The sequence below is a fragment of the Pseudonocardia aurantiaca genome (assembly GCF_039526725.1).
In the GTDB taxonomy this organism is placed as follows: Bacteria; Actinomycetota; Actinomycetes; order Mycobacteriales; family Pseudonocardiaceae; genus Pseudonocardia; species Pseudonocardia aurantiaca.
Window position 1 is genome coordinate 341,947 of sequence record NZ_BAAAJG010000027.1, and the last position, 114,851, is coordinate 456,797.

The window sequence follows — 114,851 nt, forward strand, 5'->3', positions numbered from 1 at the left end:
AGCTGGAGGAGGCTGCCACGATCGACGGCGCCGGCAAGCTCCGGATCCTCCTGCAGGTCATCGTGCCGATCGCGAAACCCGCCATCGCCGTGCTCGCGGCGTTCACGTTCATCAACTACTGGAACAGCTTCCTGTGGCCGCTCATCGTGGTGAACAGCCGCGAGATGTCGACGGTGCCACTGGGGCTGAACCTGTTCCTCAGCCAGAACGGCAACCAGTGGCACCTGCTGATGGCCGCATCGGCCATCTCGATGCTGCCGACCGTCCTCATGGTCGTGCTGCTGCAGCGCCACCTCGTCCGAGGCATCGCTATGTCCGGCCTCGGCGGCCGGTGACCGACACCCCAGTCCGTTAAGGAGTCCCATGGCAACGCCCGTAGACACCGCGAGCCCGGTCCAGGCCGTCGACTGGAGCTCGCTCGCACGCCCGCTGCCCGGCTGGTTCGCCGACGCCAAGCTCGGCATCTTCATCCACTGGGGCGCGTACGCCGTGCCCGCATGGGCCGAACCCACCGGTGAGCTCGGCGCCGTGGACGAGGCCACCTGGTTCAAGCACAACGCCTACGCGGAGTGGTACTGGAACACGATCCGGTTCTCCGACAGCCCGGCCCGCGAGCACCATCGCAAGACCTACGGCGACGCCCCCTACGACGACTTCCTCGACGCCTGGCACGCGGAGGAGTTCGACCCGCAGGACTGGTGCGCACTCTTCGCACGCGCCGGCGCCCGGTACGTGGTGCCGACCACCAAGCACCACGACGGCATCGCCCTGTGGGACGCACCCGGCACCGGCGCCCGCAACACCGTCCACCGGGGCCCGCGCCGCGACCTGGTCAGCGACCTGGAGCAGGCGGTGCGGGGCGCCGGCATGCGGTTCGGTGTGTACTACTCCGGCGGGCTCGACTGGAGCACCAGCCCCTTCCCGGTGATCGACAGCTACGCGAACGTGCGCGGGTTGCGGCCCAACGACGCGGCCTACTCCGCCTACGCCCACCTGCACGTGCGCGACCTGATCGACCGCTACCGGCCCGACGTGCTCTGGAACGACATCGAGTGGCCCGACTTCGCCAAGCACGCCGGTCCGCTGGGCCTCTACGAGCTGTTCCAGCACTACTACGCGAGCGTCCCCGACGGCGTCGTCAACGACCGGTGGGGCGACACGCACCGCGACTACCGCACGAGCGAGTACCAGCACCACCTCGACGCGGAGGGCGCGCCGGCCTGGGAGAACTGCCGCGGGATCGGGCTGTCGTTCGGTTACAACCAGGTGGAGGACGACCGGCACCTGATGAGCGGCCCGCAGTTGGTGCGCCACCTCGTGGACGTCGTCTCCCGGGGCGGCAACCTCCTGCTGAATGTCGGCCCGACCGCCAGCGGGCTGATCCCCGACGGCCAGCGCCGGACTCTGGAGGCGCTCGCCGACTGGATGGCCGTGAACTCGCACGCGGTGCACGGCTCGCGCCCGCTCGACCCCGCCGTGGCCGACTCCTCCGACACGCCATGGGTGCGCTGGACGCGGACGGACGGCCGGTCCTGGGCCTTCGTCGACGCGCCCGCAGGCGGCGCCGTCGTCCTGCCCGCCCGCGCCGACCGCCTGGATCTCGCCTCGGCAGCGCTCGCCGACGGCACGCCGGTGCCGGCCAGGGCGGACGGGGGCGGGGTCACAGTGGAGCTGCCCGCCCGGGCGGCCGAGGCGCCCGTGGTGGTCGGCTTCGCCGGTTCCTGACGGCCGTCCCGTGGCGCTCACCGACGAGGCGATCCTGAAGATCAAGTCGATGATCCGGTCCGGGGAGCTTCGGCCGGGGGACCGGCTGCCGCCGGAGAAGGAGCTGAGCGAAGCGCTGGGGCTCTCCCGCAGCTCCCTGCGGGAGGCGGTGAAGGCGCTCGAGGTGATCCGGGTGCTGGACGTGCGCAGGGGCGATGGCACCTACGTCACGAGCCTGACGCCGGACCTGCTGCTGGACGCGATGTCGTTCGTGGTGGACATCCACCAGGACGCCTCGGTGCTGGAGCTGTTCGAGGTGCGACGGCTCCTGGAGCCCGCGGCGGCCGGCCTGGCCGCGCCCCGCGCAGCCGCGTGCGACGTCGAGCACCTGCACGGGTTGCTCGCGCAGGTGCACGCCACCACATCGGTGGAAGACCTGGTCGCCCACGACCAGGTCTTCCACCGCTACATCGCCGAGCTGTCGGGCAACGCCTACCTCACGAGCCTGCTGGAGACCCTGTCCAGCAGCACACTGCGCGCGCGGGTGTGGCGCGGGCTCAGCGAGGAGGGCGCGGTGGAGCGCACCCTCACCGAGCACCGCGCCATCGTGAACGCCCTGGCGAGCGGCGACGCGGCCCTGGCCGCGGCGCACGCCACCGTGCACATCGATGGCGTGGCCGGGTGGCTGCGGCGAGCGATGGGCTGAGCGCGGGTCAGGTGGTCGAGGTCAGGTGATGGGTGGGACCAGCTCGGCCAGCAGTGCGCGGACCCGGGCGTCGATGTCGTCGCGGATTGGACGGACGTCCTCGACGCCCCGGCCCGCCGGGTCGGTCAACTCCCAGTCCAGGTAGCGCTTGCCCGGGAAGACCGGGCAGGCGTCGCCACAGCCCATGGTGATGACGACGTCGGAGGCCTCGACGGCGTCGGTCGTGAGCCGCTTGGGCTTCTCGGCCGAGAGATCGATGCCGATCTCGGACATCACCTCCCGCACGGCCGGGTTCACTGCGGCGGCCGGCTCCGAGCCCGCGGAGCGCACCTCGACGGCGCCTGCTGCGTGGTGGGCGAGCAGGGCCGCGGCCATCTGGGAGCGGCCTGCGTTGTGAACGCAGACGAACAAGACGGTGGGACGCTGGGCCATCAGGACTCCTGAGGTAGCGGGGCCGTGGTGCTCGTGCGGGTCCAACCGCGGCGGGCGGCGAGGGAGACGTAGACCAGTGCGACGAGCACCGGGACCTCGATGAGCGGGCCGACCACCCCGGCCAGCGCCTGACCGGACGTGACGCCGAAGGTGGCGATGGCGACGGCGATCGCGAGCTCGAAGTTGTTGCCGGCCGCGGTGAAGGCCAGCGTGGTGGTGCGCTCGTAGTTCAGCCCGATGGCCCTTCCGAGGGCGTAGGAGCCGGCCCACATGATCGCGAAGTAGGCCAGCAGGGGGAGCGCGATGCGGGCGACGTCGAGCGGCCGCGAGGTGATCGCGTCGCCTTGCAGGGCGAAGAGGATGACGATGGTGAACAGCAGCCCGTACAGGGCGAGGGGGCCGACGCGGGGCAGGAACCGGGCCTCGTACCAGTCGCGCCCCAACGTGTGCTCGCCGACGCGGCGCGACAGGTAGCCGGCGACCAGCGGGATCCCCAGGAAGACGAGCACCGAGACGGCGATCTCCCAAGGGGAGACGTCGAGCGCGGTCTGGGGGAGACCGAGCCATCCGGGGAGCACGTCGAGGTAGAACCAGCCGAGCGCGGCGAAGGTGACCACCTGGAACACCGAGTTGAGCGCGACGAGCACGGCGGCGGCCTCGCGGTCGCCGCAGGCGAGGTCGTTCCAGATGATCACCATGGCGATGCAGCGGGCGAGCCCGACGATGATCAGCCCAGTGCGGTACTCGGGCAGGTCCGGGAGCAGCAGCCACGCCAGGGCGAACATCAGCGCAGGTCCGAGCACCCAGTTGAGCACCAGCGAGGCCACCAGCAGGCGCCGGTCCCCGGTGACGGTGTCGAGCCGGTCGTAGCGGACCTTCGCCAGCACCGGGTACATCATGATCAGCAGGCCGAGCGCGATAGGCAGTGAGATGCCCTGAATCGCCACGGCGTCGAGCGCGGGGCCGAGGCCGGGGACCAGGCGGCCCGCGCCGAGCCCGACGGCCATTGCGGCGATGATCCAGACCGGGAGGAAGCGGTCCAGGGTCGAAAGCCGCGCGGCGACAGGTGGTTCCAGGTCGGGAGCGGTGCTCATACGGGCCTTTCGAGTTCGTGAATGGCGGGGAGCGGGAGGTGGTGGGCGTGACTCCTCCGAGGTCGGCGTTCAGCCGGTGGGCCGGATCGCAGGGGCGAGCCGGGAGACGCGGTCGGCGAGGTCGTCGACCGCCCGGTCGAAGGCGGCGTCCTCCCCGCTGCGGGCCGGGTCGCGGACCGACCAGTGCAGCCGGCCCGGGCCCGCGCCCAGTTCCTCGTGCGCCGAGTCGCACACGGTGATCACGACGTCCTCGGGGTGCAGCACGTCATCGACGTGCCGGGGTGTCGCGGGGGTCAGGGGAAGCCGGTGGCGGCGGGCGGCTGCCACGGCTCCCGGGTGCACCGCCGCAGCCGGGTGGGTGCCGGCGGAGGTCGAGGGGACGGGGCTCTCGCCTGCCCACAACGCCGCGGCCAGCTGGGATCGGGCCGAGTTCTCGGTGCACACGAACACCACCCGCACCGCCTCACGCACGGCCGTCGGCCGCAACGCATTCAGTGCTCCCGGAGCCAGGGCAAGGTAGGTGCGGCGACGGTCGCCCTCGGAGCGGTGCCGGGAGATCACTCCTGCCTCCTCGAGGACACGCACGTGGTGGGCCATCAGGTTGGAGGGCATGTCGAGCAGGTGCTGCAGCTCCGACGGGGACGCCTCACCCAGCACCAGCGCGTCCACGATCGCGAGCCGCGACGGGTCGCCCAGCGCGGCGTGGACCGCCGCCCGCGCGGCGAGACCTTTCGGCTCAACGGTCATTGAGTCAATGTTGACTGAGTGGCTTCGAGGTTGTCAAACCGCGGGACGCTCCCGGCCGCGAGAGCGGCGGAGAGCGCGGCCAGCCCGGCCAGCGCACCGAACACGGCCGGATATCCGCCGAGCACCTCGGACAGGGCGGCGCCTGCCCAGGGCGCGAGTGCCGTGGCCACCATGGCAGGGGCGGAGAGGATTCCGTTGAGGCGTCCGTAGTGGGCGGTGCCCCAGCGGTCGCTGATCGCGGTGGCCTGCAACAGCGTGAAGACTCCCCGGGCCGCCCCGGCGAGCATGGCCGCGGCGACGAGCAGCAGCCCCGGCCCGGGCAGCACGGCGAGCAGGGCGGTGCCGGCCGCGGAGGCGGCGAGGATGAGCACGCTGCGGGCGCGGACGCTGGTACGGGCGGTCATGGCGCGGTAGCCGAGGCGGCCCAGTACCTGTCCGAGCCCGCCGAGTCCGAGTGCCCACGCTGCGGCGGTTACCGACAGGCCGCGGTCGATGAGCAGGGGGACCTGGTTGACCACAACGGCGAAGGCGGAGAACGTGCCGAGCGCGACCGCGGCGACCAGCAGGACGAAGGCCCGGCTCCGCTGGATCGTCCCGGGGTCGTGGTGTGCGTGCTCGGGGTGCTCGGCCGGGTCCGGCGGTGGCCACGGCCCGCGCAGCCCTAGCAGATGCGCGGGGATGGTGACGACGGCCAGCACGGTCGCGAGCACGAGGTAGGCCTGGCGCCAGCTCAGCTGCTCGGCCAGGGCTGCCGTCAGCGGCGCGAAGATCGTGCTGGCCAGCCCGGCCAGCAGGGTCACGGCGGTCAGCGCGGCGACCCGCCGGGGTCCCCACCAGCGGGTCAGGGCGGCGAATGCCGGCTGGTAGAGCACCCCGGCCATGGCCACCCCGGCCAGGACCCACGAGGCGAAGAACCACGGCAACGTGCCGGCGGTGGCGATCCCGAGCACGGCCGGCACTGCCAGGACCGAGCCGGTCGTCATGACCAGCCGTGGCCCGAAGTGGTCGAGGCACGCCCGGCCGGGATACCGACCAGGGCGGCGACGACCAAGCCGAGGGAGAAGGCGGCGGTGAGCGTGCCGATCGACCAGCCCGTGTCCGCCGCCATCGCGGGGGCGAGCACCGGGAAGGCGTAGTACAGCACTCCCCAGCTGGTGATCTCGGTGACGCACAGGACGGCGAGCACGCGGCGGAGCCCGGCGCGGGACAGCGCGCCGGGCTCCGTCCTCATTGGAGGATGCACCGGGGTTCAGCGGCCGGCGCCCGCGGGGGCGGCGAGGCCCACCACCACCGGTGCCGCCGGGACACAACACCCACCTTCCGGTGCCGCGTCCCCTGGCTGCTCGATGAGGCCCCCGCCGGAGCACACGCCGGTCTCGGGCAGGACGAGCTCGACGCGTTCGGCCGCCTCGCGGTCGCCGGCGATCGCCGCGACGACCGAGCGGACCTGCTCGTAGCCGGTGAGCGACAGGTACGTGGGCGCGCGCCCGTAACTCTTCATGCCCACGAGGTAGAGGTCGGGCTCGGGGTGGGCCAGCTCGGCCGCTCCGTGCGGGTACACGGTCCCGCAGGAATGCACATTGGGGTCGATCAGCGGAGCCAGCGCCCGCGGGGCCTGCAGCACCGGGTCCAGGTCCAGTCGGACCTCGGAAAGGAAGCTCAGATCCGGCCGGAAGCCGGTCAGCGCGACGACCTCGGCGACCGGGCCGACCCGGACCCCGTCGAACGACTCCAGCACCAGGCCGTCCCCATCGCGGTGCACAGCCGCGGTGCGGAACCCGGGCACGGTGGTGATGTGCCCGGCCGCCACGGCCCGGGCGGCGCGCTGCCCGAGGGCGCCTCGGGCCGGCAACTGGTCGGCGTCGCCGCCGCCGAAGGCGTTGCCGACCTTGCCGCGCCGCAGCAGCCACTCCACCCGCGTTCCGGGTTCGGTGGCGGCGAGCTCGGCGAACGCCACCAGCGCGGTCAGCGCGGAGTGCCCGCTCCCGGCGAGGGCGATGTGCTTGCCGGCGTACCGGGCGCGTTCGGTCGGGTCGGTCAGGTCGGGCACCCGGTACCGGATCCGCTCGGTCGCGGCCGGCTCGCCGAGCGCCGGCAGCCCGTCCGCTCCCAGCGGGTTGGGCAGCCCCCACGTGCCGGAGGCGTCGATCACGGCTCGTGCTGTGATCCGCTCCTCGCCGCGCGCGGACTGCATCCGCACCGTCAGCGGCTCGTTGCCGCGGGCGGCGTCGACGACCCGGTCCCAGCCGCGCCGGGAGACTCCGGTGACCCGGGTGTCGTAGCGGACCCGTTCGCCGAGTACGTCGGCCAGCGGCTGCAGGTACTTCTGCGCCCACTCCCAGCCCGTGGGGTAGGAGTCCGGGTCCGGAGCCCGCCATCCGGTCGGCGCGAGCAGCTTCTCGGCCGCCGCGTCCACCAGCTCGCCCCACCGGGAGAAGACCCGCACGTGGTGCCACTCCCGTACCGCCGCCCCGGCTACCGCCCCGGCCTCCAGCACCAGTGGGCTCAGACCCCGCCCGAGCAGGTGCGCCGCGGCCGTCAACCCGGCAGGCCCCGCGCCCACCACCACAACCGGCAGGTCGTCATCGCTCGGCCCCTCACCGCTCAGCACAGTCTCGTCCACAGTCTCGTCCACAGCGCCTCTTTCATCGATGGCGGTCGATACGTCGGGCCGGGACTGTATCGACCGGCATCGATTGACGCAACCATCGATGTACGTCGATACTGTGCGGTATGAGCGCGCCCTTGCCTCCGACGGTGCCGGTGTACGCACAGCTGGCACCGCACGACGCGGCGACCTACGCGGAGTGGTTCGCGTGCCTGGCCGAGCCGATGCGGGTGCGGCTGCTCCACGCCGTCGCGGTCGCCGGCGTGGAGGTCACGGTGGGGCAGCTGACCGAGCAGATGGGGATCAGTCAATCCACCTGCTCCCACCACCTGCGCAAGCTCGCCGAGGTGGGGTTCGTCCGGATGCGCAAGGAGCGCACGAACACCCTGGTGTCTGTGAACCCGGCGTGCTGCACCGGGCTCCCGCACGCCGCCGACGTGGTGATGGGTGTGCTCGGCCCGCGCCCCTGCTGCCCGGAGGACCTGCCCACCGACGTCAGGGTCCGCGCGCTTGAGGCAGGGGACTGGACGGACGTGCGGCGCATCTACGGCGAGGGCATCGCGACGGGGCACGCCACGTTCGAGACGGAGGTCCCCGACCGCCGGTCGCTGGACCACGCCTGGCTGCCCGATCATCGGTGGGTGGCCGAGGTCGACGGCCGGGTCGTGGGCTGGGCCGCCGCCAGGGGAGTGTCGAACCGGCCGGTCTACGCCGGGGTCGCCGAGACGTCGATCTACGTCGGTCACGGCGACCGCGGACGCGGCGTCGGGAAGGCGCTGATCCACCGCCAGGTCACCGCTGCCGACGAGGCGGGCCTCTGGACGCTGCAGACGTCGATCTTCCCGGAGAACCGGGCCAGCATCGCCCTGCACCGGTCCGCCGGGTACCGCACGCTCGGTTTGCGCGAACGAATCGGGCGCCACAACGGCGTCTGGCGCGACACCGTCTTCCTGGAGCGCCGGCGCAGCGAGGACGGCTGAGTCCGGGCGCTCTGCCCGCACCCCGCGTCTGACCCAGATATTCATCGACTGTTGAGTTTTTTGCCACCTGGCGTTACCGTCAGGCATGGCCGCCCCAGCGTTCACCGTCGAGCTGCACCGGCTCGGCGCCGAAGACCTGCCCCGAGTGGGTGGCAAGGCCGCCAACCTCGGCGAGCTGATCAGGGTCGCGTTCCCGGTGCCGCCCGGGTTCGCGGTCACCACGGCCGCGTACGAGCAGGTGGCCACGGACGCCGGCCTGGACCGCGTGCTCGGCACCGAGCCCGCGCGGCTCGGCGAGCAGGCCCGCGCCGCCCTCCTCGCCACCCCGGTGCCCGCCGCGGTGGCCGACGCCGTGCGCACCGCCTACCTCGGGCTCGCTCAAACGAGTGCCGGCGACGACGTGGCGGTGGCGGTGCGCTCGTCGGCCACAGCGGAGGACCTGCCGTGGGCGAGCTTCGCCGGGCAGCAGGACACCTACCTCAACGTCGTCGGCGCCGACGCGGTGCTCGACGCCGTGCGCCGCTGCTGGGCGTCGCTGTGGACGGACCGGGCGGTGAGCTACCGGGCCACGAACGGGATCGACCACGCTGCCGTCCAGCTCGCCATCGTCGTGCAACGGATGGTCGACGCGCAGGTCGCCGGGGTGCTCTTCACCGCCGACCCCGTGACGGGCAAGCGGACGCGCACCGTGATCGACGCGAGCCCGGGGCTGGGCGAGGCGGTTGTGTCCGGGGCGGTGAACCCCGACCACGTGGTCGTCGAGGACTCGGGTGGCCTCGGGATCACGATCGTCGAGCACCGCCTGGGCGACAAGGCCGTCGAGGTCCGGCCGCTGCCCGGCGGCGGCACGAAGCAGGTGACCAGGATCGGCGGTGAGTCCCAGGCGAGCCTGACGGAAGCGCAGATTGCCGCGCTGGTCTCGCTGGGCCGCCGTGTCGAGGCGCACTACGGGTCGCCGCAGGACATCGAGTGGGCGATCGACGCGGCCGGCACGGTGTGGCTCACCCAGGCTCGGCCGATCACCACCCTGCACCCGCTGCCGAGCCCCGGCGGCGACGGGCTGCGCGTCTACCTGTGCGCGAGCCTCGCCCAGGGGCTCACTCGGCCGCTGACGCCGATGGGGCTCTCGGCGTTCCGGGTGGTCACCGCCTCCGCGGCGCGCATCGGGTTCGGCTTGGCGCTTGCGGACGCGCTGGCCGGGCCGCCCGCGTTCCGGGTGGCAGGCGGGCGGGCGTTCGCCGACGTCACGCCCGTCCTGCGCAGCAGCATCGGGCGCGCGCTGGTCCCGCGCCTGCTGGACATCATGGAGTCGCGGTCCGCGGTGGTGCTGCGCTCGCTCTTCGACGACCCGCGCCTCGCCGTGCGGCCGTCGTCGCGGTGGCGCTTCGCGCGCCGGGTCCTGGCGGTGGCGGTCCGGTTCCGCGTCCCGGTGACGGTGGTGCTGTCGCTGCTCCGGCCCGCTGCCGCGCGCCGCCGCGTGAACCGGGTCGGTGACCGGCTGCGCGCCCTGACGACCGTGAAGCCCGCCGTCACGCCTGCGCAGCGGCTCGACCAGGCCGTACGTGTGCTGGGCGAGGTCTTCCAGATCCTGCCCTCGGTCTTCCCGGTGGCGGCCACGGGGCTGGGAGTGTTGGCGGTGACGCAGAAGGTCGCGGCCGGTGCGCTCGACGACGCCACGTCGCACGAGGTGCTGCGGTCGCTGCCGTACAACACGACGACCGAGATGGACCTCGAACTGTGGGCCCTCGGCACCCGGCTGCGGTCCGACCCCGCAGCGGCGGCGGCCCTTCGCGGGACGCCGGCTGCCGACCTCGCGGCCCGCTACCGGGAGGGCGCGCTCCCGGCCGAGCTGCAGCGCGGGCTGGCGGCGTTCCTGGGCAGGCACGGGCACCGCGCTGTTGCGGAGATCGACGTCGGCGTGCCGCGCTGGGCGGAGGACCCGTCCTACGTGCTCGGCGTGCTCGCCAACTACCTGCGCCTCGACGACCCCGCATCCGCCCCGGACGTCGTGTTCGCGCGCGGTGCGCAGGCCGCCGAGACCGCCGTCGTCGCCGTCGTCGCGCGGGTCCGGCGCCGGTCCCGGCTGCGGGCCGTGCTGGTCCGCGCGGGGCTGCGGCGGGTGCGCCAGCTCGTCGGCATGCGCGAGACGCACAAGGACTACCTCATCCGGTTGCTCGCCCACGTGCGGGAGCAGATCGGCGCCGTCGGCACCGATCTCGCCGCCCGCGGGCTGCTCCACGACCCCGCGGACGTGTTCTTCCTGGAGCTCGCCGAGGTCAGGTCCGCACTCGGCGGCGCCGACCACCGCGAGCTCGTCACCGACCGCCGCGCGGAGTTCGACAGGGAGCTGCGCAGGCGCCGCGTGCCGCGGGTTCTGCTCTCCGACGGCACCGAACCCGAAGCCCTCGCCGTCCCGGCGAGCGCGGACGTCACCGGTGTGCTCGTCGGCACGCCCGCATCCGCCGGCACGGTCACCGCGCCCGCCCGGGTGGTGCTCGACCCCGTCGGGGCGTACCTGGAACCAGGCGAGATCCTCGTCGTCCCGTCGACCGATCCGGGCTGGACACCGCTCTTCCTCACCGCGGGCGGGCTGGTCATGGAGATGGGCGGGCCCAACTCCCACGGGGCGGTGGTCGCCCGCGAGTACGGCATCCCGGCCGTCGTCGGGGTGCCGGACGCGACCGTGCGGATCAGCACCGGGCAGGAGGTCACGGTCGACGGCGCCGCCGGCCTGGTGCGCCCGGCCCCCGAGTAGACGGCTGATCTGGTCCGCGGCCCCGTGACGTGACCCGACGAGGCGTCGATCGGCCTCCGATCGGCCCAGAAGGCGCACTGCGGCACCCGAGGTTGCCCTCGCAGGCCGACGCACGCGGTGTGCTCGTGGTCGCACCATCCCTATGGGTGCCGAGTGGTCGTCCGTGTTCCCGGGCCGGCCCCAGGAGGTGTGTCATGGATGCGAAGCGTTCTGCTCCGCCGCTCCTCGACGACGACGTCGCGTCCGACCCACTCGTGGTCGGTGTCCGCGCGGCACGCACGGTCCTCGTGGTCCGCGCCGTGCTGGCGGTGGCGTTCGGCCTCGTCGCGCTGCTGTGGCCCGGCCTGACGCTCCTGGCCCTCGCGATCGCGTTCGGTGCGTATGCAATCCTCGCGGGCGTCGCGAGTGTGATCGAGGCCGTCCGCAGCAGGGGCCGACACCGCTGGTGGCTGGGTCTCCTCAGCGGGCTCGTCAGCATCGCCGCTGGTGTGCTGGCACTGATCTGGCCGGGCCTCACGGCGCTCGCCCTCGCCATCGTCGTGGGCATCTGGGCCGTGGTGACCGGGATCGCGGAGATCGTCAGGGCCGTGCGGCTGCGGAGGGCCGGTGGCCGGATCTGGCTGCTCGCGCTGGCCGGTGTCCTGTCGGTGATCGCGGGGGTCGTGATCCTGCTATGGCCGGCGGCGGGGGCCATCGGGCTCGCCATGGTGCTCGGCATCTTCGCGCTGATCTACGGCGCGGTGCTCGCGGCGCTCGCCGTGTCGCTCCGCTCGCCGGTGCCGTGACGGATCCCGACGCGCCGGTCTCGGTATTCCGGCTGGATCCCGAGCTGGCCGACGCCGTCGTCAGCGGCGGCGCCGACCGGCAGGCCGAGGCGGAGCTGGCCGACCAGGTGGCGACCGTGCTCCCGTGGCACGCCGCGGTTCCGCCGGAGGTGGCGGGGCACCTGACCAGGCTCGTCCGGCACCTCGGCGGTGACGACGCCCTGCTCCGCTGGCTCGACGAGCACCCCGGTCGCCCGCGGGTGGCAGCCCGGTTGTACTGGCTCGTGGGTCTGCTCGACCAGGTCAGCGGGCAGAAGGCGGTGGTCACGGCGTTGCGGGAGGTGCGCGAGCGGACGCGGTACCCGCCGGGGCTCGAGCGTTACCTCCCACCGGACACCGACTCGTCGACGCTCGCCTCGGTCGGCGAGCAGATCGAGGAGATCCTCGGTGACGACCGCCCCGACGACGCCGTGGCGGTCGCCCTCGCGACGACGGACCTGCTGCGGGAGGTGCTGCCGCGCGCCGTCGAGCTCGACCCGCAGCTGCGGGGGGTTGCCGACGGGCTGGAACAGGTGCAGCGCGGAATCGAGACCGCCCGGGAGGCCGGAGCGCCATCGTGACGGTGAAGTTGAACCAGCGGGCCTACGACTACGCACGGGACCTGATCGCGGAGGGCCGGTACGTGATCGACGACCGCGATGCGTGGAGCGAGCACCGGCCCTCCGCGCGGCAGGAGAACGAGTTCATCGAACGCCACGGGATCGGCGAGTACGCGCGCTGGCACCTCGGGATCGACGACCAGGAGCCCGAGGACCGGAAGGGCCGCTACAAGTTCCCGTACGGCGATTTCGAGAAGGTGCACCGCTGTGGGCTGCTGGCCGCGGAGTCCCGTGCCGGGCAACGCAAGTACCAGGACATCGAGCTGGCGGTGGCGCACCTGCACGGGATGCTGGAAGCGCTCGGGAGGACCGGCCCCGGGAAGCGCACGGAGGCGCCGGGGCGCGGCCGATGATCGACGAGGTCGCGATCGAACGGGTCCGGCTCAGCTGCCCCGAGGGGCATTGGGAGCAGGAGGTCGACTACGACGTGGTGCGCTACGGCGACCCGGACGGCGGCTGGGTCGATTTCTACTCGGTGAACGGCGTCCCCACCATGTCGCCCTACACCCCGGACGGGACGCCGTTGTGCCCCGAGTGCGGGCGGAGCACGGTCGCCCGACTCGTGGCCCGGCGGGTCATCGCCTTGCCTGCCCAGGAGCGTGCCGGCGCGCCCGCCCGGGCAGGACGGGAGGACGTCCCGCTGCTCGACGCCAGGTCCGAGCCGAGGACGGGTCGCCCCGACCGGGCCTGACCGCCGGCGGGAAGGCCCCTGAGTAGCAGGCGAGTAGGGGTGGGATGCCGGACGAGCAGGTGGTGCGGACCCTCGGTGAGATCGCGGCGTGGACCGCCGGGGCGCTCGTCGTCGGATGGCTGACCGGCGTCGTGGTCCGCTGGGCCGCGCGGCGGAGCAGCAACCCGCTGCTCGTCATGCTGCACCGGCGCTGCCACCACCCGTTGATGCTCCTGCTGGTGACGTGGGCCCTCTACATCTCGGTGCCCAGCAACGGCGACGCGACCGGGACCATCCACCAGGTGCTGCTGCTCACGCTGATCGGCACGGCGGCCTGGCTCGTGGTGCGGCTCCTCTACGTCGTCGAGGACGTCGCGTTCCAGTGGCTCCGGGTGGACGTCGCCGACAACCGGCGGGTCCGCCGGGCCCGAACGCAGATCGTCATGCTCCGGCGCCTGACGTCGGCGCTGGTGACGGTGATGGCGCTGGGCGCGATGCTGTTGACGTTCGAGCCGCTCCGCGCGCTCGGCACCTCGTTGCTCGCGTCCGCGGGTATCGCCGGTGCCATCACGGGCCTCGCCGCGCAGACCACCCTGCGCAACGTGATGGCCGGGATCGAGATCGCGATGACGAACCAGCTCCGGCTCGACGACGTCGTGGTCGTCGAGCAGGAGTGGGGCCGGGTCGAAGAGATGACGCTGACGCACGTGGTCGTGCGGCTGTGGGACGAGCGCCGGCTGATGCTGCCCACGACCTACTTCATCACGACGCCGTTCCAGAACTGGACGCGCAACGAGTCCCGCGTCCTCGGGTCGGTGGTGCTGCACCTGCGCTACACGGCCCCGGTGCGGGAGCTGCGGACCGAGGTCCGGCGGATCGTGGAGGCGTCCCCGCTGTGGGACCGGCGGGACTGGGTGCTGCAGGTCGTCGACTCCACGCCGTGGTCGATGGTGGTGCGGGTGCTCGCCTCAGCCGCGGACGCACCCAGCTCGTGGGACCTGCGCTGCGAGATCCGCGAGCAGCTCATCGCCTTCCTCGCGAACGACCACCCGGACGCCCTGCTGACCTCGACGGCGGCGCCTGCGGTCCAGTCGCTCCGGCTGGCCGAGCACCCCGGCGTGACGCTCGTTCCCCCCGACCCGTCGTCCGACCGGGTCCTGCCGGGCCCCCGTGGTCCCACGCAGGAACGGTGACCCCAGAGCCAGGGCGGTTGGCCCGTCCGACCGGGGGAACAACAGTGCTTGTGGACGCAGACATCACCCTCCTCGTCGACGGGACGCCACGCCCGCTCACCGTCGACACGCGGACGACGCTTCTCGACGCGCTGCGGCAGCGGCTGGGCGTGACGAGCCCGAAGAAGGGGTGCGACCACGGGCAGTGCGGAGCCTGCACCGTCCTCCTGGACGGGCGGCGCGTGCTCAGCTGCCTGACCCTCGCCGTCGCGCACGGCGGCGGCACTGTCGTCACCGCCGACGGGCTCGGCCGCGACGGGCGGCCGCACCCGGTGCAGCGGGCGTTCCTCGACCGCGACGCGTTCCAGTGCGGCTACTGCACGCCGGGGCAGGTCTGCTCCGCCGTAGGCGTGCTCGACGAGATCGCGGCGGGCCGGCCGAGCGCCGTCACCGCGGACGTGGCCGGGGAGCCCGAACTGGACCACGACGAGGTGGCGGAGCGGATGAGCGGCAACCTGTGCCGCTGCGCGGCGTACGCGAACATCGTCCCCGCGGTCCTCGACGCGGGAAGGGAACTTGCGAGGGAGGAGGCGTGGTGAGGCCTTTCACGTACGAGCGGCCCGGCGACGCGCGGGCCGCCGTCGATCTGGTCACCGCCGATCCCGAGGCCACGTTCCTGGCCGGCGGCACCAACCTCGTCGACCACCTGAGGCTCGGGGTCGCCACCCCGCACATGCTGGTCGACGTCACCTCGCTCACCTCGGACGTGATCGAGGACCGTGGGGGCGGGCTGTGGATCGGGGCGGCGGCCCGCAACAGCGACGTGGCCGCGCACCCCGACGTCCGCGAGCGCTACCCGCTGCTCGCGCAGGCGCTGCTCGCCGGGGCGTCCGGACAGCTGCGCAACATGGCGACCACCGGCGGCAACCTGATGCAGCGCACCCGCTGCGTCTACTTCCAGGACGTCACGACGCCTTGCAACAAGCGCGCGCCAGGCACCGGCTGCTCGGCCATCGGCGGCTACACCCGCCACCACTCGATCCTCGGCGCGTCGGAGCACTGCGTCGCCACCCACCCGTCCGACATGGCGGTGGCGATGGCCGCCCTCGACGCGCAGGTGCGTGTGCTCGGGCGCGACGGCGAGCGGCTCGTCCCCGTCACGGAGCTCTACCGCCTGCCCGGTGACGACCCGTCCCGCGACACGACACTCACACACGGCGAGCTGATCCTCGGCGTCGAGCTGCCGGACGTGCCGGCAGTCCGGCGCTCGCGCTACCGCAAGGTGCGCGACCGGGCGTCCTACGCGTTCGCGCTGGTGTCGGTGGCGGCCGCCCTCGACCTGGCGGACGGGGTGGTCCGGGACGCGCGGATCGCGTTCGGCGGCGTCGCGCACGCGCCGTGGCGCGCGTGGGCCGCCGAGGACGTGCTCCGCGACGGACCTTCCTCCCTGATGGCGTTCGCCGCCGCCGCTGACGCCTCGATCGTGGCCGCGGAGGGTGTACCGGGGCTCGACGGGGGCAACGCGTTCAAGATCCCGCTGCTGCACCGGACGCTCGTGGCCGTGCTGCGCGACCTCGCCGCCGAGGAGGCATGACATGGCCCAGGTGCTGGAACCCCGGGCGATGGGCCGCGACCTCGTCCGCCGGGACGGCCCGGACAAGATACGCGGCACGGCCGGCTATGCCGACGAGACGCCCGTCGTGGCGCCGCTGTACGCCTTCCTCGTGCAGGCCACCATCGCGCGCGGCCGCGTGCTGGACATGGATCTCACCGACGCCGAGCTGGGCGAGGGCGTGCTGCGGGTGATCACGGCCGCGACGGCGGAGCGGCTGGCCTCCACCGAGGACGCCGAGCTGGCCGCGCTGCAGAGCGCCGAGATCGCGTTCCGCGGGCAGGTGATCGGGCTGGTGCTCGCCGAGACGTCCGAGGCGGCCCGGCGCGCTGGAGAACTGGTGCGGGTCGACTACGAGCAGGATCCGCACGACGTCACGCTGGCCGCGGATCGCGACGACCTGTACGCGCCCGACACGGTGAACCCCGCCTACGCAACCGACACCTACGACGGCGACGTCGACGCCGCGCTGGCCGGGGCGGACGTGGTGGTCGACCAGACCTACTCGACCGCGATGTACCACAACAACCCCCTCGAACCGCACGCGACCACCGCGCTCTGGGACCCGGCCGGCCCCGGCTTCCTGACGCTCTGGGACTCGACGCAGGGTGTGCACCCCACACGGTCCGCCGTGCAGAAGGTCCTCGGTCTCGACGAGCAGCAGGTGCGGGTGGTCTGCCCGTACGTCGGGGGCGGGTTCGGGGCCAAGGGTCGCCCGCACGTCCACGTGGTGCTGGCGGCGATGGCCGCCCGCGCCGTGCCCGGCAGGCCGGTCAAGCTGGCGCTCACCCGGCAGCAGATGTTCTCCCTCGCCGGGTACCGCACGCCGACGATCCAGCGGATGCGTCTCGGCGCGGACCGGGACGGCCACCTGCAGGCGATCGCCATCGACGTCGTCGAGCAGACGTCGCGGATCAAGGAGTTCGCGGAGCAGACGGGCCTGCCCACGCGCATGATGTACGCCGCCCCGAACCGGCGGACGACACACCGGCTCGCCGCGCTCGACGTCCCCGTGCCGTCGTGGATGCGCGCCCCGGGGGAGTGCCCTGGCATGTTCGGGCCCGAGGTCGCGATGGACGAATTGGCGGAGGCGCTGGACATCGACCCGGTGCAGCTGCGGATCCGCAACGAGCCCGACATCGACCCGGAGACCGGAAAGCCGTTCTCCAGCAGGAACCTCGTGGCGTGCCTGCGCGAGGGGGCCGAGCGCTTCGGCTGGGCCGGGCGTGACCCGCGGCCGGCCGAGCGCCTCGAGGGAGGCTGGCTCGTCGGCACCGGTGTGGCGTCGTCGATCTACCCGACCTACCGGCGGGCGGAGTCGACGGCGATCATCCGCTACGACATGGGCCGCTACACCGCCGCGATCGGGGCGGCCGACCTCGGTACCGGCGCCTGGACGGTGCTGCCCCAGATCGCGGCGGACGCCCTGAGTGTGCCGGTCGAGGACGTCGACGTCCTCATCGGCGACACCGCCCACCCCTACGCCACGGTCGCGGGGGGCTCGTCGGGCACGGCGACCTGGGGGTCGGCGCTCGTGGAGGCCGCTCGGGCGTTCCGCGACAAGTTCGGCACCGACCCGGACGACGGCGACGCGATCGCGGGCTCCGCCGGGCCGAGCGACGCGGCGCAGCGCTACACGATGGCGGCGTTCGGCGCGCAGTTCGCCGAGGCGCGGGTGAACGCCGACACGGGTGAGCTGCGGGTGCCGCGGCTGCTGGGCGTCTTCGCCGCGGGCCGGATCATCAACCCGCGCACCGCCCGTTCCCAGCTGATCGGCGGGATGACCATGGGGCTGTCCATGGCGCTGCACGAGCAGAGCGTGCTCGACCCGCGGTTCGGCCATGTCGTCAACCACGACCTCGCCGAATACCACATCACGGCGTGCGCCGACGTCGGTGACGTGCAGGCGCACTGGATCGACGAGGAAGACCCGCACGTCAACGCGATGGGGTCGAAGGGCATCGGCGAGATCGGGATCGTCGGCACCGCCGCGGCCGTCTCCAACGCGGTGTACAACGCCACCGGCGTGCGCGTGCGCGACCTGCCCATCACGCTGGACAAGCTGCTCTCCGCGCTGCCCGACTGAGCGGCACTGTTCGGCCGCTATGCCTCCGGGTAGAGCGCGGTGAGCTGCGCGTCCAGCTCCATGAGGTCGGGGTGGGCGAAGAACAGGACACTCGCCGGGTCCAGTGGGCAGTTGGGCTGGTGGGTGACGAGGCCCTGCTGCCGCACCCCGCGGCAGTGGTTGCAGGGCACGGGGACCAGGGGGTAGTGGGTCAACGAAGGCTCCTCGGAACATGCGCGCGAGCCGTTCCCGCAGTCGATCGGGGAGCGCGGGAACGCCCGCCGCTGGTCCACCGAAGATTACGGAGCGCGACCAAAACTGCGCCACTGCGTGTGCTACGCGTCATGAGCGGCTGACCTCGCGCCGGTGCGCTGGGTACCGTCGTGACGTGGACGGCTCCCCTATGTATCCCCACGAGACCAGGACGTGCCCCTGGTGCGCCAGCGCTCGCGTCATCGCCTTCAGCGAGGAGGGCCTGGTCAGGGCCCTAGCCCGGCACCTGGAGACGTGCCCGGGGGAGGACTCCGGCCACGACGCCTAGCGGCGGTCCACCGAGGCTCTCGCGTTCTCCGCGGGAGCAGTCGTCCCGCGGGGGCGATGTTGCGCGTCCCGGTTGGTTGGTGCAGGTCGGTGTCCGGGCGGTGTCCCTGCCGCGATGGTGGGCTGACTCACCCGAGGAGGACACGTGCAGTACGACGAGTTCATCGCCTCCGTCGCCGAGAAGGCCGGCCTGCCCCGCGACGAGGCCGAGGCGCTGACGCACGCCACGCTGCGGGTGCTTTCCGAACGGATCAGCGGCGGCGAGGCGGAGGATCTGCGCGAGCAGTTGCCCAAGCCGCTGCGGGCGGACCTGATCCCGCCCCAGGAGGAGGCGCGGGGGTTCGGCGCGGAGGAGTTCGCCCGCCGCGTCGCCCAACGCACGGGCATCGACGAGGCGGACGCGGGCGCGGCGGTGATGGCCGTCCTCGCCACGCTCCGCAACGCGGTCAGCCCCGGTGAGTTCCAGGACGTGCTGAGCCAGCTGGGGCGGGAGTTCGCCGAGCTCCTGGAATCGACGAGCTGAGCCGGTGGCCTCGGGCACCGGCGAGGCGGGCCTCGGTCGGCCGATCGCCTACCTCGCGCTCACTGAGGGCGTGCCGGTGTTGGACGCGCACGGGCGGCGGATCGGCGTCGTGGACGAGGTGGTCGCCGACGAGCGCGCGGACGTCTTCCACGGCATCGTGGTGCACACGCACCCGCTGCCCGGTAGGCACCTGTATGCCGACGCCGACCAGATCGCGGGGCTCTACGAGCGCGGGGTCCAGCTCGCCGTCGACGCCGACGCGCTCTCCCCGCCGCCGGGGCCGCCCCGGCCGGCGTACCAACCTGAAAAGAGCCTGCTCACCAGCCCCGTGGAGAACCCGCTGGAGGCCGGGTTGCGCCGGGCCTGGGACTGGATCACCCGCCGCTGACGGGAGGCGCCGGGTGGACACCGAACGGTTCCTGACGCTCGTCGCCGAGTTCGCGAACACCGACCGCGAGGGCGTGTGCGCGCCACCGCGGCCGTGCTGACGACCCTGGCCGAGCACCTCTCCCGCGCGGGGCGCGGCAGCCCGACCCGCGGATGCGGGCGGCGCGCTTCGCGGAGCGGGTGGCGGAGCGCACCGGGCTTGACATCGTGCAGGCGGCGCACCTGATCCCCGCGGTGTTCGCCGTGCTGCGCGCCGACGTCGGCGACGAGTTCCTGGACGTCCAGGTGCAGCTCCCCGAGGATTACCGGCCGCTGCTCGGCGCCGCCCGCACCGGCTGCGGCTCGGGGCCTGTACTACGGGAGTGTCGGGCCGATGTCCTTGCTCCACTCGGACAGGCGGGACGCGTGTGCAGACGGCGGCGGGGCGCCCGCAGCGACTCTGTGAGATGGGGGTCCTCGTCCAGCAGCGGGACGGAGGCCAGAACCTCCATGAAGTTGCGGTACTCGACCGGCGGGATGCTGCGCAGCGCCCCGCTCGTCTGCTCGTCGGCACCGTTGCGCTCCGCGGTCGCGAGCAGGTCGTCCTTGGTGGCGGGATAGTCCGCGTCGACGAGCGCCGCGGCCAGGGCCTCCCGGGTGGTTCGGGCGTGCATTGCTCCTCCTCAGGTCGGCCATCACGGGCTACCCGACCGTGCGTGCAGTAGTCCACACCATCGCGATGGTGCTGAGGGCAATCAGGAGTAATCCGCGGACCAATGCGGGTCCGCCGCGCCGGGTAGCCAACTGTCGAGCGCCGGCGCCGCCCACGCCCACCCGGTGCCGCTCACCGTGCCTCGCCCCCGCAGCAAGGGCCGGTGCAGCCGGTCGAGCACCCGCACGTGTCACCGCTGCTGTGGCCGGTCCCGCCGTCGTGTCCCGGGTCATCGCTGTCGAGGTGCAGGGGTGTGCAGCACGTCTCGCCGCGCAGCGCCTCCCGACCTTCCCTGACCGCGACGACGGCGATGCCGAGGGCGACGATCGGGTCGGCCCACGACCAGCCGAGCGCGGAGTTGAGTACGAGCCCGAGCAGCACGGCGGCGGACAGGTAGGTGCAGAGCAGGGTCTGTTTGGAGTCCGCGACTGCGCTCGCAGATCCCAGCTCGCGGCCGGCGCGGCGTTGCGCCCAGGACAGGAACGGCATGATCACGACGCTGATCGCGACAAGCACGATTCCCACAGTGGAGTGCTCGGCCTGGTCCCCGCCGATCAGGGTGCGCAGCGCCTCGAAGGTGACGTAGGCGGCGAGTGCGAAGAACGAGCCTGCGATGACCCGCAGCGCAACCTTCTCCCGGCGCTCGGGGTCCGGGCCGGCGAACTGCCAGGCCACCGCGGCGGCGGAGCTGACCTCGATCACCGAGTCGAGTCCGAACCCGATCAGCGCCACGGACGAGGCGATCGTTCCGGCCGTGATCGCGACGACGGCCTCGATGAGGTTGTATGTGATCGTCGCCGCGACCAGCAGGCGGATCCGGCGCCGCAGCACGGCCCGGCGATCGGCGGCAAGCGCGAGGCTGCTCACACCGTCACGCCCGCGTCATCCGCAGTACTTGTGGCACCAGTACTTGTGGCATCGCTTGCCGGCTCGGACGCCGGTTCGCCGTAAACCGGGCACAGGGCCACCGCGTCCCCGGTCTCGGCCAGCAGCAGCTCTGCGCTGCGCAGCAGGTCGATCAGCTCGGGCCGGGTCAGCGAGTAGAACGACTGCCGACCTTTGGTTCGGTAGTCGATCAACCGGCAGTCCCGGAGACACGCCAGATGCTTCGACACGGTCGACTGCGCCAGCCCGAGCGAGCGGGTCAGGTCGACCACACGGGCTTCCCCATGGGCAAGTTGCTGCACGATCGCCAACCGCGCCGGGTCGGCCAGAGACCGGAACAGTGCGACCGCCGGGGTCAGGTCGTGCCCGCAACCATCCATCGTCATACAGCGATGTTATCCCGAAGCCGGGATTTTCCGGAAGGGGCGGGCGGGCGCAGGTGGCCGAGCAACTCCTTGACGGGCGGTCATCCATCCGTCATGGCACCAGCCCCGTCCAGTAGGTCCAGAATCGGATCGTGATCAGCAGGACGATCACCAGGAGCCAGGACGTCACGAGCAGACCGTGGTAGGTCGCCAGGCGAGAGACCGCTCGCTGCCAGCGGGCGGGGACGGGCAACCTGCCGGCGGTGAGGTTGTGCAGGGTGGTGTAGCAGAACACGCTGATCACGACGACCCAGACGATCATGCAGTACGGGCACAGGGTGCCGATCACGTACAGGCTCTGGGCGATCAGCCAGTGCACGAAGACAAGCCCGCCGAGCGTGCCTGCCTGTAGCCCGAGCCACACCCATCGGGCAATCGTGCCGCCGGCGAGCGTGACGACGCCCAAGGTGGCCACGACCGGGAACGCGACGAGGCCGATCAACGGGTTGGGAAAGCCGAACACCTGAGCTTGCGGAGAAATCATCACCGAGCCGCATGAGAGCAGCGGGCTGATGTTGCAGCTCGGGACGAACGTCGGGTCTTCCAGCAGGGCGATGCGGTCGAGGATGAGCGCGAGCGCCGCAGCGGTCCCGACGACCCCGCCGATCGACATCACCCAGGCAGCGGCGCGGGCGAGGAAGGTGGTCTGGCTGTCGAGCGGGACGGGCGTGGCCGGTACCTGCTCGGCCGAACCAGGTCGACTGCCGCGGCTGGTGCGGGCGAGTTCGCGGGTGCGGATCCGTGTGCGTGTGCGTGTTCGGGACAACGCGGTTCCCTCTCCGGTTCCGGCTCGGTCTCTACCGGGCGAGCGCGCTGTCCAGCGCGGCGCGCAGATCGTCGAGCGACCGTGGCTCGATCAGCTCGCCGTTGAGGAAGAAGGTGGGGGTGCCCTGCACTCCGGCCGCTTGGCCGTCGCGCTGGTCGGCGCGCACCCGCTCGAGCGTGGCAGGGTCGGCGATGGTGCGGTCGTACGCCGCCATGTCGAGTCCGAGTTCGGCAGCGAACTGGCGGAACAGTGGGGCCTGGGAGACCTGCCGTTCGCCCCATGTGCTCTGCGTTTCGAACATGCGCTGGTACATGGGTTCGAAGCGATCCTGCTGGGCGGCGGCTTCGACCGCGACGGCGGCGTTCTCTGCGTTGAAGTGGCTGGAGATGGGGAAGTAGCGCGCAACGAACGTGACGCGTCCGGCGTACTCGGTGCGCAGCTGCTCGATGGCCGGGTATGCGGCTCGGCAGGCCGCGCACTCGAAATCGAGGAACTCGACGAACGTGGCCCGGCCGTCTGGAGCGGTGGACAGGCGGTGGCTGTTCTCTCGCACCAGGAGCTCGGCGGGAACCAGTCGCCCGGTGGCGGACTCCTGCGCGGCGGGTTCCGGCGTGCTCGGGCGGTTCAGGACCAGCAATAGGGCGAGGACGCCGACAGCGACGACGACGACAGTCAGCGTGGCCTTGAGATTCTTTGTCATGGTGCCTCTTCGGGGGCTCGCTGGGAGATGACGGCGCGGCTCAAGGAGCGCGCGGACGACGCTGGGCCCGGGCACGTGGCCGGGCTGCCGAAGCGGATGTCAGACGCGGGTTATGCCGATGGCGACGAGCTGGTGCCTGCCCGCCACCAGTCGTTGCGGGGCCCACGGAGGCGGCCCGGCCAGGCTACGGAAGCGGGCGCTCATCCGGCCACCGGCGCCGAACACGCCGCCGAGGCCGCTGGCGACCGCGAACGCGATGAGCACGCCGAGTGCATCGGGGGCAACGTCAGCTCGTCCGCCGCGGGCACCCGGGGTGCCGACGACAGCGGCTCCATACCCGCACAGGGTGTGGTGCCGAGGTGTTTCGTCGCAAGAGGACGCGACGACCGCATCGGGGCCGGCGGATGCGGGCGACGGCGAGAACGCGGCCTGGCACACGCTGCCCAGCGCCACTACCAGCAGAGCAAGCACAACCCACAGACCCCACCGATTCGCCCGGCGACGGGCGAAGTGGGCCGACTGTGGACGCCTCACGCTGCGGGACGATACAGCGCGCTTTACGCGCATGGCACCGCTCGACCCTATCGGGTGAGCACTTCTCCGCTGTGGATCACTACGCCGTCGGGTGATGGATCCGTAAAGGACACGCGGGCAGGCCGTGCGCGCCTGGCCGTCAGCGCCGCATCAAGATCGGCTGATGGTCGCGTAAATACAACATCATCCCGCGCCGCTCCCGGACCGGCGTCGAGGAAACTCGCGCGGCCTGTGTCCGCCGCGTCGGCGGGCCGTGTTCCGTAAAGGGGTTTCGATGGCCGATCTGGCCTTCGTGATGCTGGTGATTGCTGGTTTCGCGACACTGGCTCTGATCTTGCGGGGGTTGTCGGCGCCATTCTGCTGGTCCTCGCATTGGTGTGGAAGCCGTTGGGCGACTACATGGCGCGGGTGTTCACGAGTGAGAAGCACTGGCGCATCGAGGCCGTCTTCTATCGAATGTTCCGCGTCGACGCGACCAGCGAGCAGCGCTGGACCACCTATGCGGCCGGCGTGCTGGGCTTCTCCTTCGTCGGGATCGTCCTGCTGTACCTCCTGCAGCGGCTCCAGCCGCTGCTGCCACTGGGCTTCGACCGTGGGGTCGATGGCAACACCGCCCCACCCGCGATGGCGTTCAACACTGCAGTGTCGTTCGTGACCAACACGAACTGGCAGTCCTACGTGCCGGAGACGGTGCTGGGCCACACAGTGCAGATGGCCGGTCTGACCGTGCAGAGTCGACATCACCGGAGTCGACGGAGCACAGCACACCCTCCCGCTCGCCCATCGGTCAGCGGGAGATCCTGCGTGCCGTCTGGGGCCCTGAGCACGTCACGCACACGAACTACATGGCGCAACTGCGCCGCAAGCTGGAACCTCACCCCGCCCGTCCCCGCTATCTGATCACCGAGGCCGGAATGGGCTACCGCTTCGACGCCTGACCCGTGGGCCGTCCCGGCTGGGCCCTCCGGCGACTCCGGCCGGGCAGACGCGCTCGAGTCGGAAGTTCACGCGTTCGCAGTCATCGGTGTACTCCTTCCGGGGAGGCAACGGCCGTAGCGGAACCTACCGACCGAGTTGGCCTCCTCCGCAATGGTCTTCCCGCCGCGGGATATATCACTCGTTCGGACGCGAGACTCGTCGCAGGGTGTCGCGGATCTCCGTGCCACGTCTCGTAACGTGGAGGTTGATCGACGAACGCCGGAGAGCGGCAACCTCCTGGCGGTGTGACTCCGGACGCGGCGCGAGCGAGGATGCGGTGGTCGTGCTGTGCGCCGTCATGCATCCGAGAGCCGGTCCGCGACACCGGGGCGGAAGCGTTGGTGGCGACTGGCACGATGTGCCGTGAGACAAGTCGAGAGGAGGGATGTCCGAGGCACGCCAGCACTCCTCGCACACCTGTCTCGAGCGGCTGTCCACGCGCAGAGCGTGCGCCGTCCGGCCCGTGTGGTTCGCTCCCCGTCCGGCTCAGCCATCGAGGGAATCCATCCCATGCGCAACGCCCCCGAGTCCGCCATCGCCCCAATGCTGCGCGCCGCGCTGATGTCGGCGGGCTCCGCTCCGCAACGCCACCGGACTCTCACCGGTGGCTCGCCACATACCCCGTCCGGGGCAGCCGAGCCGTTCGCGCCGATCCTGGTGGTCGCCGTCGAGCTGGCAAAGGCGCTACCCGTTCTTCGGCGTGTTCCGTCCCGGTGCGCAGCGCCGTATTGCGGGGTTCGGGTGCTCGTGCTGCTCCATGACATTCCGATGGGAGTGGTGTGGCTCGATTTCGAATCGGACGAACTGGCGCCGAGCGCTCTCGCCGGCGTGATCCGCGACGAGCTCGGTGACCGCATCCGGGCGCACCTCCTCCGTGACGGCGCCGAGGCCGCCGCGGAGGACTCGATCCCGGTCGATTCGCTGGCGCAGGGTCTGGGCGGCGGCTGCACCGACGTCCCCTCCGTGCCGAGGGGGTCCAAAGCGAGCGTCGTGCTCGCGACGAGAGGCAGACCGGTCAGCCTTCCGCTCGCCATCGACGCCCTTCTGCAGTCCGACCACCCCGATTTCGAGATCGTGGTCGTGGACAACTTGCCCGCGGACGTCCGGACGGCGTCGCTCATCTCCGAGCGCTACTCGGCCGACCCGAGGGTCCGGCTCGTCGCCGAGCCGAACCCGGGCCTCTCGTACGCTCGGAACTGCGGGCTGCGCGCCGCCAGGGGTGACATCGTCGCCTTCACGGACGACGACGTCGTCGTCCACCCCTCATGGCTGAGCCGCATCGCCGCCGAGTTCGCCGACACCGCCGTCACCTGCGTCACCGGCTTGGTCGAGCCGGCGGAACTGGAGACGATGTGGCAATGGTGGTTCGAGACCGCCGCCGGGTTCGGGCGGGGCATCGAGCGTCGGGTCTACAACCTCGCCACCGCACCGGACTCGTCCCCCTTGTTCCCCTTCGAGTTGGGTAGCTACGGCACCGGCGCGAGCATGGCGTTGCGAAAGACGGCTCTCCCGACGGGATGGGCGTTCGACGAGGCACTCGGCGCGGGTAGCCCGGCTGCCGGCGGCGAGGACCTGGATTTCTTCCTGGACGTGCTCGCCCTGCGGGGCACCCTCGTGTACCAGCCGGCAGCAGTCTGCTTCCACCGGCATCGAAAGGACGAGGCGGGGCTGCACGCGCAGATGCGCGGCTACGGCCGCGGGCTGACCGCGTTGCTCGCCAAGCGACTGCTCATGCGTCCGCATGAGCGCGCACTTCTGCTCCGGAAGGCGGCCGCTGGGTTTGCGCACCTGGTGGGCCCGGAGTTCCGGTCAGCAACGAAGGACACGGTGCCAGCGGCACCGTATCCGCTTGCGCTGCGGCTCCAGGAAGCGCTCGGGATGATCGAGGGTCCGGCAACGTACCTGCTCGGCCGGCGGAGGGCGCGGCGACGGCAGGGCGCCTGGCGGCCCGCCAGTCAGTACCACTCCTCCCAGCGGTCGTAGCAGCCGGCCAGAGCCGCCCGGAACAGTCGGGGTGTGTCGATCCGGGTGATGAACGTCCGCGGGACGGTGCCGGCCGGTCGGGTCTCGACGGACTGCGCGTACACGGTCGTGTAGCCCGCCTCGGCAGCGGCCGTCCTCGCGGCGTCCGACCAGTTCCGGGACTGGCCGAAGGGGATTGCGAACTCCTTGACGGTCAGACCGAGCATCTGTTCCATCCGGTGCAGCGAGACCTCCAGTTCCTCGCGCGCGTCCGCCGCTCGGATCCGGCCGAAGTCGGGGTGTGTGGTGGAGTGGCTCCCGAGGCTGATCCCGTACTCCTGGAGCCGGGCCACGCCCTTCCAGTCCAACACGTGCCGGTGCTTCTCCGGGTGCCCCCCGTCAGCCCACCCGGTGACCACGAACATCGTGGCCGGGATTCCGTGGTGACGCAGCACGGGAGCGGCGTTCTCGAGGACGCTGGTGACGCCGTCGTCGAAAGTCAGTGCCAGCAGCGGCTTCTCGGGTTCGGCCATGACCTCGGCCGGCGTGGCGAAAGTCCAACCGTCGTCCACCGCCACCTGGAGGTGCCGCTCGAAGTCGCGCGGTCGCACGTCGTTCACGCCCCAACGGGGCGTGCCGATCGAGTGGTAGGCGAGGATCCGGGCGCGCCAGTTCGCCCGTGATCCGTGCGGCTCGCGCCAGCCGAGGGCCAAGCGCTCGGCCGTGAGCCGCGTGGTCACCGCACAGCCGTACGCGGCCTGCGCCGCACGGGAGCGGGCCAATGTCCTGCGGATCGACGCGCCGCTGATCGGTCCCCCGCTGGCCGAGGCCCCGCTGGCCGGTTCCGCGCGCATGTGGCAGTTCCCTTCCTCGTCCATGTCGTCGCCCGGAAGGCACTCGGGCGACCGGTCGGCGCTCCCGGGGTCGGCACCGGTGTCGCGGGGCGCAGCGTATGCCCGGACGGGCGTACGGCGAGACGGGGTCGCAGCGCACCTGGGCCGCTCCGGTCGGCCGAGCAGGGCCGCGCAGGGAGTCGGCTTACTTTGCGTCCTCTCAGCCATCGAAGGGCAGTCTTCGATCATGCCGACCACCCGCCTCCCACTGACCTCCGACCGCGCCCGGCGTCACCCGCCAGCGCGGACTCCGGTCGGGCGGGTGACCCTGGTCGTGGTCGCTGTGGCCTCCGTGCTGTCGGTCGTGCGCGCCTTCGGCCCGATGACCTACCCCGGCGACATCTGGCGCCAGTCCGACACCGCGACGATCGCGCGCAACTTCGCCACCGGTGGGATGAACCTGTTCTACCCGCAGATCAACTGGGGCGGAGCCGGACCGGGATACGTCGAGACCGAGTTCCCGCTCATGCCGTGGCTGTCCGCGGCGCTCTACCAGGCCTTCGGTGAGCACGTGTGGCTCGGCAGGCTGGTCTCGCTCGCGTTCATGCTGGTGGCCACGGCGGCCTTCTGGGGCCTCGCGCGGCGGCTGCTGCCACCGGCCGCGGCGCGCTGCGCACTGATCGCATTCGCGGTCTCGCCCGCGGTCATGCGCTACGGCACCGCCTTCATGCCGGAGGCGACGGTCCTGGCGTTCTACCTCCTGGCCCTGCTCGCGTTCTGTCGCTGGATGCAGGAGGACCGAAGGATCTGGCTCGCCGGGGCCGCTGCGGCCACATCGGCGGCGGCCCTGGTCAAGCCGACGTCCCTGCACATCGGCCTGGTCATGGGGATCTGGCTGCTGCTCGCCGCCCCGTCGCGCCTGCGGCGCCCGTCGGTGTACCTGGCCGGCATCGCGGCCCTGGTGGCTCCAGCGCTGTGGATGTGGCACGCCTCGCAGCTGCACGCGGAGTACGGCAACACCTTCGGCGTGATCTCCGGCGGCGACAGTAAGTGGGGCAGTCTCGCGCTGTGGACGTCACCGGCGTTCTACCTCGGGAACCTCCGGACCGAGATCATCTTCATCTACGGCGTGGTCGGCGTCCCACTGGCCGTGATCGGTGCGGTCCGGCTGTGGCGGGCACGGCCTGCGGCGTTCCCGCTCGTGGTCGCGGGCTCCGTCGCGCTCGTCCTCTACTACTTCGCGGTCGGCCGCTACAGCAGCTCCGACCAAGGCATCCAGTACCACATCTACTCACTGCCCTACGCCGCGACCTGTGTCGGCATCGGCCTCGCGGCGATGTCCGGATGGCTGCGTCCGAGACTGGCGCCTGCGGTGTTCCCGGCGGTCGCGGCGCTCGCCGTCGTGGCCTTGTCCGCAGAGTCGGTCAACGTCCTCGCCGGTTCGATGACGGACCAGTCGGGCGCCTTCGGACGGTGCGCCGACGCGCTCACCGAGGTCTCCCGGCCGGGCGATCTCGTCGTCGTCGGCACGACGAGCACCGCGGTGGTGGACGGCGTGACCAACAACTACCAGGAGCCGGTGATCTTCTACCTGGCGGACCGGAAGGGCTGGAGCCTCGCGGCGGACCAGCAGGATCCGGCGCTCCTGGCCGCCCACGTGCGAGACGGCGCCGAGTTCCTCGTGGAACCCGATCCCGCACTCGTGCCTCCCGGCAGTGCGCTGTCCGACTGGCTGGCCGCGAACGCCACCCAGGTCCGGTCCTTCGCGGCGGACGGGTGTGACGTGTGGGCGCTGCAGCCCGGCGCCGCGTCCTGATCGCCTCCGGCGGGTGGCTCGTACCACTCGATCGAGGGTTTGTACGATCACGCGGTGCGGGTCGGCGGCAATGAGTCTGTCGATACCAGAGCACCACTCCAGGTCGGGCCGCTCCGGCCCGAATCTCGGCCGGGCCCGTGCATGCAGCACGCCCTGGGCCCCGAGGGATCCGGAACAGGCTCGACTCGATGCGGGGGACTCCGGTCGGAATGACGCAGGGCGACGGCGACCGTTCCGGCGGTTTCGACGAGGAGACGACCCGGATCGTCGCAGTCTCCCGACCCGCCGCGTCCGGGTCCGGTGGCCCGCGCCGCCCGGGGGCGCGCAGGTTGTTCGGCGCCGGCCTCGAGCTGAACGCGATCGCGCTGATGATCACCTCGGGGATGACCGCGCTGTTCGGCCTGGTCTTCTGGGGTGTCGCCGCGCGTTACCCGGCCGAGGAGGTTGGCCGGTCCTCGGCCCTGATCTCGACCGCCATGATGTTGAGCGTCGTGGCCGGCCTCGGCGTCGGCCTCGTCTTCACCCGGTTCCTGGGATCGGCGGGCCCGCGGTCGCGAGCGATGGTCCTGACCGGGTACGGCGGGACGGCTGTCGTCGCAGCCGTCCTCGGCGCCGGTTTCGTGCTCTTCTTCGCCGACGACACCCTGTTCGGATCCGTGACCGAGCGCGCGGTGTTCCCGCTGGTCGTCGTCGTCCTCGCCTTGTTCGCGTTGCAGGACTGGGTGCTGATCGGCCTGCAGGCCGCGCGCTGGGTCCCGATCGAGCAGCTGCTGTTCTCGGGCGCGAAGCTGGCGCTCGTCGCACTGTTCGCCATCACGGCGATGCACAACGGGATCGTGCTCGCGTGGGCCGCGCCCGCGGCCCTGGCCGTGCTCGTGATCAGTCCGGTCCTGTTGCTGCGGGTGCTGCCCCGGCGCGTCTCCAAGGACGGTGCCGTCGCCCTGCCGACCAGGCGTGCGCTCAGCGGGCTGGTCCTCGGCGAGTACGCGACGGGCGCCACGTCGGTCATCGTGCCGCTGTTCATGCCGCTGATCGTGGTGGCGATGCTCGGTACCGAGGCCAACGCCTACTACGCCATCCCGTGGCTGGTCTGCGAGGCGATCACGGTCCTGTTGTGGAACGTCTCCTCGTCCTTCATCACCGAGGCGTCCAACGACGTCCGGCAACAGCACGCGCTGATACGTCGCGCGTGGCGGTTGTCGTGGCTCATCGGCGCCGCCGGTACGCCCTTCCTGATCTTCGGGGCACCGTTGCTGCTGTCCCTGCTGGGCGGCGGCTATGCGCAGGAGGGGACCACCCTGCTCCGGCTGATGGGCGCGGCTCTGCCCTTCACCGTCGTGCACAGCACCTACGTCGCGATCGCCAGGGTGAGGCAGCAGATGGGCCGGGTGGTGGCCCTGCAGACGCTGAGCGCTGCGATCGTGGTCGGCCTCGCGCTCGCCCTCGTCAGGCCGTTGGGCATCGACGGAGTGGGTGTCGCATACCTCACTGCAGAGGTCATCCTGTGCGCCATCACCGCCGTCCCCCTGGCCCGCATCTTCCGTGCGGCCCGGGATCGTGCAGAGCCACCCGGCCCGCAGCCCCAGCCCGACCCTGCGACCGAGCCGCTGCGCGCGGTCCGTGTGGAAGGAAGAACGTGAAACCGACCACGCCGGAAGGCGACAGCCAGGCAAGCCGTCGCCGGCGCATCCTCGTCGCCGTCCACCAGCTCGACCTCGGCGGCAGCCAGATGAACGCCGTCGATCTCGCGTGCGAAGCTGCTGACCGCGGCCACGACGTCATGGTGGCCGGTCCGGACGGCCCGCTGGTCGACGTCCTGCGCGAGCGCGGCGTGCGACACATGCACATCCAGCTCGACAACATGGACCGGGCTGCGCCCTCCTACCGCCGGCTTGCGGAGCTCACCCGTATGTTCCGGCCGGACATCGTCCACGCCTACGAGCTCACCCCGGCGTTGCTCGCGTTCTTCGGTCCGCACCGCAGCGACCGCGTACCGATGACGATGACGATCAACAGCATGTCGGTGCCGGACTTCATGCCCGGGTCGGTGCCGCTGCAGGTCTGCAACCCCGTGATCGCCGCGAGCGTCCGGCCGCGCAGCGGGCCCGTCGGCGTGCTGGAGATCCCCACGGACTGCGTCGGGCAGTACCCGGACTTCCCCAGCGATGGGTTCCGCGCAGAGATCGGAGCGGCCGACAACGAGCTGCTCGTCGTGGTCGTGAGCCGCTTCGCCCGGGTGCTCAAGCAGCAGGGGCTCGAGACGGCGATCCGGGCCGCCGGGCGGGTCGCGGCGCGCCACCCGGTGCGCCTGGTCCTCGTGGGGGACGGCCCGGCAATGCCCGACCTGCGCGCGCTCGCCGACGAGACCAATGCACGGGTCGGACGCGAGGTCGTCGTGCTGACCGGAATGCGCCCGGACCCGCGTTCGGCCTACGCCGCCGCCGACGTGGTGCTGGGCATGGGCGGGTCGCTCCTGCGCGCGATGGCCTTCGGCAAGCCGTGCGTGGTGCAGGGCGAGCACGGGTTCTTCCGCATCCTCGACGCCGGTTCGGCCCGTGAGTTCCGGTGGCGCGGCTTCTACGGCATCGGTGGCGGTGGCACTGGCGAGGACACGCTCGTCCAGCTACTCGACCGGCTGCTCGGCGACGAGTCGCTCCGCAAGGAGAACGCCGACTTCGCGCTGGCCCTCGTGCGGCAGTTCTACAGCCTGGAGCACGCGATCGAGCTGCAGCTCGACTGGTACGAGCGGGTCCTCGCCGAGTTCCGGCCGTCGCCGCCCCTCGAGTTCGCGCGCACCGCCACTGCCGTGAGTGCCTGGATCGCCGACCGTGCCGTGAAACGGCGCCGCGGCATCGCGCAGGAGGACTACTTCAACAGCGCGGAGCGGATCCAGTCCGGTTTCGTGTCGGGCATCCCCGACTGGTTCGACCCCGAGCCGGTCCGCTAGCCGGCGGCACGCAGCCCTGAGCCCGCGCGCTCATGGGCCGTGCCGCAGGAGGGACAGGTGAGGTCGTCCCCCAGGCGCTCGCCGCAGGCACAGACCCAGCCCTTGATGCGGGCCGGGTTGCCCGCGACGAACGCGTGCGCGGGAACGTCCCGCGTGACGACGGCTCCCGCGGCGGCGAACGCGTTCTCCCCGATCTCCACCCCGCAGACGACCACGGTGCCTGCGCCGAGGGTGGCGCCGCGGCGGACGGTGGTGGGCAAGAGCTCGTCGGCGCCGCGCTTGATCGCCGCGCGCGGTCGCAGGTCATTGGTGAACAGCACGTTCGGCCCGAGGAACACCTCGTCCTCGCAGGTCACCCCGGAGAAGACGAGCGTGCCGTTCTTGACCGTGACCCGGTCGCCGAGGACCGCGCCGTCCTCGACGAACGCCCCGTCGCAGATGTTGCAGTCGCGGCCGACGCGGGCGCCGGCAAGCACATGGGCAAAGGCCCACACGCGCGTGCCCGCTCCGACGTCGGTGCTCTCGCAGAGCCCGTGCGGGTGGACCTTCACCCCCGAGTCGGCGAGGGTCATGAGCGGACCGCCTCGGCCAGGACGGACACCACGCGCTCCTGCTGCTCCGGCGTGATCTCGGGGAACATCGGCAGGGAGATGATCTCGTCGGCGAGCTCCTCCGCGACGGGGAACGCCCCGGGACCGTAGCCGAGATGGGCGAAGGCGTCGGTGCGGTGTATCGCAACCGGGTAGTGGATGCCGGCGCCGATACCGGCCGCGTGCAGTTCCTTCAGCACCCGCCCGCGGTCGGCGACGCGCACGACGTAGAGGTGCCAGACCGGCTCGTTGCCCTCGGCCACCACGGGGGCGATCACGCCGTCGACGTCGGCCAGCAGCTCGCCGTAGCGGGCCGCCGCGCGCCGGCGCGCGGCGTTCCAGCCGTCGAGCCGGCGCAGCTTCGCGGACAGGACGACGGCCTGGAGGGAGTCGAGCCTGCTGTTGAACCCGAGCACGGTGTGCTCGTACTTGCGCGGTGAGCCGTGCTCACGCAGCATCCGGACGGCCTCGGCGAGGTCGTCCCGATCGGTGAGCACAGCGCCCGCGTCACCGTAGGCACCGAGGTTCTTGCCGGGGTAGAAGCTGGTGGCGGCGATGTCGCCGAGCTTGCCGGCGGGCACCCCGTGCCGGCGCGCTCCCTGGGACTGCGCGGCGTCCTCCACGATCGCGACGCCCTCGGGGAGCACCGCCCGGAGCTGCTCGATCGGCGCCGTCTGGCCGTAGAGGTGCACGGGCAGAACGGCACGGGTGCGGTCGGTGACGGCGGCGGCCACGGCGTCGACATCGATGAGTGCCGTGTCGGCGTGGCAGTCGACGAGCACCGGGGTGGCGCCCGCTCGCGCGACGGCCTCGGCCGTCGCGATGAAGGTGTTGGCCGGCAGGATGCACTCGTCACCTGCTCCGACGCCGAGGGCGCGCAGGGCGAGCTCGAGTGCGTCGGTGCCATTGCCGACGCCGATGCAGTGCCGGATCCCGGACCACTCGGCGTAGTCCTTCTCGAACGTCGCCACGTGCGGACCGCCGACGAACGCGGTGCGCGCCAGGACGTCGGCCCATCCCGCAGCGATCTCGGCGGCCACCTCGGCGTGGGCGGAGGCCAGGTCCAGCAGGGGCACAGGTTCGGCGGCGGGGAGCGTGCTCACGAACCCTCCTCGGTGTTGGTGGGGCGGATCAGCGGTAGGACGGGGACGGGGACGGGGCCGTCAGGCCGACAGCGGCAGCCAGGGCCGCCACGACGGTGCCCTGCTCGTCGTCGGTCAGGTCGTGGTGCAGCGGAAGGATCAGCGACCGCGTCGTGAGGTGCTCGGTGACGGGCAGGGGTCCGTGCGGGTGCCCCGCGTACGCCGGCTCCCGATGGGCGGCCATGATCCCGCGGCGGGCCGACACACCCGCCTCGGCCAGGGCGGTGAGCACGTCGGCGACCGGCGGCGCCGAGTCGGGGAGCACCACCCAGAAGGACTGGAAGTTGGACGTCCCGCCCTCGGGATCGCGCACCGTGGGGAGGCCGAGGGGAGCCAGCAGAGCCGTGTAGCGGGCTGCGAGCTCCCGGCGGCGGGCCACGATGCCGGGTAGACGGCGCAGCTGGACCAGGCCCATCGCCGCCTGGATGTCCGTGAGGCGGTAGTTGAACGCCGTCTCCGCGTACTCCTCCACGGAGTTGCGTCCGGCCGCATGCCGGTCGGCGGCGGAGACGGTCATCCCGTGCTCGCGAAGGCGTCGCAGCCGTGCGGCGAGCTCCGCGTCGTCGGTGGTGATCATTCCGCCTTCGCCGGTGGTGAGCAGCTTGCGGGGGTGGAACGACCAGGCCGACATCAGCGCGCCGGTGCCCACCGGCCGTCCGCCCCATGTGGACCCCATCGCGCAGGCCGCGTCCTCCACCACGGGGATGTCGCTGCAGGCCGCGCGAATTGCCGCCACGTCGGCCGGGACACCGGCCTGGTGCACCACCAGCACAGCGCGCGTCCGCGGCGTGCGGACCGCGGTCACCGTCTCGGCGGTCAGGTTGCCGGTCATCGGGTCCACGTCGGCGAACACCGGCACGGCGCCGCAGTACCGCACCGCGTTGGCCGTGGCGATGAACGACAGCGAAGGCACGACGACCTCGTCGCCCGGTCCGATGCCGAGCGCGTGCAGAGCCAGATGCAGCGCGGTCGTGCAGGACGACGTCGCGACGCCGTGGGCGGCGCCGACGGACGCCGCGATCGCCCGCTCGAACTCGGCCACGCGCGGCCCCTGGGCGACCCAGCCGGATCGTACGACGTCGGCGACGGCCTGGGCCTCCTCCTCGCCGAGCAACGGGCGCATCACCGGGATCATGGTCACCTCTCAGATGGCGTTCGACGGAAGACCGGTCAGCCGGCGGCCGGCGCGGCTGCTGTAGGGCTCCACCAGGCGACCAGGTCGGTCAGACCCTCCGCGAGGTCGATCCGCGGAGCCCACCCCAGGTCTCTCGCGGCAGCGGAGATGTCGGCAAGCCGCCGGGTCACCCCGTTGACCGCCCGTTCGGGCCCGTGCTCGGGGCGCAGGTCGGAGCCCATGGCCGCGAGCAGCGCGGCGGCGAGCTCGGCGAGGCTGGTCTCGGTGGCGGTGGCGATGTTGTAGACGGTGTCGGTGACGTCGGCGCGCGCGGCGAGCAGGTTCGCCCGGGCGATGTCGTGGACGTGCACGAAGTCCATCGTCTGGAGGCCGTCACCGAAGATCAGCGGCGGCTCACCGCGCGAGATCCGCTCCATCCACCGGATGAGGACCTCGGTGTAGACACCGTGGGTGTCCATGCGCGGGCCGTAGACATTGAAGTAACGCAGCGCGACGTAGTCCAGCCCGTTCATGGCGTGGAAGCTTCGCAGCATGCCCTCGTTGAAGGCCTTCGCGGCGCCGTAGAACGTGTCGTTGTTGTAGGGGTGGTGGCGCTCGGTGGTCGGGAAGGTCTCGGCCAGCCCGTACACCGACGCCGACGAGGACGCCACGACCTTCTTGACCCCGGCGGCCACCGCGGCCTCGATCACGTTGAAGGTGCCGTCGACCAGGGACTCGAGTGCGAGGCGGGGCTGCTCGGCGCACTGGGTGATGCGCAGCGCCGCGAGGTGGAACACCACGTCGATGCCAGCGGTGAGGTCCCGCACGAGTGCCGGGTCGCTGATGTCGCCGGTGACGACGGTGAGGCGCTCGCCGCCGGTGGACTGGGCCTCGGCGAGGTTGTCCATCCGCCCGCGCGCGAAGTTGTCGAGGACGACGACCTCGGCAGCCTCGGCCTCGAGGAGCTGGTCGACCACGTGGGATCCGATCGTGCCCGCACCCCCGGTGACGAGGATGCGCTGTCCGGCGAGCGGCTGGCCGGTGGTGGTCACAGGGAGATCTCCTCGGGGGAACGCGCGAGGTCGGTCAGTACGGGCATGGAAACGCCGCCCTGCTGCATGCTGGCCGTGGCGGCCTCGAGCAGGGCGAGGACCTTCAGTCCGGAGCGGCCGTCGGTGAGCGGCGCCCGTCGGTGCGTGATCGACTCGGCGAACTCCTCCATCACCGAGCGCAGCGCCTCCTTGTCAGTCAGCGCGGGCGCGACCATGTCTCCTGTGCGGTAGGAGACGATCGTGGCCGCACGGGCGTCGCGACCCAGCTCGGCGGGATCGGCGCGGTCGACGCCCCGGTCGTACACCGACAGCCGCTGGAGCGGGTTGAGGTCGTCCCACACCACGGTTCGTGCCGAGCCGCCGACCACGATGGTGCGGATCTTGGTCGGGGAGAGCCAGTTGACGTGGATGTGCGCCATGGCGCCTGTGTTCATCTGGATGTTGAGGTGGCCCACGCAGGCGCGGCCGGCGCCGACGGGGTCCGAGCCCTGCGCCGAGACGGAGACCGGCGATACGCCCTCGGGGAGAATCGACAGGAAGATCGACAGATCGTGTGGCGCGAGGTCCCAGAGCACATCGACGTCGCGCTGGACGAGGCCGAGGTTGATCCGTACGGAGTCGAGATACTGCAGGTCGCCCAGCCCACCGGTGCGGATCAGGTCCCGCAGGTACTGGGCCGAAGGCGTGTAGCAATAGGTGTGGTCGAGCATCAGGACGAGGCCGCGCTCTTCGGCCGCCTCGACGAGCTCGCGGCCCTCGACGAAGCTCGCCGCGAGCGGCTTCTCGACCAGGACGTGCTTGTCCGCCTCGATCGCGGCCATCACGACGGCGTAGTGGGTCGCGGCAGGGGTTGCGACGACAACCGCGTCCACGGCCGGGTCGGCCAGGACTTCGTCGAGTGATGCAGAGGCGCGGACGGTCGAGTACTGCCCGAGCACGCGGCGGGCGCGCTCGATGTCGATGTCACAGAGGTACTCCAGGCGGAACGCCGGGGTTGCTTGGGCGTTGCGCACCAGGTTGGGACCCCAATAGCCGGCCCCGACGACCGCGAGGCCGATGGGACGCTGTGCGGTCTTCACACGTTCCTCCTCCGGCGCTGTCAGCGGGCGCCGATCGCTCTCTCCTTGGCCACGACGTTCGCGCGTCGCGCACGACCGAACTCCGCGACGCGCAGACGCGCGCTCAGCAACCGGGAGACGCAGATGTGTTCGGACACCGGCGCGCTGGGGAGCTTCCCGGTTTTCCGCGGCGGGCCACCCGCCGCTGCTCGATCGCGCCTTCCCCGCGCTGATCGCTTCGGCCCGACGTTACAACGTCAGCTCAGGCACCCGCTGCCCGGCTCCTCTCGCCAGGCATCACGCCGGGCGCCCGCGGCTCGAGGACCGTCAGGAGGCGCAACAAGTCAGGGCGAGGGAGCGCAACGGCTGTTGCGTGCATGATGGCCTATCGGCGAGATCGGGACCGCGTTACCGCGGACAAGCCTGAGGTCTGCCGACAGATCGGGCTTCGCCCGACCTTGGACTCTGGCCCAGCGGATCGGTGCCGGACGCCTGTATCGGACGCGGGTGGCGAGGCCGTCCGAGATCGCGCCGAGGCGCGAGCGTCCTGCTGGGGGAGCGAAGCGCGGCATGCACGCGCCACCTACTTGCTCATTTCAGGAAGGAGGAGTTCTCCGCTCACCCGTGTTCGAGCGCCGCGATGCCCTGCAGGTCGACGCACCGGATCCCGCGGATCTCGACGATCACCGCCATCAGGGCCTCGCAGCTGCTGCACCGGGCGACCACGCCGGGCGCCTGCAGGTAGACCGCGAGCTCACCGAGGGGACGCATCGACCCGCAGCTCGCGCAGGTCCCCATCGCCGTCGTCATCTCCTGCCCGAACACGTCGAAGAGCTCGCCCGCGATGGCGTTGCCGTCCAGCCGCGTCGTCATGCCGAACCTCCTGTCCCGCCGAAGCGTTCGAGCCGGATCCGACCGGGCTCGTGCCCGAGTGCGACCAGGGCACTCGCGGCCGTCTCCACGAAGTCCGTCGGACCGCAGGCGTACACGAGGGGGCGTTCAGCCGGTGGCCAGGCGACCTCGGCGAGGAGCTCCTGGTCGATCCGGCGCCGGTAGCCGCGCCACCCCTCCGGTTGTTCGCGCGTGAGCGTGAAGCGGACGTCGATCTCGCCGTCCCGGGCGAACCGCGTCAGCTCCTCGCGGTAGACGACGTCGGGAAGCGTGCGGGCCGAGTACAGCAGCCGCACCGGTACTGTGCTGCCGTCCGTGCGGTGGTGGCGCAGCATCGAGCGGAACGGCACCACTCCGGAGCCGCCGGCGATGAGGAGCAGCGGGCCGCCGAGCGCCGCCTCCCAGACGAAGTAGCCGCCGACGGGACCGCGCAGCTCCAGCTCGTCCCCGATACGGAGCTCGTCGACGAGGTAGGGCGAGACCTCGCCGTCGTCGAGGCGCTCGACGGTGAGCACGAGCCGGCCGTCCTCGGGCGCCGAAGCGATCGAATAGCTCCGCTGCGCCTGGTAGCCGTCCTCGGCCGTCAGGCGCACGTCGACGTGCTGGCCAGCACGGTGCCCGGACCAGCCCGGCACGTCGAGGGCGATGCTCCGTGTCCGCGGCGTCTCCGCGACGAGCCCCTCGACGGTGCCGACTTGCCAGTTCAGTCGCCGGCGTAGCGCTGTTCTCTCCATGGGTCTCCGTAGTTGTGGTAGCCGTACCGCTCCCAGAAGCCGGGCTCGTCGTCGTCGCGCAGCTCGAGGCCGCGCACCCACTTCGCGCTCTTCCAGAAGTAGAGGTGCGGCACCAGCAGCCGGGCCGGCCCGCCATGTTCCGGCTCGAGCGGCTCGCCGTCGTACTCGTAGGCGACCCACGCCTTGCCGCCCGTGAGGTCCTCCAGCGGGAGGTTGGTCGTGTAGCCGCCGTCACTGAAGGCGAGCACGTAGTCCGCCGCGGTCTCGACGCGATCGAGCAGCGTGTCGAGCGAGATCCCGGTCCAGGACGACCCGAGCTTCGACCACTTGGTGACGCAGTGGATGTCGACCGTGACCGTCACGCTCGGCAGCGCGTGCAGCTCGTCCCACGTCCAGGAGACCGGCTGGTCGAGTGCCCCGCGGATCGCGAAGGTCCAATCCGCGAGCGGCGTATGGGGTGTCGGCCCCGCCGAGAGCACGGGAAAGCCGCTGGTGACGTACTGCCCCGGCGGGACGCGCGCCGAGTCGGCCTCGGCTTCACGCCTGCCGCGGAATCCTCGCGTGAATCGCATCAGCACACCTACTGCTCGGAGGCAGGGCGACGAGCTTGCGCAGCACCGCCCCCAGCTTGCGCGCCTCCGCCGCCTCGTGACAGATACGAGCGTGGGACACCCGGACCACGATCGCACCCGTGTTCACCCGAGTGCGACACGGGACGCTGCCGGGTCAGTGACGGAGCCGGCGCCGCGAGGTGATGCCGAGCTTGGTGAGTGGTGGTCCTGGTCGAGCACGAACTTCCGCGGATCCAGCGTGCCTCGTGCGTGGTAGCTCGCCGGGTGTCGGGGTCGAAGACCCGTCAGCGTGGTGAGGACCGGGCTGTCGTTGGAAGGGCCTCGACGACGTCGGCGAGCTGGTTCAGCGCGGTCAGCGTCAGGACCTGGTGGGAGGCGGTGCCGGTGGGGGCGATCAGCCACAGCCGGTGACCGTCTGCGGCCATCTGCTCGGCCAGTAGGTGCAGCAACTGGACGCCGGCGCTGGCCAAGTGGCTCACGCTGGTGAGATCGACGGTGAGCGGAAGCAGCCCGCCCCGGCTGGTCTCCCGCAGGTGCTGGTTCAGTTCGGCAGCAGTACTGAGATCGATCGGCCCGTGTACCGCCATATGCGGCGGGCTGTAATCGATGATCTCGACGCGGAAACCGGCCTCGCCGGACGCGGCGGTGCCCGGCGGGCTGGGGCGGTCGAGGCCGACGGTGGGCCGGCGGCTCAGCTCGCGGTCCATGAGAACGGTTGTGCCGGTCTCGGTGCTGTCGATCTCCACTATGTCCATGGAGCCGCGGATCAGCGCGAAGCCCCGTCCGCGGTTGCCTGGATGGGGCGATGGGTGTGTCCAGCGACCGGTGTCCGTGATCGTCATGCAGGCCCGTCCGGCTCGGTCGAGCAGCCCCTCCACACGCACCGATCCCGTGTCGTCACGGTATGCGTGTTCAAGGACGTTGCTGACGGCCTCGAGCACGGCGAGCTGGATGGCGAGCGTGTCCTCGTTGCTTCCGCCCAGCGCGTTCAACCAGTCGTCGAGCCGTGGTCGCAATGTGGCCAGTGCGCCGGGGAACGCCGGCAGATCAGCGTGGAACTGCTGGGGCCGGGTGCCGGTCCACCCGACCGCCAGCAGGGTCACGTCATCGGTGTGGCCGTCGCGGGTCATGCGCTCCGCGGTCAGCTCGCAGACGCGGTCAGTGGCGGCAGCGGCAATCGTTGGCTGCGTGTCACAGGTCCGCAGGTCTTCCACGACGACCCGCAGCTGATCCATGCCCTGCTGCAGCGGTCGGTCGGGGCGCTCGACCAGGCCGTCGGTGTAAAGCAGCACCATGTCGCCGGCCTGCAGCCACACCGACTGCACCGGGACCGGGGCGGTGGTAGCGGTGACGCCGAGCGGGCCCCCGCCACCGACGGGCAGGTAGCGGGCCTGCCCGCGGGCGGCCAGGACCAGCGGCGGTGGATGCCCGCAGCTGGCGTAGTCCAGCCGGCCGTCGGCGGGGTCCAGCACGGCCAGACACACGGTGCTGGCCGCCGCTCCCGGCACCCGGGTGACGAAACGGTCCAGCCGGGCCAGCACCTCGGGGAGCTCGGAACCCTGGAGCAGGAGCTCCATCAGCACCGCCCGCAGCTGGCCCATCACCGCCGAGGCCCGCGGGCCGGAGCCGACAACGTCGCCGACGACCAACCCGACCCGCCCGTCGCCGAGCGGCACCGCGTCGAACCAGTCACCGCCGGCGCCCTGTTCACGCTCGGCGACCAGGTAGTAGGCCGCGATCCCCAGCCCGGGCAGCACCGGCAACCGCGCCGGCAGCAGATTGCGTTGCAGAGCCATCACCACATCCAGCGCCGGCTGGTAATGCTGTTCGAATGCGGTGGCCTGAGCCTCAGCCGGCTGTCGGGCGGACGCCACGTCGGTCACCTGCATCGCGTGAACCACGACCCCGCGCGCCGTCCCGTCGTCGGGACGGGTGGGCACCACCGTGATGTCCAGGTAGAACTCCTCGCCCCGACCATCACCATTGTTGTCCGCCAGGACGCGCAACTCGCGCCCGGAGACCGCGTTCCCGCTGGTGTAGACACGCTATTCCCTCCGGTCGGACCCACCTCGAACCTGATCGCAGGTTCGCTCTACGCCCTCCCATACCCGGCGGGCCTGCGGATCCTGAGCGATCCAGATCGCCGCCGCCGCAGCCGCCCCCGTGTCGCCGTGTTCGGCCAGAACCTGCAGTTCCACGAGACGATCGATCCACTGTGGGTGGACCGGCTCGTCGTTCACGAGCTCCGTGGTCGTGCGTGCGGCGAGGTCGTCTCGGTTCATTGGTTCCTCTCGTGTTGGGTTGCCGACATCGTTCGTCCATCGATCGAGGTCGGGTCGGGGCCGGCCGGGCGGGCACGCGCCCGCCCCGCCGGCCCCATCGACGTGGTACCGGAACCGCGTTCAAGGTCTGCAGTTCGAGTGCCACCAGTTACCCGGTCGGCTGCGGTGCCTCGCTCCGTAGTCGGTAGATGAGCGGGCCGGTCTGGTCCGGCCGAGCCGGCACGCGCTGGGGCGCGGGGATGTCGTCGGTCAGTGTTTGCGGCGTGACTACTCGGTCGGCGTCCAGTGGCATCCCGAGCAACACGAAGGCGCCGTAGGTTCGCTGAGTGCGGTCAACGGTGGTCCGCCCCCGTAGCATCGGTCCCCGGTGGACCTGCTGCACTGGCGGTTGCTGTAGGGGCCTACGGTCGTGGCCATACGTCGTGTACTCCGAGGGTCTGTCGGTTGCGCACCGGACATCAGGTACGACCACCCTGGGTTGCTCGGGGTAGACGCATCAAGGACCGCTCGCTACAGCATTGTGTAGCTGAGCTTCACGACGCCACCGCACCACTCGATTGCATCCGCGCTTTCGTTGACGAAGCCCGTGGGCAATGGAAGCCTCACCCGTGATCGCTGGACCGCCACCCGGCGCGGGCGGCGGTGTGCACGGCCAGCTCGGCGAACTCCCAGATCCACACGTTCCGCGCAAAGACCGACCACATCGGTGCCAGCCAGAACGGCGGCAGGCCGGTGAGCGGCACCAGCACTATGTCGGACCGCAGCAAGGCCGCGGGAACCCGCGTGGGGGTGATGTGGGCGATCTTCTCGTGGGCCACAATCGTGAGAGCCTCCTCCAGAAAGCCGTCGGTCATCCGCCGCACCCGGTGGATCGGTCGCCCAGACGGAGTGGCCGGCGGGGTCCAGGCGTCGGCGAACCGCCGGGTCACCGGGGGTGGGTAGAGCAGGTCGTGGTCGGCGAGCTCCTCGATGTCGACCACGTTGTGACCGGCTAGCGCGTGCTCGGTCGCGACCAGCACCGATCGCGGCTCACGCAGGATCACCGGGCCGACCTGCACCCGCGGCAGACCCAAGGCGTCGGGCTGGGCTGGGAACCAGCTGACGAACACATCGTCGCGCGGCTGGTCGCACCATTCGCGGTGATGCAGCGACGGATAGGCGTAGCTCACGAGCGTGACGTGCGTGTGCTTCTCGGCCCAGCCGCGCACCAGGGCCGCGACCACCTCTTCGCGCAAGGAGTTGGCGAAGAGGACCTGCAGACTGCCCTGCGCCTCCCGGCCGGCCGCGCGCTGGGCTCTGCGCACCGCATCTTCCAGCTGTTGGGAGGCCGGGCGCACCTCCTCGAACAGGGTCTGGCCCAGCGCGGTGAGCTGCACTGTGCGACTGGTCCGCTCGAACAGTGGCGCGCCGATGCGGCGCTCGAGGGCGCGAATCGACTGGCTCACCCGCGACGTCGTCAGGTGCAGTCGCGCCGCGGCCCGGCCGAAATGCAGTTCCTCGGCGACCGCGAGGAACACCTCGAGCTCCCGCGTCTTCTCCATCCCCATCACGGCCCTACATCGGAGCACATCGTCCCATGGGGATACCCAACCGTGAAGCTCGGCGACACGAGGCTGTAGCGAGCCGGCCGCGCGCGACCCCAGTTTTCCTCCTCCTGACAAAAAATGGCAGCTTTGCTCGCACAGCATCTGCGCCCGTGCCAGGTTGGGCGTGGCGCTCGTGTGGGCGATGCTCCGCTCGCGAGCACCCGGGAGGAGAGCCATGAAAGGCTCGGTGCGCCTTGGTTTGATCACAATTCTGTTCGCGATCGCCGGATCGCTCCTGGCCGGCTGCGCGGGTGGCGACAAGGGTGCGCAGTCGAACTCCCGCGGCTCGATCAACGTCGCGATCGTCGCCAACCCGCACACAAAGGATCTTGCGCGTCTCACGCCGTCGCTCTTCACGGCGCAGAGCCACATCAACGTGAACTACACGATCCTCGACGAGGGCACCTTGCGTGAGGTCATCACGAGCCGTGGGCCGGCCGGGGGCCCCCGGTTCGACGCCGTGATGATCGGCCCGTACGAGGCCCCGCAGTTCGGCAGAGACGGTCACATCAGGGACCTCACACCCATGGCCTCCTCGGACCCGGCCTACGCCCTGGACGACATCATCCCGTCGGTACGGAACGCCCTGTCGTATCAGGGCAAGCTGTACGCAGCGCCGTTCTACGGGGAGTCGTCGTTTCTGATGTATCGCAAGGATGTCCTCGCGGACACCGGCATCGAGATGCCGGCACATCCCACCTGGACGCAGGTGGCCGACATCGCGCGGAGGATCGACACGCCCGAGAGGGCCGGCATCTGCCTGCGCGGCAAGCCGGGCTGGGGCGAGCTCGGCGCTACGTTCGGCACCGTGCTGAACACGTTCGGTGGAACGTGGTGGTCTGCCAAGCCGGACGGCTCGGTGGACAAGGCGATGGTCGACCAGCCGGAGTTCCGGGAGGCGCTCCAGTTCTACGTCGACCTCGTCAGGGAGGCGGGCGAGCCCCGCGCCGCCACCGCGGCCTACAGCCAGTGCCTCGAGCAGTACCTGAGCGGCAAGGTGGCGATGTGGTACGACGCGACCGTCGCCGCCGGCCTGCTCGAAGCCGACAACAGTGATGTGAAGGGGAAGAACGGCTACGCCGCCGCCCCGGTCGAACGGACGAAGGCGTCGGGATGGCTCTGGTCGTGGGCGCTGGCCATTCCGACATCGTCGATGAACACGGACTTGGCGTGGAGCTACATCGCATGGGCGGCCGGACCACACTACGTCAGAGAGGTGGGGACGCGGATTGCCGGCGGGTGGGCTGCCATCCCTCCGGGCACGCGCCGCTCGACCTACGAGATCCCCGAGTACCAGAAGGCCGCCCGCGCGTTCGCCTCCTCGACGCTGGCCGCGATCGAGTCGGCGCCGGTCGACAACCCGGGCACCACGAAGCGGCCGGGCGTGCCGGCAGTCAGCGGTGTCGGCATCCCCGAGTTTCCGGACGTCGGCAACCAGTGCACCGAGCAGTTCGCGGCCGTGATCGCCGGCAGGTCGTCGGTCGATGCGGCGCTCGCAAACTGCCAGGCGATCGCTTCCCGGGTGGGTCGGTGACCCGTGCGCCCGCGACAGATTGCACTGGTGGCGCTGATTCTGGCGGTGGCGGTTGCGGGCTTCATCGTCGCGCGCATGCTCGCTCCTGACAAAACAATGGCAGCTTTGCTCGCACAGCGTCTGCGCCCGTGCCAGGTTGGGCGTGGCGCTCGTGTGGGCGATGCTCCGCTCGCGAGCACCCGGGAGGAGAGCCATGAAAGGCACGGTGCGCCTTGGTTTGATCACAGTTGTGTTCGCGATCGTCGAATCGCTCCTGGCCGGCTGCGCGGGCGGTGGCGACAAGGGTGCGCAGTCGAACTCCGGCGGCTCGATCAACGTCGCGATAGTCGCCAACCCTCAAGTGCAGGATCTTGCGCGTCTCACGCCGTCGCTCTTCACAGCGCAGAGCCACATCAACGTGAACTACACGATCCTCGACGAGGGCACCTTGCGTGAGGTCATCACGAGCGGCGCGCGGGATGGGGGCCACCAGTACGACGTCGTGATGATCGGCCCGTACGAGGCGCCGCAGTTCGGCAAGGACGGCTACATCACCGACCTCACGCCCATGGCCTCCTCCGACAAGGCCTATTACCTCGACGACGTCATCCCGTCGGTGCGGAAGGCACTGTCGTTCAACGGCAAGCTTTACGCGTCGCCGTTCTACGGGGAGTCGTCGTTCTTGATGTACCGCAGGGACATCTTGGTCGACGCCGGCATCGAGATGCCGGCTCATCCCACGTGGACCCAGGTCGCGCAGATCGCCCGGAGGATCAACACGCCCGCCATGGCCGGTATATGCCTGCGCGGCAAGCCGGGCTGGGGCGAGCTCGGCGCTACGTTCGGCACCGTGCTGAACACGTTCGGTGGCACGTGGTGGTCGGCCACGCCGGACGGCTCGGTGGACAAGGCGATGGTCGACCAGCCTCAGTTCCGGGAAGCGCTCGAGTTCTACGTCGACCTCGTCAGGGAGGCGGGCGAGCCCCGCGCGGCCACCGCGGCCTACAACCAGTGCCTCGCGCAGTACCTGAGCGGCAAGGTCGCCATGTGGTACGACGCGACGGTGGCCGCCGGCCTGCTCGAGGCCGCCGACAGCGACGTGAAGGGCAAGAACGGCTACGCCGCCGCCCCGGTCGAACTGACGAAGGCGTCGGGATGGCTCTGGTCGTGGGCGCTGGCGATTCCGACATCGTCGAGGAACATGGACTTGGCGTGGAGCTACGTCGCGTGGGCGAGCGGACCGCAGTACATCAGCGAGGCGGGGACGCGGGTTCCTGGCGGGTGGGCGGCCATCCCGCCGGGTACGCGCCGGTCCACATACGATATTCCTGACTACCAGAACGCCGCCCGCGCATTCGCCCAGCCGACGCTCGACGCCATCGAAACTGCGCCGGTCGACAACCCCGGGACGACCAAGCGGCCCGGCAACCCCGGCGTCTTCTACGTAGGCATCCCCCAGTTCCAGGACGTCGGCAACCAGTGCACCGAGCAGTTCGCGGCCGTGATCGCCGGCAGGTCGTCGGTCGATGCGGCGCTCGCAAACTGCCAGGCGATCGCTTCCCGGGTGGGTCGGTGACCCGTGCGCCCGCGACAGATTGCACTAGTGGCGCTGATTCTGGCGGTGGCCGTTGCGGGCTTCATCGTCGCGCGCACGCTCGCCGAGCGAGACGTGCAGCGCGACTCCGAGCGCCGCGCCGAGGTCGCCGCGGCACAGATCCATGGCCGGATCGCGCAGGCGGCGTCGCTCACCGAAAGCCTCCGCCGGTTCATGCTGGACGCCAGCGGTGTAGGCGTCACAAGCGACCAGTTCGCGAGGAATGCGTTCAGGTGGCTCAGCCCGGCGGACTTCCCCGCCGCTGCATGGGCCGAGCCGCTTCCCGACTCACAGCGTGCGGCGTACGAGCGGCGAATCGGCCAGCCGATCGTGACACCCGACGACGGACACAGCGTCGTGCCCGGCGGATCGCGCTCCTCCTATCTGGCGGCGACGCTGGTGTCCGGCTTCCCTCCCCTGGCCCTGCCCGGGATCGATCTGGGCGGCGAACCCGGTATGGCCGCGGCACTCGATCGCGCGACCGACCTCGATGGCGTGACCGCGACGCCTGTGGCCGGCCCGGACACCGGGACGAACGGCCTCTTCCTGGTCGCACCGGCGCCGAACCTTGTCGGGGAGTCCCTGCGCCCGGGGTACGTAGTGGTCTTCGTGCCGGACCTGACGCTGAGCGCGGCGGCGGACACGCCGGGGTTGCAGCTGGCGGTCGGTGGCACTGTCACCGGCGGACCTCCCGCCGGTGAGCAGACCGTCCGCACGTCGTTCACCGAGGCAGGACAGCAATTCGACGTCATCCTGCCGAGGGGCCCGGTCCACGGCGCCGCGACGGCCTTGCCGTGGATCATCCTCGCCTGCGGCCTCGTTCTCGCCGGCCTCGCGCCGGTGCTCGGGATCAACGCGGCGCGGCGAGCGAGGGCGCAGAACGAGCTCGACCGCATCTTCAATCTCTCGCCCGACCTGATCACGGTGGCCAACTTCGAGAGGCACTTCACGCGGGTGAACCCGGCCGCGGAGCAGATCCTCGGCTACACGCAGGACGAGTTGCTCGAGCGACCGTTTCTCGACTTCGTGCACCCGGACGACCGCGAGCGGACAGCGGCGGAGTCGGCCGCGATCGGTCAGGGCAAGACGGCGATCTCGTTCGAGAACCGCTACGTCCGCAAGGACGGCTCGTACCGGGTGCTCGAATGGACGACGACGCCGGTCGTCGAAGAGAGCGTCATGTATGGGGTGGCGCGCGACGTGACTGAGCGCCGGCGGGCCGAGATCGAGCTCGAACGCCTGGCTGGCGAGCAGGCAGCGCTGCGGCGCGTGGCCACGCTGGTCGCCGACGGAGCCAGGCCGGAGGAGGTGTTCGCCGCGGTCGCCACGGAGGTCGGCCGGCTGCTGGAGGTCGAGGTCGCGGTCCTGAACCGGTACGACCCGCAGGACATGATCACGGTCGTCGGCATGTGGACCAGCACGGGTGCGACCGGGGCGACCCCGGTTGGCAGCCGGTTGCCGCTTGGCGGGCAGAACGTGACCACGCTGGTGTGCCGGACGGGCCGGTCGGCGCGGATCGACTACGCCGACGTCTCGGGTGCGATCGGTGAGATCGCCATCCGCGACTGGGGACCGTGCTCGTCGGTGGGCGTGCCGGTCAGCGTTGAGGGCCGGCTGTGGGGCGTCATGGACGTGGCGTTGACCCGCGATGAGTTGTTGCCGGCGGGCGCCGAGGCGCGGCTGGCCGGCTTCACCGAACTCATCGCAACTGCGGTAGCCAACGCGCAGGCCCGGGTGGAACTGCGGCGCTTCGCCGACGAGCAGGCGGCGCTACGGCGGGTGGCGACGCTCGTCGCCCGTGGAACGCGACCGGAGGAGGTGTTCGCCGCGGTTACCGCCGAGGCCGGTGGCGTGCTGGACGCCGACTACACGGCGATGGCCCGGTACGACCCGGACGGCGGGGCCACTTCCCTCGCCCAGTGGGTAAGAACCGGGGCCGCCTTGCCCGACCCGGTCGATACCTCACTGGCCCTCGGCGGGCGGAATGTGCACACGCTGGTGTTCCGGACCCGCCGGGCGGCGCGTATCGACGACTACGACGCGGCCTCGGGCGCGGGCGTCGAGGCCGTCCGCAAGCTCGGCCTCCGCTCGGCGCTCGGCGTGCCGATCAGCGTCGCGGGCAGGCTATGGGGCGTCATCAGCGTGGCGTCCTCGCGGGAGGAGCCGCTGCCCGCGGACGCCGAGGCGCGGCTGGCCGGGTTCACGGAGCTGGTCGCGACCGCGATCGCCAACGCCCAGGCCCGGCTCGAGCTGCGCGGGTTCGCCGAGGAGCAGGCGGCGCAGCGCCGGGTGGCGACCCTGGTGGCCCGGGGGGCGCCGCCGGGGGAGGTGTTCGCCACGGTCGTGGAGGCGGTCGGCCGGCTGCTGACGGTCGACCATACGATCTTGAGCCGGTATGACCCAGACGGCCTGGCGACTGTCGTCGGCCACTGGGCCAGCACGGACCCGGGGCGCCCGCTGGCCATCGACCTGCGAGTGAAACTGGAGGGGCAGAACATCCACACGGGGGTGTTCGACACGGGCCGTTCGGCGCGGATCGACGACTACCGCGCCGCCTCGGGCGCATTCGCCGACGTCGCTCGGGACTGGCAGTTCCGGGCGTCGGTGGGCGTGCCGATCTGGGTCGAGGAACGGCTGTGGGGCGTCATCATCGTGGGATCCCGCTCCGGACCGCTGCCGGCCGGCACCGAGTCCAGGTTGACCGGGTTCACCGAGCTGACCGCGACCGCGATCGCCAACGCCGACGCTCAGGCCGCGCTGGCCGCCTCACGGGCCCGGATCGTAGCCGCGGGCGACGCTGCCCGCCGACGGATGGAACGCGATCTGCACGACAGCGCCCAGCAACGGCTGGTGTCCCTCGCCCTGCGCCTGCGCGCGATGCAGGCGACGCCTCTCGAGGCCGGGGAACTCAGCTCGCAGCTGGACGAGGTCGTTGCCGAGCTGACGGGTGCGATCGACGAGCTGCGCGAGATCGCGAGTGGCCTGCACCCCGCCGTGCTCGCCGAGGGCGGGCTGCGCCCGGTGCTGAAGACGCTGGCCCGCCGCTCGGCCGTCCCGGTCGGCCTCGACGTCGGCGTCGATGGTCGGCTGCCCGAGCCGGTCGAGCTGGCTGCGTACTACGTCGTTGCCGAGGCGCTGACCAACACCGCCAAGCACGCCGATGCCTCCGGCGTCGACGTCACCGTGACGGCCGGTGAGGGCGTGCTGCGGGTCGCCGTCCGCGACGACGGCCGCGGCGGCGCGGACCTCACCGCCGGCTCGGGCCTGGTCGGGCTCACCGACCGGGTTGAAGCGCTCGGCGGCCGGCTCTGGATGCACAGCCCGCCCGGCGCCGGCACCACGGTTCAGGTCATTATTCCGCTGACCGCATCCGGCAGCCCGAGGCTGCGGGCAGCAGGCACCAGCCCACCGTCCGGCCCCGGCCCTGCACGTCCGGCCGAACCCAACCGTGCCGACAAGGCATGAGAGTTGACAGCGGCCAGCTCTCCTAGGACGTCGGGGGCGTCTGGACCGGCGGAATGCCGGGGCAGCCCGTCCGGACGCTGTCGACGATGGGCTTGGCCGCTGCCTCGACCTGGGCCACGGACGTGGTGAGGGTGCCGAGCTTGGCCGACAGGTTGTCCTGGTCGCCGATCCCGGCGATCGTGTTCTGCAGCGAGGCGACGGACTGCTTGAGCTCGGCCACCTGGGGCCTGAACTGCGCCTCGGCCGTGGTCACCAGGGCCCGCCCGGCGTCCGCGAGAGTCTGCAGCGCGTCCTTGACGCCCCCGGTGCCGATCTTGGTCGCGTCGAGCTGCGAGACCGCGTTGGCCGCTGTTTGGAACTGCGCCGCAGCGGAACATAGCTCGGGGGAATACGTGCCGGGCGCGGCGACCGCGGGCGCCGCCGCAGGGGGCGGCGGGGTCGAAGGCGGCGTGCTCGGCGCCGAGCACCCCCCGACGACCGCGACGCCGAGCAGGGACGCCCCGGCCGCGCGCACGACGGCCCCGCCGATGGTCCTTCGTCGGGACCCGATCACGATGCGCACCATGGACACCTCCAGGACTTGGTGCGGAAGGGCCGACCTGCAGCCCGGGGCGGATTGTTCGCGGTCCCGAGGGCCGGGACGCCGCCCGCGCGGGGTGAACCCACCCGACCGTCTCCCTCGTCGGTGGACGGCAGACGTGCCGTCTGACCGCGATCCGCAGCAGCACCTTTCAGCGACCCGTCCGCCTCGGCCTGTAATAGGGCCGACACAGAACGCAAGTGGCAGGTCAATGCGCACCCCTCACGTGCGTCATGGAGGCCTGATGAAGGCGATCGTGCAGGAGCGATTCGGCCCGCCGGACGTCCTGGAGCTGGTCGACACCGACCTGCCCGAGGTCGGGCCCGACGAGGTGCTGCTGCAGGTGCGTGCCGCCGCGCTCAACCCGTATGACTGGCACATCCTGCGGGGTGACCCTCGCATCGCGCGGCTCATGGGCGGCGTGGGGTTGACCAGGCCGAAGGCCCGGGTGGCCGGGGTCGACGTGGCGGGCCGGGTGGAGGCGGTCGGCGCGAACGTGGGCGGGCTGCGGCAGAGCGATGAGGTGTTCGGTTTCTGCCGGGGCGCGTTCGCCGAAGGTCGTCGTCACCGTGACGTGAGGCCAGGTGCGTGAGCCGGCGGCGTGGTCCCGGGCCCGAGTCGGCCGCTGACCGAGCCGACGCCAGATGATCGCGGGTGGCGTTGGATGGACTTCGCCGCACCGGCAACGCCCACCTCGACGTGAGCCGCCCGACGCCTGTGGGGCGGTGGCGCCGTTTCCTCTTGTGCTGTCAACACCAAGCCGTGCGGAATTCCGTGTCCGCGGCACGTGGCGGCCCGCCTCGGGCACTCATAGCGTGCCGAACTAGGCCGCGATGAGCGACAGAGCTGAGCGCCGAGCTGAACGCGGCGAGCTGATTACGGTCGACGGCGAGAAGCGCCTGTACCAAGCGGGGACGCTTTGCGTGGGCCAGTATGAGGAAGAGGGCTGATGTTCGACCCGAGTACATACAAGCCGATCTCTGCCGAGGTAACGGCCGAGGAAGTCGGTGAGTGGACGCAGGAGTGCCGCCGGCAGACCGACGGACTGGGTTTGCGGGTGGGCAACAGGGCCGAGTTCACGCTGATCGCGCCCGTCATCCAGCCCGACGGGCCGGCGATCTTCCGCGAGCGCGTGCAGAAGGCGCAAGTCGAAGCCGGCTACTGGGAGGGTCGCCTGGGAACGGTGCACGACCTGCGCATCGGCTTGATCAACGATGACACGCAGCTCTTGTTCGCCGCGACCTACAGTGACGAGTTCAAGCCCTACCTGCTGGACGTGATCCGCTTCGCGACACCATGGATCGACCACATCTTTTCCGGTGTCGCGGCGGGCTTCCCCGGCCTGAAATCGGACGAGGCGGTCCCGTACATCGAGAAGTATCAGGTGGAGGCCGCCTTGTGGTACGGCTCACCGAATCCGGACCTCACGCCTCGTGACATCACCAAGGCCGAGCGCGTGTCGCACGCCTTCGACCAACTGCTCGACGCAGCAGAAGGGTGAGCGCTCACCACGTCCGCACCGTCCCGGAGCTGGACTTCGACGACATCCAGGGGACGCTGCTGCGTTATCGACCCGATGTCTACTACGGCGTCTACATGATGTTCCGGATCGACGACGCGGAAGCGGTCAAACGGTCGCTGCGCACAGTCCTGCCGAAGGTCACCACCGCGGCTGATTGGGAGTCGCCCCGGCCGTTCACCTTGAACATCGCATTCACCTACAGCGGTTTCGAGGCCCTCGGCGTGCCGCCGGACTCGCTGGCCTCCTTCGCCGACGAGTTTCGCGAGGGGATGGCTGCCCGCAACGTCGTGCTCGGCGACGTCGGAACCAGCGATCCGCAACACTGGACCGCACCGCTCGGCAGCCGGGACGTGCACATCGGCGTCATCATCTCTGCGCACTCCGTCGAGGCGCTGGACGAGCCCGTGGGTGTCGCACAGCAGCTCGATGGCGTCACGATGATCTACCAGCTGGACGTCGGGGTCCTGCCGACCGGACGGGAGCACTTCGGATTCCGCGACGGCATCGGCAATCCGCATGTCATCGGCAGCACCAACCAGCCACGTCCCGGCCAGGACGAGGTCATGCCGGGTGAGTTCATCCTCGGCTACGAGGACGAGCTGGGGAAGCTGCCGGCGAGCCTGACCCCCGACGTCCTCGCCCGAAACGGCACCTACCTCGCATTCCGGCAGCTGCATGAGGACGTCGCAGCTCTTCGTCGCTTTCTGCGCGACAATGCCCGCTCACCTCAGGACGAGGAGCTGCTCGCCGCGAAGATGGTCGGCCGGTGGCGAAGCGGGGCACCGCTTGCGCTGTCGCCGGACCACGACGATCCAGAGCTCGGGGCCGACCCACAACGTAACAACGACTTCAGCTACTACGACGATGATCGGGGCGGGCGCCGGACGCCCCGCGGCTGCCACATTCGCCGGGGAAATCCGCGCGACAGCCTCAAGGACTCCATCGTTTCGACCAATCTCCACCGGGTCATGCGCCGCGCCGCGGTGTACGGCCCCATGTTGGCGGATGGGGTTCTGGAGGATGATGGCGCTGATCGCGGCATCGTCTTCATCTTCATGGGAGCCGGCCTCGCGCGGCAGTTCGAGTTCGTGCAGCAGGTCTGGATGAACGACGGTGACTTCGCCGGTCTGGGCAATGAGAAGGACCCGCTGATCGGCGACAACGACGGCAGCGGCACTTTCACGATTCCAGCGAAACCCTTGCGGCGGCGCCTGTCCGCGCTTCCGAGGTTCGTCACCGTCCGTGGCGGCGAGTACTTCTACCTGCCTGGTATCGCAGCGCTCACCTGGCTTACCACGCTGCCGGCAACGGAGCGCCAACCACACGTCCCACGATCGGAAGGCGCCCATCGTGTCTGACCATCTATCCAGCCCGCGTGCCCTGCAGGACCCGGTAATCGACCTTACCGACCTGTACTTCTTTCCTGTGCCCGACTCGCCGGGGCGTTTGGCCGTGGTGGTCAACGTCTTTCCGCTCGCGAGGCCCGGCGCGGCCTTCTCCGACGCGGTCGGCTACCGCGTCCGCCTCGCTCCCGCCGAGACCGGTGCGGATGGGGTCATCCGAGCCAAGCGAGCCGATCAGGTCACCCTGGATGTCACGTTCGGTGACCTCGACCCGGCGACCGGTACCCAGGCCGGTTCGCTCCGGCACGGCGACAAAGTCACCTCCTTCCGCACCGGCGACGGCGGCGCGGTCGAGTCGGACCAGGTCAGCGTGTTCGCCGGGCTTCGGAGAGACCCGTTCTTCATGGACGTGCGGCACGAGGTCGAAACCCGCGCCACCCGGCGCATCGCCTTCACCGATCCGGGTGTCGATGCGGTGGCAGGCCAGAACGTGCTCAGCATCGTGATCGAGTTCGATGCGGGTCACGTACTCGGGACGGACCGTCCAGCCGTGTGGGTCGTCGCGGCCGAGACCGTGAGCCGAGGCGTGCCGAACGCCCGGTTCGAGCGGCTCGGCCGACCAGAGGTCAAGAACGTCCTACTCTCCGTCAACGGAAACGACACGGTCAACAAGACCGTCGACCTCCGCGATCTCTACAACCTCGAAGACGCGTTCGCGGTCAACCCCGCCGCCGCGGCGGCCTACCGGGCGCGCTTGGACGCGAACCTCACCATGTTCGATGAACTTGACGACGCGATTACGTGGCCTTTCGCCCCGGGGCGCCACCACCCGTTGACGGAGATGTTTGTCAACGACCATCTGGTCCTTGACACGACGAAGCCGTTCACTGAGCGCGGCTACCTCGATCTCGAGCGCGCCGCGCTCTCCGGAAAATCCCCCGCCACGTGCGGCGGGCGCTGGCTCAACGAGGATGTCATCGACGTCCTCTACTCCGTCATCATACGGGGCTGGGACGGTGTGCCGATCCGAGACGGCGTCGACCACGCGACCATTCCGGCGTCACCGAAATTTCCGTATCTACCGGCCGGGAATCCGAACCCACCCGTTCCGGATCCCGGGGTGCCGGCGGGCAAGGGCTGATCTGCACATGGAGTTCGCGGTTCCGTTGCCCTTGTGTACGTCGGAGACGATCGCGCTGTCGAACCTCGACATCCAGCTGAGTAATCTGCGGCACTGGTACGCCGAGACCCGCCGGGTCGATGCCGGAACCCAGCTATTGGATGGCATCTTGAGCCGCTACTCGGTAACAGCCCGGGATGCCGACCTCCGATATGCCAAGGCGCTGGCGCAGGCGCTGGTCGAACAGGCCCCCCGGGACCAACGCTCCTGGATGGCTTTCGCCCAGGTCAGCGCCATGCTGCACCGACCGGCTGATGCCGGGGAGGCCCTGGCGAAGGCGACAGCCAACGCCGCCCCGCCGGTTGACGTCGCCGAGGTGCAAGCCGATCTGCTGGAGGCAGTTGGTGACCATCGCGCAGCGCTGGAGATCCGACTCGCGAACAGCCGCGGGCTCCCGTCGGCACCACGGCAGTTGCGCATCGCGTGCTGTCAGCTGGCGCTCGGCGCCACCCGCGAGGCGGTTTCCACGTTCGCCTCCGCAATACGCTGCTACGCCGACGTATCCCCGCTCCCGCTCGGCTCCATGCTGTTCAACTGGGGACATACCTGGGAACACATCGGCGGCCGCGCCCGCGCAGAGCGCGCTTACCACGCCGTCATCAGGTACCTGCCGAGTCACGTGCGCGCCCGTCGCGCCCTTGCTGAGCGCTCGATGAGGTCGAGCGCACGGGGCTAGGCCCACTCTTCGACGGTGACGGCGAACGCGTTGGGCCGCGGCCAGGTCGTGCAACTCCTCCAGGAGCAGGCGCCTGATCTGCTGGATCGGGTGTACGCCCGGATCCGCGTGGACGTGCCGTTCTACGCTGCCGGTGGTGTTGTCGACGCTGCTGAACTGCGCGAGTCACTGCAGGCCAACATCGAGTATGTGCTCGGCGGCCTGCTCGGCCGCGATACCACGGACGTCACGGCGCCAGTGGCCACCGGCCGTGCCCGAGCGGTCCAAGGGGCACCGCTGGTGGAGATGCTCGCTGCCTACCGCGCGGGTTTCGCGGAGATCTGGACGGCACTCGTCGCGGCGGCACGCGGCCTGCCGGAAGTGAGCGATGCCGTGCTGGTCGAGTTGGCTGGTGACATGTTCCGGCTGCACAGCACCTATGCCCAAGCCTCGGTCGGCGGCTACCGGGACGAGTACCGCGAGATCGTGCGTAGTAATCAGCGTGAGCACAGCGCGCTGGTCGAGGCCGTGCTGGCCGACTCGACGGGCGAGGGCTCGTTCTGGGAGGTCGCGGAGGCGCTGCGGCTGCCGCTGGCGGGCCAGTTCCTGGTCGTCGCCGCCGAGGCGGTCGAGCTGGGCCGAGACCCGCTGCCGCGGGTGGAGCCGGCGCTGGCCGCGCTCGATGTCAGCTCGGTGTGGCGCCTGCAGCCCGACCAGTCCGTGGGAGTTGTCACGTTACGCCGGGCTGCCCAGGCCGTGAGCGTGCTGGGAACGTTGTCGCGGCATGCCCTGGCGCGGGTCGGTGTGAGCCCCGTGTTCACGCGCTTGCGTCAGGCGAGATCTGGGCTGCGGCTGGCCAGGCTGGCGCTGGACCGTCAGGGGCCGGGTGCCGGGGTCGAGCAGTTCAGCGACAGCCCGCTGTCGATGCTGGTGGCGTCGGCACCGGACGCGGCGCTCGACGCCGCCCGGTCGATCCTCGGATCGCTGCTCGATCTCCGCGCGGAGGATCGCGATCTGCTGATCAACACGCTGCTCACCTGGCTGGACGTTGACGGCTCGGCCAGCGCCGCCGGGGCGGCACTGTCCGTTCACCCGAACACCGTGCGCTACCGGCTGCGCCGGATCGAAGAGGCCACCGGTAGGTCGCTCAGCGCTCCGGCACAGATGGCCGAGCTCGTCACCGCGGTCCGAGCGTGGTCGGAGCTGCCCTGCCACAGCTGACCACCGTCTGCCCGGCGACCCGATCCACCGTTTCCGACTATCCGAGATGCGGCTGCACGGAGTGGAAGCGCCGGGGATTGCGCACGGATGTACTCACCTCGTTGTCACCGAGGAGCGCCGAGCCGAGTTGGTCGCAGGCGCGGAGCGCGAGTTCGAGGTCGGATCGCCGGTCGGCGATCGGGGTCGGGAGCAGCTCCCCCGCCTTGCGGAGGCGGTACTGCACGGTATTGCGGTGGAGGTTGAGGGCCTCCGCCGCGGCCACGTAGCTGCCGCCGGTCTCCAGAAAGACGCGGAGGGTCTCGCGGAGGAGCCGGTTGTTGTTCTTGTCGGTCGCCAACGAGCCCAGCGCCTTGCGGACCCAGCTTCGGGCGGCGTCCAGATCCCGGCACATCAGCGCGATCGGCCCGACCTGCTCGGCAAGCGTGACGCGGCGCGACGACTGGACGGCCACCGCCATGTTATGCGTGGCGATCGCTTGCTGGTGGCTGGAACGAAACCCTTCGATCCCCTTCTCGGGCTCGCCGACGGCCACCCGGATGGTGGGGTCGGTCGCTCCGACGATCGCCTGCAGCTTTCCCTGGTCGACGTTCGGGCGGGCCCCGAAGGGCAGCCAGATCCACCCAATGGATTCGTCGAAGGGCACAAAGAGCGGACATCCTGCAGATCCCAGGTCAGCCAGCGCACGCGCCAACCGGTCGAGGCGCACGAGCCCTTCGCCGGCCTGGGCCGGCTCGGGCACCCACGCGACAACGGCCACATGGAACTGGCGCAGCCGATACCCGATGGCAGACTCGGCGGTGTCGAGGTCGAACTCCTTGCGGGCCAGTAGGTTCTTGATCCGCAGCGTATTCTGGGTGAGTAGCCACCGGTCACGTTCCAGTTGATAAGCGCTGACCACCTGCTCGGATACTCGGTCGACGTATGCGAAGCTCAACTCCAGAATGCGGTTCGTGATGGCCTGCAGCAACCGCGGGTCCGCTTCCTGCTCGGAAACCTCCCGAAGACACCATTCCAGGAACAGGGCATGACCGATGCGGTAGGCGCGCGCCAATGCGATCACGCTTACACCGCGCTGGGCGAGCCGCCGGGCGTATTCGGTGGCCGCGCTGGGTGCGGCGACGTTCTCCATCGAGATCTGCAGCCCGAGCAGATGCAGCAGTGCGCCGATATTCTCGTCGACGCTGGCATGCAACAATCCCTCGAGAAGTGCGTCCCCGCGCAGATTGGGGATTTCGGAGAGTAACAGCTTGGTGAAGTCCCGACTGATCCGGTCGAACCCGTCGGCGGCGATGGCCGTGATGGCGAAGAGCCTCGCGTCGATGGACTCCTCGTCGGCCCCCTTCAGATCACGGTGTCCGACGTCGGTCACCTGTCCACCCCCGTGGTGGCTAGCGGGTATGTGTCTGCTATCGGCGATGTGGCCGCCGTGTCGCAAGCCCGCGTTCCAGACGCCGGTCCCACCCGAGCTGATCGTCATGCTGTAAGCCTTCCAGCGATCGTCTCGGCGGGACTGGTAGCGCGGGCACCAGCGCCCGATCACGGGCGCAGCCCTCCACCTGTCCGGCCACCCGTCCGGCACGGACAAGTCATTGTGAAGACCTCGCTGACACCAAGAGCTCCATATTCCGCAAAACCCGCATTTTCTCGATCTCTCAACTCGCGATCCGCAACCGGACGCTGGAGCCGCAGCCGTACGAATCACCTAAATTTCCGATCAGGCCCTCACTGATCGACCCGGCCGGAACAAATTTCGCCGGCGCAGTGTTTACTTTCGGCGGTACGCGCCTTGTGTCGGTCTTTGCCGTTGTTCCCGCAGACAACCACGGGGCGCACCGTGCTGTCCGCGGCCACGTACCGCGATCCCGACTCCGCACCGAGGCTGTACTGCTGTGACCACATGTCAGCACCGTCGCTGGCTTGTACGTATGCCTCACGAACGGAGCACAAGTGACCCGCAATTCTGCCATGCTCGGCGCTTTTCTCAGAGCTCGGCGGGGACAGGTAGTTCGTGGCGAACTCGGGCTGCCCCTGATTGGGGGTCGGGCCTCGGGCCTGCGCCGCGAGGAGGTCGCCTACCTGGCGGCTGTCAGCGTCACCTGGTACACGTGGCTGGAGCAGGGCCGCGACGTCGCACCGTCCCGGCAGGTGCTCGACGCGCTGGCGCGGACGCTGCTGCTGTCCACCACCGAACACGCCCACCTGCTGTCGCTGGCCGGTTACTCCGCCCCATCTCCGGTCGCCGATCCGGTCGCCCCGACGGTCCCCGGCCACGTTCGGCAGTTCCTGGACTCGCTGGAGGAGTTTCCGGCGTATGCGATCGCCCCGGACTGGGGGATCTTGGCGTGGAACGCCATGAATACGGCGGTGTACCCGAACGTGCCGACCGTCGCGGGGTCGGATCGCAACATGTTGTGGTTGATGTTCACCGACCCGTACCTGCGCGATCTCCTGCCGGACTGGGAGCGCACCGCCCGGTCGTATGTCGCCGCGTTCCGGGCCGAGGCCGGTCCGCGGCTCACCGATCCGCCGTTCGCACTCCTGGTCAAGCGGCTGCTCGAGGCCAGCGAGTCCTTCCGTGAGATCTGGGAGAGCCATTCGATCGACGTGCTACCCACCCGCGAGCGTTTGGTGCGCCATCCCGTCCTCGGCGACCTGCACCTCCGGCAGCACAACTTCACACCCGCGGATCATCCCGACCTGCATCTGGTGATCTTCATGCCTGTCCTCGGGACGGACACCTCCAACCGACTGCATAGAATGCTCGACAGGGAAGCCGCCACCCCGCTCCGCAGCGATTCGCTCGGCGTCCTCCACTGACGATCCGAGGCGGGCCCTCCGCTCACGTTAATACTGCCGTGATCGGCGAAGACGGTGCTGGTGGCGTCGCTGCTAGTGTCTGGTGGATCTTGAGCGGCTGGGCCACGGAGCCAGATCTTGATCGAGGCGACGTCGATGGTCCCATGGAAGATGTACTCGCGTTTGTCGGTGCGTGTCGCGACCGCGCGGAAGGTCTTGAGCTAGTTGAAGGCGCGTTCGGCGGTGTCGCGCTGCTTGTAGGCCGCGGTGTCGAACTTCGGTGGTCGCCCGCGCGGTCGCGCGCGGCATGTCCTGATTCGTGACTCGTCAGCGTGTTCGGCATGTTTTGCGGTCGGTCGTTCGACTCGACCATTTGCCGGGATCGGGCGGATTCGATGGGCGGCCGCGTAGTCCCGTTGTGCTGTGAACACCGATCGGTTCCGAATCCTGTGCCCGCGGCACGGTGGAGGTCGGGCGCTGGAGCCCGCGCGCATTCGACTCGCGGCACGAGCTCACCGACGTCCAGCTGACCGCATCGCTCGAGGCCGCCCGCTGGGCACCGAGCGCCTCCAACACCCAGCCGTGGCGCTTCGCCGTCGCGCGCCGCGGGAGCACCGCGCACGCAGCCGCCTTCGACGCCCTCGCGCCGGGCAACCAGGCGTGGGCGCACGCCGCGTCCGCGCTGATAGTCGCGGCCGCCGAGACCGCCGGGCCGGACGGCGCTTCGGTTCGTGGTCCCACTCAGCCGCAGTACGCGAAGTTGGGTTGATCCACCGCTGATGCGGCATGCCCGACTACGGGCATGCCGTATCGGGCGAGGAGTACGGGGCGACCGGACACCGAAGATTGGCTCGGGTTCCCGGCTACACAGGACCAGCGTCGATGACAACTGCGAGGCCGTCCGCGTCCGGGGTGAACCACGCCCGGCGAACGTGACGGGGAAGGGACGATCAGATGCACATGCCAACACCGCGAGGCGCCGAGGGCCTGTACTCCTCGTCGAACTGGCCGCCGGGCCAGCAGATGTGCATGCATCAGCGCTCCGTCAGCTCGCGAGGTGCGTCGGGGCCGCTGACAGCGCGTCGGTCAGCAACACGACGAGCGCCTCGTGTTGCACGTCGGCCGAGGATCCGACCTCCTCGAGCCGTCGAGCGCCTGGGCGGCGAGGCCGGCCTTGCTGTCGATGGCGATCCGTGCGTCGATCGTCTGCGCGGCGATGATCTCCACGTGACAGGGAACGAACGGCTGATAATCGGCGGGTGCGCCGGGTGCAGTGCACCCGTACTCGGCGGCGGTAGTCGTCCCGGTTGCGGAACCCGCAGGCGGCGCGTTTCACCTGCTTGGTCGAGATCGGTCGACTCGTGTTCCCCGACCGGGGTGCGCGCTGGCGTCGCCTTGCTGTTTCGAGCAGGTGCGCGAGGCGCCGGCTCCCGCCCCTGATGCGGATGACGTCGGCGTGGCAGGCTCGGGCCCCGTGGCTGCCTCTGACCAGCCGGGTGTCAGCGTGGGGCTGGCGCCCCTGCTCGCGGTCTGCTGCGGCTATTTCATGGTCATCCTGGACGTGACCATCGTCAACGTGGCGGCGCCCGCGATCGGGCGTGACCTGGCCGCGTCCCTGACGGACCTGCAGTGGGTCGTGGACGGCTACACCGTCGCCTTCGCGGGGTTCCTCCTCCTTGGTGGCGCGCTGGGCGACCGTTGGGGGCACCGCCGGGTGTTCTGCCTAGGGGTGGCCTCGTTCACCGTCGCATCCCTCGGCTGCGTCGTCGCGGGGGATGTCATCACGCTCACGGCGTTCCGTCTCGTCGAGGGCGGTGGCGCCGCCCTGCTGGTGCCGGGCTCGCTGGCGTTGCTGCAACAGGTCTACCTCACGCCGACGGCCAGGGCACGGGCCTTCGGACTATGGGGTGCGATCGCGGGCGTAGCGGCCACGGCCGGCCCGCTCGTGGGCGGTGTCCTGACCACCACGGTCGGGTGGCGCTGGGTCTTCGTCATCAACCTGCCCGTCGGACTGCTGTGCCTCGTGCTCACCATGGCGACCGTCGGGCCGTCCCCGCGCGACCGCGGGCGCATCATCGATCCACTCGGGCAGGCCGCCGTCGTCGTCACCGTGGCTGCCCTCATCACCGCTCTCAACGAGGTGGGCCGCCAGGGCATCCGAGGGCCGGCGGTCATCGGCGGCGTCCTCGTCGCGGCCGTGGCCGCAGGCGTCCTGGTCCTGCGCGAGCGGTTCGGCCCCAACCCGCCGCTGCCCAGGACCATGGTGGGATCGCGACCGTTGACAGGCGGAACCGCCATCGGTTTCCTGTTCAACTTCGGCTTCTACGGCATGATCTTCGCCGCCAGCGTCTACTTCCAGCAGCACCTGAACCTCAGCGCCGCACTGGCCGGGCTCGCTCTGCTGCCCGCCATGGCCGTCACGATGGTGGCGTCCGCGCTGTCGGGCCGGCTGTCCGACCGCTTCGAACACCGGCGCCTCATGTTCATCGGGCTGCTGACCGCATGCGTCGGCCTGGCAATCTGGGCGGTAGCCGGCGACGCCCCAAGCTACGCGGTACTCGTGGTCGCCATGCTGGCCTGCGGCTTCGGCACGTCGTTCACCCTCACGGGAGCGACCTCCACGGTCATGGACGCCGCCCCGACCGGGTACGCCGGAACCGCGTCGGCGACGCTCAACACGGCCCGGCAGACGGGATCGGCTGCGGGAGTCGCGATCAGTGGGTCCCTCATCGCGGCGGCCGGGCTGACCACCGGCGTCTCGACGTTCATGGCCGTCGGTGCCGCCGGGTACCTCCTCGGCGCGGTCCTCACTCTGCTCTGCGTTCCCCACACCCGGGGTAACGGCCCAAGCCTCTAGCCTCCGGCTTCCTCGTTGCGCTCTTGGGGGCGCGATGGACCGACCTAACCACTGTCCGCGAGTGCCGCATCTGTCCGGTGGTTCGCGGCGACGATCTTGTTTCTTCTTGGTTCCAGCGAGTGGCGGGGTAGAGCGAGTGCGAGCAGGCTCGATAGAACGAGCAGGACGATCGAGGTGATCACGGCGCTGGTGTAGGAGCCGGTCCTCTCGAACTGCGCCGACGTCAGATACGGGCCCACCGACGCGCCGACGGGGCCGAAGAGCGCGTAGCCCACGGCATACAGCTGACCGTACGAGCGCAGCCCGAAGTATTTCGCGACGAGCATCGCGACCGTGTCTCCTTCCGCGCCGAGCGCGAGCCCGGCGGCGAAAGCACTGATCAGCCACAGCCCCGATGCCGCCGGCACCAGCAGGAGCGAAACCGCGGCCGCGGTCACGAGGAACAGGACGACGGCGATGAGGGTCGGGAAGAACCGGTCCATCAGCGCGCCGACGCCGGCGCGCCCGATGATCACGCCGAGGCCGGCGAGTGACACGGCGGAGGCGGCTTGCAACGGAGACTGGCCATGGCTCTGCAGGATGGGCGAGAGCTGAACGAAGATCGCGGTCGTCCCGATGCAGCTCACCATGAACAACGCGACCATCACCAGATACGTGGGAGAGCGCAGCGCGGGCCAGGCGTCCCAGCCGGCTGTCTCGCGGGCGCTCGACGCGGCCCCCGGCTCGCCCTTGTCATCCTGGCCATGGCCGGGGTCCCCCGCGCGGTCCGAGCGCACGAGCAGAAGCACGAGTGGTAGCGCCAGGAGCGCGAGACCGGCCAAAGTGGCATAGCCCGCCCGGTATCCGCCGGACTGGATGATCAAGGTCAAGGGCGGTGGCAGGACGAGCCCGGCCAACCCGAGGCCGGCCAGGGTGAATCCGAGCGCCTTCCCTCTCGCCAGGACAAAGTGGGCGCTGGCGATGCGGGTGTAGATCGTCGGGCCCGCTCCGACCCCGAGCACCGTCGTCGCCACCAGGATGGCCTGGAAACCCCAGAACGGCCCGCGATACAAGGCGCACGCGGCAATGCAGGCGGCGAACAACGGGATGCCGAAGATCGCGACGCGTTTGGGCCCGACGTGGTCCACCAGACGACCGAACGGGTACGCGCAGGCGAGAGCCAGCGGCACGGCGTAGAGCCCGACGATGGTGATCTCGCTGGTGGGAACGCCGAAGGCCTTGCTGACGGGGCCGAAGAACAGGCCCTGCGTGTAGAACCAGAGCCCGGCCGCGCCCAGTCCGGCTAACACCGTCCTCGCCGCCGGATGCCGGATCTCTCGGGCCCAGAGTGCCCGCCATCCCGGACGACGTCTTCCTCCATCTACCTCTGGGTGAGGCGGATGTCGCCCTCACCGGCCGGGCGCTGCCCTTTTTCCGCGAGCGGCTTCGCCACGGACCGGACGATCCCCATTGGAAGCCCCTGGACTTCTCCGGAGTACTCGAGTCGTCCGGGATCCCCACACTGCTGATCGACGGCTGGTTCGATTACCACCGGACCTATATGTACCAGGACTTCGAGCGGCTCGGCCGCAGCGGAACGCCCCGGCGCTGGGTGGTCGGACCGTGGACGCATTCCACATTGGACTATGCCGTGGTTGCGCGCGAAACGCTCACCTGGTTCGACCGGTGTGTCCGCGGCCATGACAGCGCCGGGCGGGTCGTCGACGGCGCCCAGGCCGAGGCGTTGCTCCTGCTGACGCCCGGTGGGGAACCGTTCGAGCCGAAGACCTGGCCTCCCAGCACGCGAACGCTCACTCTCCGCCCTGCACCCGACCTTTCCCTCTGCATGGACGACGATCGGGAACACAGCCGGCCTGCCGAGACCCACCGTGAGCAGACCCTCGGCTTCAGCTACGACCCGGCTGACCCCACTCCGGCGGTCGGCTTGTCCGCCTTCGGAGACCACGGTGCCGGCGGATGCCGCGACAATTCCGACCTCGAGGCTCGCGACGACGTACTCACGTTCACCACGGACCCTCTCGGCGCCGATCTGGTCTGCGTCGGCCAGGTCGACGCCACCCTGACCGTCACATCGACCATCGCCTGCTGCGATCTGTTCGTACGAATCTGCGAAGTGACTCCGGACGGTGAGTCGCTGAACGTCATCCACGGCCTGGTCCGCCGCGTGAACAGCGCAGGTGCGCGACACGACGTGACCATCGACCTCGGCCCGATCGGACACCGATTCGCCCGCGGACGTCGCATCCGGCTCCAGATCTCCGGCGGAGCACATCCCTTCTACGACCGCAATCTCGGCTCCGGCGAGCCATGGCTCACCGGAGTGACGGCCTTGCCGTCCACCCAGCACCTGCTCCTCGGTCACGACAGCAGCACACGCGTAACCATCCCCGTGGTGACCTCATCGCCGTGAGGATTGCGTGCCAAACGATCGTTATGCCGAGTGCGCGAGGGCGCCGTGATCCGCAGTCCGTCGATCTGTCCGAAGGAGTACGACGTCGATGAGCCGTCTGGTCCGGCGTTTGCAGCGTCTCTCCCCGCCGTCGACCCGGGACGTGGTCGTCGAGCGAACAACTCGTGCGCGACCAAACCGCCGAGAGGCATCTGCTCCGGACTCGTGTGCAGGGACGGCGTGTCCCAGTGGGACTTGAACCCCCACGACGTGACCAGCGCTAATCGCGCCACGGCACGTAGCCCGGCAAGAAAATCGCTGGTCAAAGACTTGATCTGATGTCCGAGGGGGACTCGGACACGGAGATTGGCACCACCTGCGCAATGCAGGCGTTCATGTTCGCGTGCTACGAGACGCGGCATGGGCCGGCGGATCCAAGGATCGGAGGCCGCTCGCCCCGTCAGCTCGCGAGGTGCGTCGGGGCCGCTGACAGCGCGTCGGTCAGCAACGCGACGAGCGCCTCGTGTTGCACGTCGGCCGAGGACCCGACCTCCTCCTCCGAGCCGTCGAGCGCCTGGGCGGCGAGGCCGGCCTTGCTGTCGATCAGCTCGGCGATCCGGGCGTCGATCGTCTGCGCGGCGATGATGCGCCACGCGGTGACCGGCTGCGCCTGGCCGATGCGGTGGCTGCGGTCGATGGCCTGGGTCTGCTCCGCGGCGGTCCAGGAGAGCTCGGCGAGCACGAGGTTGGAGGCGACTTGGAGGTTGAGGCCCACGCCGGCCGCGGTCAGCGAGCAGACCGCGATGGCCACGTCGGGGTCGCCTGTGAAGTCGTCGATGTTCCGCTGCCGCGACGCGGGCGTCTGGTCGCCGCGGATCGACGAGAAGCGGACCCCCTGCTTGGCGAACGTCTCCTCGGCGACGTCCATCACGTCGACGTGCTTGGCGAAGAAGACCACCTTGCCCGCGCTGCGCGCGAGCTGGGCCGCGTAGTCGGCGGCGAGGCCGGCCTTCGCCTGGCCGATGCGTCGCATCATGCTGAAGACGTTCTCGCCGGTCGTCGAGGTGGTCGCGTCCTTCTGCTCCCACCTGGCCACCTGGCGCACGAGGTCGTGGTCGATGCCCTCGACGACGGCACCGGACCGGCGGCCGGCCAGTGCCTCCTCATACCGGGCCACCATCCGGCGAGCGAGGTCGCGCTCGGCCGCCCGGATCGACCGGCCGGCCGGCCCGTCCAGCTCGACGGGGAGGTCGGCGATGCGGCGCGCGGGGATGTCGGCGGCCACGTCGACCTTGCGGCGACGGACGATGCCGCGATCGACGACGCATTGGCGCGCCGCGGGGTAGAAGCCCGGGTCGGCGGGTGTCAGGCCGGTCTCGTCGAGCGCGTTCATCAGGTCGGCGAGCGGCTTCGTCTCGTTGATCCAGCCGAGGAACTGCCAGATCGCGAGGAAGTCCTCGATGTCGTTGATCAGCGGGGTGCCGGTGAGGGCCATCAGCAGCGGGCGCGCGGTGAAGGACCGGATGCGCTCGGAGAGCGCCAGGACGTGCTGCGACCGCTGGGAGGCCTTGTTCTTGATGAAGTGCGCCTCGTCGACGACCATCCCGCGGAAGCCGAAGTCGCCGAGCCACCCCACGTGACGGTCGAGCACCTCGTAGTTGACGACGACGATGTCGGCGAATCCGTCGATGGAGTCACCGTTGCCGTGGATCACGGTGGCCGAGCGGCGGGGTGTCCACATCCCGGCCTCGCGCACCCAGTTCGTCTTGACGACGTTCGGCACAACGACGAGCAGCGGGTAGGCGTTCGCGGCCTCCGCGGCGAGCAGCGCCTGGGCCGTCTTGCCCAGCCCCGGCTCGTCGGCGAGCAGGAAGGTCCGGTGGCCGGCCGCGGCCGCGGCGACCAGCCGGGCCTGGTGCGGCATGAGCTCCAGGCCGCGCGGGGTGTACCGGGAGGTCGGCGCGGGGAGGGCCATGCACGCCGAGGCTCCGCCGCCGGCGCGCTCGAACGACCTGAGCAGCGGGCCGAGCAGCTCCCAGGTGGCCAGCCGCGTCGGACGGGGTGCGCTCGGCCGGGCGGCCGAGAAGTCGGGGGCAAGGAAGGGGTTGGCCAGATGCCGCGAGACGACCGACTGCGGCACCACCCGGGGCTTGGTGGCGGCGGCCGGGAGCTCCACCGGCGGGGGCTCGTCGCCGCCCGGCTCGATGCCCGCGGTCTTCAGCATGTGCCGCTTGAGCGCCCGGGCCTCGTCGGAGACGACGGCGTCCTCGGCGAGGAGCGCCAGGAGCCCGGAATCACGGACGGCGCTCTTCGCGAGGATGGTCGCGATGTCGTCGAGGCGCTTGAGCTGCTCGGCCCGGTGCGTCTCGCTGCGGGTCTCCTCCGCCCGGACCCGGGCGCGCTCATCGCGCAGTAGCAATGCGACGGCCTGGAACTTGGTGCGCGTCGCGGGCGTGACCCGGCCGCTCCGGAGGGCTGCTTCGACCTCCCGGACGGCGCGGGCGAGCACCGAGTTGACGTCGTCGCGGTCGCGGCCGCGACGACGGTCGCGCGGGGCGGTACGGCGAGCCATGGTCTGGGGCTGGCCTCGTCGAGCCACTAACGTCCTCCTCCGGGGTGCCCGGCACGGCCGCCATGGCAGCCGCGCCGCGCACAGTGCTGTGGTCGGGCGATGGGCGTCGTGGGGGAGATGGCCGAAGTGGCTCCTCCGAGACGCGACCCGGACCCATGTGTCTGCGGGAGACCGACGCTGCGAGGCCGGACAGCCCGCCCGCAGACGGGAAGGCCTGGCCACTGATCGACTGCCGTCGACGGCCGCGGCACCCGGCGCACAAGACCAGCCGTCGCCAGACGAGCGGCGTCCGCCGGGGTCGGTTCTCCCGTTGATGGTAGCGCCTGACGAGAAAGCGCGCCGCCGACGACTTGCCGATCATGAACCAGCTCCGGCCGACGCGGCACTGCCGGGGAGAGCCACGACACGCGGACCGTGTCCTGGGGGAACGGTCGCGGGCCATGGACACGCTTGACACGAATTGTTTTCAGTGTCCGGAGGGGGACTTGAACCCCCACGCCCGTTAAAGGGCACTAGCACCTCAAGCTAGCGCGTCTGCCATTCCGCCACCCGGACCTGCTGCGTGCCTCTCGGCTGCGCGGAGAGAAGGATAACCCACACGTTCCAGCGGCCCGCGACGGGACCGGCGGTGGTAGGAAGATCCGCGTGACCACCGCAGGGGCAGCCGAGGACGAGGTCGTCGACCTGGCGTCCGAGCTCATCCGGATCGACACCACCAACACCGGCGAGCTCGAGACGACCACCGGGGAGCGGGAGGCGGCCGAGTACGTCGCCGGGAAGCTCACGGACGTCGGGTTCGACGTGGAGGTGCTCGAGTCGGGGGCGCCGGGGCGACACAACGTCTTCTGCCGGCTCGCGGGTGCCGACCCGTCGCGGGGCGGGCTGCTGGTGCACGGGCACCTCGACGTGGTGCCGGCCGACCCGGCGGAGTGGTCGGTGCACCCGTTCTCCGGGGCCGTCCAGGACGGGTACGTCTGGGGCCGCGGCGCCGTGGACATGAAGGACATGGTCGCGATGACGCTCGCGGTCGCGCGGCGCTTCAAGCGCGACGGGGTGGTGCCGCCGCGCGACATCGTGTTCGCGTTCGTCGCCGACGAGGAGGCGGGCGGCAAGTACGGCGCGCAGTGGCTCGTCGAGAACCGCCCCGACCTGTTCGAGGGCTGCACCGACGCGGTCGGGGAGGTGGGAGGGTTCTCCCTCACGCTCGCCGAGGACCGCCGGGTGTACCTCATCGAGGCCGCTGAGAAGGGCATCGCCTGGATGCGGCTGCGGGCCCGCGGGAGGCCGGGGCACGGGTCGTTCCTGCACGACGACAACGCGGTGACGAAGGTCGCCGAGGCGGTCGCGCGGCTGGGCAACCACAGGTTCCCCATGGTGCTCACCGACACTGTCCGCTCCTTCCTGGAGCAGATGGCCGAGCTGACGGGGCTGGAGTTCCCCGAGGACGACCTGGAGGGGTCGCTCGCCAAGCTCGGGCCGCTGTCGCGGATCGTCGGCGCCACGATCCGCGACACCGCCAACCCGACGATGCTCTCGGCGGGCTACAAAGCCAACGTGATCCCGTCGACGGCCGAGGCCGTGGTGGACTGCCGGGTGCTGCCCGGGCGGGAAGAGGCGTTCCTGCGGGAGGTCGACGAGCTGCTCGGCCCGGACGTCACGCGCGAGTGGGTGACGAACCTCCCGAGCGTCGAGACGCCCTTCGGCGGGCCGCTCACCGACGCCATGACGGCCGCGCTGCTGGCCGAGGATCCCGGCTCCACGACCGTCCCGTACATGCTCTCGGGCGGCACCGACGCGAAGTCGTTCCAGAACCTCGGCATGCAGTGCTTCGGGTTCGCGCCGCTGCGGCTCCCGCCCGACCTGGACTTCGCCTCGCTGTTCCACGGCATCGACGAGCGCGTGCCCATCGACGCACTGAAGTTCGGCACGCGAGTGCTCGAACGCTTCCTGAGGACGTGCTGATGGATCTCACGGGCAGAGCCGCGCTGGTCACCGGCGGGGCGTCGGGGATCGGGGCGGCCGCGGTGCGCCGGCTCGCCGCGGCCGGGGCCGTCGTGGCGGTCGCCGACCGCGACGAGGCGGGGGCGCGCGCGGTGGCCGAGGAGGTCGGCGGGCTCGCGCTGCCCGGCGATGTCGCCGACCCCGACGGCATGGCGATGGCGGTCGACGTGGCCGAGGACGCGTTCGGCCGGCTCAACATCGTGCTGCTCAACGCCGGGGTGACGGCGGGGCAGTCGGGGGTGGAGAACCTCGACCTCGCGGGATACCGGCGGATCATGGGTGTGAACGTCGACCACGTGGTGTTCGGGCTCACGGCGGCGGTGCCCGCGCTGCGCCGGGCGGGCGGCGGCAACATCATCGCGACGGCGTCGCTGGCCGGGCTGGTCGCGATGCCGGGCGACGCGCTCTACACGATGACCAAACACGCGGTCGTGGGGTACGTGCGGTCGGCCGCGCCAGTGCTCGCTCCGGAGGGAATCCGCGTGAACGCGGTCTGCCCGGGCTTCGCCGACACTCCCCTGATCGCGCACGCGAAGGCGCAGTTCGGGTCGTTCCCGCTGCTCACGGCCGAGGACGTGGCCGACGCGATGGAGGCGGTGCTCGAACGTGGGGAGCCGGGGGAGTGCTGGTTCGTGCAGCCCGGCCGCGAGCCCGAGCCGTACGGGTTCCGCGGCGTGCCGGGCCCGAAGGGCAGCACCCCGCCGCCCGCCCTGTCCTGGGAGGACCACTGATCAGGCCCGCCTGACCGGGAACCCGTGGGTGCGAGCGCCGAGCACGACGGCCAGCACGGGGGCGAGCAGCACCAGCACGGTCCACGGGAACGAGGCCGGGCCGAGGTGGTCCAGGAGGATCCCGCCGGCCACGCCGCCGCCCGCCATGGCGGCGTTCCACAGCGTGACGAGCACGGCCTGCGCGGTGTCGCCCGCCTCGCCGCCCGCGTCCCCGGCGGCGGTCTGCAGGAGCGAGGGCACCCCGCCCCAGCCCAGGCCCCACAGTGCGACGGCGAGGTAGACGAGCACGGCGTTCGCCGACAGCGTCGCCAGCAGGGCGGCTCCCGCGGCGACGAGCACCGTGGCGGCGATCGTGAGGGTGCGCAGCCGCCGGTCGACGTGCGCGCCGACGATCCCGATGCTCAACATCGACGCCACGCCGAACACGAGCAGCACGAGGTCGACCGAGCCGCCCATCCCGAGCCGGTCCAGGAATGCGGCGACGTAGGTGTAGAGGGTCGTGTGCGCGAGCACGAAGACGAGCGTCACCGCCATGACCGGCGCCACGCCCGGCACAGCGAGCGCCCGCCGGATCGGGATCCGGGTGCCCCGTTGCTGCCCGGGGTGGCTGGGCACCAGCAGCGCGATCCAGCCCACCAGCACGACGGCGAGCACGGACATGACGCCGAACGCGAACCGCCAGCCGAGCACCTCGCCGAGGAACGTCCCGGTCGGCACGCCGAGCGACAGCGCGAGCGGGATGCCCGCCATGACGATCGCGGTGGCCTTGCCCTGCAGGTGGGCGGGCGCGAGCCTGCGCGCGTACCCGGCGAGCAGCGCCCAGACGACTCCGGCGGCGACCCCGGCGGCGAACCGTCCGGCCATCGTGAGCGGGAACGACGTCGAGATCGCCGTGACGGTGTTGGCGACGGCGAAGCCCGCGACGCCGGTCAGCAGCAGGCGACGGCGCGGCCACCCGGCCGTTGCGGCGGAGAGCGGGATCGCGGCGAGTGCAGTGCCGATAGCGTAGATCGTCACCGACTGGCCTGCGGCGGACTCGGTGACGGCCAGGTCGGCACTCATCGCCGGCAGCACGCCCGCGGGCAGGGCCTCGGTGAGCACGGTGACGAAGGCGGCGGTGGTCAGTGCGGTAAGGGCGGGCAGTGGTAGCCGCCGGTTCTCGACTGCGACGGGAACGGACATGCTCGTATGCTCAAACCCTCACACAGATGTGAAGGTCAAGCCGGACGACGAGGAGCGGGACACATGCGCATTGGGGAGCTGTCGGCGCGCACGGACACGCCGCGGCGGCTGCTGCGCTACTACGAGGAGCAGGGCCTCATCCTGTCGAGCCGATGCGCTAACGGCTACCGCGCCTACGACGAGCAGACCGTCGACCGGGTGGTCCAGATCAGGGGGCTGCTCGACGCCGGGCTGCCGACCCGGATCATCAAGCAGATCCTCCCGTGCCTCGACAAGCCGCGGGTGATCCACTTCTCGGACGCGACGCCCGAGATGCTCGCGACGCTGGAGTCCGAACGGGATCGCATGTCCGAACGGATCGCCTTCCTGACTCGCAACCGGGACGCGATCGCTGAGTACCTGGAGGCCGTGCGCGCCGGCTAGGAGCCCCTAGGTGGAGAGCTCCGGCAGCATTCTCGAGCTGCGCCTTCTGCGCAGCACCACCTTCCGGACCCCACCGGGGTAGAGGCGCACGCGGGACAGCTCCCAGCCGCCGAACTCGGCCTGGATCGCCAGCCGCACCGCCGCGGTCATCCGGGAGACGTCCCCCGGGAGCTGGACCGGGCGGTACTCCCAGTCCCCCTCGACGAGATTCCCGTCGATCAGATCTCCCTCGGACGTGCCGGTCGGGCTGCCTCGCCTCACCGGCTCACCTCCTGCCCTTTTCCGGGTGCCACCCAGCGCACTGGTGAGCTCCAGGTGGAATCCCCACACCATAGGCGCGCGTCCCACGCCGTGCCAGGGCGCGCGACGGGTCGCCGGCACGGCTCAGCCTGCGCTGACGTCGTCGAGGGCCGCCCGGATCTCTGCGGGCAGCACCACCCCGTCGGCCGCCGTCGATGCCGCGAGCTGCGCCGCGTCTCGCGCCCCGACGATGGCAGCGCCCACCCCCGGCCGGTCCCGCACCCAGGCCAGCGCGACCGACAAGGGCGACGTGCCGAGCCCGTCGGCGGCGGTGAGCACGGCCTGCACGATCCGGGCGGAGCGCTCGTTGCGGCGCGCCTCGACGTAGGGGGCGAGGGCGGGGGAGGCGCCGCGGGAGTCTGCCGGGGTGCCGGCGGCGTACTTGCCGGTGAGCACCCCGCGCCCGAGCGGGGCCCAGGCCAGCAGCCCGACGCCATGGTGCACCGCGGCCGGGAGCAGCTCCGGCTCCGGGTCGCGGCACAGCAGCGAGTACTCCACCTGCGCGGAGACCGGCACCGTGATGCCGCCGAGCGCTCGGCCGCGCTCGGCGACGGTGGCGAGCTGCCATCCGGCCGGGGCGACGAGCCCCGCGTAGCGGGCCTTGCCGGCCATGACGGCCACCTGCACCGCCGAGAGGGTCTCCTCGAGCGGAACGGTGGCGTCGAAGCCGGGGAGTTGCCACAGGTCGAGGTGGTCGGTGCCGAGGCGCTTGAGCGTGGCGTCGAGACCGAAGAGCAGGGCCCCGCGGGCCGCGCCAGGGCCGTGCGGGCTGCCGGGCGGGCCTGCGGGGAGCGTCGCGCGGGCGGCGATCACCAAGCAGTCACGGGGCACGGTCGCCGTGAGCACCTCGCCGAGCACCTCCTGGGCGGCGCCGTCGCCGTACCCGTCGGCGGTCTCCACGAGCGTGCCCCCCGCGTCGACGAACGCGGTGAGCTGGGCCGTCGCGCCCTCGACGTCGGTGTCGGCCCCCCAGGTGAGGGTGCCGAGGCCGAGTTGCGATACCTCCAGCCCGCTGGAGCCCATCCGCCGCCGTCGCACAGCTGAGAGCCTAGGCCCGCGAGCGCTCGTCCCCTGGGAGGTTGAGTACGGTCGCGGCCGTGACGTGGCTGGAAGTCATCGTGCTCGGGATCGTTCAGGGGTTGACGGAGTTCCTGCCGATCTCGTCGTCTGCCCACCTGCGGATCGTCTCGGAGGTCTTCTTCGGGCGAGACGCAGGCGCCGCCTTCACCGCCGTGACCCAGCTGGGCACCGAGGTCGCGGTGCTCGTCTACTTCGCGCGTGACATCGGCCGCCTCGCAGCCACGTGGTTCCGGGGGATCGTCAGGCCCCAGGTACGGGCCACCCCCGACTACCGGCTGGCCTGGCTGGTGATCATCGGCACGATCCCGATCGGTCTGCTCGGGTACGTCTTCGAGTCACAGATCCAGACCGCGGCCCGAAACCTGTGGCTCATCGCCACCACCCTGGTCGTCTTCGGCCTGCTGCTCGGCCTTGCGGAGATGGTCGGCAGGCAGCGCATCGAGCTGCACCAGCTGAAGGTGCCCGACGGCGTGTTGCTCGGGTTCGCGCAGGCCATGGCCCTGATCCCGGGCGTCTCGCGCTCCGGGGCGACGGTCACCGCCGGCCTGTTCCTCGGCCTCACCCGGGCGACGGCGGTGCGGTACTCGTTCCTCCTCGCGATCCCCGCCGTCGTCGCCTCGGGGATCTTCCAGCTCTCGGACGTCTTCGCGGGCGACGGGCCGACTGTCCCGCAGATGGTCGTCGCCACCGTGATCGCGTTCGTCATCGGCTACGCCTCGATCGCCTGGCTGCTGCGCTACGTGGAACGGCACAGCGTCTACCTGTTCGTCTGGTACCGGGTGGTGCTCGGCGTGGTGCTGTTCGTGGCGCTGTCCGCGGGCTGGATCGCCGCGACCTGACCGACCGGTCCCTCCGCACGTACGCTCGCTGATCGTGACGACCCTGATCCTCCTCCGCCACGGCCGCTCGTCGGCCAACGTGAGCGGCGTGCTGGCCGGGCGCAGCCCCGGCGTCGAGCTCGACGACACCGGCCGGGCCCAGGCGGAGAAGCTGGTCGGGCGGCTGGACGGGGTGCCGGTCTCCGGGATCGTGTGCTCCCCGATGCTGCGCTGCGAGCAGACGGTGGCACCGCTCGCCGCCGCCCACGAGCTCACCCCGGTCTCTGAGCCGGAGCTCGCGGAGGTCGACTACGGCTCGTGGACGGGCAGCGAGCTCAAGAACCTGGTCAAGGAGCCGCTGTGGAAGGTGGTGCAGGCGCACCCGTCAGCGGCCGTGTTCCCCGACGGCGAGGGGCTGGCCGGGATGCAGGCCCGCGCCGTCGCGGCCGTCCGCAGGCACGGGGCGCGCATCGCGGCCGAGCACGGGCCCTCGGCCGTCTGGATCGCGTGCACGCACGGCGACGTGATCAAGGCCGTGCTGGCCGACGCGCTGGCCACCCACCTGGACAACTTCCAGCGCATTGTCGTGGACCCGGGGTCGATCAGCGTCGTGCACTACACCGAGACGCGCCCGTTCGTCGCGCGCGTCAACGACCTCGGCGGCGACGTGGCCGGGCTGATACCGCCCAAGCCGAAGCGCCGCCGCAAGGCCGCGCCGCGCAGCTCTGACGCCGTCGTCGGCGGCGACACCGGCGCCTGACATCGTGACACGCAGCCGAGGTGCCGCGGGCGCCCCGGCGGTCTACTCTCGGTGTCGCCATGTCACGCGTCATACATGTCTTCCGCCAGCCGGAGCGGTTCGTCGCCGGCACCGTCGGCGAGCCCGGCGACCGCTCCTTCTACCTGCAGGCCATCGAGGACGCCCGCACCGTGAGCGTGCTGCTGGAGAAGCAGCAGGTCTCGGTGCTCGCCGACCGGATCAGCGCGCTGCTCCAGGAGGTGGTGCGCCGGTTCGGCTCAGAGCTCCCCGACGAGAGTGACGGCACCGACCTCGACCCGCTCGCCGTGCCGCTCGAGGAGGAGTTCCGCGTCGGCACGATGGGCCTGGGCTGGGACGCCGACACGAAGTCGATCGTCGTCGAGCTGCTCGCCGTCACCGAGGAGGAGGTCGACGAGTCAGTGGTGCTCGACGACACCGAAGAGGGCCCCGACGCTCTGCGGGTCTTCCTCTCCCCGATGCAGGCCCGCGCGTTCGCCGACCGCGCCGAGCGTGTCGTCTCGGCAGGCCGCCCGCCGTGCCCGCTCTGTGCGGAGCCCCTCGACACCGAGGGCCACGTCTGCGTCCGGCTGAACGGCTACCACGAGCGTTCCCCCGCCGGGGACTGACGCAGGAAACACGTTGGACCCTCGTGACCCGGCTGTGCCGGGACTGCTGCGGCGCGGCCGCATCGACATCACCGGACGGCTGGTCGACGCCTCGAACGCCACGCTGTTCGGCACCATCGCCCTCGACGGTGTCGAGGCGCAGTGCGTGTACAAGCCGGTGCGCGGTGAGCGGCCGCTGTGGGACTTCCCGGACGGCACCCTCGCCGGGCGGGAGGTCTCGGCGTTCCTGGTCTCGGAGGCGGGCGGCTTCGACGTCGTGCCGCCCACCGTCCTGCGTGACGGGCCGTTCGGGCCGGGGATGGTGCAGGTCTGGGTCGACACCGACGACGAGCGCGAGCTCGTGGACGTCTGCGCTCCCGGTGACGTGCCGCACGGGTGGCTCGGGGTGCTGCGCGCCCGCGGTGGCCGCGGGGAGCCCGCCGTTCTCGTCCACGCGGACGTGCCGGAGCTGCAGTCCATGGCCGCTCTGGACGTCCTCACCAACAACGCGGACCGCAAGGGCGGGCACGTTCTCGCCGGTGTCGACGGCAATGTCTACGGCGTGGACCACGGGCTGTGCATGCACACCGAGGACAAGCTCCGCACGGTGCTGTGGGGCTGGGTGGGGAAGCGGCTCCCGGACCAGGTGCTGGACAAGGTGGAGCGGCTGCGCGCGGCGCTCGACGCGGAACTCTCCGACGAGCTGTCCGAGCACATCACCCGGCGGGAGCTGCGCGCGCTCCGCCGGCGGGTGGACCGCCTGCTTGCCGACCCCTGCTACCCGGAGCCGTCGGGCTATGGCCCGGCAATCCCCTGGCCCGCGTTCTGACCGCGCACCTGATCTCATCAGGAGGTGCGGCGCGCACCTGGCTGGCAGCATGGCCGCCGTGACTGCGGGAACGGGTGGGGCAGCGAAAGCCGGTGGCACAGCGGTCGTGCTCGGCGGCGGCGGCGTGCTCGGCGCCGTGCAGGTCGGCCAGATCGCGGCCCTGCTCAACGCGGGCGTGCGGCCGGACCTGGTCGTCGGCACGTCCGTCGGCGCATTGAACGGGGCGGTGCTGGCGGCGTCCGACCCCACCGAGGTCGCGGAGCGGCTGGAGACGGTGTGGCGGTCTCCCGACGCCGCGGCGGTGTTCGGCACCGGCCCGGTGGCGCGGCTGCGCGAGCTGGCGCGCACGGGCACGGCCGCGCACTCGCCGGAACCGCTGCGCCGCGCGCTCGCCGCGCAGGTCGGGGACCGGCTGATCGAGGACCTGCCGGTGCGGTTCCAGTGCTGCGCCGCGAGCATCGAGGACGCCGCTGAGGTCTGGTTCGACCGCGGCCCGCTCGTCGAGGCGGTGCTGGCGTCGTCCGCGGTGCCGGGGCTGCTGCCACCGGTCCAGCTCGACGACCGGCACTACCTGGACGGCGGCCTGGTCAACAGCATCCCGCTCGGCCGCGCCGTCGAACTCGGTGCCCGACGGGTGTTCGTGCTGCAGGTCGGGCGGATCGACACGCCGCTGCGGCCGCCGCGCCGGCCCTGGGAGGTGGCGATGGTCGCGTTCGAGATCACCCGCAGGCACCGGTTCGCGCGCGACCTCGCGGAGGTGCCCGACGGCGTCGAGGTGCACGTGCTCCCGGCGGGGGTGGGTGCCGCGCCGCGCTGGGACAGCCGCGGCACCCTGCGCTACCGGGACGTGGCGGGCATCCATCAGCGCATCGAGACGGCCCGGCAGGCTTCGGCGGAGTACCTCGAGACGGCCGTCTGATGGGCCTGCCGCCGCGCTGGGTGCGGCGCGCGGTGCTCGCGCCCGCGATGGTCGGGCTGACGGTTGCGGTGCTGCTGACCCTGCCGGTGTGGCTGCTCGCCGCCGCGGCGGTATCGCCGCTCCTGCCCGGCAAGCTCCGCGCGCTGCGGGTGCTGTGGGTGGTGGTCGTGGCGCTCGTGCTGGAGAGCGTGGCGCTGCTCGGGCTGTTCGTGCTCTGGGTGGCGTCCGGGTTCGGGCTGGCGATCCGCACGCCGCTGATGCAGCGCCTGCACTACGAGCTGGTCGCCTGGTACTTGCGGGTGCTCTACCGCGAGGCCGTGCGCGTGCTGCGGCTTCGGGTGGAGATCGAGGGCCCGGACCCGGACGAGTACTCCGGCCGCCCGCTGCTCGTCTTCTCCCGGCACGCGGGCCCCGGCGACTCGTTCCTGCTGGTGCACGCCCTCGTCAACTGGTACGCGCGCGAGCCGCGGATCGTGCTCGCCGCCGCGCTGCAGTGGGACCCGGCACTCGACGTGGTGTTCAACCGGCTGCCGGCCAGGTTCCTCGCCGAGCACGACGTCGGGCGGGCGAACTCCGACGGCGACGCGGCCGAGCACCGGATCGCGGAGCTCGCCACGGCCCTGGACGGCGACGACGCGTTCGTGATCTTCCCCGAGGGCGGCAACTTCACCGAACGCCGCAGGCTGGCCGGCATCCGCAGGCTCCGCGAGGGCGGGTTCGAGGAGATGGCGCGCCGGTCCGAGGCCATGCGGAACGTGCTGCCACCGCGTCCGGGCGGGGTGTCGGCCGCACTCGCCGCGGCGCCCGAGGCCGACGTCGTGTGGGTGGCGCACGCCGGGCTCGACCGCCTCTACAGCGTCGCCGACATCTGGCGGGCGCTGCCGCTCGACACGACCGTGCGGATGCGGTGGTGGCGCGTGCCGCACGACGAGGTGCCGCGGGACGCGCAGGTGGACTGGCTCTACGACTGGTGGAAGAAGATCGACGACTGGGTGGACAGCACCCGGAGCGGGTCGGGCGGCAGCGTGGTGTGACCTTCATCCTGGGTACGGCAGTGCCAGGTTCGCGGGCTCGGTGCGGGTTAGCGTCGATGACAGTTGCCATCGCGCACGTACCCGAGGAGACACCGTGGACATCGGTCTGCACATTGCGGACTTCACCTTCCCGTCCGGCCCTGCGGCGCTCGCCGACGACCTGACCCGGGTCGTCGTCGCGGCCGAGGAGGCCGGGTTCGCGCGGGTCAGCGTCATGGACCACCTGTGGCAGATCAGCATGCTCGGCCCGCCCGAGCACGAGATGCTGGAGGCGTACACGACGCTGGGCTACCTCGCGGCGCGCACCGAGCGCGTCGAGCTGCTCGCGTGGGTCACCGCCGTCACCTACCGCGAGCCCGGGATGCTCGCGAAGCTCGTCACCACGCTCGACGTGCTGTCGAAGGGCCGGGCGTGGCTGGGGATCGGCGCGGCGTGGAACGGCGAGGAGGCGACCGGGCTCGGTCTGCCGTTCCCGCCCACCGCGGAGCGCTTCGAGCGGCTCGAGGAGACGCTGCAGATCTGCCTGCAGATGTGGAGCGACAGCGACGCGTCCTACGAGGGCCGCCACTACAAGCTCGGACGCACCCTCAACTCGCCGCAGGCGCTGCGCCGCCCGCACCCGCCGATCCTCATCGGCGGCGGCGGGGAAAAGAAGACGCTCCGGCTCGTGGCCCAGTACGCGCAGGCCTGCAACCTGTTCGCCGGCCCGGATCTCGAACACAAGCTGGACGTCCTGCGCGGACACTGCGAGGCCGTCGGGCGGCCCTACGAGGAGATCGAGAAGACCGTCATGCTCGGGCTCGACCCCGGCGAGAAGGGCGAGAACGTCGACGCCCTGCTCGAGCAGCTGCGCGGGCTCGCCGCGCTGGGCATCAGCGAGGCACACGGCTGGATGCCGCGGGTCTCGGAGATCACGCCACTGGAGGTCCTCGGCCGCGAGGTGATCCCCGCGGCCGCCGAGTTCTGACGAGCTAGGAGCGCGCTGAAAAGCTCGGGCCTACTGCGCGCCGCCCAGGTGGCCACCTCGCCGCGTTGTCGTCGGGCCCGATACAACAGCGGTATCGGACCTCTCCTGCGCCTTGCGATGCGGCCACCTGGACGCCGCTCGCTACGGCCGGAGCTTTTCAGCACCCTCCTGGGCGGGGGCGGGGGAACACGGTCGCCGGACAGCCCGTTGCCCTGGCGGTAACCTGCGCCACCGGGGCGAGCGAGGGAGAACGATGACCGTGCCGAACGCGAACAGGCCAGACGCGAAGAGCCGCATCGGCGTGACCGGGCTGGCGGTGATGGGGGCCAACCTCGCCCGCAACATCGCGCGGCGCGGCACGCCGGTCGCCGTGCACAACCGCACCACGGCCCGCACGCGGGAGTTCATGGAGGCCTACGGCTCCGAAGGGTCGTTCACCCCCGCCGAGAGCCTGGAGGATTTCGTCGCCGCGCTGGAGCGGCCGCGGCGCATCATCGTGATGGTCAAGGCGGGGGCGCCCGTCGACGGCGTGATCGAGGAGCTCGCACCGCTGCTCGACGAGGGCGACATCATCATCGACGCCGGCAACTCCCACTTCCCCGACACCAAGCGGCGCACCGAGGAGTGCGCGGCCCGCGGCCTGCGGTTCATGGGCGTCGGCGTGTCTGGCGGCGAGGAGGGCGCACTGCTCGGGCCGAGCATCATGCCCGGCGGCGACCCTGCCGCGTACGCCGAGGTCGAGGGGGTCCTGACGAGCATCGCCGCGCAGGTGGACGGCACCCCGTGCTGCGTGTACGTCGGGCCGGACGGCGCCGGGCACTACGTCAAGATGGTGCACAACGGCATCGAGTACGCCGACATCCAGCTCATCGCCGAGGCGTACGACCTGCTCACGCACGTGGCCGGGCTGGACGCCCCGGCCATCGGCAAGATCTTCGAGGAGTGGAACTCCGGTGACCTCGAGTCGTTCCTGATCGAGATCACCGCCGAGGTCCTGCAGAAGGCCGACGAGCGGACGGGCGGCCCGCTCGTCGACGTCATCCTCGACGAGGCCGAGCAGAAGGGCACCGGGCGCTGGACCGCCATCGACGCGCTCGACCTGGGGGTGCCGCTGACCGGCATCACCGAGGCCGTCTTCGCGCGCACGCTGTCGGCGCTGCGCGACGAGCGCAGGGCCGCGTCCACCACGCTCGCCGGGCCCGTCCCGGGGGCGGGCGAGGACCGGACCGACCTCGTCGACGACATCCGGCAGGCGCTCTACGCCAGCAAGGTCGTGGCGTACGCCCAGGGCTTCGCGCAGATGCGCGCGGCCTCGAAGGCGAACGACTGGGACCTCGACCTCGGCGCTATGGCCACCATCTGGCGAGGTGGCTGCATCATCCGGGCGCAATTCCTCAACCGCATCCGTGACGCCTACGCGGAGCACGGTGAGATCGAGAACCTGCTGATGGTGCCTTACTTCACCGAGGCCGTGGCGAACGCGCAGCACGCGTGGCGCCGGGTCGTGACGACGGCGACGCAGCAGGGTGTGGCGATCCCCGCCTTCGCGAGCTCGCTGTCCTACTACGACGGCTACCGGCGCGAACGCGGCCCTGCGAACCTCATTCAGGGCCTGCGCGACTTCTTCGGCGCCCACACCTACCGCCGGGTGGACGCCAAGGGCTCGTTCCACACGCGCTGGGCGCAGGACGGCTCCGAGGTGCGCACTGACGCCTGATCCTGTGTCGGGACGGGGCAGGACGTGCCCGCCGAACAGCGGAACCGGAACGCCACAGCACGGGTAATCTCCGAGCGATGGCAGGCGGCCGGTCGGGCGTCCGGGACATCTCTCGAGGATCTGTCTGGCCGCAGGGTGTTCCGCGACGGCCCTCGCACGGCGCGGTCCGTGCCCGCCGGGGTGGGGCATCTGCCGTCCTGCTCGCCGGGGCGCTGGCGCTGCTGGCCTGTACCGCCCCCGCCCCCGCCGCCCCGCCACCGGCTTCCATGACCGCCCCGACGCCTGCTGCCACCACCACGACCGCACCCGCGGTCGAACACATGGCAGCGCTGCCGTTGATGCCGGCGGTCACGGACCCGAGCAACGTCTACGCCGCCGCCGGTCCGGGGATGCTGTCCGCGGCCGTCGAGAGCGCGAAACCGCTGGTGTACGTGCCGCACACGCGCACAGGCCAGGTGTGGGTGATCGACCAGGCCACGTTCGAGGTCGTCGGGAAGCACCGGCTGGGCCGTGAGCTGCAGCACGTCATCCCGTCCTACGACATGACCACGCTCTACGCCAGCGACGATATCGGCAACACGCTGACCCCGTTCGAACCCAAGACCGGCCTGCCGGGCCCGAGCATCCCGGTGGTCGACCCGTACAACCTGTATTTCACGCCCGACGGGCGCTCGGCCATCTCCGTCGCGGAGAGGCTCAAGCGACTGGTGTTCTACGACCCGCACACGTGGCGGGAGCAGGACACCCTGCACACCCCGGACTGTGCGGGCATCGATCACGCCGACTTCTCCGCCGACGGGCGCATCGCCGTGTTCAGCTGCGAGTTCGCCGGCCGGATCCTGGTCCTCGACGTGGCCACGCACAAGATCATCCGCATGATGGACATGCCCGTGCGGAACACCAGGATGGGGCCGCAGGACGTCAAGCTTTCCCCGGACGGCTCGGTGTTCTACGTCGCCGACGCCGATCAGGGCGGGCTATGGGTGCTCGACGGGGCCGCGACGACCGTGCTGCGGCAGATCCCCACAGGGCATGGCGCGCACGGGCTCTATCTCTCCCGCGACGCCACCAAGCTCTTCGTCACGAACCGGCACGAGGGCACGATCAGCGTCCTGAACTCCACGACCGGTGCCGCGATCACGAAATGGAAAATCCCCGGCGGGGGAAGCCCGGACATGGGCAACCTCAACGCCGACGGGACGCAGCTCTGGCTCTCGGGCCGCTACAACCAGGCGGTCTACGTGATCTCCACGGCGGACGGGAAACTCATCCGCAAGATCCACGTCGGCGACGGGCCACACGGCTTGTGCGTGTGGCCGCAGCCGGGGCGCTACTCGCTGGGGCACACCGGGATCACCCGGTAGCTAGGGTCAGGCGACGGCGGCGGGCGAGCGCAGCAGGGTCACGACCTCCCGCGCCGCCGCCTGGCCCGCGCGGTTGGCGCCGATCGTGCTTGCGCTCGGCCCGTAGCCGACGAGGTGGATTCGCGGGTCCGAACGGACGCGGGTGCCGTCCACGGCGATCCCGCCGCCCACCCCGCGCAGCCGCAGCGGTGCCAGGTGCCCCAGGGCGGCCCGCCACCCCGTCGCCCAGAGGATGACGTCGGCCGGGACACTCGTGCCGTCGGCCCAGGCCACCCCGTCGGGCGTGATCCGCTCGAACATCGGCAGCCGGTGCAGCACCCCCGACGCCTGTGCGGCGCGCACCTCGGACGTGAGCGCCAGCCCGGTCACGTCCACGACGCTCTGCGGCGGAAGACCCGCCCGCACCCGCTCCTCGACGCGCGCCACGGCGGCCCGCCCCAACCCGTCGCCGAACGGGCCCTCGTGGAACTCCGGCGGGCGCCGCGTCACCCAGGTCGTCGCGGCCGCGAACGGTGCGATCTCCATCAGCAGCTGCACGGCGGAGGTGCCGCCCCCGACGACGACCAACCGCAGGCCCGTGAACTCTTCGGGGCCGCGGTACTCCACGGTGTGCAGCTGGCGCCCCCGGAATCTCTCGGCGTCGGGGTACCGCGGGCGGAACGGGCGGGTCCATGTGCCGGTCGCGTTGATCAGGGCACGGGCCCGCCAGGTGTCGGAGTCGGTCTCGACGAGCAGGTCGGGGGCCGCGTCGCGCACCGCGCCGACGCGCACCGGGCGGCGCACCCGCAGGTCGAACCTGCGCTCGTACGCGTCGAAGTACGCCGGCACAACCTGCGCCGCCGGGAGAGTCGGATCTGCGGGCTCGAACGGAACCCCCGGCAGGCCGGAGATGCGGTGGGCGCCGTCCACCCGCAGGGTCGGCCAGCGGTGGCGCCACGCGCCGCCCGGACCGGCCTCGCCGTCGAGGACGACGAAGCCCGTACCCGGCTGCAGCCCCGCCCGGCGCAGCCCGTACGCGGCCGAGAGCCCCGCCTGCCCCGCGCCGATGACGACCACGTCCACGAACTCCACATGGGACGGAACAGCGCAACCGGGGGCCCCGTTCCAAGCGCCCGGACCTCAGCGGGGTGACCTTGCTGACGTTGAACGTCAGCGATGCCACCCCGCTGGAACTCGGAGCCGGCCGTCAGGCCACGGGCACTCGCGCCGGGAACGGCGTCGCCGCGAAGCGCTCCACCCAGCCCGCCACGTCCGAGGCGGCGACGTTGCCGCCGCAGACGACGAACCCGAGGTGCGCGTCCGGGCCGACGCGGTCGAGCACCTGGTGCGCGGCAGGCACCAGGCACCCGGCTGCGGGCTCGGCCCAGACCTTTCCGTTCTCGGCGAGCGTGAGCGTGCCGCGCACGGCGTCGCCGTCCGACACGACGATCACGTCCTCCACCAGCTCCCGGACGTGGTCCAGCGTGAGCTGTGAGACGAACGGAGCGCTCAGCGTGGTGACGATCGAGCTGGGCGTGATCGGCGCCGGCGCACCCGCGGCCAGCGCCCGGGACATCGCCTCGGCGCCCTCGGTCTCGACGCCCCACACCCGCACACCCGGCAGGAGCGCCCGCACCGCGGTGGCCACACCTGCGATGAGCGCGCCGCCGCCGACGCTGACCAGCACGTCGGTGACGTCGGGGGCGTCGGTGGCCAGTTCGAGCCCGACGGTGCCCTGCGCGGCCAGCACCGCCCGGTCGTCGAACGGGTGCACCAGGGTCAGCCCGGCTGCGACCAGCTCGTCGAGCAGGGCGAACGCGCTCGCCATGTCCGGGGTCAGGCGCACGTCAGCGCCGGAGGTGCGGGCCGTCTCGATCGAGCGCCGCGGCGCCGACTCGGGCATCACGACGGTGGCGGCGACGCCGAGCGAGCCGGCGACGTCGGCCAGCGCGAGCCCGTGGTTGCCGCCGCTGACCGCGACCACACCCGCGGCGCGCTCAGCGGGGGAGAGCCCGAGCAGCTTGTGGAAGGCGCCGCGCGGCTTGAACGAGCCCGAGCGCTGCAGCAGTTCGAGCTTGCACGTGACCGGCACGCCGAAGTGGGCGGCGAGGCCCGGGCTCGGCACCGTCGGTGTGCGCAGAACGTGTCCGGAGATCCGGTCGGCCGCTGCTGTGATGTCGTCGATCCCGATCAAGTCACCCACTCGCGCCACGCTACGCGCCGTCACACCCTGGCGGATCTGCGCCGGGGGTGGTGGGCTGACGGCGTGCTGCGAGCGTCACGGGTGGGGTTGTTGAGCACCCGGTACGAGATCAGCCACGACGAGGTTGTGCTCTGCACCTGGAAGCCGTCGGCCTTCTTCGGTGGCGGTGCCTTCGTTCTCGACGGCCGCTGCTTCGAGGTCACCCGCGGCGGGTGGACGGGCCGCCGCTACCGGCTGCTCGACGAGACGGGCGATGCGGTCGCCGTCGCCGACGGGGTGGGGCGCCTGGCCTGGACGCTGGAGACCGGCGGCGTGACCCACGACTTCGAGCGCACCTCGCTGTTCCGCAACGAGCACGTGCTCCGCGCCGACGGCGAGACAGCAGGGACGGTGCGGCGCACCAGCGCGTGGTTCGGCGAAGCCGAAGCGGACCTCCCCGGCCTGCCACTCCCCGTGCAGGTGTTCGTGCTGGTCAGCCTGCTGTCGGTATGGGACGAGGACTGACCCCGACTCGCGCGCACTCAAACCCCGACTCGCGCGCACTCAAACCCCGACTCGCGGGAAGCACGACCACCACTTCCGCGAGTCGGGGTCTGGGTGCGCGCGAGTCGCGCTCTGGGTGCGCGCGAGTCGCGGACGTCAGACCACCGGCACGACGTCCGGTGCGCCCATCCGGGCGGAGTCGGCCGTCTCGTCGTCGGGCATCATCTGGCTCTGGCGCTCGGCATCCACGCGCTTGCGGTAGTGCTCCACCTCGCGGTCGACCTGCGCGTCGCTCCAGCCCAGCACCGGCGCCACGAGCCGCGCGACCTCCTCCACCGCGCCGATTCCCCGGTCGAACGTCTCGATCGAGATCCGTGTGCGGCGGGCGAGGATGTCGTCCAGGTGCCGCGCGCCCTCGTGGGACGCGGCGTAGACGATCTCCGCGCGCAGGTGGTCGGGTGCCCCGGTGAGCGGCTCGCCGAGGCTAGGGTCCGCGACGACGAGGTCGAGCACCTCGTAGATCAGCGATCCGTACCGGTGCAGCAGGTGCTGGATCCGGGCCTCGTGCAGGCCAGAGCGCGCGGCGAGGACCTGCGAGGAGTTCTTCAGCGCCTCGTAGCCGTCCGCGCCGAGCAGCGGCACGTTCTCCGTGACCGACGGCGGCACCTTCGTGTGCAGCGCATGCACAGCCGCGTCGACGGCGTCCTTCGCCATCACCCGGTAGGTCGTGTACTTGCCGCCCGCGACGACGACGAGGCCCGGCACCGTGTGCGCGACGGCGTGCTCCCGGGAGAGCTTCGACGTCTGCTCCGACTCGCCCGACAGCAGTGGCCGGAGCCCGGCGTAGACCCCCTCGACGTCCTCGTGCGTGAGCGGCTGCTCGAGCACCTGGTTGACGTGGTCGAGCAGGTACTCGATGTCGGCAGCGCTCGCCGCCGGGTGGGCGAGCCCGAGCTTCCAGTCCGTGTCGGTCGTCCCGATGATCCAGTGCCGCCCCCACGGGATCACGAAGAGCACGGACTTCTCGGTGCGCAGGATCAGCCCGGCGTCGCCGCGGATGCGGTCGCGCGGCACCACCAGGTGGATGCCCTTGCTCGCCCGCACGTGGAACTGCCCGCGCTCGCCGACGAGGCCCTGTGTCTCGTCGGTCCACACGCCCGTGGCGTTGATGACCTGGCGGGCGTGCACGCGGATGGTGCGGCCGGACTCCAGGTCGTGCACCTCGGCGCCGGTGACGCGCTCGCCCTCGCGCAGCAGCCCCACCACCCGCGCCCGCGAGGCGACGTGCGCCCCGTACGCCGCGGCCGTGCGGGCGACGAACATCGTGTGCCGCGCGTCGTCGACCTGCGCGTCGTAGTAGAGCAGGGCGCCGGTCAGGGCATCCTTGCGCAGCGACGGCATGATCTTGAGCGCCCCGCGCCGCGACAGGTGTCGGTGGTGCGGCACGCCGCGCCCGCGGCCGGAGAGCAGCGCGAGCGTGTCGTACAGCGCCAGGCCGGCACCGGCGTACAACCGCTCCCATACGCGGTGGGAGAGCGGGTAGAGGAACGGCACGGGCCGCACCAGGTGCGGCGCGAGCTTCTGGATGAGCAGCCCGCGTTCCTGCAGCGCCTCCGCGACGAGCCGGAAGTCGAGCATCTCCAGGTAACGCAGGCCGCCGTGGATCAGCTTGCTCGACCGGCTCGACGTGCCGGACGCGAAGTCCCTGGCCTCGACGAGCCCGACGGTGAGGCCGCGGGTGGCGGCGTCGAGGGCGGCTCCGCTGCCCACGACGCCGCCCCCGACGACGAGCACGTCGAGCTCGGTCGATCCCATCGCGTCGAGCGCGGCCTCACGGGCCTCAGGCGAGAGCGGGACCGATCTCATGGCTGTCCTTCCTTCGTGTTGCGAAGTCCGTTCTCCGGAGTGTCAGTCGACGTCGACCCAGTCCAACGTCCTGGTCACGGCCTTCTTCCACCGTTCGTACCCGGACGCGCGCTGCTCGTCGGACCACTGGGGCTGCCAGCGCTTCGACTCGTTCCAGTTGGTGCGCAGCTCGTCGGTGTTCTTCCAGAACCCGACGGCGAGGCCTGCCGCGTACGCCGCGCCCAGGGCCGTGGTCTCCGCAACCACGGGCCTGCTCACCGGGACGCCGAGCACGTCGGCCTGGATTTGCATGCACAGCTCGTTGGCGGTGACGCCGCCATCGACCTTGAGCACCTCCAGCACGACGCCCGAGTCCTTCTCCATCGCCTCGGCGACGTCACGGCTCTGGTAGCAGATGGCCTCGAGCGTGGCCCTCGCCAGGTGCGCGTTGGTGTTGTAGCGCGAGAGCCCGACGATCGCCCCGCGGGCGTCGGAGCGCCAGTACGGGGCGAACAGCCCGGAGAACGCGGGCACGAAGTACACGCCGCCGTTGTCCTCCACCTGCCGGGCGAGCGACTCGCTCTCCGAGGCGCCGGAGATGATGCCCAGCTGGTCACGCAGCCACTGCACCGCCGACCCGGTGACGGCGATCGAGCCCTCCAGGGCGTAGACCGGCCGGTCGTCGTTGAACTGGTAGCAGACAGTGGTGAGCAGCCCGGCCTTCGAGCGCACCAGCTCGGTGCCCGTGTTGAGCAGCATGAAGTTGCCGGTGCCGTAGGTGTTCTTCGCCTCACCGGGCGCGAAGCACACCTGGCCGACCGTGGCGGCTTGCTGGTCACCGAGGTCGCCGGTGATCATTATTTCGCCGCTCAACGGCCCCTTCAGCAGCGTGGTGCCGTAGCACTCCGGGCACGAGCTCGGCTTGATCTCGGGCAACATCGACCGTGGGATGCCGAAGAAGCCGAGCAGCTCGTCGTCCCAGTCGAGCGTCTCGAGGTTCATCAGCATCGTGCGGCTGGCGTTCGTCGGGTCGGTGACGTGCACACCGCCGTCCTTGCCGCCCGTGAGGTTCCACAGCACCCACGTGTCGGTGTTGCCGAAGATCGCGTTGCCGCTCTCGGCGGCCTCCCGGGCGCCGTCGACGTTCTCCAGGATCCACTGGATCTTTCCGCCCGAGAAGTACGTGGCGGGCGGGAGGCCCGCCTTCTGCCGGATGACGTCGCCCTTGCCCTCGCGTTCGAGGGCGGAGGCGATGCGGTCGGTGCGGGTGTCCTGCCAGACGATCGCGTTGTAGAGCGGGCGCCCGGTCCGCTTGTCCCACACAACGGTGGTCTCGCGCTGGTTGGTGATGCCCAACGCCACGAGGTCCGATGCGCTGAGCCCGGTCTTGACGAGCGCGGTCTGCAGCACCGATGACGTGCGCCCCCAGATCTCGACGGGGTTGTGTTCCACCCAGCCCGCCTGCGGAAGGATCTGTTCGTGCTCCAGTTGGTGGCGGCCCACCTCGTTGCCGGAGTGGTCGAAGATCATGAATCGGGTGCTCGTGGTGCCTTGGTCGATGGCACCGACGAAGTCGGCCATTGGGTTTCTCCTTAGCGGGGCACGTCGCGGCCCACGGGGGTGGGCACTGTCTCGTCGGCGGGGATGTAGCGGGCGACGGTGAACTGGAACAGCGCAGCGCCGATGAGACCGCCGACGATCGGCCCGACGATCGGCACCCAGAAGTAGGGCGTTCCGTACTGGTCGAGGAACGCCGTTTCGTAGCCCGTGATGAACGAGGCGAGTCGCGGTCCGAAGTCACGGGCCGGGTTGATCGCGTAGCCGGCGTTGGCGCCCCATGCCATTCCGATCCCGACCACGAGCAGGCCGATGACCACCGGCGTCAGGTTGGACAGCGGCGGGTTGTTGCGGGCGTTGATGAGCGCGAACACGACGAACACCAGGATCGCGGTGCCTGTGATCTGGTCGAAGAAGGCGGTCGTGACACTTACGCCCGCGACGCCGTTGCCGGGCAGCGTCGAGAAGATCCCCTGCGACTTGATCGTGTGCTGCGGGTCGAACATGTTGATGAGGTCGGCGTAGACGAACCGGACGATGAGCGCTGCCACGAACGCGCCCGCCGTCTGCGCGAGCACGTACGGGGCCACCTTCCGCCACGGGAAGCCCTGGAACGCCGCCAGCGCGATCGTCACCGCAGGGTTGATGTGCCCGCCGCTGATCCGGCCGGAGACGTATATGCCCAGGATCACGCCGATGCCCCAGGCCCAGGCGATGGAGTCGTGGTTGCCCACGTTCCCCGGGGGGACCGAGGTTACGACCTGTGCCACCACGCCGACGCCGAACAGGATGAGGATCATGGTGCCAAAGAATTCGGCTACCAGTTCCCCGAAATACGAGTTCCTCGCCATCGAGTCCTCCCGTTTCGGAACACGCCGTTCCGCGGCGCGTCCAGCGGACGCTATGAAGGGTCGGACCACGGGTCAACGCCGGGCGTTCGACATTGTCGAACCACCGATTGGGTGAAGGTCACATTCGGGCCTCCGCGAGTCGTAGAGTCGGGGCCGTGCCGGGCTCCATCCAGTCGATCGAGCGGGCAGCGGCGATCCTGCGGCTGCTCGGCAGCGCGGACCGGCCACTCGGGCTGGCGGAGCTGGCGGCCGCGCTGGACCTGCCCCGGCCGACGGCCCACGGCATCGTCCGGACGCTGCGTGAGGTCGGTTTCGTCGACCAGGACCTCGCGACCGCGCGCTACCGGCTCGGGACGGACCTGCGCGAGCTGGGCAGCGGGGGCTGGGACCGCCACGACCTGCGCGGACACGCCATGAACTGGGCCGACTCGCTCGCCGGGAGCACGGGGCTCGCCGTGCATCTCGGTGTGGTCGCGGGGCGGTCGGTGCGGCTCATTCACCATGTGTTCCGGCCCGACGGCAGCCCCCAGAACATCCGCACCGGGGAGGAACAGCCGCTGCACGCCACCGCGCTCGGCAAGTGCCTGTTGGCCTTCGCCCCCGTCGCGACACCTCCAGCTCGCGACCTGGATCTGCAGCGCTGGACCGGCCGCACGTGCGTCACGGTGGCGGCAGTGGAGGCACAGCTCGCGCTCGCACGGCGGCGCGGCTGGGCGAGCGAGACGGGCGAGTACGAGGCGAGCGCCGGCGGGGCCGCCGCACCGCTGCGCGCGAGCGGCGGGATCGTGGTGGGCGCGCTGGGCGTCGTCGGGCCGATCGAGGAGCTCTACGGCCTGGGTGGCGAGCTGCGCCCGTTGCTGGCCGAGCAGCTCGTCGGCGCGGCCCGGGAGATCTCCGCCGACCTGGTGGTAGGGCCATGAGGGAGCGGGTCGTCGCGGCCATCGACCAGGGCACCACATCCACGCGGTGCCTGCTGTTCAACCGCTCCGGGCGCATGATCGCCGTCGCGCAGCGCGAGCACCGCCAGCACTACCCGCGCCCCGGCCTCGTCGAGCACGACGCGGCAGAGATCTGGCGCAACGTCACCCGGGTGGTGCCGGCGGCCCTGCGCAGCGCGGGCCTCACCCCGGACGACATCGTCGCGCTCGGCATCGCCAACCAGCGCGAGACGACCGTCATCTGGAACCGGCACACCGGCATCCCGCTGGCACCCGCGATCACCTGGCAGGACACCCGCACCGACGGCATCGTCGCCCGGCTGGCCGATGACGGGCACGCGCCGCTGATCAAGGACATCTGCGGCCTTCCTCCCGCCACCTACTTCGCCGGTCCGCGGCTGCGCTGGCTGCTCGACCACGTGCCCGGCGCGCGCGAGGGCGCCGAGGCCGGGGACGTCCTGTTCGGCACGATGGAGAGCTGGCTGATCTGGCGGCTGACCGGTGGTCCCGACGGCGGCAGGCACGTCACCGACGTCACGAACGCCAGCCGCACGATGCTGATGGACGTCCGCTCGCTCGAGTGGTCGGAGAAGCTGCTCGACGTGCTGCGGGTGCCGCGCCGGATGCTGCCCGAGATCCGGCCCAACGCCGAGGTCTACGGCATCTGCACGTCCGTGCTGCCGGGCGTGCCGGTGGCGGGAGCGCTCGGCGACCAGCAGGCCGCGCTCGTCGGCCAGGTGTGCTTCGCACCCGGCGAGGCCAAGTGCACCTACGGCACGGGCGCGTTCCTGCTGATGAACACGGGTCACGTGCTCGCGGAGTCGACGCACGGCCTCATCCCGACCGTCGGCTACGTGCTGGGCTCCACTCCGGTGTACGCGCTGGAGGGCGCCATCGCGATGACCGGCTCGCTCGTGCAGTGGTTCCGCGACTCGCTGGGGATGATCCACACCGCCGCCCAGATCGAGACGCTCGCGAGCACCGTCGCGGACAACGGTGGCTGCTACATCGTCCCCGCGTTCTCCGGGCTGTACTCCCCGCGCTGGCACCCGGACGCCCGCGGCGTCATGGTCGGACTGACGTCGTTCATCAACCGCGGCCACCTCGCCCGCGCGGTGCTGGAGGCCACGGGCTGGCAGACGCGCGAGGTCGTCGACGCGATGAACGCCGACTCCGGCGTGCCCGTCACCCGGCTGAAGGTCGACGGCGGCATGACGGCAAACCACCTCCTCATGCAGTTCATCGCCGACGTGCTCGACGTGCCGGTGGAACGGCCGCTCGGCTCCGAGGCCGTCTCACTCGGCGCGGCATACGCGGCAGGCCTCGCGGTGGGGTACTGGCCGGACCTGGAGGTCCTGCGGGCGAACTGGCACCGGGCGGCGGCGTGGGAACCGGCGATGGACGACGCCCTGCGGCGGCGGGAGCGGGAGAACTGGGGCCGAGCGGTGAACCGCAGCTACGGGTGGGTGCAGACGCCGGCGGGGGACGGGTGAAGTCCCAGCGCCGCCCGTCGGCTCGCTGCCCGTCCGGGCTCTCGAAGTCCGCACCCGCAGGCGTGACGACGAGCCGGGCGGTCGCCGCGCGGAGATCGTGCCGGGCGCGCAGGAACGGGCTGCCGCGGCGGTGTAGTTGGGCTGAGCCGTTGCCCGCGACGCCGTCGGGCGTGGTGGACCTGTCCCTCCCGGGCTACGCCGCGCTCTGCGCCGCGGCGGGCGGCCATCCCGCGGAGCCGCTCGTGCAGCCCGCTGACGGCGGTGGTGGCCACGTCGGTCCGCGGGAGCATCGGCGGCCACGAAGGGGTGCTGCACAGCGGCAACCCGCCCGGATCCCGTCGGACCCGTAGGCCATCCCCACTGCCACCCGTCGCCCCCCACGTGACATCGAGGCGATCATGCTATCCGGGGGGCTCCCCGGCGCGCGCCCGTTTCGCCGAACCGTGATCCGTGATCGACTCGAGCGTCGACGGGCTGAAGGGCGGTCAGGCCGCCCGGGACGTGGACCACACGTCGCCGGCGCGCAGCGCCTCGCCGAGCGCCGCGATGTCCGGCACGACGAGCCGCGCGCCGTGCAGCTCGCCCGGCTCGGCGTAGCCCCACGCCACGCCGATCGTCGGGACGCCGTGCTCGGCCGCGCCGTCGACGTCGTGGTGGCGGTCGCCGACCATCACCACTGGTTGCCGGGCGGGGTCGACGCGCAGCCGCTCCAGCACCGACTCCACGACGGCCGCCTTGCCCACGCGCCCGGCCACGTGGTCGGCGCCCCCGACGAGCTCCAGGTGCCCGGCGAGCCCGACCCCGGCCACGATCTTGCGGGCCATCTGCTCCGGCTTCGAGGTGGCGACCGCCAGCCGCAGCCCGGCTTCGCGCAGCTGTTCGAGCAGTGCGGGGATGCCGGGGTAGACGGGTGTGACCTCGGCGGCCACGACGTCGTACGACGAGCGGTAGGCGACGATCGCTGCGGCCGTCTGGTCGGGGGTGAGCCCGAGCTCCGGCAGTGCCGTCTCGAACGGCGGGCCGACCAGCTTGCGGAGCCGGTCGGCCGCGGGCACCGCGAAGCCCACCTCGGCCAGCGCTGCCGTGAGGTGCTCGACGATCGTGGTGGCCGAGTCGACGAGGGTGCCGTCGAGGTCGAGCAGGACGGTTCGCACTGATCGCATACTACGGCGGCGGGTCCCCGGTGGCCCCGGGCGGTGCGGTGCGGTACGTCTTCATGGTGCACGACTGGGGGTGGCGGGCTGTCGTCCGCAAGATGGTGGTCCGGGCCGCGATGCTCGTCGAGACCGTGGTGCAGGCCGGGGTACTGCTCGCCCTGCGGGTCCGCGGGCGGCATCTGCCGATGGTCGTGCCGTTCATCGGGCACGGCACCACGCGCCGGGTCCGGGTCGGCGGGCGGGTGGTGCTCGGCAGGCCGGCGGCAGCTGCGCCTGCGGCCGGGGTGCCGGATGCGCCCGCGACGCCCGCGACGCGCAGGGCCGTGCTGCGGGCGAGCGTGGCGCGCTTTCTCACCGTCGAGGTGCCGGGCGCGGTCGTGGCGATCAGTTGGCCGGGCGGCTCGGCCCAGGTCCGCGCGGACCGCGACGGCTACGTCGACGCGGTGCTGGAGGTCGACGCCCTCGACCCGGGCTGGCACGAGTTCGAGATGAGCCTCCGCGACGGCTCCGCCGTCTCGGCGCAGGTGCTGGTCGTGGATCCGGACGTGCGGATCGGGCTGGTCAGCGACGTCGACGACACGATCCTCGAGACGGGCCTGAGCCGTGGGATCGAGTTCATCCGCGCCACGCTCCTCACCCCCGTCCGCGACCGGGCTCCGCTGCCGGGGGCTGCCGCGCTCTACCGGGCGCTGGTCTGCCCGCCCAACCAGCCCCGGCGCCCGGTCTTCTACGTGTCGACCAGCCCCTGGAACCTGCACGAGATGCTGCTGGAGTTCATCGCGCTGCGCCGGTTCCCGCTCGGGCCGCTGCTGCTGACCGACTGGGGGCCCTCCCGCAGCGGGCTCTTCCGGATCGGGGCCCAGGAGCACAAGGTCGGGCTGGTGGAGCGGACCCTCCAGGAGCACCCGCGGCTGGGGTTGGTGCTCGTCGGCGACAGCGGACAGCTCGACCCGGAGATCTACGCGACGCTGGCCCGCCGCCACCCCGACCGCATCCGCGCGGTCTACATCCGCCGCACGCGCCACGCGTTGCCCGGCAGGCTCACGGAGGTCGACGCCCTGGCGGCGGCGGTCACCGCGGAGGGGGTGCCGATGCTCGCGGTGGACAACAGCCTGCAGATCGCCACCCACGCGGCGGCCGTCGGCCTGCTCGACGCCTCCGCGCTCACCGAGGTCCAGGCCGACTGACGGCTGGTCAGCCCCGCGCCGCCGTTCTGATCTTCACGAGGTCGAAGACGCGCGTCCGGCCCGGCTTCGTGGCCGCGCAGGTCAGCGGGCGGCCCGCCGGCACCGTGCGCTCGCGCAGCATGACGGAGCATTCGGGCTCGGCAAGCTCGATCTGCCAGCCCACGACGTCTCCCGGCTGCTCCTCGCGGGCGCTGTGGACCAGGCGCAGGGCGTCGACGCCGAGGGCTCCGGTAGCGGCGCGGGCGTGGTGCTGCGCGGCCTGCACGGCAGGCGGGAGGGCGGAACGGCCGCGGACGTACCGCGGTTCGATCACACCCTCGCGGTAGGCGTCCGCGACGGCGGGAGCCCGGGCCGCCGGGACCCTGCCGAGGACGTAGCCGTGAGGGAGCAGCACGACGGCCGGGGCGAACCGGCAGCCGCCGACGTGGCTCGTCTCCCACGTGGCCGCCGGGTCCGCGCCGGCCAGCGCGGCGGCGACCGGGCGGCCGCGGACCGCGCAGCAGGTGTCGTGGCCGCCGTGTGTGCAGACGAGGAACAGTGGCCCGCCGTACGGCTCTCCCGGCGCGTGGACGGCCGTGACCAGCTCAGACTCGTCCGCGAACGTGCCGGTGCTGACCGACTCGTGGCCGGGGCGGGAGTCGACGCGGAACCAGCGCCGCGTCCCGCTCGCGTCCGCCCGGCCGGGCCTGCGCACCAGCACGACCCGCCCGTTCGCGGCGGACGCCCACGTCCCGAGCGCCGCGACGGCAGCGCGGTCGATTCCGGACTGGGTCAGCGGCACCCGGCCCCAGGGCCCCGGGTGCTCGACCGCAAACCAGCGGTCGGCGGGGGGTGCCGTGCCTTCCAGGGGATCGCCCGCCGCCTCGGCGACGAACGAGCAGCGGGGCCAGGTGGGCGGGGCCGTCACGAGCTCGCGGCCGGCACCAGCACACCCTCCCGCAGCAAGCGGCGCACCAGCACGAGCTGGTCGGCCTCGTCCATGCCGGGGAGGCTACCCACGGCGCATGGGGTTCCGCTGAGCAGCGTGCGGAGCGCCTCACCGGTCGCGGCGGGGAGCGTGATGCTCCGGTCGGGGAGGTCGACCACCAGCTGCCCGTCGCGCTCGGCGGACCGGTGCCGCAGGCCGGTGCGGCGGCGCACGGTGTCGCCCGCGGCGAGGCCGTCGGCGAACGCCGCCGCGGCCACCGGCCCCACCGGCTCGGGACGGGTGCCCGACCAGACCCGGCCGCGGACGCGACGGGCGACGTCCTCGGCGCTCACCCGCTCGAGCGCGGCTGCGAGCGCCGCGCGGACTGCGTCGAGGTGCGGGGCGAGCTGATCGGGGTCGGCCACGTCGACGCCCAGCGGGAGAGACGTGCGCAGCTCCTCGTCCCCGGCCACGAGCGCGGTGAGCGCCTCCACCAGCGCGAACCTGGTCACGACGTGCACCCCGACCGTTAGGTGCGCCGACACCTCGCCCAGCGCCGTGGCGGCGTGCAGCCAGCCGCGGGGGAGGTACATGACGTCCCCCGGCTCCAGCACGGTGTCGACGGCGGGTTCGTCGTCGCGGGCGCGGGCGGCGACGGCTCCGGCGTGGTCGTTCCACGGCTGGGTGCGGAGCGGGTCGGGGTGCACGGGTGCGTGCACGGTCCAGTGCTTGCGGCCGGCGAGCTGCAGCACGAACACGTCGTGCACGTCGTAATGCGCGGAGAACCCGCGCGACGACGGCGGGGTGACGTAGGCGTTGGCCTGCACCGGGTGCCCCAGCTCGGCGGCGAGGAGCGTGCAGAAGTCGATCACCGGAGGCCACGTGCGGTGCAGGGCCTGCAGCACCACTGTGGTGCCGTCGGCGAAGAGGGCGGCGACCCGGTCGTCGCGCACCTGGTCGGCGATCTCCGCGCCTACCCCGCCCGGTCCGGTGAACGACGCCGAGTCCACCACCGCCCCGTTCCGCGCGAGCCGCACGAACGGGGTGCGCAGCCCTCGGCGCGAGAGCAGCTCGTCAACGCCGTCGAGGTCGAGCAGGTCGCGGAAACCGCCCGGGTCGGCGCCGCGGACGAGCAGCGGTTCCCGGCCCCAGTGCAGGTCGGCGAACCCGTCGGCCGCGGCGCCGATGGCCCGGGCGAGAGCGGTGGTGGAGCCCAATGCAGCGGCGGTGCGCTCAGCCGGCACCGCTGTCCGCGCCTCCGTCGGCTCCGCCGTCGTGCACACCCGGCCGCCCGCCCGCGCCGGCGTCGGCCGGGCCCCTGGCCCCGGAGTCGGCGGCGCCCCCGTCTGCGCCGGCGTCCGCACCCCCGTCGGCGCCCCCGTCGGCACCTCCGTCGGCACCTCCGTCAGCCCCGCCGTCCTTCGCGCCCGGCGTGCCGCCCGCGCCTGCGTCCGCCGGACCCGCCGCTCCGGAGTCGGCGCCGCCGTCGGCGCCGCCGTCCGAGGCCCCGCTGCCAGGCGTGGTGGTCATGTCGTCGTCGTCGAGTGCCATGGCTCCTCCTGCGTTCGTGTCACCTGGCGGTGACGGCCCGGGACTACCCGTTTGGGGCCGGGGTAGACCCCCGAAGTGGGATACGGCACGGAACCGATCAAGGGACGGAGCCGTAGGGTAAAGCGTAGGTAATGGATCCTGGGCGGGATCCCGATGTGCGGAGGTGGACATGCTGGAGATCAGCGGGCTCACGTGGGCGTTGACGATCGGGCTGGTCGTCGCGCTGCTCGCGATCGATCTCCTGCTCGCGGCGGTGCGGCCGCACCGGGTGGGCTTCCGGGAGGCCTCGGCCTGGTCGATCTTCTACATCGCGGTGGCCGTGCTGTTCGGCCTGTGGTTCGCCATGAACTACGGCTGGGATTTCGGCACGCAGTACTTCGCCGGCTACATCGTCGAGAAGAGCTTGTCGGTCGACAACCTCTTCGTCTTCGTGATCATCATGACGACGTTCGCGGTACCCGAGGAGCACCAGCACAAGGTGCTGACGTTCGGCATCGTGCTGGCGCTCGTGATGCGAGGGATCTTCATCGCGCTCGGTGCCACGCTGCTGTCGCTGTTCTCGTTCATGTTCCTGATCTTCGGCCTGCTGCTGATCTACACGGCCGTGCAGATGTTCCGGCACCGCGACGAGGACCCGGACGTCGAGGACAACGCCGTCGTCCGCAGCGCGCGCCGCCTCCTCCCGATCACCGAGGACTACGTCGGCGGGCGGATCGTCACGCGTGTGGACGGCAGGCGCATGGTCACGCCGCTGTTCGTCGTGCTGATCGCGATCGGGAGCATCGACCTGCTCTTCGCGCTCGACTCGATCCCCGCGGTGTTCGGCGTGACGTCCGAGGCCTACATCGTGTTCGTGGCCAACGCGTTCGCGCTGCTCGGCCTGCGGGCGCTGTTCTTCCTGGTCAAGGGCCTGCTGGACCGGCTGGTGTACCTCTCCACCGGGCTGTCGGTGATCCTCGGGTTCATCGGGCTCAAGCTGATCCTGCACTGGGCGCACGTCGACATCAGCCCGGGCGTCCCCGAGATCTCCACGCCGGTGAGCCTCGTCGTGATCGTGGCGATCCTCGTTGTCGTGACGGTCGCGAGCCTCGTCAAGACCCGCCACGACCCGACGGCGAAGGCCCACGCCGGCTCACTGCGGGCCCGGAAGCAGACGACGGAGCAGGAGCGCAGCTAGTGCCCCGCGCCGCAAGTCCACCACATATCTCGACGACCCAGCTCCCCGCTGGGCGCACCGGCGCACGGCCCGAGTACGCCCGGTACGAGGACCGCGCCCCGGCACACCCAGCGGAAACCTGGATCCGCCGATATACGCACCGGACTTCCGGCGCGGGACACGAGCCGCGCGCAGCTAGCCGCGCGGCATCCCGGTGCCGCCCACCGGGAGGAGCTCGATCAGGTCGGGCGGGGCGGCGAGCAGGTCCATCACGTCCTCGATGCCGATCTGGCCGAGCTCGCCGCCCAGCGCCGCTATCGACGCGGCCTCGTCCGACCACATCTCGGTGATCCAGACGACGTCGGCCTCGTCCACGGAGCGGTTGATCAGGTACATCTCGCAGGCAGGCGACTTGGCCATGTTCTCGGCGACCCGCAGCAGGGTGTCGGCGAGAGCGGTGCCCCGGCCCGGCAGCGCTTCCATCCGCACGTACCGGCCGATGCGGCGGGACTCCTGCTCGGCAACCATTCGCAGACCGTAGCGGCGCGGACCGTGGTTGCCCGGTGCGGGTTGCCCTTGACCAATTAGTGCAACGGCTGCCTTCCGGTGCCGCAGGCCCGCGCGGCTCTCGACGCCCGCCGCGACGAGTTGGCCCGCCGCGCCGAGGAGGCCGGTGCCGCACTCGCCGCAGCGGCGCGGGAGGTGCCGTGGCTGCTGCTCGTGGAGCTGGAGTTCGAAATCGCCCGGTTGAGCGCCGAGTGCGAGTGGGTGCCGGGCTCGTCGCCGACATCGGCGCCGGACGGCTCACGTGGCCTGACGACGTCCGCGACCTGCCGGGGGTGCCCCCGATGACGTGACCCGCAGCGGTCCGGGCGGCGACGCGGCCACGTCCCCGCCCGGACCGGAACCGCTTCGGCGACGGACTCCGCGCACGTCCACAGCTCGGAACTGCGTGCACGAGCCTAACCGTGGGGTCCGTTCGCGTCCTGCTCATCGCACGGGAGGAACAACCATGTCCGTATCCACCGACCGAACCCCGATCGACACCGTCCTCGCGGACCTCGCCACCGCCTGGGACGCCGGCGACGCCTCCGCGTACGCCGCCCTGTTCACCCGCGACGCCATCTACGTCGTCTTCGACGGCACCGTCCCTGCGCGGCGCGGAGGCGATCGAGAACGTCCACCGCTGGCTCTTCGAAGGCCCGTTGCGGAACTCGCGTCTGGGCGGGGCGAACTCGAGCCCGCCCGCCGAGGTCCGTTTTCTCCGGCCTGACGTAGCGGTCGCACTCGTCGCCGGCGGGGTCCGGCCCGAGGGCGCGACCGATCTGGCGCCGGAGCGGGAGTCGGTGGTGTCCCTGGTGCTCGCCGACACCGCCGAGGGCTGGCGGATCGCCGCGTTCCAGAACACCCGCGTGCAGGAGCGCGGGCGATGAGGCTGCTGTTCGAGGCGACGGCCCGGGTGCGCGCCGGCGCCGGCGAGGTGCGGGCCCTCATCGACGGGGAGTGGGTGCTCGACGCGCTTCGGCCCGGAGGCGCCCGGTCACTCGGATTCGGCGGGGGCGTACGTGGATTTCAAAACAGGATGAATCTGCGCATGATTGCTCCATTCGGTACCGCCCGATGAGGTTGCCTGCTGGTTGAGCAGCTTGCGGTCTGCGTGCTGTGAAGCGCAACTGCAGACTTGCGTTCCTGAAGTCGGGGATGAACTGTCGTGTCCGTTTCTGGGGTTCCGTGCATCTAGGCATGATTCGCCAGGTAACGCAAACTCTTATTTGCCGCACAGGATTTCCATAGACAGCCGTGGCAACTTCGTTCCGGTGACTCGCACGTGGCTGTGAGTTGCGGATCGGACCTCGCTCCCCGAGGTGCGAAACGTAAGGAAAGGGACAACATGGGTAAGTTCAGCTTGACCCCGCAGAAGGCTTGCAAGGAAGCACCGAAGCCGGCGCGCGACACGGACGACGATAAGGACACCCGTCCGGTGAGGTGGAACCACAAGCGCACCAGCAGCGACTCGGACAAGAAGAAGTCGAGCTGCGGCTGCGGCTGAGCTTTCTTGACTGCACGACGGCCCCACCCGCCACGCGCGCGGGTGGGGCCGTCGTGCCGGAGGTTTCTCTATGACCGCTATGTCGGCCGATGCCACGTCTGCTGGCGCGGTGTCCGAGACCGAGCCCGCGGACCGGGATGCTGACGGGGGTGCAACGTCGCTGGTCGAGCCAACCCCCCGGCTCAAGGTTCGGACCATCTTCCGCCGGTTCTGGCCCGAGACCCGCCCGTTCCGGGGGCGCATGGGGCTGAGCCTGCTGTTGGCCGCGGTCGGGCCGGCCCTGGCGACGGTCAGCATCTGGCTGTTCAAGATCCTTGTCGACGACGTGTTGACCCCGCACGATTACCGGCTGTTCCCCCTGGTGGCCGCCGCGTACCTGGGGATCACCCTGCTCGAGGGGCTGGTGAACTTCACCGACCAGTACATGTCGGCGTGGGTGGGCGAGCGATTTGTGCTGAATCTACGGGTTCGGCTCTTCGCGCACATGCAGCGGTTGTCTCCGGGGTACTTCGAGAACAACCAGCTCGGGGACCTCATGTCGCGCCTCACCGGTGACGTCGGTTCGATCGAGTCGCTGGTCCTGACCGGCGTGAACGTGGGTCTGACCTACGCGGTACAGATCGGCTTCTTCACCATCGCCATGTTCTATCTGAACTGGCAGCTGGCGTTGGCCGCGTTCGTCGCCGCGCCGGGTTTCCTGCTGCTGGCGCGGGTGTTCTCCCGGCGCATCAAGGACGCCTCCCGGGAACGGCGGCGCCGTTCGGGTTCGATCAGCGCGGTCGCCGAGGAGACCTTGGGCAACGTCGCGCTGGTCCAGGCCTACGACCGTCAAGACCATGAGGTGCACCGGTTCCGCGAGGAGAACCTGGGCAGCTTTCGGGCCCAAATGACCGCCACCAGGCTCGAAGCGCTGTTCTCCCCGTTCAGCAGCCTGCTCGAGACAATCGGTGTGTTGCTGGTCGTGGGCATCGCGGTGTGGGAACTGGCCAACAACAGGATCACCCTCGGTGGGCTGTTGGTCTTCGTTGCCTACCTGACCCAGCTGTACGGGCCGATCAGCGGCTTCGGCAATCTGTGGAACTCGATCTACTCCGCGAGCGCTAGCGCCGAGCGAATCATCGAGGTCTTCGACGAGCAGCCCGGCGTCGTTCAGCCCGAGAACCCCCGCGCGTTGACGCGCGCCGCCGGAGACCTCCGTTTCCACGACGTCGAGTTCAGCTACGAGGGAACCGGCAAGACGGTGCTGCGGGGGATCAGCTACCGGGTCCCGCCCGGTGCCAAGGTGGCGATCGTCGGCTCGAGCGGCGCGGGCAAGACCACGCTGACCAAGCTGATACTGCGATTCTACGATCCTGCTAACGGCCGGATCACCCTGGATGGGCGCGACCTGCGCGACCTGTCGCTGAGCGATGTGCGGCGCAACGTCACCGCGGTCTTGCAGGAAACCCTTGTGTTCGATGGCACCGTCGCGGACAACATCCGCTACGGCAAACCGGACGCCACCGAGCAGGACATCACCGAAGCCGCGATCGCCGCGGACGCGCACGAGTTCATTACCGCGCTGCCCGAGGGCTACGACACCCGGATCGGGCAACGCGGCCGAATGCTCTCGGGCGGCCAACGCCAACGCCTCGCCATCGCCCGAGCAATGATCCGCAACTCCCCGGTGCTGCTGCTCGACGAACCGACCACCGGTCTGGACGCCGAGTCGACGCAGCGGGTCCTCGAGCCGATGCGCAGGCTGATGAGCGGCCGAACAACGATCATCATCTCGCACAACCTGCTCACCGTCACCGACGCCGACCAGATCCTGTTCCTCGACGAAGGCGTGATCACCGGCGCAGGCACCCACCAGCAACTCCTCGGCTGGCACCCTGGCTACACGCGGCTCTACCACCTGCACCACCCCGACCACTCGGGGCAAGACGCGGCCGCGACCGCCGCGATCACGCCGCCGCGCCGTGCGCCGCTCGGCTCCCCGGCGAACCTGCCCACCATCAGGGTTCCTGCCGTCCGGCCGTATGGGGCCGCCCCGGACAGCGTGTTGGCGACGACACGGTTTGCCAAGGTCCTCCCGGTCCGGCCCGTCAAAACCCTCGGCCGGGCCGATCCGCCTCCTTCCCCGCGACCCCGCAGGGGCGGCGCGTCAGGTCCCGACCCGACTCCGACCACCAGCAGGCTTCCCGCCGTGAGCCCAGCAAGCCAAGATGCCGGGGCCCGGTCGGCCGGCCGCCACCACGCCACGGCATACAACACCCCGCAGCCTCCAACGTCAGCGCGTCACCGGTTGCCCATACCGGAGCCGCGACCACGTCCCCGCGGCCGAGAGATGCCGAAGTAGGCAGCGGAAGGGTTCTGTCGCCTGGCCCGGCGGAGAGGCATGAACCCCCCGCTCGCCGCGGAGGCGTCGCGTGACGCGATTTCTCGGTCGGTCAGCGGCGCAGCGGTGGGCGGCGGGCCCAGGTGGCCCAGCGCCAGAGCCACTCCAGCGAGCCCTGCACGTGGCGGCGCAGCCACAGGGTGGAGAACGTCCACTGGGCGGCGAGGACGACCCCGACGATGGTGAGCACGACCGTCGTGACCACCGCTCCGGATGGCCGAGGACCGCCACCACTAGCAGGACTGCGACGGTGGCGCCCAGGTAGTTGGTCAGCGCCATCCGTCCCAGCGGCGCGAACGCGGCGACCAGCACCGGCCCGCAGCGGCGTGCAGAGCAGGATCAGCAGGGCGCACATGTAGATCCCGGCGATCAGCAGGCCGGCCACCCCGGGCGCGTGCGTCGCCGCAGGGTCGTCCGCGTCGCTGCCCACCGCCACCTGCCACCACACCGCGGGCGCCGCCAGGACCGCGAACGCCACGCCGAGCAGGGCCGGGGCCGGCACCGGCCGCCACCACGCCTCGGCACCGAACATCCCGCAGCCCACCGCGGCGCCCGGGGCCGTGCCGCGCACTCGGCGACATCGCACGCCACCGGCTGCCCCGGTCGCAGCCGATACCGCGTCCCGCAACCCGGAGATGCCGAAGTAGGCAGCCGTCTGACTCGACGCAGGCGACGGTTCGCTGCCGCGGCGTCACCCGGAATGCGCCGCCGGCCCTCGGCCGTCCGCACACTCGGGAATACGCATATCGTCGGCGATCTAACAAACAGAGCAAACCGGACAGATATTGAGAGAACCGACAAAATATTGAGAACAATCGGACAAATGTTAAGAACGACGGAACGCTGACTGTGTCGAAGAGCACAACAGGACGGTACAAGTCTGGACAGGCCGCCAGGTATCGCGTATTCATCACATACTGTATGCAGCCGACGTAGTACACGTCTTGCCGCGGCAAGGGTTCCGACGCTGGGACCGGCTGCCCTGACACTTCCATCGTGGCCTCGCCACTCACCCCCGAATGAAACACATGTGATGAATTAGTGCGCACTGCGCGAGCCCCCAAGATGGACCGGACGGGGGCGCTGGCCGAGTTCTTTAGAACGAAGGAGTTCGACATGACAACGTCAGAAGTAGGTAGCTCCACCTCCGTCAAGGAGGTGACGGACCCCAATGGTCGGATGTACCGGATCGGTGAGACGGACCGGGACATCTTGGGGCGGCCACGCTGGACCATGGTGCTCTTTCCATGGATCGCGATGATGGGCATCAGCTCCGCGGAGTACGCCTTCACCTCTGCCGAGGACACCTTGTCCGAGGCCCATCTGTGGAACAGCGGCCATATCTTCTGGCTGATGGGCGTCTGGATCTTCTTCCAGGCGGCAGTCGCCTTCCCGGCCGGACAGCTTCGGGAGAGCGGGCGACTCCCAGCACGGCACGCCATGATGCTGGGCGCGCTGGGCACCTTCCTCGGCTACCTCTCGCTCGCTTTCGCGCCGAATGTGATCGTGGCGTACCTCGGCTTCGGCGTCTGTAGCGGCATCGGCGCCGGTTTGGTATATGCGACGTCCGTCAACATGGTCGGCAAGTGGTATCCGGAGCGCAAGGGCGGGAAGACGGGCCTGGTGAACGGCGGTTTCGCCTATGGCTCGGTGCCCTTCATCTTCCTCTTCAACTCGTACATGGATCTGAGCAACTTCCAGGGCGTCCTGGTCCTCGTCGCAGTGGTGTGCTGTCTTGCGGTCGGGATCTCCGGCTGGTTCTTCAAGGATCCGCCCAAGAACTGGTGGCCAGCCGGGGTCGATCCCCTCAAGGCATCGGATGACCCGCGGATCCAGCGGGCGCTGAAGAAGAACCCGCCGGCGGTGCGCCAGTACACGCCGCGCGAGGCAGCTCGCACGCCGGTGCTGTGGATGATGTGGTTCTGCCTGCTCTGCACGGCCGGGATCAACATCTTCGGCATCGCATTCCAGGTGCCCTTCGGCAACGAGATGGGCTTCGCGGGCGGCATCGTGGCTACGGCGATGTCACTCAAGGCCATCGTCAACGGTACCGGTCGAGGCGTGATCGGCTGGATCTCGGACCGGTACGGGCGGCGGAACACGCTGATCATCGTGTGCATCGTGCTGGGCTCCGCCCAGTTCGGAGTGCTCATCTCCGGTTCCATGCACAACATGCCGTTCTTCCTGCTGTGCTCGATGATCTCAGGATTCGGCGGTGGGGCGATCTTCCCGCTGTTCGCCACGATGACCGCCGACTACTTCGGCGAGAACAACAACGCGTCGAACTACGGCATCGTCTACAGCTCGAAGCTGGTGTCCGGTCTGCTCGGATCGGGGATGGGCGCGGTCGTGGTCGGCGCTTGGGGCTACCAGGGCGCGTTCGTGCTGGCCGGCTCGATCGGTCTGGCGTCGGCGGTGCTGGCGCTGTTCCTGCGCCAGCCGGGACGATCGCAGCCCCGGCCCATCACCGAGCCCAACGCCCAGTCGGTCGCAGAGGCGGTCTGAGCGGGGGTGTCGCTGCTCCCGGCCTCCGCCGATCGACGTTTCACGATCGATATCCGGGTCGCTCGGGACTGAGGCTCGACCCACCGACTTCGTGATCTTCGGTCGCGTCCGGGCGGGCAACGGGGCCCCGGTAGCGGGAGCAGTCCTTCCACAGGCCTCTCTCCACCGGGGTTCCGTTGCTGTTGCATCAAGCCGTTGCCGAGACGGGTTTGCTGCGCTCGGAGCGGCGAGGTCATGTCCGGCCCACTGCTCTGGGTTACTCCAAGCCGAGGCCGCCCGCGCTCGGGCGCGCGAGCCTGGGCTCCGGCGTCCCGCTGGTCGTGGTGAGCAAGGTGGATGCCTGCCTCGAATCGGAGGTGCCATTCTTCTTCCTCGACCTACTCCGGCGCATCACGAAACGCCGCTGACCGTCCGAGGGCCGTTCGGCGTGTCAGCTTGCCGTCAAGCATGCGCCGACTCGGCGTGCCTATTACGCGCGCGGTCGGGATCAGTCCGCGAGCACGTCCGGGAAGCCGAACATGACGACCAGCGCCGGATCGTGGAACTCGATCACGCGGGAGACACCGGTGGCGGTTGGGGCCAGCACCACGATGCCGTGTGCCCGGAGCGCGCCGTCCGTGTCCCGGTGGTACACGACGGCGGCGGGCTGGCCGTTGGCTGTAGTAGCGATCATCTGCCAGTCGCCCGGCGCGCCCAGCACGTACGCGTCGAGCATGTGGATGCACTTCACCCGGCCCGCCTGCCATTCGCGGAATGGCGTCGCCTCCAGCGTGGCGTCCGTGCGCAGCACTTGTTCCAGCAGTCCGGCGTCGGAGCGCTCGAAGGCTGCGATGTAGCCGTCAAGCAGCGCACGCGCCCGCTGGTCGGTCGGTTCGAGCAATTCCTCGGGCTCTGGCTCCAGTTCGTCCAGCCGGGCCCGGGCGCGCTGCAGACCGCTCTTCACCGCCGCCGTAGTGGTGTCGAGGATCTGTGCGGTTTCGGCCGCGGAGAACGCCAGCACCTCGCGCAGGATGAGGATCGCGCGCTGGCGGGCGGGCAGGTGCTGCAGGCTCGCGATGAGCGCCAGCCGTAGCGACTCGCGCGCGACCACCGCCGCGGCCGGATCGTCGGCAGCCGGGGCGGTCCATCGGTCCGGCAACGGTTCCAGCCACGAGACCTCGCCCGGCGCAACGTGACTCGGCGGGCGATCGGGTCCGTCGTAAGGACCTGTCAGGCCCGAGGGCAGCACGCGGATCCGGCGCGGCTCCAACGCAGTCAGGCACACGTTGGTAGCGATCTTGTAGAGCCAGGACCGAATCGACGCACGGCCCTCGAAGCCGGCGTAAGAACGCCATGCCCGAAGGTACGTTTCCTGCACCAGGTCCTCGGCGTCATGCGCCGAGCCGACCATGCGGTAACAGTGCGCCAACAGCTCCCGGCGGAACCGCTCGGTCTCGGCAGCGAACCGGTCCTGGTTCGCCGCCTCCCGCAAGGGCGCCGTCATGCCGCGAGCTTAGGCCGGGGCCAGTCAGCCAGACGCGCTTTGGCATCCCAGTCGTCCATCGACAGGCGGTTGTCTCGCGGCGTCCGCTCGTGGTCCGCCGGAACCGTCAACCATCGCCAGTACAGTTCCACTACCGCCGCGGATTGCTTGCTTGCCATGCGCTGCTCCTTGTCCGGAACGGTCCCGCCGGTCGGGACCGTCGCCCATTACGACCGGGACGCCGTTGCGAAGGAATCGAAACCCAGGTCAGCGGGCGTCCGGGCGGTGGCCGGGTGGTCAGGGCCGCAGGGCCAGTTTGCCGACGGTCGCCCTGGCTTCCAGTTCCGCGAGGGCCTTCGGGCCGTCGGCCAAGTCGTAGGCGGTGGGGCGAGCGGGCGTGAGGACACCGGCGGCGATGAGGGCGGACAGCTCACCCATGAGCTCGCCGAAGATCTGGGGTGCGGCCTGGATCAGCACGCCGATGTTGAGGCCGATGATGTGGACCTGGTGCTTGTACACCAACTCCCAGTTGGTGATCGCGGCTTTACCGCCTGCCACGCCGTAGACGACGACCCGGCCCGTGACCGGCTTGGCCGCGGCCAGGCCGGCGTTGAAGGTGGCACCACCCGCCGACTCCAGCACCAGATCGGCGCCGGCACCACCGGTCAGCCGCAGCACCTCGGCGGCGAGGTCGCCATCGAGGGAGTCCAGGACGTGGTCGGCACCGAGTGCCAGCACTGTCTCGTGCTTACTCGGCGAGGCGGTGGCGATGACCGTCGCGCCGTAGTGCTTGGCCATGGTCACCGCGGCCTGGCCGGTCGCGCCTGCGGCGGCGTGGACCAGCACGGTCTCCCCGGTGGCGATGTGGCCCAGGGGCTTGAGCGCGGCAAGTGCGGTGGGCCAGTTCACGACCAGGCCCAGCGCCTGCTCGGCTGTCCAGCCAGCCGGCACCGGTATCGCCGCGGCCGCGGTCAGGACCATGTACTCGGCGAAAGCCCCGTATCCGACGCCGATGACGCGAGTCCCCGGTCGTGGACCGGTCACCGCCTCGCCCACCGCTACGACCTCGCCGGCGGCCTCGAAACCCGCCAGATACGGTGGCTGCGGGCCGCCCAGGAACGTGCCGTAGGCCTTCGAGATGTCGGCGAAGTTGACACCGGCGGCGGTGACCCGGATCAGGACCTCGCCCTGGCCAGGGCTCGGCACCGGCGCGTCGGTGATCAAACGTATGTCCTGCGGACCCTTCAGCGAGGTCTGCTGCAGGGCGCGCATGGTGGCGGGAATGCTCACGGCAATCAGCGCTCTTTTCTCGGCTTGCCTCATCGCGGCCGGTCTCTTCGGCGGGCCGCACCGTCGACGATGTAGACCTCGGCCACCGCAGAAAGGAATCGGCAGCCGCTGAAGCGTCCGAGCTACACCGGCGTTGAGACGCGCTACAGCCGTTGGAGGCGTCACACGCGAGGCGGACCGGCGTCGACGACTGCCATCGACAGGTCCAACGGGTCGAAGTGGATCAGCGACTCAAGCCACCAGGTCATGCCGGCCTGGGCGAGTCCCTCAAGATCCACGTTCTTTTCTTCCTGCCATGCGGGGCTCGCGTTGCCGCGCACGGCGACGTCGAACGGCCGGTCGGCCGGCAGGCCGGCGCGGTCCAGCGCGTGGCGGAGGCCGGCGATCTCGTCCGGAGTCAGTTCGTGGTCGTCCGGGTTGGGAAAGATCCCGTCGCAGCCGATGGCGCGGGTGAGCACGTTGGGGTGGTTGGTGGAGCTGGCCATCCAGACCGGGATGCGGTGCGGTTCCGCCTCGGTGGCCGGCAGGCGCACCTGATAGTGCGAGCCGGTGTGTTGGATGGCCTCGCCTGTCCACATTGCCCGCATCACCTTCAGTCCCTCGGCGAGCATCGCCGAGCGCGTCGCCCGATCCGTAGTCTCCCCGAAACTGCTGAAATCACCGGACTCATCGGAGCCCAGACCGGTGCCGACAATGAGCCGTCCGTCAGAGAGCCTGCTGATGGTGGACGCGTGCCGGGCGACCATCCAGGGCCGGCGCCGGGTCAGGGGAGTGACGGTCGGGCCGAGCAGCAGGTTCTCGGTGGCGTGCGCGATGGCGGCCAGCGCGATCCAGGGATCGGCGATCGGCGGCGCGTCGCTGACCACGTGATCCCACAGGAACACACCGTCCCACCCGGCGGCCTCCGCGCGTACCGCTAGTTCGACGAGGACCTTGGGGTCACCGAACGGACCAAATGCTGGGACGAGAGCGGATCATTTGGCGATCCATTCGCTCAGTCTGGCGGGCTGATTTCGCGGCACGTGAATTGGGTCATCGGTCGGCGCGGAGCACAGCCGCGATGCGCCTGTAGGTAGGCATGCCTGCATGCCGAGGTCGATGGCAGTGCTGCGGCGGTCTGGGCCGGGGCCCGGTCGGCGGAGTGAACATCTGGAACAAGATTCTTGAACTAATTCTCTCGGGTGGACGCCCCGCACACGATCCGCGCCTTCGGCGTCGCCGCCGGCCCGGTTGACGATCGAGCAAGGTCGGCCGCGTTGGCGACCCTGGTCCGTGTCGACGTACGCGAGAAGCCGGCGGCGCTCCTCGGCCGTGAGACCGCGCGAATCATCCTCGCGGGTGACCTTGATGGACCCCGTGGTGGCCGAGGGAGAGGGGAGGACGAGCCACGGTGCGGCAGCTCCGGGAAGCGTTTCCGTCGGGCTTCCGACAGGTTCGATCTTGCTCAGAGCAATGCAGGTCAGGGGGACAAGCCCCCTGACCTGCAAAGGATGGTGCGCCGCCAGGGACTCGAACCCCGAACCCGCTGGTTAAGAGCCAGCTGCTCTGCCAGTTGAGCTAGCGGCGCCTGCCGTTGCGCCCCACCGCCGGGCGCCTTGAAACGCTAACACAGCGCTTCAGGGCGGCCGCGCGGCGGGGTGCCGCGGCCCGGGAGCACCCTGAACGACTCCGGCCGTAGTCGTTCAGCACCCTCCCATGGGGTGAGTGACGGGACTTGAACCCGCGACTTCCTGGACCACAACCAGGTGCTCTACCAGCTGAGCTACACCCACCATGTAACCGGCCTCGGCCGGTGACAAGTCAAGCTTAGCGTGGCGGTTCGGGGGGATCGAAGCGGGTTGTCGCCACCTGGGCGGCCACGGCCTGCGCGGCCTCCGACGACGGTCCCGGGGGCGCCACGAAGAGCGTGCGGCGGTAGTAGTCCAGCTCGCGGATCGACTCCTCGATGTCGGCGAGCGCCCGGTGCGCGAGACCCTTCTCCGGCTTCGCGTAGAACACCCGGGGAAACCAGCGCCGGCACAGCTCCTTCACCGAGCTGACGTCGACCATGCGGTAGTGCAGGTGGGCGTCGAGCTCGGGCATGTCGCGGGAGAGGAACCCGCGGTCGGTGGCGATCGAGTTGCCGGCGAGCGGGACCGTGCGCGGTTCCGGCACGTACTTGCGCACGTAGTCGAGCACGAGCCGCTCCGCCTCGGCCACGGTGACCGTCGAGGCCCGGACGGCCTCGGTGAGGCCGGAGTGCGCATGCATCTCGCGGACGACGTCGGGCATCCCGGCCAGCGCGCCCTCGTCGGCGTGGATGACGACGTCGACACCCTCGCCGAGCACGTTGAGGTCGCCGTCGGTCACCAGCACCGCGATCTCGATCAGCGCGTCGCGCCCGAGATCGAGCCCTGTCATCTCACAGTCGATCCAGACGAGGCGGTCGGTCACCCAGACACACTAATCCCGGGCCCGGTCCAGCGGTCGCCGAGGCGGCGGAGCAGGCGGTTTCGGGGGGAGATGCTCAAGTGTCCCGCGCCGGAAGTCCGGTGCGTATATCGGCGGATCCAGGTTTCCGCTGGGTGTGCCGGGGCGCGGTCCTCGTACCGGGCGTACTCGGGCCGTGCGCCGGTGCGCCCAGCGGGGAGCTGGGCCGTCGAGATATGTGGTGGACCTGCGGCGCGGGACACTAGCCTCCGCGGGGTGGACCAGAGCGCAGCGCAGCAGATCGCCGCCGGGTACGCCACGGACGGTTCCGCTCTCGAGCTGGGCAGCGTGCTCGTCGACGGCACGGTGGACCCGGCTGCGCGGGTCCGCATCCCGTTCGCGACGCTCAACCGGCACGGGCTGGTCGCCGGGGCGACGGGCACCGGCAAGACGAAGACCTTGCAGGGGCTCGCCGAGCAGCTCTCGGCGGCCGGGGTGCCCGTGCTGCTGGCTGACGTCAAGGGCGACCTCTCCGGGATGTCACGGCCGGGTGAGCCGGGCCCGAAGATCGAGGCGCGGGCGAAGGACACCGGCGACGACTGGGCGCCGACGGCCTTCCCTGTCGAGTTCCTGTCGCTGGGCGGGGGCAGCTCGGCCGTGCCGATCCGGGCGACGCTCACCCAGTTCGGCCCGATCCTGCTCAGCAAGGTGCTTGATCTCAACGACACCCAGGCGTCGACGCTCGGGCTGATCTTCCACTGGGCCGACCAGCGCGGGCTGCCGTTGCTGGACACGAAGGACCTGCGGGCGGTGATCCAGCACCTGACGTCCGGCGAGGGGAAGGCCGACCTCAAGGGGATCGGCGGCGTCTCGCCCGCGACCGCGGGCGTGATCCTGCGGGCGCTGGTGAACCTCGAGGCCCAGGGCGGCGACGACTTCTTCGGTGAGCCCGAGTTCGAACCCGCCGACCTCATGCGCACGGTGGACGGGAAGGGCGTCGTCACGCTGCTGGAGCTGGCCGACCAGGCCGCCAACCCGCGGCTGTACTCGACGTTCCTCATGTGGCTGCTCGCCGAGCTGTTCGAGGAGCTGCCCGAGGCGGGTGACCTCGACAAACCCAAGCTCGTGTTCTTCTTCGACGAGGCCCATCTGCTGTTCACCGACGCGTCCAAGGCGTTCCTGGAGCGCATCGAGCAGACGGTGAAGCTCATCCGCTCCAAGGGCGTGGGGGTGTTCTTCTGCACGCAGCTGCCCACCGACGTCCCCAACGCGGTGCTCTCGCAGCTCGGCGCGCGGGTGCAGCACGCGCTCCGGGCGTTCACACCCGACGACCAGGCGGCGCTCGCGAAGACGGTGCGGACCTACCCGAACACCGATCACTACGACATGGAGGAGGCGCTGACGTCGCTCGGCACCGGCGAGGCGATCGTCACGGTGCTCTCCGAGCGAGGCGCGCCCACCCCCGTCGCGTGGGCCCGGATGCGGGCGCCGCGCTCCCTGATGGCCGCGATCGGGCCCGGTGCCGTCGCGACCGCGGCGAAGGACTCCCCGCTCTTCGCGAAGTACGGCGAGACGGTCGACCGGGAGTCGGCCTACGAGAAGCTGACGGCCAAGATCGCCGCGCCGCCGCCCGCCCCGGCCCCTGCCGACGCCACGCCGCCTGCGCCGGAGCCGCGCCGAGAGCGGGAGGAGCCGAGCGTGGTGGCCGAGGTGCTCGGCTCGCCGGTGGTGAAGTCGTTCCTGCGCTCGGCGGCGACCGCGCTGGGCCGGGAGATCACCCGCGGCCTGTTCGGCACCCGCCGCAGGCGCTGATCACGGGCGCTGATCACGGGCGCAGGAACGGGGTGAGCAGCCCGGGCACCGCCGAGTCGGCCAGTGCCACGCCGTCGGGTGCGGTCACGTCCAGCACCTTGTATCCGCCGGTGCCCGCGGCCGTGACCGCCTCCACGGTCACGACTCCGGCGCGCCGCTGGAACACGCTCTGGCGGAACGTCCAGCCGATCACCCCCGCGCGCTGCAGCGCGACCGTGCGGCGCCGGATCGAGCCCTGGCGCGTCACCAGGTAGCGGGCGGTGAGCTGGTGGCCGAGGTTGCGGAACCGGTCGAGCGCCACCAGCACTCCTGCCGGGAGCAGCACCAGGCTCGCGGGGCCCAGCCAGGACAGGGGCGCCACCGCGTTCCCGAGCAGGAACGCGCCGGCAACGAGCGCGGCCGCCGGGCCCAGCGCGCGCGTCAGCCGCCGTTGCAACGCGGCCCGCGGGTGCGGGCGCAATGTCGTGAGAGTGATCTCAGCCGGGTGCTCACGCAGCGCCGCCGCTGCCACCCGGTGCGCCTCGGCCCGCGGCGCCGGGGGCAGCAGCGCCCCGCTCTGGGAGTCGCGGGACAGGCCCGTCGACAGCGCCCGCGTCTGGGCGCCGCGCCCCGCCCGCAGGAGCAGCGGCTCCACCACCTCGGCGCCGCGCATCCGCTGCTCGGCCACCGACAGCGAACGGCGGGTCAGAAGCCCCCGGCGGACGCGCAGCGCACCCGCGCCCTCGGGGGACGGCTCGCGCGTGAGCCGGTAGTCGTACCAGCGCTCGGCGAAGAGCAGCAGCGCGCCGACGACCGCCACCACCAGCAGCACCAGCCCGACGACGAGCACGCCCACCCAGAGTGGGGCGGTGGCGAGCCGGGACGCGGCGTCGTCCACCGCCTCGATGTCCCGCGGGTCGACGCCGAGGTCTCCGAACAGGTTGAACAGCGCGGCGCCGATGGCACCCACGCCGGCGATCGAGGAGAACGTCAGTGGCGCGAACCGCAGCCACGACCAGTCCAGCCGGGCGAGCTCCTCCACCGGGACGGCGGGCGCCGCGACCGCCGGGTCGGGCACCGGCGCGCGCGAGCGGTCGAGCAGTTCGTGGCGCAGGCGGTCGGCCTCGGACTTGCTGACGGCGTCGAGGGCGAGCCCCTGGCTCTCGGCGGCCATGCCCCCGGACGCGGCGCCGACGTGCACGACGCTCAGCCCGAACACCCGGTGCAGGAGTTTCGCGGTGAGGTCGACCGTGCGGATCCGGTCCCGCGGCACCGAGCGGCGCTGGCGGCGCAGCCACCCGCTGTGCAGCTCCACCCGGTCGGCCGTGATCCGGTACCGGGTCGTGCGCCAGCGCACGACGCCGCCGAGTATGAACAGCACGACGACGCCGAGCGGGAACCACAGCCGCATCACATCGCCCTGCCCGGTCACCAGGAACACGACGATCACCGGGAGCAGCCGCACGAGGCTCGCGGCCGGGCCGACCACGAGCATCCGCGGATCCAGCCGCCGCCACGGCGCCTCGACGGTGGTGGAGGCCTCGACATCGGTCGTCACGTGGCGTCGCCCGGGGTCGCCTGGGTGGTCTCGGTCAGGGTGCGGGCCAGCTCGGCGGCGGCATCCTGGTCGAGCCCGCGGATCTTGACGGGCCCGCGCGCCGACGCCGTCGTGACCGTGACGCTGGCGAGCTTCAGCAGCTGCTCGATCGGCCCGTGCTGGGTGTCGACCGTCTGCACCCGTGAGATCGGCGCGATCCGCCACTCCCGCACCAGCCAGCCAGACAGCGTGTAGACGGCTTCCGGGGTGACCTCCCAGCGGTGGATGCGGTAGAGCAGCGGTGGCACCACCAGCCCGTACGCCAGGGTGAGCACCACCGTGGCGATCGTCGTGGCGGTGAGCCAGCCGGGCGCGCGGCCGCTCAGGACGACGAGCGCAACGGCCTGCGGACCGCCGAGCAGCACGAGCGTCGCGAGTGCCCGCAGCTGCCACCAGCGCACGGCCCGGGGGCTGACCTGGTGGGCCGGTGGCCGGAGCGGCAGCGCTACGGAGGTCATGGTGCGAGTCTGCTCCGTTCGCCCGACGGATCTGCGAATGCGGCTAGCTGGGCGTTTCGTACCTCGGCCGTTTGGGCCTGGATGAGGTGGAACGCGGCCTCGCGGGCCCAGCGCTGTTCCGGGCTGGTGAGCAGGAGCGCGCTGCCGGAGCGGGCCGCCACCAGTGCGCCCGCGGTGCGCACCGCCAACTCGGTGACCGCGGCCCGCAGTTCCCTGCGCTCGGCCACCCGCTCGAACAGCGGCACCTCCGTGAGCAGGGCGTACGCCTCTGCGCGCACGCCGGCGGCCCGCTTCGCGAGTGTGTGGGCGGCGTCGACCGCCTCCGGCCGGTCCCGCATCGCACCCAGCTCTGCGAGGGCCACGACCATGCGGCGCAGCAGCCCGAGGGACGCCGGCGTGGCGTTCGCGGTGCGTGCGGCGTCGTGAGCGTGCCACGCCGGGACGTCGATCACGGCGAGCACGTCCTCGGCGTCGACCGCGAGGCCGTCGATCGCGAGCGCGACCGTGCGCGTCCCGGCCATGACGGCGAGCGGCAGCGGATCGCCCGCGCGGAGCCCGGGCCGCTCGGCTGCCGGGAGCAGGGCGAGCACGAAGCGGTCGTCCGGGGTCGTACCCGCGATCATCACGACGTCGAGCAGGCCCCAGCCGGTGCACCAGTCGGCCGTGCCGGAGAACGTCCAGCCGCCGGGGCGGGGCTCCGCGCGCACGGCGGGTGGCCCGGGCCTGCGGATGTGGGCGATCGCGATGCCAGCGCTCGTGCGGGCGGAGGCGAGCCCGGCGCGGTGGCGCTCCGCCGCCGGCCCTAGGGTGATCGCCTCGGGGGCGAGCGCGGTGAGCGGGCCGCGGGAGAGCGCCTGCGGGAAGCGGTGCTGTGTCGTCATGAACCAGGTCGCCCCGCACGCCCCGCTGACCAGCTCGACGACCTCCGCGTCCACCCGCTCGCCCGCGCCGTACCCGCCCTCGGCGACGGGCATGCGCACCGACAGCAGGCCGTGCCCGGCGAGCAGTGCCAGGTGCGCGGGGTCGACGCCCTGCCGCGCGTCGTCGGCGGCCGCCGCGTGCGGGGCGAGGACGTCGGCGGCGATCCGTGCGGCCGCGGCGACCGCGGGGTGCGTGGTCACCTCCGGCGGAGGCGCGAACAGCGCCTCGACGGCCCGCGCCGCATCGGTCACCACATGACGACGCTATCGCGGCGTTTCCGCGTCAGGCGAGCGCGCGCGGTGCCGTGGCCTGCAGCGCCGAGAACGGGGCCGCGTCCACGCCGCAGGACGGCGGCCGGGGACCCTCGCCCGCCACCTCGCTGACGTCGACGGCCCAGCGCCGCCCGTCCCGCGCGGTGACCACGGCGCCGCCGGGGGCGTCGGTGACGCTGAGCGCGTCGGCGTCGCGCAGGCCGGTGGCGGCGCGCACGGCCAGCTCGGCCACCTGCCCCCTCGGCGACCACGTGCTCCGGCCGCGGCAGCGCGCCGGCTCCACCTCACCCGGGCAGGCGGCCTTGCGCGCCGCGATCGCCGACGGCACGTCGAGACGCCCGTACAGGTAGCCGGTGGGGAGCACGAGCGCGGTGGGGGCGAACCGGTGCCCGCCGAGGTGGCTGCTCTCCCAGATGTGCGGCTCGCCCGCCGCCACCAGCGCCGTGGCCAGCGCGCGGCCGTCGAGGGCGCAGCAGCGGTCGCGCCTCCCGTGCGTGCACACCATGAGGAGCGGGTCGTCCACCCGCGTGCCCGGCAGCGGCTCGTCGGGGGCGGGAAGCGCGAGGTCGGCCGGCGCGTCGAGCGTCAGGAGCGTGGTGTGCGAACGCCCGGGGGCGGTGTCGGCGAGGTAGACGTGCAGCGGTCCGTCGTCGTGCCTGCCGCGGCCGGGCCTGCGGATGAGCTGCAGCCGCCAGCCGGGGGTGGTGGCCAGGGCGGCGAGCGCCGGGTCGGGGTGGGCGGCGAGCTCCTGCGGCCACGCGCTGCGCTGCTCCACACACACCCACCGCTGCGCGACGGGAGCGGTGCCCGCCAGCGGCTCGTCGAGCGCCCGGGACAGCACGGTGCAGCGCTGGGCTTCCCGTGTCGTCGCCGCGTCCATCAGGGCATTTTATCTAAGCCTTTCCTTACCCCGTTGGGTGATGCTTGTCACCCGTCGTTGGCAGGTCGCGGTGCACGATCTTCCCGGTCGCGTTACGCGGCAGCTCCGCGACGAACTCGACGTCACGGGGCACGGC

General features: G+C 71.1%; 106 protein-coding genes, 3 tRNA genes and 5 pseudogenes (2 of these 114 only partly in view). 59 read left to right on the forward strand and 55 right to left on the reverse strand.

From position 1 onward, the window contains the following. The 3 genes in view from ABD143_RS34575 to ABD143_RS34585 are tightly spaced (at most 28 nt apart) and all read left to right on the forward strand, a layout consistent with a single transcriptional unit that may run on beyond the window. Positions 1-335 carry the 3' portion of a carbohydrate ABC transporter permease gene (locus ABD143_RS34575; RefSeq protein ID WP_343986767.1) on the forward strand. It extends 571 nt beyond the left edge of the window, so only the last 335 of its 906 coding nucleotides appear in the window; the start codon falls outside the window, past its left edge; the stop codon is at positions 333-335. Positions 336-363: 28 nt separating this feature from the next. Continuing rightward, the gene (locus tag ABD143_RS34580) at positions 364-1,725 is read left to right on the forward strand and encodes an alpha-L-fucosidase (protein ID WP_343986770.1); all 1,362 of its coding nucleotides are present in this window, start codon (positions 364-366) and stop codon (positions 1,723-1,725) included. Positions 1,726-1,735: 10 nt separating this feature from the next. Continuing rightward, positions 1,736-2,410 carry a FadR/GntR family transcriptional regulator gene (locus ABD143_RS34585; protein ID WP_343986773.1) on the forward strand — a complete coding sequence of 225 codons (675 nt, stop codon included), beginning with the start codon at positions 1,736-1,738 and terminating at the stop codon, positions 2,408-2,410. 21 nt (positions 2,411-2,431) lie between these two features. Here ABD143_RS34585 and ABD143_RS34590 read toward each other — a convergent pair whose 3' ends face one another. The 5 genes and pseudogenes from ABD143_RS34590 to ABD143_RS34610 all read right to left on the reverse strand — a co-directional run bounded on the left by ABD143_RS34590 (position 2,432) and on the right by ABD143_RS34610 (position 7,318). Beyond that, positions 2,432-2,842, reverse strand: coding sequence for an arsenate reductase ArsC (locus ABD143_RS34590; RefSeq protein ID WP_343986776.1), 411 nt, complete (start codon positions 2,840-2,842; stop codon positions 2,432-2,434). Further along, positions 2,842-3,936 (reverse strand): ACR3 family arsenite efflux transporter, encoded by a 1,095-nt coding sequence (gene arsB / locus ABD143_RS34595; RefSeq protein WP_343986779.1) that lies wholly within the window; start codon positions 3,934-3,936, stop codon positions 2,842-2,844. Before arsB ends, ABD143_RS34590 begins: the two co-directional genes overlap by 1 nt. 69 nt (positions 3,937-4,005) lie before the next feature. Then, positions 4,006-4,683: an arsenate reductase/protein-tyrosine-phosphatase family protein gene (locus ABD143_RS34600; RefSeq protein ID WP_343986781.1), complete on the reverse strand. Its 678-nt coding sequence runs from the start codon at positions 4,681-4,683 to the stop codon at positions 4,006-4,008. Next, positions 4,680-5,914 (reverse strand): annotated as a pseudogene (locus ABD143_RS34605) (MFS transporter). The gene ABD143_RS34600 and the pseudogene ABD143_RS34605 overlap by 4 nt, the downstream one beginning before the upstream one ends. Before the next feature lie 18 nt (positions 5,915-5,932). Further along, entirely contained in the window at positions 5,933-7,318 is a 1,386-nt protein-coding gene (locus ABD143_RS34610) for an NAD(P)-binding domain-containing protein (protein WP_343986784.1), read from the reverse strand. 98 nt (positions 7,319-7,416) lie between these two features. On the opposite strand from ABD143_RS34610, the gene ABD143_RS34615 reads away from it, so the two are divergent. From ABD143_RS34615 to ABD143_RS34660, 10 genes are all read left to right on the forward strand, one after another. After that, positions 7,417-8,271: a helix-turn-helix domain-containing GNAT family N-acetyltransferase gene (locus tag ABD143_RS34615; protein ID WP_343986787.1), complete on the forward strand. Its 855-nt coding sequence runs from the start codon at positions 7,417-7,419 to the stop codon at positions 8,269-8,271. A gap of 85 nt (positions 8,272-8,356) precedes the next feature. Continuing rightward, the gene (locus tag ABD143_RS34620) at positions 8,357-11,026 is read left to right on the forward strand and encodes a PEP/pyruvate-binding domain-containing protein (protein WP_343986789.1); all 2,670 of its coding nucleotides are present in this window, start codon (positions 8,357-8,359) and stop codon (positions 11,024-11,026) included. Positions 11,027-11,220: 194 nt separating this feature from the next. After that, positions 11,221-11,811, forward strand: coding sequence for an HdeD family acid-resistance protein (locus ABD143_RS34625; RefSeq protein WP_343986791.1), 591 nt, complete (start codon positions 11,221-11,223; stop codon positions 11,809-11,811). Further along, positions 11,808-12,410 (forward strand): hypothetical protein, encoded by a 603-nt coding sequence (locus ABD143_RS34630; RefSeq protein ID WP_343986793.1) that lies wholly within the window; start codon positions 11,808-11,810, stop codon positions 12,408-12,410. The genes ABD143_RS34625 and ABD143_RS34630 overlap by 4 nt, the downstream gene beginning before the upstream one ends. Further along, positions 12,407-12,802: a hypothetical protein gene (locus ABD143_RS34635; protein WP_343986795.1), complete on the forward strand. Its 396-nt coding sequence runs from the start codon at positions 12,407-12,409 to the stop codon at positions 12,800-12,802. The genes ABD143_RS34630 and ABD143_RS34635 overlap by 4 nt, the downstream gene beginning before the upstream one ends. Then, positions 12,799-13,140 carry a hypothetical protein gene (locus ABD143_RS34640; protein ID WP_343986797.1) on the forward strand — a complete coding sequence of 114 codons (342 nt, stop codon included), beginning with the start codon at positions 12,799-12,801 and terminating at the stop codon, positions 13,138-13,140. Before ABD143_RS34635 ends, ABD143_RS34640 begins: the two co-directional genes overlap by 4 nt. 44 nt (positions 13,141-13,184) lie before the next feature. Beyond that, positions 13,185-14,312, forward strand: coding sequence for a mechanosensitive ion channel family protein (locus ABD143_RS34645; RefSeq protein ID WP_343986799.1), 1,128 nt, complete (start codon positions 13,185-13,187; stop codon positions 14,310-14,312). 50 nt (positions 14,313-14,362) lie between these two features. Further along, a complete protein-coding gene (locus ABD143_RS34650; RefSeq protein ID WP_343987197.1) occupies positions 14,363-14,890 on the forward strand; it encodes a 2Fe-2S iron-sulfur cluster-binding protein in 528 nt (175 codons plus the stop codon). Beyond that, positions 14,887-15,885: an FAD binding domain-containing protein gene (locus ABD143_RS34655; protein ID WP_343986801.1), complete on the forward strand. Its 999-nt coding sequence runs from the start codon at positions 14,887-14,889 to the stop codon at positions 15,883-15,885. Before ABD143_RS34650 ends, ABD143_RS34655 begins: the two co-directional genes overlap by 4 nt. Position 15,886: 1 nt before the next feature. Beyond that, on the forward strand, positions 15,887-17,989 hold the full coding sequence (locus ABD143_RS34660; protein WP_343986803.1) for a xanthine dehydrogenase family protein molybdopterin-binding subunit: 2,103 nt from the start codon (positions 15,887-15,889) through the stop codon (positions 17,987-17,989). 17 nt (positions 17,990-18,006) lie between these two features. Here the strand turns inward: ABD143_RS34660 and ABD143_RS34665 are convergent, their stop codons facing one another. Continuing rightward, the gene (locus ABD143_RS34665) at positions 18,007-18,183 is read right to left on the reverse strand and encodes a hypothetical protein (protein WP_343986805.1); all 177 of its coding nucleotides are present in this window, start codon (positions 18,181-18,183) and stop codon (positions 18,007-18,009) included. A gap of 470 nt (positions 18,184-18,653) precedes the next feature. On the opposite strand from ABD143_RS34665, the gene ABD143_RS34670 reads away from it, so the two are divergent. The 3 genes and pseudogenes from ABD143_RS34670 to ABD143_RS38410 all read left to right on the forward strand — a co-directional run. Continuing rightward, complete coding sequence (locus tag ABD143_RS34670) at positions 18,654-19,031, forward strand: DUF2267 domain-containing protein (protein ID WP_343986807.1); 378 nt, start codon at positions 18,654-18,656, stop codon at positions 19,029-19,031. A 4-nt stretch (positions 19,032-19,035) separates the two neighbouring features. Further along, positions 19,036-19,419 carry a PRC-barrel domain containing protein gene (locus ABD143_RS34675; protein ID WP_343986810.1) on the forward strand — a complete coding sequence of 128 codons (384 nt, stop codon included), beginning with the start codon at positions 19,036-19,038 and terminating at the stop codon, positions 19,417-19,419. 152 nt (positions 19,420-19,571) lie between these two features. Next, positions 19,572-19,673 (forward strand): annotated as a pseudogene (locus ABD143_RS38410) (hypothetical protein); the annotation flags it as partial. Between the two features lie 47 nt (positions 19,674-19,720). Here ABD143_RS38410 and ABD143_RS34680 read toward each other — a convergent pair. From ABD143_RS34680 to ABD143_RS34705, 6 genes are all read right to left on the reverse strand, one after another. Beyond that, positions 19,721-20,071: a DUF2795 domain-containing protein gene (locus ABD143_RS34680; protein WP_343986813.1), complete on the reverse strand. Its 351-nt coding sequence runs from the start codon at positions 20,069-20,071 to the stop codon at positions 19,721-19,723. A 170-nt stretch (positions 20,072-20,241) separates the two neighbouring features. Then, positions 20,242-20,976, reverse strand: a complete 735-nt coding sequence (locus tag ABD143_RS34685; protein WP_343986819.1) for a cation diffusion facilitator family transporter — start codon at positions 20,974-20,976, stop codon at positions 20,242-20,244. Beyond that, complete coding sequence (locus tag ABD143_RS34690) at positions 20,973-21,380, reverse strand: ArsR/SmtB family transcription factor (RefSeq protein ID WP_379659902.1); 408 nt, start codon at positions 21,378-21,380, stop codon at positions 20,973-20,975. The genes ABD143_RS34685 and ABD143_RS34690 overlap by 4 nt, the downstream gene beginning before the upstream one ends. 91 nt (positions 21,381-21,471) lie before the next feature. Continuing rightward, on the reverse strand, positions 21,472-22,185 hold the full coding sequence (locus tag ABD143_RS34695) for a vitamin K epoxide reductase family protein (protein ID WP_343986822.1): 714 nt from the start codon (positions 22,183-22,185) through the stop codon (positions 21,472-21,474). 31 nt (positions 22,186-22,216) lie between these two features. After that, complete coding sequence (locus tag ABD143_RS34700; RefSeq protein ID WP_343986825.1) at positions 22,217-22,885, reverse strand: DsbA family protein; 669 nt, start codon at positions 22,883-22,885, stop codon at positions 22,217-22,219. A gap of 99 nt (positions 22,886-22,984) precedes the next feature. Beyond that, on the reverse strand, positions 22,985-23,419 hold the full coding sequence (locus ABD143_RS34705; RefSeq protein ID WP_343986828.1) for a hypothetical protein: 435 nt from the start codon (positions 23,417-23,419) through the stop codon (positions 22,985-22,987). Positions 23,420-23,773: 354 nt separating this feature from the next. Between ABD143_RS34705 and ABD143_RS34710 the strand changes: the two are divergent. From ABD143_RS34710 to ABD143_RS34720, 3 genes and pseudogenes are all read left to right on the forward strand, one after another. After that, a pseudogene (locus tag ABD143_RS34710) lies at positions 23,774-24,154 on the forward strand (potassium-transporting ATPase subunit KdpA); the annotation flags it as partial. A 47-nt stretch (positions 24,155-24,201) separates the two neighbouring features. Further along, positions 24,202-24,357 (forward strand): annotated as a pseudogene (locus tag ABD143_RS34715) (winged helix-turn-helix domain-containing protein); the annotation flags it as partial. Between the two features lie 550 nt (positions 24,358-24,907). Beyond that, positions 24,908-26,380 (forward strand): glycosyltransferase family 2 protein, encoded by a 1,473-nt coding sequence (locus ABD143_RS34720; protein WP_343986831.1) that lies wholly within the window; start codon positions 24,908-24,910, stop codon positions 26,378-26,380. Here the strand turns inward: ABD143_RS34720 and ABD143_RS34725 are convergent. Beyond that, entirely contained in the window at positions 26,353-27,213 is an 861-nt protein-coding gene (locus ABD143_RS34725; protein WP_343986834.1) for a polysaccharide deacetylase family protein, read from the reverse strand. The two genes, ABD143_RS34720 and ABD143_RS34725, sit on opposite strands and share 28 nt — an antisense overlap. Before the next feature lie 301 nt (positions 27,214-27,514). Between ABD143_RS34725 and ABD143_RS34730 the strand changes: the two genes are divergently transcribed. The 3 genes from ABD143_RS34730 to ABD143_RS34740 all read left to right on the forward strand — a co-directional run bounded on the left by ABD143_RS34730 (position 27,515) and on the right by ABD143_RS34740 (position 31,955). Further along, complete coding sequence (locus ABD143_RS34730; protein WP_343986836.1) at positions 27,515-29,008, forward strand: ArnT family glycosyltransferase; 1,494 nt, start codon at positions 27,515-27,517, stop codon at positions 29,006-29,008. 188 nt (positions 29,009-29,196) lie between these two features. Continuing rightward, positions 29,197-30,648, forward strand: a complete 1,452-nt coding sequence (locus ABD143_RS34735) for a lipopolysaccharide biosynthesis protein (protein ID WP_343986839.1) — start codon at positions 29,197-29,199, stop codon at positions 30,646-30,648. Next, a complete protein-coding gene (locus tag ABD143_RS34740; RefSeq protein WP_343986842.1) occupies positions 30,645-31,955 on the forward strand; it encodes a glycosyltransferase in 1,311 nt (436 codons plus the stop codon). Before ABD143_RS34735 ends, ABD143_RS34740 begins: the two co-directional genes overlap by 4 nt. On the opposite strand, the gene ABD143_RS34745 is transcribed toward ABD143_RS34740, so the two are convergent. The 11 genes from ABD143_RS34745 to ABD143_RS34795 all read right to left on the reverse strand — a co-directional run bounded on the left by ABD143_RS34745 (position 31,952) and on the right by ABD143_RS34795 (position 43,288). Then, positions 31,952-32,527, reverse strand: coding sequence for an acyltransferase (locus ABD143_RS34745; protein ID WP_343986845.1), 576 nt, complete (start codon positions 32,525-32,527; stop codon positions 31,952-31,954). The genes ABD143_RS34740 and ABD143_RS34745 overlap by 4 nt on opposite strands. Further along, a complete protein-coding gene (locus tag ABD143_RS34750; RefSeq protein WP_343986848.1) occupies positions 32,524-33,648 on the reverse strand; it encodes a DegT/DnrJ/EryC1/StrS family aminotransferase in 1,125 nt (374 codons plus the stop codon). Before ABD143_RS34750 ends, ABD143_RS34745 begins: the two co-directional genes overlap by 4 nt. 28 nt (positions 33,649-33,676) lie before the next feature. Next, positions 33,677-34,822 (reverse strand): DegT/DnrJ/EryC1/StrS family aminotransferase, encoded by a 1,146-nt coding sequence (locus ABD143_RS34755; RefSeq protein ID WP_343987206.1) that lies wholly within the window; start codon positions 34,820-34,822, stop codon positions 33,677-33,679. 35 nt (positions 34,823-34,857) lie between these two features. Continuing rightward, on the reverse strand, positions 34,858-35,853 hold the full coding sequence (locus ABD143_RS34760; protein WP_343986851.1) for an SDR family NAD(P)-dependent oxidoreductase: 996 nt from the start codon (positions 35,851-35,853) through the stop codon (positions 34,858-34,860). Then, on the reverse strand, positions 35,850-36,932 hold the full coding sequence (locus ABD143_RS34765) for a Gfo/Idh/MocA family protein (protein ID WP_343986854.1): 1,083 nt from the start codon (positions 36,930-36,932) through the stop codon (positions 35,850-35,852). The genes ABD143_RS34760 and ABD143_RS34765 overlap by 4 nt, the downstream gene beginning before the upstream one ends. Positions 36,933-37,529: 597 nt before the next feature. Then, positions 37,530-37,784, reverse strand: a complete 255-nt coding sequence (locus tag ABD143_RS34770; RefSeq protein ID WP_343986857.1) for a DUF6510 family protein — start codon at positions 37,782-37,784, stop codon at positions 37,530-37,532. Then, positions 37,781-38,536, reverse strand: a complete 756-nt coding sequence (locus ABD143_RS34775) for a ferredoxin reductase (RefSeq protein ID WP_343986860.1) — start codon at positions 38,534-38,536, stop codon at positions 37,781-37,783. The genes ABD143_RS34770 and ABD143_RS34775 overlap by 4 nt, the downstream gene beginning before the upstream one ends. Then, positions 38,506-39,108 carry a sulfite oxidase-like oxidoreductase gene (locus tag ABD143_RS34780; RefSeq protein ID WP_343986863.1) on the reverse strand — a complete coding sequence of 201 codons (603 nt, stop codon included), beginning with the start codon at positions 39,106-39,108 and terminating at the stop codon, positions 38,506-38,508. Before ABD143_RS34780 ends, ABD143_RS34775 begins: the two co-directional genes overlap by 31 nt. A gap of 284 nt (positions 39,109-39,392) precedes the next feature. After that, entirely contained in the window at positions 39,393-41,114 is a 1,722-nt protein-coding gene (locus ABD143_RS34785; protein ID WP_343986865.1) for a SpoIIE family protein phosphatase, read from the reverse strand. Positions 41,115-41,153: 39 nt separating this feature from the next. After that, positions 41,154-41,348 (reverse strand): hypothetical protein, encoded by a 195-nt coding sequence (locus tag ABD143_RS34790; RefSeq protein ID WP_343986868.1) that lies wholly within the window; start codon positions 41,346-41,348, stop codon positions 41,154-41,156. A 644-nt stretch (positions 41,349-41,992) separates the two neighbouring features. Further along, complete coding sequence (locus tag ABD143_RS34795; RefSeq protein ID WP_343986871.1) at positions 41,993-43,288, reverse strand: LysR family transcriptional regulator; 1,296 nt, start codon at positions 43,286-43,288, stop codon at positions 41,993-41,995. On the opposite strand from ABD143_RS34795, the gene ABD143_RS34800 reads away from it, so the two are divergent. The 3 genes from ABD143_RS34800 (at position 43,176) to ABD143_RS34810 (ending at position 49,548) form a co-directional block, all read left to right on the forward strand. After that, positions 43,176-44,510, forward strand: a complete 1,335-nt coding sequence (locus ABD143_RS34800) for an ABC transporter substrate-binding protein (RefSeq protein WP_343986874.1) — start codon at positions 43,176-43,178, stop codon at positions 44,508-44,510. The genes ABD143_RS34795 and ABD143_RS34800 overlap by 113 nt on opposite strands. A 193-nt stretch (positions 44,511-44,703) precedes the next feature. After that, on the forward strand, positions 44,704-46,065 hold the full coding sequence (locus ABD143_RS34805; RefSeq protein WP_343986877.1) for an ABC transporter substrate-binding protein: 1,362 nt from the start codon (positions 44,704-44,706) through the stop codon (positions 46,063-46,065). 27 nt (positions 46,066-46,092) lie between these two features. Then, positions 46,093-49,548 carry a GAF domain-containing protein gene (locus tag ABD143_RS34810; protein WP_343986880.1) on the forward strand — a complete coding sequence of 1,152 codons (3,456 nt, stop codon included), beginning with the start codon at positions 46,093-46,095 and terminating at the stop codon, positions 49,546-49,548. A gap of 22 nt (positions 49,549-49,570) precedes the next feature. Here ABD143_RS34810 and ABD143_RS34815 read toward each other — a convergent pair whose 3' ends face one another. Then, complete coding sequence (locus ABD143_RS34815) at positions 49,571-50,113, reverse strand: hypothetical protein (protein ID WP_343986883.1); 543 nt, start codon at positions 50,111-50,113, stop codon at positions 49,571-49,573. Positions 50,114-50,372: 259 nt separating this feature from the next. Between ABD143_RS34815 and ABD143_RS34820 the strand changes: the two genes are divergently transcribed. From ABD143_RS34820 to ABD143_RS34845, 6 genes are all read left to right on the forward strand, one after another. Next, positions 50,373-50,720 carry an alcohol dehydrogenase catalytic domain-containing protein gene (locus ABD143_RS34820; protein ID WP_343986886.1) on the forward strand — a complete coding sequence of 116 codons (348 nt, stop codon included), beginning with the start codon at positions 50,373-50,375 and terminating at the stop codon, positions 50,718-50,720. 357 nt (positions 50,721-51,077) lie between these two features. After that, entirely contained in the window at positions 51,078-51,629 is a 552-nt protein-coding gene (locus ABD143_RS34825) for a hypothetical protein (protein WP_343986890.1), read from the forward strand. Then, positions 51,626-53,008 (forward strand): Dyp-type peroxidase, encoded by a 1,383-nt coding sequence (locus ABD143_RS34830; protein ID WP_343986893.1) that lies wholly within the window; start codon positions 51,626-51,628, stop codon positions 53,006-53,008. The genes ABD143_RS34825 and ABD143_RS34830 overlap by 4 nt, the downstream gene beginning before the upstream one ends. Continuing rightward, the gene (locus tag ABD143_RS34835) at positions 53,001-54,134 is read left to right on the forward strand and encodes a DUF4331 family protein (protein ID WP_343987208.1); all 1,134 of its coding nucleotides are present in this window, start codon (positions 53,001-53,003) and stop codon (positions 54,132-54,134) included. The genes ABD143_RS34830 and ABD143_RS34835 overlap by 8 nt, the downstream gene beginning before the upstream one ends. Before the next feature lie 7 nt (positions 54,135-54,141). Continuing rightward, complete coding sequence (locus tag ABD143_RS34840) at positions 54,142-54,849, forward strand: hypothetical protein (protein ID WP_343986896.1); 708 nt, start codon at positions 54,142-54,144, stop codon at positions 54,847-54,849. A gap of 15 nt (positions 54,850-54,864) precedes the next feature. Continuing rightward, entirely contained in the window at positions 54,865-56,049 is a 1,185-nt protein-coding gene (locus ABD143_RS34845) for a PucR family transcriptional regulator (RefSeq protein ID WP_343986899.1), read from the forward strand. A gap of 37 nt (positions 56,050-56,086) precedes the next feature. Here the strand turns inward: ABD143_RS34845 and ABD143_RS34850 are convergent, their stop codons facing one another. Beyond that, positions 56,087-57,418, reverse strand: a complete 1,332-nt coding sequence (locus tag ABD143_RS34850; protein WP_343986903.1) for a PucR family transcriptional regulator — start codon at positions 57,416-57,418, stop codon at positions 56,087-56,089. A 578-nt stretch (positions 57,419-57,996) separates the two neighbouring features. Between ABD143_RS34850 and ABD143_RS34855 the strand changes: the two genes are divergently transcribed. From ABD143_RS34855 to ABD143_RS34865, 3 genes are all read left to right on the forward strand, one after another. Continuing rightward, entirely contained in the window at positions 57,997-58,866 is an 870-nt protein-coding gene (locus tag ABD143_RS34855; protein ID WP_343986906.1) for a helix-turn-helix transcriptional regulator, read from the forward strand. A gap of 442 nt (positions 58,867-59,308) precedes the next feature. Then, positions 59,309-59,614 (forward strand): nitroreductase family protein, encoded by a 306-nt coding sequence (locus ABD143_RS34860; RefSeq protein ID WP_343986908.1) that lies wholly within the window; start codon positions 59,309-59,311, stop codon positions 59,612-59,614. 705 nt (positions 59,615-60,319) lie between these two features. Beyond that, the gene (locus ABD143_RS34865) at positions 60,320-61,702 is read left to right on the forward strand and encodes an MFS transporter (protein WP_343986910.1); all 1,383 of its coding nucleotides are present in this window, start codon (positions 60,320-60,322) and stop codon (positions 61,700-61,702) included. Between the two features lie 44 nt (positions 61,703-61,746). Here the strand turns inward: ABD143_RS34865 and ABD143_RS34870 are convergent, their stop codons facing one another. Continuing rightward, positions 61,747-62,991 (reverse strand): MFS transporter, encoded by a 1,245-nt coding sequence (locus ABD143_RS34870; RefSeq protein WP_343986912.1) that lies wholly within the window; start codon positions 62,989-62,991, stop codon positions 61,747-61,749. A 38-nt stretch (positions 62,992-63,029) separates the two neighbouring features. Between ABD143_RS34870 and ABD143_RS34875 the strand changes: the two genes are divergently transcribed. Next, positions 63,030-64,112, forward strand: coding sequence for a CocE/NonD family hydrolase (locus tag ABD143_RS34875; protein WP_343986915.1), 1,083 nt, complete (start codon positions 63,030-63,032; stop codon positions 64,110-64,112). A gap of 439 nt (positions 64,113-64,551) precedes the next feature. On the opposite strand, the gene ABD143_RS34880 is transcribed toward ABD143_RS34875, so the two are convergent. Beyond that, complete coding sequence (locus tag ABD143_RS34880; protein WP_343986918.1) at positions 64,552-66,663, reverse strand: DEAD/DEAH box helicase; 2,112 nt, start codon at positions 66,661-66,663, stop codon at positions 64,552-64,554. Between the two features lie 470 nt (positions 66,664-67,133). Next, positions 67,134-67,218: transfer RNA gene (locus ABD143_RS34885), tRNA-Leu, on the reverse strand. A gap of 90 nt (positions 67,219-67,308) precedes the next feature. Between ABD143_RS34885 and ABD143_RS34890 the strand changes: the two genes are divergently transcribed. Then, positions 67,309-68,625, forward strand: coding sequence for a M20/M25/M40 family metallo-hydrolase (locus ABD143_RS34890; RefSeq protein WP_343986921.1), 1,317 nt, complete (start codon positions 67,309-67,311; stop codon positions 68,623-68,625). Next, positions 68,625-69,395: an SDR family oxidoreductase gene (locus tag ABD143_RS34895; protein WP_343986924.1), complete on the forward strand. Its 771-nt coding sequence runs from the start codon at positions 68,625-68,627 to the stop codon at positions 69,393-69,395. Before ABD143_RS34890 ends, ABD143_RS34895 begins: the two co-directional genes overlap by 1 nt. Here the strand turns inward: ABD143_RS34895 and ABD143_RS34900 are convergent, their stop codons facing one another. Continuing rightward, positions 69,396-70,577, reverse strand: a complete 1,182-nt coding sequence (locus ABD143_RS34900) for an MFS transporter (RefSeq protein ID WP_343986927.1) — start codon at positions 70,575-70,577, stop codon at positions 69,396-69,398. Positions 70,578-70,640: 63 nt separating this feature from the next. Between ABD143_RS34900 and ABD143_RS34905 the strand changes: the two genes are divergently transcribed. After that, entirely contained in the window at positions 70,641-71,000 is a 360-nt protein-coding gene (locus tag ABD143_RS34905; protein WP_343986930.1) for a MerR family transcriptional regulator, read from the forward strand. Positions 71,001-71,006: 6 nt separating this feature from the next. On the opposite strand, the gene ABD143_RS34910 is transcribed toward ABD143_RS34905, so the two are convergent. Together ABD143_RS34910 and ABD143_RS34915 are read right to left on the reverse strand one after the other, a co-directional pair. After that, entirely contained in the window at positions 71,007-71,261 is a 255-nt protein-coding gene (locus ABD143_RS34910) for a DUF5703 family protein (RefSeq protein ID WP_343986934.1), read from the reverse strand. A gap of 123 nt (positions 71,262-71,384) precedes the next feature. After that, on the reverse strand, positions 71,385-72,338 hold the full coding sequence (locus ABD143_RS34915) for an aldo/keto reductase (protein ID WP_343986937.1): 954 nt from the start codon (positions 72,336-72,338) through the stop codon (positions 71,385-71,387). Between the two features lie 59 nt (positions 72,339-72,397). Between ABD143_RS34915 and ABD143_RS34920 the strand changes: the two genes are divergently transcribed. The 9 genes from ABD143_RS34920 to ABD143_RS34960 all read left to right on the forward strand — a co-directional run bounded on the left by ABD143_RS34920 (position 72,398) and on the right by ABD143_RS34960 (position 81,393). Then, on the forward strand, positions 72,398-73,219 hold the full coding sequence (locus tag ABD143_RS34920; protein ID WP_343986940.1) for an undecaprenyl-diphosphate phosphatase: 822 nt from the start codon (positions 72,398-72,400) through the stop codon (positions 73,217-73,219). Between the two features lie 34 nt (positions 73,220-73,253). Further along, a complete protein-coding gene (locus ABD143_RS34925; protein WP_343986943.1) occupies positions 73,254-73,958 on the forward strand; it encodes a histidine phosphatase family protein in 705 nt (234 codons plus the stop codon). 59 nt (positions 73,959-74,017) lie between these two features. Beyond that, positions 74,018-74,584, forward strand: coding sequence for a DUF3090 domain-containing protein (locus ABD143_RS34930; protein ID WP_343986946.1), 567 nt, complete (start codon positions 74,018-74,020; stop codon positions 74,582-74,584). A 13-nt stretch (positions 74,585-74,597) separates the two neighbouring features. Continuing rightward, positions 74,598-75,392: an SCO1664 family protein gene (locus tag ABD143_RS34935; RefSeq protein WP_343986949.1), complete on the forward strand. Its 795-nt coding sequence runs from the start codon at positions 74,598-74,600 to the stop codon at positions 75,390-75,392. Between the two features lie 58 nt (positions 75,393-75,450). Further along, entirely contained in the window at positions 75,451-76,311 is an 861-nt protein-coding gene (locus ABD143_RS34940) for a patatin-like phospholipase family protein (RefSeq protein WP_343986951.1), read from the forward strand. Beyond that, the gene (locus ABD143_RS34945; protein ID WP_343986954.1) at positions 76,311-77,345 is read left to right on the forward strand and encodes a 1-acyl-sn-glycerol-3-phosphate acyltransferase; all 1,035 of its coding nucleotides are present in this window, start codon (positions 76,311-76,313) and stop codon (positions 77,343-77,345) included. Before ABD143_RS34940 ends, ABD143_RS34945 begins: the two co-directional genes overlap by 1 nt. A 94-nt stretch (positions 77,346-77,439) precedes the next feature. Next, positions 77,440-78,312 carry an LLM class F420-dependent oxidoreductase gene (locus ABD143_RS34950; RefSeq protein ID WP_343986957.1) on the forward strand — a complete coding sequence of 291 codons (873 nt, stop codon included), beginning with the start codon at positions 77,440-77,442 and terminating at the stop codon, positions 78,310-78,312. Positions 78,313-78,565: 253 nt separating this feature from the next. After that, on the forward strand, positions 78,566-80,029 hold the full coding sequence (gndA, locus tag ABD143_RS34955; RefSeq protein ID WP_343986960.1) for an NADP-dependent phosphogluconate dehydrogenase: 1,464 nt from the start codon (positions 78,566-78,568) through the stop codon (positions 80,027-80,029). Positions 80,030-80,295: 266 nt separating this feature from the next. Then, entirely contained in the window at positions 80,296-81,393 is a 1,098-nt protein-coding gene (locus tag ABD143_RS34960) for a YncE family protein (protein ID WP_343986963.1), read from the forward strand. A gap of 6 nt (positions 81,394-81,399) precedes the next feature. On the opposite strand, the gene ABD143_RS34965 is transcribed toward ABD143_RS34960, so the two are convergent. Both ABD143_RS34965 and ABD143_RS34970 read right to left on the reverse strand, forming a co-directional pair. Further along, a complete protein-coding gene (locus ABD143_RS34965) occupies positions 81,400-82,464 on the reverse strand; it encodes an NAD(P)-binding domain-containing protein (RefSeq protein WP_343986966.1) in 1,065 nt (354 codons plus the stop codon). Between the two features lie 115 nt (positions 82,465-82,579). Next, entirely contained in the window at positions 82,580-83,575 is a 996-nt protein-coding gene (locus ABD143_RS34970; RefSeq protein ID WP_343986969.1) for a threonine ammonia-lyase, read from the reverse strand. Between the two features lie 90 nt (positions 83,576-83,665). Here ABD143_RS34970 and ABD143_RS34975 point away from each other — a divergent pair, with 90 nt between their 5' ends. After that, complete coding sequence (locus ABD143_RS34975; RefSeq protein ID WP_343986972.1) at positions 83,666-84,079, forward strand: hypothetical protein; 414 nt, start codon at positions 83,666-83,668, stop codon at positions 84,077-84,079. A gap of 135 nt (positions 84,080-84,214) precedes the next feature. Here the strand turns inward: ABD143_RS34975 and ABD143_RS34980 are convergent, their stop codons facing one another. Genes ABD143_RS34980 through ABD143_RS34990 form a run of 3 tightly spaced genes read right to left on the reverse strand, consistent with a single transcriptional unit; the run spans position 84,215 to position 88,311 of the window. After that, on the reverse strand, positions 84,215-85,924 hold the full coding sequence (locus ABD143_RS34980; protein ID WP_343986975.1) for a glycerol-3-phosphate dehydrogenase/oxidase: 1,710 nt from the start codon (positions 85,922-85,924) through the stop codon (positions 84,215-84,217). 42 nt (positions 85,925-85,966) lie between these two features. Beyond that, a complete protein-coding gene (gene glpK / locus ABD143_RS34985; RefSeq protein ID WP_343986977.1) occupies positions 85,967-87,484 on the reverse strand; it encodes a glycerol kinase GlpK in 1,518 nt (505 codons plus the stop codon). Between the two features lie 11 nt (positions 87,485-87,495). Further along, complete coding sequence (locus ABD143_RS34990) at positions 87,496-88,311, reverse strand: MIP/aquaporin family protein (protein ID WP_343986980.1); 816 nt, start codon at positions 88,309-88,311, stop codon at positions 87,496-87,498. Between the two features lie 155 nt (positions 88,312-88,466). On the opposite strand from ABD143_RS34990, the gene ABD143_RS34995 reads away from it, so the two are divergent. Together ABD143_RS34995 and glpK (ABD143_RS35000) are read left to right on the forward strand one after the other, a co-directional pair. Further along, the gene (locus tag ABD143_RS34995) at positions 88,467-89,231 is read left to right on the forward strand and encodes an IclR family transcriptional regulator (protein ID WP_343986983.1); all 765 of its coding nucleotides are present in this window, start codon (positions 88,467-88,469) and stop codon (positions 89,229-89,231) included. After that, on the forward strand, positions 89,228-90,742 hold the full coding sequence (glpK, locus tag ABD143_RS35000) for a glycerol kinase GlpK (RefSeq protein WP_343986986.1): 1,515 nt from the start codon (positions 89,228-89,230) through the stop codon (positions 90,740-90,742). The genes ABD143_RS34995 and glpK (ABD143_RS35000) overlap by 4 nt, the downstream gene beginning before the upstream one ends. Before the next feature lie 485 nt (positions 90,743-91,227). Here glpK (ABD143_RS35000) and ABD143_RS35005 read toward each other — a convergent pair whose 3' ends face one another. Further along, on the reverse strand, positions 91,228-91,896 hold the full coding sequence (locus ABD143_RS35005) for an HAD hydrolase-like protein (protein ID WP_343986989.1): 669 nt from the start codon (positions 91,894-91,896) through the stop codon (positions 91,228-91,230). Between the two features lie 29 nt (positions 91,897-91,925). Here ABD143_RS35005 and ABD143_RS35010 point away from each other — a divergent pair, with 29 nt between their 5' ends. Beyond that, positions 91,926-93,086, forward strand: coding sequence for an App1 family protein phosphatidate phosphatase (locus tag ABD143_RS35010; protein ID WP_343986992.1), 1,161 nt, complete (start codon positions 91,926-91,928; stop codon positions 93,084-93,086). Positions 93,087-93,093: 7 nt separating this feature from the next. Here the strand turns inward: ABD143_RS35010 and ABD143_RS35015 are convergent, their stop codons facing one another. From ABD143_RS35015 to ABD143_RS35025, 3 genes are read right to left on the reverse strand one after another with little or no spacing between them, the layout of a single operon-like run. Beyond that, a complete protein-coding gene (locus tag ABD143_RS35015; protein WP_343986995.1) occupies positions 93,094-93,993 on the reverse strand; it encodes a sucrase ferredoxin in 900 nt (299 codons plus the stop codon). Next, positions 93,990-95,237, reverse strand: coding sequence for a cupin domain-containing protein (locus tag ABD143_RS35020; RefSeq protein ID WP_343986998.1), 1,248 nt, complete (start codon positions 95,235-95,237; stop codon positions 93,990-93,992). The genes ABD143_RS35015 and ABD143_RS35020 overlap by 4 nt, the downstream gene beginning before the upstream one ends. Beyond that, a complete protein-coding gene (locus ABD143_RS35025) occupies positions 95,227-95,544 on the reverse strand; it encodes a hypothetical protein (protein WP_343987001.1) in 318 nt (105 codons plus the stop codon). The genes ABD143_RS35020 and ABD143_RS35025 overlap by 11 nt, the downstream gene beginning before the upstream one ends. A gap of 169 nt (positions 95,545-95,713) precedes the next feature. Here ABD143_RS35025 and ABD143_RS35030 point away from each other — a divergent pair, with 169 nt between their 5' ends. Beyond that, complete coding sequence (locus ABD143_RS35030; RefSeq protein WP_343987004.1) at positions 95,714-96,721, forward strand: TerC/Alx family metal homeostasis membrane protein; 1,008 nt, start codon at positions 95,714-95,716, stop codon at positions 96,719-96,721. A gap of 174 nt (positions 96,722-96,895) precedes the next feature. Here the strand turns inward: ABD143_RS35030 and ABD143_RS35035 are convergent, their stop codons facing one another. Then, positions 96,896-97,228 carry a putative quinol monooxygenase gene (locus ABD143_RS35035; RefSeq protein WP_343987007.1) on the reverse strand — a complete coding sequence of 111 codons (333 nt, stop codon included), beginning with the start codon at positions 97,226-97,228 and terminating at the stop codon, positions 96,896-96,898. 78 nt (positions 97,229-97,306) lie between these two features. Here ABD143_RS35035 and ABD143_RS35040 point away from each other — a divergent pair, with 78 nt between their 5' ends. From ABD143_RS35040 to ABD143_RS35060, 5 genes are all read left to right on the forward strand, one after another. Then, the gene (locus tag ABD143_RS35040; RefSeq protein ID WP_343987009.1) at positions 97,307-97,552 is read left to right on the forward strand and encodes a hypothetical protein; all 246 of its coding nucleotides are present in this window, start codon (positions 97,307-97,309) and stop codon (positions 97,550-97,552) included. Between the two features lie 353 nt (positions 97,553-97,905). Then, positions 97,906-98,133 carry an SgcJ/EcaC family oxidoreductase gene (locus ABD143_RS35045; RefSeq protein WP_343987012.1) on the forward strand — a complete coding sequence of 76 codons (228 nt, stop codon included), beginning with the start codon at positions 97,906-97,908 and terminating at the stop codon, positions 98,131-98,133. Next, a complete protein-coding gene (locus tag ABD143_RS35050) occupies positions 98,130-98,324 on the forward strand; it encodes a hypothetical protein (protein WP_343987014.1) in 195 nt (64 codons plus the stop codon). Before ABD143_RS35045 ends, ABD143_RS35050 begins: the two co-directional genes overlap by 4 nt. A 267-nt stretch (positions 98,325-98,591) precedes the next feature. Continuing rightward, positions 98,592-98,750, forward strand: a complete 159-nt coding sequence (locus tag ABD143_RS35055; RefSeq protein ID WP_343987016.1) for a hypothetical protein — start codon at positions 98,592-98,594, stop codon at positions 98,748-98,750. Between the two features lie 109 nt (positions 98,751-98,859). After that, on the forward strand, positions 98,860-101,091 hold the full coding sequence (locus ABD143_RS35060; protein ID WP_343987018.1) for an ABC transporter ATP-binding protein: 2,232 nt from the start codon (positions 98,860-98,862) through the stop codon (positions 101,089-101,091). A 91-nt stretch (positions 101,092-101,182) separates the two neighbouring features. Here the strand turns inward: ABD143_RS35060 and ABD143_RS38415 are convergent, their stop codons facing one another. Beyond that, the gene (locus ABD143_RS38415) at positions 101,183-101,335 is read right to left on the reverse strand and encodes a DUF418 domain-containing protein (RefSeq protein ID WP_379659951.1); all 153 of its coding nucleotides are present in this window, start codon (positions 101,333-101,335) and stop codon (positions 101,183-101,185) included. Between the two features lie 953 nt (positions 101,336-102,288). On the opposite strand from ABD143_RS38415, the gene ABD143_RS35070 reads away from it, so the two are divergent. Continuing rightward, positions 102,289-103,635 carry an OFA family MFS transporter gene (locus ABD143_RS35070; protein ID WP_343987023.1) on the forward strand — a complete coding sequence of 449 codons (1,347 nt, stop codon included), beginning with the start codon at positions 102,289-102,291 and terminating at the stop codon, positions 103,633-103,635. 487 nt (positions 103,636-104,122) lie between these two features. Here the strand turns inward: ABD143_RS35070 and ABD143_RS35075 are convergent, their stop codons facing one another. The 7 genes and pseudogenes from ABD143_RS35075 to orn all read right to left on the reverse strand — a co-directional run bounded on the left by ABD143_RS35075 (position 104,123) and on the right by orn (position 108,820). Further along, positions 104,123-105,118 carry an RNA polymerase subunit sigma-70 gene (locus ABD143_RS35075; RefSeq protein ID WP_343987027.1) on the reverse strand — a complete coding sequence of 332 codons (996 nt, stop codon included), beginning with the start codon at positions 105,116-105,118 and terminating at the stop codon, positions 104,123-104,125. Then, positions 105,115-105,276 carry a hypothetical protein gene (locus ABD143_RS35080; protein ID WP_343987031.1) on the reverse strand — a complete coding sequence of 54 codons (162 nt, stop codon included), beginning with the start codon at positions 105,274-105,276 and terminating at the stop codon, positions 105,115-105,117. The genes ABD143_RS35075 and ABD143_RS35080 overlap by 4 nt, the downstream gene beginning before the upstream one ends. A gap of 118 nt (positions 105,277-105,394) precedes the next feature. After that, a complete protein-coding gene (locus tag ABD143_RS35085) occupies positions 105,395-106,387 on the reverse strand; it encodes an NADPH:quinone oxidoreductase family protein (protein WP_343987033.1) in 993 nt (330 codons plus the stop codon). A gap of 161 nt (positions 106,388-106,548) precedes the next feature. Continuing rightward, positions 106,549-107,313, reverse strand: a pseudogene (locus tag ABD143_RS35090) (LLM class flavin-dependent oxidoreductase); the annotation flags it as partial. Between the two features lie 565 nt (positions 107,314-107,878). Continuing rightward, a tRNA-Lys gene (locus ABD143_RS35095) sits at positions 107,879-107,954 on the reverse strand. A gap of 129 nt (positions 107,955-108,083) precedes the next feature. Continuing rightward, positions 108,084-108,159: transfer RNA gene (locus ABD143_RS35100), tRNA-His, on the reverse strand. Between the two features lie 34 nt (positions 108,160-108,193). After that, the gene (orn, locus tag ABD143_RS35105; RefSeq protein ID WP_343987036.1) at positions 108,194-108,820 is read right to left on the reverse strand and encodes an oligoribonuclease; all 627 of its coding nucleotides are present in this window, start codon (positions 108,818-108,820) and stop codon (positions 108,194-108,196) included. 252 nt (positions 108,821-109,072) lie between these two features. Here orn and ABD143_RS35110 point away from each other — a divergent pair, with 252 nt between their 5' ends. Beyond that, positions 109,073-110,608, forward strand: a complete 1,536-nt coding sequence (locus tag ABD143_RS35110) for a helicase HerA-like domain-containing protein (protein WP_343987039.1) — start codon at positions 109,073-109,075, stop codon at positions 110,606-110,608. 13 nt (positions 110,609-110,621) lie between these two features. Here ABD143_RS35110 and ABD143_RS35115 read toward each other — a convergent pair whose 3' ends face one another. The 5 genes in view from ABD143_RS35115 to ABD143_RS35135 are tightly spaced (at most 28 nt apart) and all read right to left on the reverse strand, a layout consistent with a single transcriptional unit that may run on beyond the window. Continuing rightward, entirely contained in the window at positions 110,622-112,145 is a 1,524-nt protein-coding gene (locus tag ABD143_RS35115) for a PH domain-containing protein (protein ID WP_343987042.1), read from the reverse strand. Next, positions 112,142-112,642 carry a PH domain-containing protein gene (locus tag ABD143_RS35120; RefSeq protein ID WP_343987045.1) on the reverse strand — a complete coding sequence of 167 codons (501 nt, stop codon included), beginning with the start codon at positions 112,640-112,642 and terminating at the stop codon, positions 112,142-112,144. Before ABD143_RS35120 ends, ABD143_RS35115 begins: the two co-directional genes overlap by 4 nt. Further along, on the reverse strand, positions 112,639-113,817 hold the full coding sequence (locus ABD143_RS35125) for an acyl-CoA dehydrogenase family protein (protein WP_343987047.1): 1,179 nt from the start codon (positions 113,815-113,817) through the stop codon (positions 112,639-112,641). The genes ABD143_RS35120 and ABD143_RS35125 overlap by 4 nt, the downstream gene beginning before the upstream one ends. Positions 113,818-113,845: 28 nt before the next feature. After that, a complete protein-coding gene (locus ABD143_RS35130) occupies positions 113,846-114,715 on the reverse strand; it encodes a ferredoxin family protein (RefSeq protein ID WP_343987049.1) in 870 nt (289 codons plus the stop codon). 25 nt (positions 114,716-114,740) lie between these two features. Then, positions 114,741-114,851: the 3' end of an AMP-binding protein gene (locus tag ABD143_RS35135; protein WP_425563754.1), read on the reverse strand. The gene runs 1,500 nt beyond the window's last position; 111 of the gene's 1,611 nt are visible here — the last part of the coding sequence; its start codon lies beyond the right edge, outside the window — the gene reads right to left on this strand; the stop codon is at positions 114,741-114,743.

Bases quoted from the DNA above. Each gene is read 5' to 3' on its own strand.
- ABD143_RS34580 (WP_343986770.1), top strand. From the start codon at position 364: ATGGCAACGCCCGTAGACACCGCGAGCCCGGTCCAGGCCGTCGACTGG.
- ABD143_RS34590 (WP_343986776.1), bottom strand. From the start codon at position 2,842: ATGGCCCAGCGTCCCACCGTCTTGTTCGTCTGCGTTCACAACGCAGGC.
- arsB (WP_343986779.1), bottom strand. From the start codon at position 3,936: ATGAGCACCGCTCCCGACCTGGAACCACCTGTCGCCGCGCGGCTTTCG.
- ABD143_RS34600 (WP_343986781.1), bottom strand. From the start codon at position 4,683: ATGACCGTTGAGCCGAAAGGTCTCGCCGCGCGGGCGGCGGTCCACGCC.
- ABD143_RS34615 (WP_343986787.1), top strand. From the start codon at position 7,417: ATGAGCGCGCCCTTGCCTCCGACGGTGCCGGTGTACGCACAGCTGGCA.
- ABD143_RS34620 (WP_343986789.1), top strand. From the start codon at position 8,357: ATGGCCGCCCCAGCGTTCACCGTCGAGCTGCACCGGCTCGGCGCCGAA.
- ABD143_RS34625 (WP_343986791.1), top strand. From the start codon at position 11,221: ATGGATGCGAAGCGTTCTGCTCCGCCGCTCCTCGACGACGACGTCGCG.
- ABD143_RS34640 (WP_343986797.1), top strand. From the start codon at position 12,799: ATGATCGACGAGGTCGCGATCGAACGGGTCCGGCTCAGCTGCCCCGAG.
- ABD143_RS34645 (WP_343986799.1), top strand. From the start codon at position 13,185: ATGCCGGACGAGCAGGTGGTGCGGACCCTCGGTGAGATCGCGGCGTGG.
- ABD143_RS34660 (WP_343986803.1), top strand. From the start codon at position 15,887: ATGGCCCAGGTGCTGGAACCCCGGGCGATGGGCCGCGACCTCGTCCGC.
- ABD143_RS34680 (WP_343986813.1), bottom strand. From the start codon at position 20,071: ATGCACGCCCGAACCACCCGGGAGGCCCTGGCCGCGGCGCTCGTCGAC.
- ABD143_RS34690 (WP_379659902.1), bottom strand. From the start codon at position 21,380: ATGACGATGGATGGTTGCGGGCACGACCTGACCCCGGCGGTCGCACTG.
- ABD143_RS34700 (WP_343986825.1), bottom strand. From the start codon at position 22,885: ATGACAAAGAATCTCAAGGCCACGCTGACTGTCGTCGTCGTCGCTGTC.
- ABD143_RS34720 (WP_343986831.1), top strand. From the start codon at position 24,908: ATGCGCAACGCCCCCGAGTCCGCCATCGCCCCAATGCTGCGCGCCGCG.
- ABD143_RS34725 (WP_343986834.1), bottom strand. From the start codon at position 27,213: ATGCGCGCGGAACCGGCCAGCGGGGCCTCGGCCAGCGGGGGACCGATC.
- ABD143_RS34735 (WP_343986839.1), top strand. From the start codon at position 29,197: ATGCGGGGGACTCCGGTCGGAATGACGCAGGGCGACGGCGACCGTTCC.
- ABD143_RS34745 (WP_343986845.1), bottom strand. From the start codon at position 32,527: ATGACCCTCGCCGACTCGGGGGTGAAGGTCCACCCGCACGGGCTCTGC.
- ABD143_RS34755 (WP_343987206.1), bottom strand. From the start codon at position 34,822: ATGATCCCGGTGATGCGCCCGTTGCTCGGCGAGGAGGAGGCCCAGGCC.
- ABD143_RS34770 (WP_343986857.1), bottom strand. From the start codon at position 37,784: ATGACGACGCGGCTGGACGGCAACGCCATCGCGGGCGAGCTCTTCGAC.
- ABD143_RS34775 (WP_343986860.1), bottom strand. From the start codon at position 38,536: ATGGAGAGAACAGCGCTACGCCGGCGACTGAACTGGCAAGTCGGCACC.
- ABD143_RS34780 (WP_343986863.1), bottom strand. From the start codon at position 39,108: ATGCGATTCACGCGAGGATTCCGCGGCAGGCGTGAAGCCGAGGCCGAC.
- ABD143_RS34805 (WP_343986877.1), top strand. From the start codon at position 44,704: ATGAAAGGCACGGTGCGCCTTGGTTTGATCACAGTTGTGTTCGCGATC.
- ABD143_RS34815 (WP_343986883.1), bottom strand. From the start codon at position 50,113: ATGGTGCGCATCGTGATCGGGTCCCGACGAAGGACCATCGGCGGGGCC.
- ABD143_RS34820 (WP_343986886.1), top strand. From the start codon at position 50,373: ATGAAGGCGATCGTGCAGGAGCGATTCGGCCCGCCGGACGTCCTGGAG.
- ABD143_RS34825 (WP_343986890.1), top strand. From the start codon at position 51,078: ATGTTCGACCCGAGTACATACAAGCCGATCTCTGCCGAGGTAACGGCC.
- ABD143_RS34840 (WP_343986896.1), top strand. From the start codon at position 54,142: ATGGAGTTCGCGGTTCCGTTGCCCTTGTGTACGTCGGAGACGATCGCG.
- ABD143_RS34880 (WP_343986918.1), bottom strand. From the start codon at position 66,663: ATGGCTCGCCGTACCGCCCCGCGCGACCGTCGTCGCGGCCGCGACCGC.
- ABD143_RS34895 (WP_343986924.1), top strand. From the start codon at position 68,625: ATGGATCTCACGGGCAGAGCCGCGCTGGTCACCGGCGGGGCGTCGGGG.
- ABD143_RS34900 (WP_343986927.1), bottom strand. From the start codon at position 70,577: ATGTCCGTTCCCGTCGCAGTCGAGAACCGGCGGCTACCACTGCCCGCC.
- ABD143_RS34905 (WP_343986930.1), top strand. From the start codon at position 70,641: ATGCGCATTGGGGAGCTGTCGGCGCGCACGGACACGCCGCGGCGGCTG.
- ABD143_RS34930 (WP_343986946.1), top strand. From the start codon at position 74,018: ATGTCACGCGTCATACATGTCTTCCGCCAGCCGGAGCGGTTCGTCGCC.
- ABD143_RS34945 (WP_343986954.1), top strand. From the start codon at position 76,311: ATGGGCCTGCCGCCGCGCTGGGTGCGGCGCGCGGTGCTCGCGCCCGCG.
- gndA (WP_343986960.1), top strand. From the start codon at position 78,566: ATGACCGTGCCGAACGCGAACAGGCCAGACGCGAAGAGCCGCATCGGC.
- ABD143_RS34960 (WP_343986963.1), top strand. From the start codon at position 80,296: ATGACCGCCCCGACGCCTGCTGCCACCACCACGACCGCACCCGCGGTC.
- ABD143_RS34980 (WP_343986975.1), bottom strand. From the start codon at position 85,924: ATGAGATCGGTCCCGCTCTCGCCTGAGGCCCGTGAGGCCGCGCTCGAC.
- glpK (WP_343986977.1), bottom strand. From the start codon at position 87,484: ATGGCCGACTTCGTCGGTGCCATCGACCAAGGCACCACGAGCACCCGA.
- ABD143_RS34990 (WP_343986980.1), bottom strand. From the start codon at position 88,311: ATGGCGAGGAACTCGTATTTCGGGGAACTGGTAGCCGAATTCTTTGGC.
- glpK (WP_343986986.1), top strand. From the start codon at position 89,228: ATGAGGGAGCGGGTCGTCGCGGCCATCGACCAGGGCACCACATCCACG.
- ABD143_RS35025 (WP_343987001.1), bottom strand. From the start codon at position 95,544: ATGGCACTCGACGACGACGACATGACCACCACGCCTGGCAGCGGGGCC.
- ABD143_RS35030 (WP_343987004.1), top strand. From the start codon at position 95,714: ATGCTGGAGATCAGCGGGCTCACGTGGGCGTTGACGATCGGGCTGGTC.
- ABD143_RS35035 (WP_343987007.1), bottom strand. From the start codon at position 97,228: ATGGTTGCCGAGCAGGAGTCCCGCCGCATCGGCCGGTACGTGCGGATG.
- ABD143_RS35050 (WP_343987014.1), top strand. From the start codon at position 98,130: ATGAGGCTGCTGTTCGAGGCGACGGCCCGGGTGCGCGCCGGCGCCGGC.
- ABD143_RS35055 (WP_343987016.1), top strand. From the start codon at position 98,592: ATGGGTAAGTTCAGCTTGACCCCGCAGAAGGCTTGCAAGGAAGCACCG.
- ABD143_RS35075 (WP_343987027.1), bottom strand. From the start codon at position 105,118: ATGACGGCGCCCTTGCGGGAGGCGGCGAACCAGGACCGGTTCGCTGCC.
- ABD143_RS35080 (WP_343987031.1), bottom strand. From the start codon at position 105,276: ATGGCAAGCAAGCAATCCGCGGCGGTAGTGGAACTGTACTGGCGATGG.
- ABD143_RS35120 (WP_343987045.1), bottom strand. From the start codon at position 112,642: ATGACCTCCGTAGCGCTGCCGCTCCGGCCACCGGCCCACCAGGTCAGC.
- ABD143_RS35130 (WP_343987049.1), bottom strand. From the start codon at position 114,715: ATGGACGCGGCGACGACACGGGAAGCCCAGCGCTGCACCGTGCTGTCC.